The following is a 115,343-nucleotide window of genomic DNA, read 5'->3' on the forward strand; positions in this document are numbered from 1 at the left end:
TTTCAAAAACCATCGAGAAAACCAAACAAAAAACTGTTAGACAAGAGAATCCCAATCCTTTAACTATGCCAGCTTTACGTAAGTAATTTGATATTTTTAATTCTAAAAACGTAGATTGGAGACTTTTTGGCAGTTGCTTAACCCCTGCGTTTTTTATTATCATGATCATGGACACCTTCCTTGGTCTGGTAATTTTGGTTTTTGGCAATTCCATTTTACCAAAAGGATTGGTGTCTTTTCTATTTTTTCTCAATGATTGTCAAGGGCTATTTTATTTTCCAGCAAGGCCGCTTAAATGTTGGGATTAAGGTTATTTTGCAAGTGGGAAAGTTGAGTTGTCTACTAAAAACTGCGATAAATAATCAATAATGCTATAAAAGTTATTACAACTATACCTATTAGTGATGCTTTTTTATAAAAATAGATAGCTTCTTCACTCAATTCAGGTTTTTCTTTATACATCCATCTTCTACCTAATAAAAAGCTTTCTTCAGGATTTATATATCCAAAAATTAATAGTCCATATATAGGAATTAAAAAAGTAAAAAATATGAATAATTCAGCTCCACTCAAAATTGCTCTCCCTCTAAAATTTGGTTTAACAAAAAACACTTACTTTTCCAGCCCTTATTTATGGCTATATTTTTTGTACTGGAACCCTGCATTATATGGAGTAATCACAGATACAGTTTTCGGTTTTAGCTCGTTCCTATATTACCATTAGTCAGTTGTTGAAGCAATAATCAGAGTTATTGTTTTTATTATCTTAGTCATCCACTTTAAGTCGCTCCGCCCTCATAAGTATGTAAACTTTTGGGTCGAGGAATGTCCCCAGCGTATGGGTCAAAAACCCCACCTGAACCAAGTCTTCTTTATCACTTTATGAGCCGGTCTATCTCCTAATTTCTGCGCCGGGCCAAAGTTCGGAATTTGTTCACAATCAGGTCACAAACCGGAAAAAAATAATGGCTATAATAAAAAGCATCTGGTGCCCGGCAGGATAGCCAACGCTTATATTCGTTTCCAGAGAGGTGACCCAATCATGAAAACATTAAAATTCAGGCATGAGAAAAAGCATTACATTAATATCGCCGATTATTACAGTATCAGAACCAGGCTGAAGTATATTGCCGGCACCGATAAGTTTGCGGGAGCCGACGGTACATATAAAATCAGAAGCCTGTATTTTGACACCCCGGCCAATAAGGCTCTGATAGAGAAGCTGGAAAGCTTTAATCATCGTGAAAAATTCAGGATCCGGTTTTACAATGACGACCCTTCATATATCAAGCTGGAAAAGAAAAGTAAAACCAATGGCTTGTGCCTGAAGAGATCGGCCCCGTTAACCCGTGAGCAATGTGAACAATTGCTTGGCGGTGATATCGCCTGGCTTGCCGGTGCCGGCCATGAATTGCTGGTGGAGCTGTACGCCAAAATGAAGCACCAGCTTTTAAGGCCCAAAACAGTGGTTGATTATAGAAGGGAAGCCTACATTTTTGAGCCGGGCAATATTAGAATAACCATCGACCGTGATATTGGCAGCGGGTTGTTTTCTCAAGATTTATTCAATCCAAATCTGCCGACCGTCGGTATCATTCACGGGGGCTATATTGTTTTGGAGGTAAAATATGACGAATTTCTGCCGGAGATTATCCAGGACATCATTCAAACCAACCACAGGCGCAGTACGGCCATCTCAAAATACGCCGCTTGCCGCATGTATGGTTGATGTACAGGAGGTATGAATATGAACACTGAGCAACTGAACTTCAATGATATTTTCAAGTCCAACTTTTTGGACAAAGTAACCTCGTTTTCCATGTTGGACACGGCTGTCGCGCTGGGCCTGGCCTTTGTGCTGGGACTGTATATCTTTATGGTGTATAAAAAAACGTTTAAGGGTGTTATGTACTCGGCCAGCTTTGGCGTTTCCCTGCTTTCCATGACGCTTATCACTACGCTCATTATTATGGCCATAAGCTCAAACGTCATTTTGTCACTGGGTATGGTCGGCGCGCTATCCATCGTAAGATTTCGTTCCGCCATCAAAGAGCCCATCGATATAGCATTTTTATTTTGGGCCATCAGTTCGGGCATTGTTTTGGGCGCGGGACTGATTCCTTTGGCAGTATTCGGTTCTTTGTTTATCGGTGTAATTATGCTGGTGTTTGTGAATAAGAAAAGTACCGATAATCCATATATATTGGTCATTAAATGTGACGGCGACGACAGCGAAAACGCGGCCATGCAATATATCCAAAGCAGTGTTAAAAAACATATTGTCAAATCCAAAACCGTGGCTGCCGGCAGCGGTGTTGAACTGACTGTGGAAATAAGGCTCAAGGATATGTCTACCAAATTTGTCAATGAGATCAGCGCTATTACGGGGGTAAACAGTGCCGTGCTGGTCAGCTACAACGGCGAGTACTTATCTTGACGGTGGTGTAGGGGAATGATAGACAGTAAGCACATTAATAAAATCGTGGTTGTATTTATGGCAGCCGCTGTAATCTTAACCGGCGTTTTGATGCTTAATCCCGGCAGCTTCACCGCCCCTGCCGCTGAACCTCTATATGCGAGCAAGGTGTTTGATAAGGATCAGGTAACCCAAATTGATATTGAGATTGATGAGGAAGATTTCGACTGGCTGATTGAAAACGCCACTGCTGAGCAATACCGGGGCGCTGACATCACAGTTAACGGTGAAACCTTTTATAATGTCGGTATCCGGCCCAAGGGCAATTCCAGCCTGCGGTCGGTGGCCCAGGATGACACAACCGACCGTTATAGCTTCAAGCTGGAGTTTGACACCTATGTCGATGGTCAAACCTGCTTTGGCCTGAACAAGCTGGTGCTGAATAATATGCATATGGATAAAACCTATATGAAGGAATATCTGGCCTACGATATGTTTGCCTCGCTGGGGGTGGTTACGCCCCTGTATTCCTTCGCTAATGTCACTGTCAACGGTGAGCCGTGGGGGCTTTATCTGGCGGTTGAGTCGATGGAGGAAAGCTTTGCGGAGAGAAATTTCGGCAGCGCATACGGAAACCTGTATAAGCCGGAAGGGGCCGGTGCGGATCTTAAATGGTCTGGCGCAAGCGCGGCCAATTATTCCGGCATCAAAGACGGCGCGGCGTACAAAGTTACCGACGCTGATTTTGACAAGGTAATTGACATGATTGAACACCTTGACAGCGGCACCGATTTGGAGAAATATTTGGATGTGGACTCCATCTTAAGGTACTTTGCGGTGAATACCGTGCTGGTTAATTTTGATAGCTATGCCGGTAATATGCAGCACAATTATTACTTGTATGAAAAAGATGGTGTGTTTACCATTTTGCCCTGGGATTTGAATTTGGCCTTTGCCGGCTTTGGCGTAGGCAACGGGGAGCAGGCGGTCAACTATCCGGTAGATAAACCGGTTACCACCGAGCTGAGCGAGCGCCCGTTGATCGGAAAACTGCTTGAAATTCCGGAGTATCAAGAGCTTTATCACCAATATTTAAGGGAAATTGTGGCCAACTATATTGACAGCGGGTTGTTTGAGGAAAATATATACAAAACGGATAAACTGATTAATAACTATGTCAAAAATGACGCCACTGCGTTTTTCACCTATGAGCAGTATCAAAACGCCCTGCCCGTGCTGCTTGAATTCGGCAGGCAGCGGGCCGCCAGCATTACCGCCCAGTTGGCGGGAGAGCGGTCGTCAACAACCTGGGAGCAAAGTGAAAAAACTACTGCCGGAGCGGGTAATGACGCCGGCGTTGACCTGAGCGCCATCGGCGGGGGCATGGGCGGCGGCAAGGGCGGCCCGGCCGGCAATGCGAGGCCGCAGGATGCCGCCGGGCAGGAGGCCGCACCGCCCGAGCCGGATAACGCGGGCGGCGGGAATCGGGGCGGTGCCAGTCCCGACCGGGAGAAGATGACTAAAGCTATGGAAATAATCCAAAGCGCCAATGGCGGGGAGCTTACGGATGAACAAACGGCCCAGCTGAAAGAACTGGGTTTGGACGAAGCCATGATCGATAGAATGAAGAATATGCCTGACGGGATGCGGCCCGGCAATGGCGGCTTTGGCGGCGGCGGTGCCCCCGGAGGCGGCGTTCCCGGGGACGGGAAGATGAACAGGCCGGATCATCCCAATAATGGATTAAGGTTAACAAATGTCCAAATCGAATATATCGCTGCCAGTGCGGCGCTGCTGTTAGCCGGGTTGCTATTGACGGCCAGGTTTAAGAGAAGGAAATATTCCAGCTGAACTAAATCAAAGGGCATCGGCAGATCAAAGTTTTCTAAAAGCTGTAATGTGACAATAAATATAATGTGATAATTAATAAAGGAAGCAAGTCTGCTGTGCAGAAAAATAACAGGGGAGGTGATCAAGTTGCCTGAATACGCCGGCACAGTTTTAGTGGTGGAAGATGAAGAACCAGTCAGAGAGCTCACGCGTCTATACCTGGAAAGGGAAGGCTTTCAGGTGGAAACGGCTCTGGATGGTGAAGAGGCGCTGCTGAGGGCGGCAAGCGCCAGGCCGGATCTGATTTTGCTGGATATTATGCTGCCTAAAATGGACGGCTGGGCGGTTTGCCGTGAAATCAGGAAGCAGCTTGTCACTCCCATCATTATGCTGACCGCCAGGGGTGAGGAGCTGGACCGGGTGCTGGGTCTGGAAATGGGCGCGGATGATTATATCACCAAGCCTTTTTCCCCCAGGGAAATGGTGGCCCGGGTCAAGGCTGTGTTGAGACGGGTTCAGCAGACGCAAACCAGACAGGATAACGAGGTAATTACCTTGCCCGGTTTAATCATAGATAACAGCGCCAGGCAGGTGGAGATAAATGGCCAAGTTATACCAATGCCGCCCAAGGAATTTGACCTGTTATGGTTCTTGGCCGGTAATCCCGGCCGGGTTTTTACACGCGAACAGCTGCTGCAGCAGGTTTGGGAATATGACTATCTGGGCGATCCCCGCACGGTGGACACCCACATTAAACGTTTGCGCGAAAAACTAAACGCCAATACGGGGCGGCGATACATTAAAACAGTATGGGGCCTGGGCTATAAATTCGAGGTTTAAAGCAATATGTTTAACAGCTTATTCAGTAAATTAATTTCCACTTACATTGCTGTCATTTTAATTACCCTGTTGGTGCTGGGTGCGGCCATGTCCTACCTGTTGGGCGATTATTACTACTCTACGGTGGAACAGGAACTGCTGAGTGAAAGCCGGGAATTGGCAGGGATAATAGCTGAAAATACCGCGCAGGACAGCATCTCCCCCGGCGTGATGGCCGCCTTGAATCGCATCAGCAAGAACCGCGTGTTTTTAATCAGCCGGGAGGATCTGATCCAGATGGCCTATGGCGGGGCTGTAAACAACCCGCCGCCCGGGGCCCCGCCCGGTGATCAACCCGGCAGTCCACCCGGCAGTCCGCCCGATGCGCCACCCAACGGTCTGCCTCTAAGACTGGCCCCGCAGGATGCCCAATTGCTGTTGGAGGGAAAAACCGTCACCCGGCGGGGACATTTGTCACGACCTGACCAGGTGGTGATTTTTGCCGTTGTACCTGTGCTGGTAAAGGGTGAAGCAACCGGGGCCTTATTCTCGTCCGCGCCGCTGGCGGATATTACCGAAGCGGTGCGGGCCGTGCGCCGGATCATGTTGATTGCCGCGATTCCCGCGCTTTTGCTTGCGGCATTGTTTGGTTTGTTGATATCGCGCTCCCTGGCCGGACCGCTGGGCCGGTTAAGCGAGGCCACCGTACAAATTGCGGGCGGGGATTACCGGCAGCGGGTGGAGATTGTCTCCGGCGATGAAATTGGCCGGCTCGGGCAAAACTTCAACCGGATGGCGCTGTCATTGGAGGATACCGTGGGCGCCCTGGCCCGGGAAAAGGGGAAAATAGAAAGCATCCTGGCTAACATGGACGAGGGCGTGGTGGCCGTGGATAATGACAACCGGGTGATTTTAATCAACCGGCAGGCCGTACGCACCCTGGGTTCGCCCCAAAACGGCCGGCTAACGGCTCAACAGGCATTGCCGCAGGAAAGCTTGTCCGAAACAAATAAGCAAAATCAACAATCCGCCCGGCTGTCAATGCAGCCCGGTGCGGAGGTTATTATGGACAGACGGTTAAAAGAATTATTTGCCGCGGTTCTGGCGTCAGGTGAGTCGTGCAGTGAAGAATACACGCCGGATGGCGGGCAGACCTTTATCCAGGCCCATGTTTCCCGGTTGACCGATCAGGACGGCCATGGCTTTGGCGCGGTCGGCGTACTGCAGGATATAACCGAGATTAAAAAGCTTGATCAACTGAGGCGGGATTTTGTGGCCAACGTATCCCACGAGCTGCGCACACCAATGACCTCTGTTCAGGGCTATATCGAAGCCATGCTGGACAGCGCTATACCCATCGGGGAGCGGGATAAATACCTGGAGGTGATCTACCGGGAAACACTGCGCTTAAATAAGCTGATTTATGATTTGCTGGATTTGTCGATGATAGAATCGGGTAAGGAAAAATGGGAGCTAAATGAAATAGAAATACCGGAATTAGTGGGCCAGGTGCTCTTAAAATTGCAGCCGCTGATGGAAAAGCGCCGGGTAACCGTGGACAGTCGCTTCACCGGCCGGCTGCCGCCGGTGCCGGGCGATGAAGACCGGATCGAGCAGGTTATTTTTAACCTGCTGGATAACGCCATTAAGTTTTCGCCGGCCGGAGGTGTAGTTACATTGCGGGCGGAGGAGGCTGACGATAAAATTACGGTGTCTGTCACCGACCGGGGTCCGGGTATCCCACTTACAGATATGGAGCATATTTGGGAACGTTTTCATAGAGTGGAAAAGTCCCGCTCCCGGGCCCTGGGGGGCACCGGACTGGGGCTGGCCATAGTTAAACAAATTGTAGAGGCCCATGGCGGCACGGTTAATGTGCATAGTGTCGCGGGAGAGGGATCTACATTTAGTTTTACCCTGGCCACCAACCTTGCTGAAACCGGATTTTTCAGTAATATGCCATGATGAACGCGACTTGAAGTTTTTCGTTACTTTTCCGTTACCTTTACCTTTACTATTATCTTTACCGTAGCGGCACAAAATTTATTAATAAAAATTGTTATGGTGCGCGTAATACAAGTGAAAAGAATTAAATTAACAGCTATAGCATAAGGATGCTTTGTTGATAAAATTGGAGGTTGTAATTGCTTACAACCTCCAATTTTATCTAAATCTGCCGGCGTTGAAGGCAGTCTAATTACCGCCGGCACTTTCCGCATTGTCCGCCCCTGATTCCTTATTGCCCGTATCCGCCGGGCCGTCTGTCCCCGGCCCCATACCGCCCATCATTTGAACAAAATAAACTGTATCATCTTTTTGCCATACCCGCAAAAACTGGCCTTCTTTAATCTCCGTCAGATTGACCGGTGTGGTTTCATTACTGCCCCGCTGCAGTGTTACGATAGGCGTGTCTGCCGGTATAACAAAGGTTGCGGTTTCTTCGGTTACCTGCAGCCCGGGTGGCCTATTCCCCGGCCCTGCTTCACCATTGCGGGGGGCGGGCGCCTGTCCTGCTGCCTGCCCTGCCGTACCGGGGTCGGGTTCCGCCGGAGCTTCCTCGCCGGCAGGTGGTTGCTCCGGCGCCTGGGCAGGTTGTTGATCCGGTGCTTCGGTAGGCGGCTGACCGGGCGCTTGCTCCGGTGCCGCTGCTTTATAAACCGTTATTTCATTTCCCGCAATAGCTTTAACCTTACCGGTTAAAGCCGGCTCCTCCTCCGGAATGACGACCTGCTCATTGGTTGCAGCAGCAGCCTCGTTATCCTGGTTGGCTGACTGGTTATTGTTGCCGCTGCAGCCAATAGCCAGCACAGCGATAAAAGATAGCACCAGTACTATAAAAAGTTTATTCAATTTTAACTTCATCACTTACACCTCGTCTTTAATTAACATTACGCCGGTAAAACGGCGAATTTATTTACTGTGGAGTTGTCCCCGGGGCCCATATGCCTATATTTTAACTGCCACTTTTTACTGTTTTGTGAACTAAATGTGAACAAAATGCGAACTTTTGTAGTTTAAAGTGTTTAGGATTAAACTGCTAACGCAGCGAGGGGCAGACCCCTTATGGAGGTTTTGGAATGGTGCCAAGCCAGATCAGTTTGGCGATAACCCAGTCATGGAGATAAGAGATGTAAAAATAGAGCGAGCTCCATATTGCTAGCTTTGCAGACAGAAAAAATTATTTCTGAAACCAAAGAAAAAGGTTTTTACAATTTTATGTTGAATTTGCTGTCGAATTTGCTAATGTAGGCAAACGTTACGCATCATCTATGTTACGTTGCCTATTTTATTTTTTAAATTAATCATTAACTTGATAAATCCTTATAGAATGTTTCCGGTAGAAATGACTAAAATGCGAAGCCTAAAAAGCTTTTTCTCCAGCTAAAGGATTCTTAGAAGGAATTGCCGGTTAAAATATCGAAACATCATATTGGCAATGTTTGCATGATCATCATGTACTCGTTGCCTTTTTACTTATTTAGAAAAAACATTTTTTGCGTTGCCATGCCGTCTGCGTTCGGCTGTTTTTGTCAAGAGGAGGATGGACAATACTAAGAATTACCTTAATTTATTGGGGGAGGGGTGGAGTCATATGATGCAAAAAAATAAAATGGATTTTATTGTGCCAAAGAGAGCATTCGGCAATACTGGAGTTAAAATATCGAAACTCTGTCTTGGGGGAGGATCCTTTGGAAGCACAGACAGCCAAGCTTTGCTGGATGAAGCCTTGAGGCACGGTGTGAATTGCTGGGAGATTGTTTCATTTACTGGAAAAGTATATGCTGAATACTTCCAAAAAAATCCCGGGATACGAGAAAGAGTTTTTTTGTCTGGGAAAGTTTATTCAACAGATCCAGTTATCATGCAGGAACAGTTGGACAAAATTCTCAAAGAGAATGAGACTTCCTATATTGACTTTTTAGCAATACATTCAGTGAATGACATCAAAACGCTCAATAGTGATGTAAAAAAATGGGTTGAGAAAGTCAAAAAGGAAAAAAAGATTAGATTTTTCGGATTCTGCACCCACAAAAATATGGATAACTGCCTCAGCGGCGCCTCTGAGCTCGGTTGGATAGATGGAATTCAAACGTTTTACAACTATAGGATGCAGAATATTAAAAGCATGGATGACGCTTTGCAGAAATGCTATGAAAAAGGCATTGGCATATTTGCTGTTAAGTCCATGGGGTTCTGTGTCCAGAAAAAAGCTGAGCTGCAGAAGCTTCCGAGCAAGGAAAAGATAGATTCATTATTGAAAGTTTATCATATGTCCTTTGAGCAATCAAAACTAAAGGCAATTTGGCAAAATCCTTCTTTAACATCAATCTGCTCTCTCATGCCTAACTCAGCTATTTTACAATCAAATGTTTTGGCAGCTATTGATGAGAATCCACTCAACCCTGAGATTTTAAGATTGTTGGTAGATTATGCATATGCCACTGGAAATTATTTCTGTAGGCGCTGTGGTGCATGCGAAACAACAAACATCGACAAGATACCTATATTTGACATTATGGAAATGCTCATGTATTCAAGAGGATATGGTAGACCAGATTTGGTTGCTCAGAGGTTTGCACAAATGCCAAGTGGGATTCAGAGTAAGATAGATAGTAGCGATTATTCGAGTGCCGAAAAAATATGTCCTCAGAAAATGCCAATAACCCAACTCATGAAGGAAGCCTATCAAGAATTTCACAAAGAATAAAAGGTTTAGAGGTAAAAAAGATAAACAGGAACGATGCTTCATCTCTTATCTCTGGTTTCGTTAGCCGGGGAATACTGCTGAGCTTTGTTGGAAGACTAAATCTGAGGATGTTTACATTGATCAATTTATTTAAGATAAGTTATTCACTAAAAAAATAATGCATCCTTATTCTAATCTTTCCATTAATTTAAGGCTAAAACCTATGCGCTCAATTTCTTTTCTTGTTAAAACATCCCCCTCTTGGGGTCTAATATTCAATTTGAAAGCAATGGCAAATTGCCCAACTTGTTGATGAAACTGAATTCTATTCATTTTTATATTTTCACCTAACAGGTCTGACATAACTTCAGCCGTAGCTTCGTGCCCAATGGCCGAAAGAAACCCATTTTGTTTTATATACCTCTTTGCAGTAGCTGCATCTATATCTTTGATAGAATACAAACCGTTAGTAGTAGCTACTGTTCCGTTAAATAGAGCGACAGGCAGTTTTACATCCTTCATTTTTGTCTCCTATTAATAATTGTTTTTGATACTTCGACAGTATACTATAAATTTCTTTTGGGTTCTATATTAAGCTTGCAAAATATCATTTTACATAGACGACCTACCCGTTGCCTACCGCTGGCGCCGATGCTGACACTGGTGCCAAGTGACAAACTGCATGGTTAAAGAGGAACTGCCGTCACGGACACAGTGGCGGAAGGACGTGGGCCACCGGTGTATCGGTGTGAGGCGCGGCAGAAGTTAGCTTGTGATTTGGTGCTGGGGAATGAGGGGGGCGCTGGAGAGGGTATGGGAGGAGGTTGATTGAGATGGCTGAGCTATTTTCTAAGAAGCCTGATTTGCTGGTTAAATTGTCAGCTGCCTCCTTAGCATTGTCAAATGCCGCGGTAAAGCTATATATGTATAAAAAGGACATGCTAGATGAGCTAAGGAGAGATGTTGAGTTTTACGAGGAATTAAAACAAGCATACATTGATTCTGCAGAAATAGATGAAATTCTTGCTGAAAAATTTGCTACCATATCAATATCTTTAATTGTACCAATGACGCGTTCTGAAGAAAAGGTTAAAGCCGGACCATTTAATGTTTCCTATGATATAAGCACTGTCATACTTGACACAAAAAGTATAGCATATAATCGCAAAACGCCCCTTTCAGGGCGTTTTGCCGGTGCTGCCTTTTAGCAAACTCCGCCGCAACCTATGAATCCCATTCCGAACACCAGTAAGATTAGAATCAGAAACAGAATGAAACTCCCGTCAAAGAAAGGTGCACCACCACCACAACCTGCTCCACAGCCTGCTCCATAACCCATTAATACATCCTCCTTAGATCAGGTTTAACATTTATTTGCGGTTTATACTATGCAGACATAGGGGAAAATGCTAACGTTGTAATGGAGGATATTGGATAAAGGGCTATGTATGCAATGCAAAACATAAACGCCCCCGGCCGCCGACCCAACGGCACAGGGGCTATATGAAAGGTGTATATATTATCTTAAAAGTGATGAAAAGCCGAGATTCGAATTTAGAGTTGTAGCGGATATTCAGTACTGTGACTATGACCCAAACGGAACACGATACTATCGCAATTCAGTGGACAAGCTTGCGGATGCAGCTGAAACCTTTAATCAGCATGATCTTGCTTTTACTGTACAACTAGGTGATATTATCGACCGGGGTATCAATAGCTTTTCTACGATTCTTCCGATCTTCAACAAGATAGAAGGTCCGAAGTATCAGAGAAATTGATTAATGAATAATAGGGTATTGCTTCTTAACGCCTTAATATTTACTGAGCTTATGGACAGCCAAATATAAGGTGCATATTTTCCATATAGGTTATATTTGATCACCCTTGATTCAATACAGAAGAGCGCCATAGATATTTTTTTGCTGGAAAATCTATAATATAAATGTAAAAAATCTCTATATTCATGTATAATATAATAAATTAAATTGGCTTGTCCAATCAACAAATTCAAATGGACAGGCTTCCGGGGTGTTTTAATGGAATCGGAAACACGTTCATTTGCAGTTTGTGTGGAAGATTTTGAAAACTTAAAATCTATAAAAAAGCTACACTTAAATATTTGGCAACTCCCCAAAGACCTTATTGTTGATATAGGAATTCAGGTAGTTATAAATAAAATATTTTTTAAAGGGCGAAGTTATTTCAAGTTCATTTTATATACACCTTTCCTTGTTAACTTAAATAGTATAGAGCAATTATATGATTGTTTTAGGGAAAAAAATGTTACCCAGTTAATCTTCAATGACGAAGTTCAGCAGTTTAAACCTATGAACCGAACTTCTCAAAATGATACTGCAACATTAGTTTCTTTCTATGGCCGAGAACCTTTATTACTGCTAAAAGCAGAAATAGATAGACTTAATGAACAAAAAATTGAAATATTGCTAAATATAGATGATCTCAAGCATGAGGAAATAGAAGATCCATGTAATCTTTATTTAAGATTTAGATACAAGTCTTCGTTAAAAAGTAAAAATATATGCATTTCCCAGGATGGTGGCTTTTCTGATAATATATTTTATGACATTAGATTTAATGAAATGAGATTACTGCCTATAAATGAACTGACTAATATACAAAGAAACTGTCTGGGCGTTGATGATTTATACATTTTTATTATTCAGGAATTTGACAGAAAAATAACTACATATGAAAAGGATTTAGAGTATATTAGATTTTTAGAAAAAGAACATTTTGGTTCTTATTTAAAAGAACTTAAAAGTATAAATAATGATTTTATAATCTATTACTGGAAAATAAAGGGTGGTTTTTCTGAAGACCCGGAAAGAAGAACCACTACCATTCAAATTCCTAAGGCTATTAATATGGTTGCTGGATTTGAAAAACAGAAAGTTTCTTTTAAACAGTTTCAAGCCGGGGTACTTATAAACGTTTTTTCAGCGGGAATAATATATAGTAACAAAATATTCCGTACTTATTTTGATAAATTGTTTGAGGGAAACAAATATATTTTAAGATTAATTACTTCGATTTCTAATTTACTTGATATTATTTTTTTTCTCTTGTTTGTTATAAGTTTTTTATATGGTGTTGCAAAATTAGTAAGATTTACTATATCTTTATATAAAAAGCCTAATTTTAAGTTTTCTTTTAGAAGATGGTGATTCAAATGTCGAGTTTTACTATTAATAAAATAGCTTACAATTTAAAAACAAATATTAAATATGATCATAAACTAAATGATATTTTTAGATTTGCATATGAAGAATATAAGCAATTCTATCCCGATTTTAAAGAATGGTTTTATGATAAGATGGTTATTGATTTTTATAAAGGAAATAGAATTATATATGCTATTGAAAATGAATACAATAATATTTATGGTATTGCAATTCTAAAAAAACCAAATAACTCAATAAGCTCTAACAAAATTTGTAGTCTTTATCTCCTTAAAGAAATTAGGAAATTAGGTTTAGGTACATTACTTTTCACTGATTTTTATAAAGAATTTAATGAAAATATATTTAACCCTAACTTGGTTATTACTGTTCCAGAAGAGAGGCTTTTCGAAACCGATGGTGGAATACAGTTTTATAGATTTTTGAATAATCATGGTTTTAAATTGAAAAATGCTAATAGGGGTAAGTATAGATTGGGCTATCATGAATACGTATTTATAAAAAATTTGTCGGGAGTAAATCATGGAAATCAAAGGTATAATAACCATTCAGCCCAAATTTGCCTTAGGAATAGTTAAGGGATTTAAACGTATTGAATGGAGAAAGAAAAATAGCTTTTCCAATTTGAATCATTTTTTATGCTCTAAAAATAAGAAGTTAAATTTATTAATGTATGTAACTTCTCCAGTTAAAAGTCCTTGTATTGTAGTAGAAACTTCTAACATTGAAATTGGTGACCCAATTGAGATTTTTAATAAAAATGCCAGCATTGCTGGCATTTCTTACTTGGATATTTTAAGCTACTATGGTGGTAAACATACTATTGATAAATTATATAATTATAGTGATAACACAATATGTGAGAAAGCTTATGTAATTTATATTAAGCATTGTTACTTGATTCACCAAAGTATCTTAACAGAACTCGTTAATTATATAACTGAAATAAATCTGAGTATTTTAAAGGGTATTCGTTCAGTTCAAGAGTTTAATTACACAATTAACAATAATATGATTTACAAAATATGGTAGTATCGGAGATTGCCGTGAAGATTTTAAACCACCATGACATGGCACCTAAAAATACCCCGGAGGCTGCAACAACAGCGGCATGCAAATGGCCGGCGTTCCCGTAAAGTTTAAAGCCGGCAAAAATTGCGGTATACGCCAATATGTTAACGGGATTGGCTATGGTCAGAACGAAGGCGGATGAGAAAGCCTTATATAAACCCGGCAATATTATTTTGCAAATACAGACGGGTATAAATCTGGGCGGTCAGATCAAAGATTTAAAAATTATGGACAAAAGGTTTTAAAATAAACATAAGCTCTCCCGTAACCGGAGGGTCAACACTTTTTGGGTATTTATCATATAGTATTAAAAATGCTTCCCTTTATTATAAACGACCATAAAACATTGCACGTGGCTTTAATGTACCAATAATTCCCAATCACTTACCGGAGTTAAAAAAAATATGTAAGCGGATTTGCTGATGGGCCAAAAATGCCTAAGTACGGGGTAAATGGCAAATATTTAATTGTTAAATACGGATCAATCAATAAATCTCAGCAGTCCGGTACGGTAAGCTGCAATTTATTTTTTAGGAGTTGATCCTGTGGCTGAGGAATGGAGAGGCAAACATCTTTGGATCTGGCAATTGGAGAAGTCCGGTGATCCGGGTGAAATCGTGAAAAAATCAATTTCCTTGGGGCTCGCCGGATTAATTGTAAAGGCATGGGACGGCGGCAATTACTGGTCGCAAATTGAAAAAATAGCCGGGTTGGCAAGAGAAGCCGGCTTAGTTGTCGGAGCCTGGGGTTATTCCTATGGAACCAATATCAAGGGAGAGTTAAACGCTGCAAAACGTGCCGCTGCAGCCGGGGCTGATTGGTTAGTGGTGGATGCTGAAGTGGAGTATGAAAATAAATCCGGTGTAGAAAAAGCAAAGCAGCTGGGCGACGCCTTCCGAAATAGCTTCAGCGAGCTGACGATAGGTTATACCACCTTTGCTATAGCACAATATCATCCCGGTTTCCCGTACAAGGAATTTACCAAGTGGTGTAATGTAGTTTTGCCGCAGGTGTATTGGGGGGAATTCAAAATGGCGGTGAATACGGCACTGGCTAAGACATTGCCGGGGCTCATAAGCTACGGCTTGCCGATTGCCCCGATCGGGCAGACCTTTAGCTCGGTGCTCCCCGAGGAGATTATTCTTTTTGGTCGGTTGGCTAAAAAAGAGGGGTTATCCGGCATTAGTTTTTGGGACTGGCAGAGCGCAACTCCCGGGCAGCTCAATGCGGTTGGCAGTGTGGATTACCCAAAGGAGGGAAAACCCGTGGTAAGTGATTACGCTAAAGAATCCTGGGAAAAAGCGGTGGCAAAAGGAATTTTAGATGGCACCAACCCCCAGGGGGTGATTACCAGAGAAATGGGGGCGGTGATATTGGACCGGCTGGGTTTACTGGATTATTCCACTGTCCCGCAGGAAATGGTGGATGAACTAAAAAAACAGAAGCTGATTACAAATGATCACCCCACCCGGGCCAGGATTACCTGGGGTGAATTTTCAACTGTAATATTGAGATTATTAAATAAAACCAAGTAATATTGTTGATAAATTAGCCGGAGCGGCAAATGCTCCGGCTAATGTCTTCTTTACAGGTTATCACGCTTTTCTCCGTATCCGCACAGGCATTTAGAAGCATAATTACCACATTAAGCCGGAAAAGAAAGCCCTGGTTTTTTCCCTGTGCGGGTGATTAAACATGTCCCCGGTTGCTCCGCATTCCACCACCTGACCCTCAGCAATAAAAACAGTCTCTTGTGCCACCCTTTTAGCCTGGAAAAGATTGTGGGTTACAATAGCTATGGTCAGCTGCGCCGATAAATTAACCAAAAGCTGTTCAATTAGCAGTGTGGATGCAGGGTCCAGATTGGAACAGGGCTCATCCAGCAGCAGGACTTCCGGTTCAACTGCCAGCATCCGGGCGATGGCCAGCCTTTGTTTTTGACCACCGGACAGCTCGGCCGCGGGTTTATCCAGTTTGTCCTTAACTTCATCCCACAGACCGGCCTGAAACAGGCATTTTTCAAGTATAGCGGCAAGTTGATTTTTGCCGGCTCCATAATAGCGGGGGCCGAAAAGGACATTTTCTTTTATGCTTAAAGGCAGTGCCACCGGGGTTTGAAAAACCAGACCCACCTGGCGCCGAATACCTGCTGCATTCTTGCCGGCATAAATATCGGCTCCGGCCAATAAAATTTGGCCGCTGCATTTAAAAGCTTTGTCCAATTCAGCTGTTCTGTTGATGCTTCTTAAAAGGGTGGTTTTACCACAGCCCGAGGGGCCAACTATGGCCGATATGCAATTTTCCTTAAACTCAAGGCCGATGTCCTTTAGTATTTGGCTTTGGCCATACCAGGCACTGAAGTTCTCAATAAGCAACGACATAAGCTTTAAGCCCCTTTTTTTATGCTGCGCAGCCACAGGGCCGCCATATTGATTATTAATAATAAAATCACCAGCAGCAAAGCGGTGCCGTAGGCCTTGGACATGGATACATGCTGGCTGAAAAGTATATATAAATGATATGGCAGGGCCATCACCGGTTCAAACAAGCTGCCGGAGGAATCAGCTGAAATTGCCGCAGCTGTAACCATTATGGGAGCGGTTGCTCCCGCCGCGTAACCCATAGCCAGCAGCAACCCGCTGATTATGGCCGGCGTTGCCCGGGGAAAAATTATTTTGCATAATATATACCAGCGGGACACACCCAGCGCGGTGCCCGCCAGGCGATATTGTTCATTAACCGCCAGCAAGGCGTCTCTGGCAGTTATCACAATTACCGGGAAAATCATAATCCCGAGAGCCAGGCCGCCCGCCAGTAATGATATCCCAAAACCCAGGTGTAATACAAAGAAAGAATAGCCAAACAATCCTGTTATAATAGAAGGAACCCCGGCCATGCATTGAATGGTTAGGTTGAGCAAGCCGATAAACTTCGTTTGGCCGGCCTGCTCAGCCAAATATACCGCGGTGATGATACCCGGCACTGCCGATGCGGCAACGGCGATAAGCACCAGGTAAAAGGTGCCTCTGATGGCGGGAAGCACCCCTCCCTGTGTCCCCAGTGGAAAACCCGCGGGGGCAGAGGTTATAAATTCCCAGGTCAATGAAGAACCGCCCCGGTACAGCAGGTATGCCAATATACCCAGCAGGATAAAAAGTATAACCAGACCTGAGGCCCAGAATAAGCTAAGCCAGATTAAATCCCGGAAGCATCGCCGCAGGTTCGCTTTCCCTGTTTTATAATCCGCCGCCCGCGCGGTATATTTAGTAACCGCCATGTTTATGCACCCCGTTTTTCTTACTGTGCAGCAATATATTTATGAGCATGTTAATGCACATAACAAATGCCAGCAGCACCAAACCTGCTGCAAATAAGGCCCGGTAATGCAGGCTGCCGGCAACAGAAGTGCCCAACTCCAGTGCAATTAAGGCGGAAATCGGCTCGCCCTTGCCAAACCACGAGGTAGGGAAAAGCAATATGTTGCCGGCCAGCATTAAAACAGCCATTGTTTCACCGGCGGCCCGGCCAAAGGCCAGTATTAAAGCTCCAAGCAGGCCCCTGCTTGCCAGTGGAAGCATTACCTTTAGTGCGGCATATTGCCTGGAAACGCCCAAAGCCAGCGCCGCCTGCCTGTATTCCCCCGGTACTGCACGCAAAGCGGCCTCGGAAGTAGCCACGATGTAGGGTAGAACCATTACTGTCAGTACCAGTGAAGCGCAAAATAAGGATTCGCCGCTGGCCATATGCCAGGAAGCTTCAAAGTATTTTACCAGCACAGCGGCACCAAGGAAGCCATAAACCACCGAAGGAATACCTGTAAGTACATTCAGCACCGGCCTGATGATCGCTGCCAGCCAGGTTGGAGCAAATTCTGCTAAAAATACAGCGCTGCATAACCCAATGGGAGCGGCGAGCAATATCGCTCCCAGAGCTGTCCAGAGGGTACTGCAGATCATTGCCCCCAAACCCAGTAAGGGTGGGTTGGCCAAAGGGCTCCAATCCAAGCCGCCAATCAACCGGGCCGGCCCCATTGCAGACCATGCCGGCCAACTCTCCCGGGTCATAAAAAAAACAATGGCCAGCAGCAATAGCATGGCACCGCTGGATACCAGCAAATAAATCAAGCCCGCGAGAGCATTTAACCATAACTGCTGCTTAGTTTTAAATGACATAATCTATCACTCTTTTAAATGATTGTGGGTAGTTATTTAAAACTACCCACATGATTAAATAATCATAATTTGTTAATCAGCGGCAGGGATGAACCCCATTTCCTCAACTACTTTTAGCCCTTTTTCCGAGAGCAGGTAATTAATAAATAGCTGCTCTTGGGCATTGGGGGTATCTTTGGTGATTAGCAGCAGCGGCCGTGCTATTTTATATTCCCCGCTGCTGATGGTTGCCAATGTCGGGGTGACCCCATCCACTTTAAGCACACCCAGTTGCCCTTCGTTTTGCTTGACTAAACCAAAAGAAACGTAACCCATAGCATTCTGGTTTTCCATTACTTTACCGGCCAGTGCCCCCATTGAAGGCAATTGGATAGCTTCTTTAGAGACCGGAGTTCCTTTCATAACTAATTCATCAAATATCTGACTGGCTCCGCCGCCCAAATCCCTTATCGCCAATACAATGGGGTTGTCAGGCAGTTGGGCATCTAGTTCCTTCCAGGTTTTAATTTCCCCGGCGAAAATACGTCTTACTTCATCAGTGGTTAAATCCGGTTTTATTTGCATTACCCGGTTCTGAGGATGGACGGATATAGTTAGAGCATCAGAGCCCAGCTTAAAAATCTTGCCCTCCGGCATTTTTTCTTTTTCTTCATCTTTAATTTCACGCGAAGCCATACCAATGTCAACGGTGCCGTCCAGGGTTGAATTAACCCCAAAGCCGGATCCGCCGGTGGACACGAAGATTACGATAGGCTCTTCCGGCAATTCAGCATCCACTTTGTTCCAGGTTTTGTATTCCTCAGTAAAATCATTGGCGCATTGGGCGATAACCGGCGCCAGGGTGCTGGACCCGCCCACTTTTATGGACTGCCTTTGGCTTACCGTATCACCTGCCTGACCCGTGGCTTGGGGCTCATTTTGTCCGCAGCCAGCCAGTAAAAACAAGGTCATAATTACCAAAAATAGTGCTAAAAACTTATTTCTCCCCACTATTAATTACCTCCCCGTTTCCCAATATTATTTTGGCAACTATTTAATTATTTACCATAAGATAAATTGATATGTAAAATAGAATATTTTTATATACTTTGAGTAAACAATTGGTTTTTTTTATTGTAAGGGCAGCCGCTCAATCAAGCTTATTGGGAAAAAGCAAAAAGGCCGGTCGGTGTGCTGAGCATGGGTATTTTATTTTTTCTAATTTCGGCAAAAAAAAGGAAATCCTGTATTTGGCTAAGAAAGCATATTATAGTTAAAGTGGGGGGGGGGCTCCTATGAACTACATAGAAATGGTCAATGATGCCATACACTATATTGAATCGAATTTGCACCGGAATATATCCTTGCAGGAGTTGGCGTTCCGGTATTACATTTCACCCACCCACTTCCTTCGCATCTTTAAAGCGGTAACCAATCAGACAGTAAAATCATATATCCTGGGGCGAAAGCTTTCCCAGGCTGCCGTTGCTCTAAAAGAAACGGACCGCAAAGTGGTGGACATTGCCTTCCAATACGGATTTAATTCACATGAACAGTTCACCCGTGATTTTATAAAAGTATTTCACGTTGCCCCAAGTCTCTTCCGCAAAGAGAGATTGCTGACCCCGTTAATGGAAAGGTTGGATATCATTGAGCGGGACTTTAAAACCAGAAATAAAAAAATTGTTGTCAACTACTGCTGCCGGGAAATAAAAGAAATTAAATTGCTGGGCAAGAAGGTTTTTTTAAACCCGGAATGTTTATGCGAAATGGAAGAACTGATCGGCAGGGTTTACGATTTTTACGAGGAGTATTTTGTACGGGGCACTGCCAGGCGCTTGTTCAGCGTCGGCTGCAGCGACAGCATAGACCCGTCCCTTAGTTTCTGTTTTTATGGCATGGCCGCGGAGGAGCATAGTGGAGACCGTTCCGGGCTGGCGGAGATGACTATTCCGGCATCCAGGTACGCCGTATTCGTCTATCCGGATTTTATGGGAGCGGTATTTCGCACGGTACGGAAAGATTTAGATCAATGGTTCAAGGCTACCGGATTTGCATTTAACCATAACGCCGGTTTTGATTTTTTTGAATTTCATGATGAGGATTACGAACATACCAGAAAGTTTTATTTGTATGTACCGTTGTTTTAAACTGATTGCCGCAAAAAAGCTCAAGATTTTTTTCTCAATTCAGACTATTATTTTAACCAAAAAGACGGCCATCAAGATTTTTAATTTTCAATTGAAGAAAATCAAATCACAACTGAAATTTTACGTTAAACTGCAGCCGGCAAGACCGGTCATGAAATTCCGGTCAGGCTTCGGCCAGGTCGCTGCCGTGAAGAGGTGAAAATTATGCCAATGTATAAAGGAATGGTACAACCGGTTAGGGCTACACCGGATGAAATGCGAAAAATCCATATTGAACCGGTGCCTGAAGAGGAAAAACCACAAAAAGCACTGGAATTACTGGATCAAATTCGCAAAAAGTTTCGTTCGTTCGTTTTCGCCATGGAGTCCTGCACTAAGTGCGGTCAATGTGCCGAAAACTGCCATACCTATCTTGGCACCGGGGACCACAATAATATCCCAACCAACCGGGCGGAACTAATCCGAAAAATTTATAGACGCTACTTTACCCTGGAGGGTCGTTGGTTCGGCAAACTGGTGGGGGCGGAGGATATCAGTCTGGATGTTATTGAACAATGGTACTCCTACTTTTACCAGTGCAGCCAGTGCCGGCGCTGCGCACATGTTTGCCCATTCGGCATTGACACCTGCGAGGTAACCTTTATCGGCCGCCAGCTGCTGCATTGGCTGGGTATTACCCCCAAACTGCACGCCAGCGTTGGCGCAGCTATGGAAAGGGTCGGTAACCATACAAATTTCCCCAAACCCGGCATTGTTGACACTCTGGAATTTATGTCCGAGGAAATCATGGACGAATTTGGTGTGGAAGTAGATTTTCCAGTCGATAAGCCTGCATCCGACATCATGTATATCCCCTCGTCAGCGGATTTTATGCTCAATCACTATACTTTAATGGGCGCAGGCATGTACTTTAACTATATTGGTGCCAACTGGACCATTCCCAGCGCTGTTACCGAGGCCGGCAATTTCGGTCTATTGTTTGACCAGTATTACACGCAGCGGCATAATGTTATGCGCCTGCTAAATGCGGCCCAGGAGCTGGGTGTGAAAAAGATCGTCTGGGGAGAATGCGGTCACGGTTGGCGGGCGGCTAAGATGTACATCCCCTCTTTGGCGGACAGGCCGGTAATATGGCCCATCACTCATATCCATGACGAAATTGCCGCAATGATCCGTAACAAAGAATTAAAACTTGACCCGTCCAAAAACTCAACGCCCGTGACACTGCACGACCCATGCAACTACGTGCGGGCCTGCGGCTTAAATGAAAACATGCGCGTCATTATGCATGCGGTGACCACCGACTTCAGGGAAATGACGCCCCATGGTATGGATAACTTTTGCTGTGGCGGTGGTTCAGGTATCCTGTTTGACGATCCGGAAATGTACCAGCGCCGGATTCTGCTTAGCAAGAAAAAGGCCGAACAGGTGCGGGCCACAGGGGTGGGTAAAGACGGCAACGGTATCCTTTGCGCGCCATGCTCCATTTGTAAAGCTCAGCTTTATCCCATGGTGGAGGAGCATGAGCTGGGTGTGGAAGTTAAAGGCCTGGTCGACCTCGTTGGCAAGGCTCTGGTTTGGAGTTGATAATGCCGCAAGAAACAGCCCCCCTGTTGAAGGAATTGGATGATGCCGCTTCCGAGCCCATCCGGTTCCGCCCCCCGGGCAAGGTCGAGCTTTTAGGCGCTTTCTTGGCCGGTCGCTGGTGCTGCGACTCACAGGCGCGATCAGGATTCTGTAAAAGCTGCCATTGGATTTCATGATGAAATTGATAATACCGCCGCTGCTGCAGGCGGAAAAGGTTACGAGCACTATTCAATGAGACTTCCACAAAACGGAAGTCTTTTTCATTACCTCTTTTCCATGGATTTGATATAGTTTATCTTGCATAACTTTATATTCCTTTTAACGTCTCGACACATGTGGAAACATGCGTACTTTTGTCGAAAGTATGAGAAGTGGGAAGCCAACAAAAATGGCTGAATGACCAGCGATAGTGAATCCCTAAGTTGCTCTAATTATTGTAAATTTATATCGATCGAGGCATTAAAAATTTTTATTGTAGAGCCGATATTATAATATATATAGAAAAGAATGTAAGAAGTGAGGTGCGGCGTCAATTATGGCAGAAATAGCATACAAAACAGGATTGATTGGAACTAAATATAGTAAGCCGGGAATTAATCAGTATTTGATTTCCCGCCGGCGCTTGCATCAAAGATTGGATAATTCATTGATTTGCAAACTTACTTTAGTAACAGCTCCTGCGGGCTATGGCAAGACTACGGCCGTTCTTGACTGGCTGGAGAAATGCGGTTTGTCTGCGGCGTGGGTGTCGGTGGATTCCTACGACAATAACCCCGTGGTGTTCTGGCGATACGTATGTACTGCACTAGATGGCATTTCCGACGGTCTTAGTAAAGACACGGAATATGTTTTTTCCTCTCTGGAGCTGTTGAAAGCAAATATACATATCAACATTCTCATCGACCGGCTGTCAGGGGTTCAATCCGACTTCCTGCTTGTGCTGGATGATCTTCATTTGATTACCGATTCTTCTATTTTGCAAGGGCTGTCCTACCTGATTGACTATCTACCCGCAAAAATGCACCTGATTTTTATCAGCCGGATGGGGCCGGAGCTTGAACTGGCCAGGCATAGAATCAAGTGGCAGGCACAGGGGCTGGAGGAAAAAGATTTGCGCTTTGGAAAGGAAGAGATTTTCCTTTTTTATCAGGCAAGGGGTTATACTCTTGAAAACGATGATGTGAAAAAGGTGGAGACCTATACTGAAGGATGGGCTGCAGCCCTGGTTGCGGTCGCTATGTCCATGGAGGATGCCGGGGGAGGCAATGATGTTATTGCCTCCCTTACCCGGTCAAGCCGTGATATAGAACAATATCTCCTAGATGAGGTGATCAGCACTTGGCCGCCGGAAAAAAGGGCTTTTGCCATGAAAACCTGTATTTTGGATATGCTTTCAGAAGCTTTGTGCAATGCCGTTACTGAAGAAGACAATGGACGCCGTATGTTGAATGAAATCAATGAAGGAAGCGGTTTCCTTATTACTTTGGATGAGCAAAACCGGGAGTACAAATATCATCCTCTATTTAAAAGCCTTCTTTACAGGCTCCTTTCCGAAACTGTCCCGGAGGAAATTGCAGATCTGCATATTAAGGCTGCACGCTGGTTCCGGGAGCACGGCTTCATGCCGGATGCCATTGAACACTTGCTGCGCGGCGGCTCATACCGGGAAGCCCTTGAAATGATAGAACACCGGATTGATCATTTGATCAACAGAAACGATTTCGGTATGCTGCTGTCGTGGATAGAACGCCTGCCGGTCGAGTTTAAGGATAACAGCTTCAAGATAGCTGTTATTTATGCGCTGTATTATGCGGAAACCGGCCGGTATGATTTGTCGCGGCAATGGATTAAAAGAATGAAAACGTTAAAGGATGATAATCAATATGCTTCCAGTCCCGGTTGGAACAGCTATAGCCGGACGGTATGCACTTTGGTTGAGGTTAACCTGCTTATCAGAGAAGGCAATGTCGAGTACCTGCCACACAGGGAATATATACAGCAAGCTGGGAGTAAAAAACCGCGCCCAATGTGTGAAGCTGGTCCGTGAAACAGGCCTGCTGAAATGACCTGACATGTCGTTGATAAAATTCATAGCGATACTACTGGTAAGATACATGCATAACCTGCATGTGACGTACTTTGGTACGATGCGAGGTTTCCTAATTGTATGCTACCATAAAAATATTTAATAGTGGCAATAGGTTGTCTAAGGGTTGCATTGATATACTGACTGAAATGTATTATCCCCTTGTTGGAATAACTACAATGAATGTACAGGCGGCATTGGCAGGGCAGACAGTAAAATTCCAGAACAGCTCAATAATGAGCAGTGCCAAGGAATGAAAGGAACATGTTAACAAAGTATATGGGGGGAAGGAGGTGCTTTTATGGATCCATTACTTGGTGATCTCGAGCTTTTCCCCTATGGCTTTGCGCCGGCACACTGGATGGAATGCGCAGGACAGATTTTGGGCATCAGCCAAAACCAAGCGCTTTACTCACTCATTGGCACAACCTTCGGGGGAAACGGCACGACAACTTTCATGCTGCCGAACATCCCGGAAGATAAATGCCCTTATGGAATGCGTTATTATATCTGCATTCAGGGTATGTACCCTTCCAGAAATTAATCATTTAATTAAAGTATTAGGAGGTCAATGACATGGATTATTTTATAGGTCAAATCGTATCATTCCCATATTCCTTCACACCCATGGGGTGGATAAAGTGTGACGGGACACTTCTCAACATCCAGCAGAACACAGCTCTTTTTTCTCTGATAGGTAATAAATTCGGAGGCAACGGAACGACCACTTTTGCAGTTCCAAACCTCATAGGCGCGGAGCCGGTACCCGGTATGAACTATTATATGTGCACGTCAGGCATTTACCCAACGAGGGATTAATTTAGCTTGCGGTCCCGCACTTTGTATAAATAGGATAAGAAGGTGCGGGAGAGCAAACGGAAAGGATAGTGATTATGGGAAATATCGCTTTAAGTAAAATTGCGACTGCCAGCAGCTATGTGCTTCCCTTTAGCCCCAACAAAGCAGTTGACGGCTTTACGGCCCCGCTTAACAGATGGGTGTGCAACAGCGTCAGCACTGCTTACCCGGGCTGGCTGATGGTGGATATGGGTTCGCAGAAATTTGTAAACCGCTGGGTGGTAAAACACATGTGCGTCGGCGGCTTTACACCGTCACAGAACTATGCCAACAGGGACTACAAGCTCCAGGGCAGCAATGACAGTGTAAGCTGGATGGATATAGATACCGTAACCGGCAACACGCAAAGCACTACCGACAGGACCACGGCAATTGTAAGTTTCAGGTATTACAGGGTGTCTGTAACAAGCGGCCTGAACGCCAACAAAGGCCTTGCTTCCATAGAGGAGCTTGAGATATACGAAGCACCGGTGCCGTTCCTTACCAACCTGACACTGAGCAGCGGCACACTGAATCCTGCCTTTAACAGCACCGTATATAACTATACTGCAAGTGTCGGATATGATGTGACCAGCATAACGGTAACGGCCACTTCGGGTGGAACAGCCTCCACCATGACCGTAAACGGCGTGACAACAACTTCCGGTCAGCCCTCTGCTCCAATAAGCCTGAATGTGGGAGCAAATACCGTGACAGTGCAGTTAACCTCGCCGGGCGTACCTGTGCAGACCTATACCGTGGCAGTTACCCGGGCCAGCAGTCCGTATCTGACGAATATTACCTTTGATAAGGGGTCGCTGGCAACTCCATTTGAAAAAAATACATTGACTTATAATGCAAATATTCAATATGACGGCACCCAGGTTTATGTAACACCAACAGCAGAGGATCCGGCGGCAGCCATCACGGTAAACGGCTCTCCTGCCACAAGCGGCGTGCCGTTCGGTCCGATAGCCATGCCGAACATAGGAAATAATGCGGCTATTACCATTGTAGTTACATCCAAGCAGGGTGCTGACAGCCGGACATACACCATCACACCGACACGGGCAAGCGATTGCTATCTATCGGGGCTGCTGATTGTAGGAATAAGGGGCGGTGGACTGACGCCTGCCTTCGATAGGGCTACTTACGCATACACATCAAATGTAGCCAACTCGGTGGCTTCCGTACAGATACAGGCAACGGCTGAAAATGGAGGAAATATTACGGTAAATGGAATTTCCGTGCAAAGTGGACAGCCTTCTCAACCCATCAACCTGCAAGTGTCAACAAACCTTGTAACTGTTGTATGCAGTTCCGAAACAGGTGTCGATTCCAAAACATATGAAATAACAATTACCAGGGCGGCACAGTAATTCTCTTGGATATAAAACCTGCAATACACCTGCAGGTTTTATATGGTTTTTTACAAAGTTTTGCGGAGGATATTTTATGAAGAGAATTATATTATTAACGGCACTTACTATTGGTATGTTGTTTTGCTTGGCAACATCTTCGTATGCGACCGGTTTATCCAGCAATTTGGTCACTAATGGCGACGGAGATAATTGGGGTATTTGGAATAAAGATACAAGTGGAAGCTATGTTGACCACTGGAGTCAATTATCTGATCTTGGCGGTACTGCTGGATATGCCCCTGTATCCCCGTTCGATTCAGGCGCGATTGGTGATAATGAGTTCTTTGACTTCTGGGATAATTCCACTACGAATAAAACCGGATGCCTGTATCAAGATATAGTCCTTACCGACACAACAGGAAGTCTGTTCTCCGATATAGACGCCGGAAATATCGGTTTAAATGCACAAGCATATATTTTCAAATACCTTCCCGGCGACGGAGGAACCATTCAAATTAAATTCTTGGATGGATCCGGAAGTGAAATTGCAGTCGGGCCCTACCGCAGTTCACGGGATACAAATGACCTCTCAAATTGGGAGTTGGTGCAAGTCCAGCATGTGCCTGTTCCTTCTGGAGCAAGGACAATCCGTGTAATGCTTATTGCATATGCGCCTGATGGTAATTCCTATGTTGATTTTGACGGGATAGATGTTGAGCTATGCAACCTTCCTGATATTTCGATTGCGAATTCAACTGCAAACCATACATACAATGGCACTCAAACTATTACTATGTCCGGAACCGCATCCGACCCGGATGGCCTGCCGGTTACAGTTTCCGCAGCCATTAGCGGTATAACTCAATCAACAACCATTGCAAGCGGTGCTGCATGGAATCTATCATGGGATATTGCTTCACTGGGCATTACTGATGGAGATTATACAAACATTCAAGTTACCGCAGATAACGGAAAGGGCATAAGGACCGCAACTTATACCGGGACATTGGCTGTAGATGGGACCGCACCGGCGGCAAGCAGCCTCAGCCCGTCGGATAATGCGACCAACGTGGGAGTAAATGACAACCTGGTGATTAACTTCAGTGAAAATGTGGTGGTGGGTACAGGAAACATTACCATAAAGAAGACCTCCGACGACAGCATGGTAGAAACTATCGATGTTACCGGAGGAAAAGTGACGGGAAGCGATACCAGCGCGATAACGGTAGATCCGGCAACTACACTGGATGGAGAAACCGGATATTATGTGGTAATAGATGCCACGGCATTTAGCGACACAGCCGGCAACAGCTATGCGGGGATAAGCAGCAGCAGCGCCTGGAATTTCACCACAGCCGATATAACAGCACCTACAGTAAGCAGCATCGACAGAAACAGTCCCGCGGGCGAATCGACCAACGCAACAAGCGTAACCTACAGGGTGACCTTCTCGGAGGCTGTAACAGGAGTGGACACAAGCGACTTCACACTGACCGAAACAGGGACCGCACACGGCATAATAGCAGCAGTATCTGCGGGAAGCGGCACAACAATAGACGTAACCGTAAGCGGTATTACGGGAGACGGGACCCTGCGTCTGGACCTGAACAGCTCGGGTACGGGAATAACAGACGACGCAGGAAATGCCCTAGCAACAGGCTACACAAGCGGCCAAACTTATACCTTTGACACCACGGCACCGACAGGTGGCAGCATCAGCATCAATAGCGGGGCCGATTACACCACTAGCACTTCCGTAACGCTCACCCTGTCGGCAACAGGGGCGAGCGAGATGATGGTGAGCGAGGACAGCGGCTTCAGCGGCGCAAGCTATGAGGCGTACTCAACCAGCAAGAGCTTTACCTTAAGCAGCGGGGACGGGATAAAAACAGTATACGCAAAATATAAAGATGCAGCCGGTAACGAAACAAGCGCCACCATAAGCGACACAATAACCCTTGTCACCACGGCGGCGACTTATACCGTGACCTATAACGGCAATGGCAGCAGCTCCGGCAGCGTGCCGATAGACCGCACTAGCTACAACAGCGGCGACACGGTGACGGTAGCGGGCAACGGCGGCGGCCTGACGAAAACTGGCTATACCTTCACGGGATGGAACACGGCGGCCAACGGCAGCGGTACCACCTACGCCGCAGGCAGCGGCACCTTTATCATCAGTGCCGACACTACGCTGTACGCCAAGTGGGTTCTTAACACCGCTTCCGCAGCAGCGGACCTGTCCTTTCTGTACGTTAGCCCCGGAACCCTGAGCCCCGGCTTCTCGGCAAGCGAAACCGAATATACCGTAAGCGTGGGCAACTTGAAGGACAGCATGACTGTAACGGCCTGCGTATACGACACAAGCGCTACCCTTAAAATAAACGGAGAAACTCCGACGGTAACCGGTGCGGTATACGGAGAATATGCGGCAACAATAGACCTGGAAGTAGGTTCAAACAACATAATATCGGTCGAAGTTACAGCACGGGACGGGACCACCACAAAAACCTACACCATAACAGCAACAAGGGCAGCGGCAAGCCACCACTCATCAAGCGGTGGCGGCGGTGGCAGCGGTGGCAGTAATAGCAGCACAACCACGGATAAGACAACAACAAAAGTAGTAGTAAACGGCGAAGAATATAACGCCGGGACAACCACCACCACAACCGAAGGCAGCCGGACAGTCACAATAGTAACAGTGGACGACGACAAAATAGAAGCACTGCTGGAAGCCAAAGGAAACAACACGACAGTAGAAATACCCATAAGCAGCACAACAGACATAGCAGAGGGAGTCCTCAGCGGACAGACCATAAAAAACATGGAAGCAAAAGCAGCCGTACTGGTAGTAAAAACGGATACAATAAGCTATACCCTGCCTGCGTCTGAGATAGACATAGACAGCGTCTCGGAGCAGATAGGAGCCCAGGCAGCGCTTAAAGACATAGCGATACACGTGATTATAGCCGCACCACCGGCAGATACGGTAAAAATAGTGACAGACACGGCAGACAAAAACAGCTACCAGATAGTAGTAAACCCCGTAGAATTTGAAATAATCTGTACGAACGGTGACAAGACGGTTGAAGTGTCAAAATTTAAAGCCTACGTAGAAAGGACCATAGCAATACCAGAAGGAGTAGACCCGTTAAAAATAACCACGGCAGTAGTATTGAACGCTGACGGCACCCTCACACACGTACCGACGCAAATAATAAGCATAGACGGCAAATATTACGCTAAAATAAACAGCCTTACAAACAGCACCTACACGGTTATATATAACCCCAAAGAATTCAAGGATGTAGAAAACCACTGGGCAAAAGAAGTCGTAAACGACATGGGCTCAAGGCTGGTGATAAACGGGATAGGCGGAGAAAACTTCGCACCGGACAAGGACGTCACCAGGGCGGAATTTGCGGCAATCATGGTAAAAGCCCTGGGGCTGAAAGCCGGCAGCGGAGCAAGCGGATTTGACGACGTAAAAAGCAGCGATTGGTACAGCGGTTACATCAAAACCGCAGCAGAATACGGCATAATATCCGGGTACGCGAACGGCAGCTTCGGCCCGGCGGACAAGATAACCCGTGAGCAGGCCATGACCATGATAGCAAGAGCCATGAAAATAACGGGGTTAAAAGCAGAGCTTGCGGCAGGAGAAGAAGAAAAGCTGCTGTCGGGCTATGAAGACAGGGAAGTTTTAGCAGAATATGCGCGGAGCGGCATTGCGGAGTGCATAAAGACAGGTGTGGTATCAGGCAATAGCAGCACCGGGATAGCGCCCAAGGACAACATATCCAGGGCGGAGGTGGCTGTGATGGTGAGGAGGCTTCTCCAAAAGTCGGGACTCATATAAAAAAAGTGACACTCCTGTATGCTCAAGGAGTGTCACTTTTTTTTGTCACTCCGGCAATGATAGAAATGTTACCCATTCACTAAAAATAATCATAATTTTACTCAGATATACTTATGCCAGCTATCACTACAAGAACACCTAAAACCAACAATGCACTCAACAATTTAGCCTCCTTAGTATAATTCAAGGTTAAAGATATTTCTATTCTGCTTTAATTCCATTATATTTCAAAACCGTGCTGTACTGTTGTTTCCTCAAACCGGGGCAGCCATTGGGTCCAATTGGCGGCGTCAAGGTTGCTGTAAAACTCCGGCAAGCCGGATGTTTGAGCCGGAAGAAAAACATACATGCTGACCCTCTTGCTGCGTAGGGAATCCTCGCGGCCAAATCCTTAACCGCAGTTTTTTCATAACAAGCGCCCTTCATCTTGATTTTTTAATCATTATAGACGGTTTGATTAATGATAATTTTAACCCGTGTTCTTGGATCAAATAGAATCATCCTGACCCCGCAGGACCGCGAAACCCCATTCGTTCCATTTTAAAAAGGCAGTGCCGGTAGGCTTATTTTTGTCCACGGTATAAATTCCACTCGCAGTCCGGCGGTAATGTCCCTCTTGCACTACCAGTTCGTTCATGCCGTCACCGTTGATATCCCGAACCGTGAAGGAGACGATCGGGCGGTCGAGGTCGGAGGAACACCACCCCGGCTGCATAGTATTGCCATGCAGCCGGTAGACAAAGAGGTGGTTTTTGTAGCTTTGGTCTTCGCCATCAATCCAGAAGGGCTTGACCGGGCCGAAACTTCCTTTTTTCCACAGAGATAACAACAGGTTGACGGTGCCGTCATTGTCGGCGTCTCCCAGCGCAAAGTCAGTTATACGCCATGCGGGGGGCGATTGCCAGAGCACCGTATCATTTTCCCGGACGGTAAGGCGGTGACCGGCAAGCAGATAATGTTCCGGCGTCCCGTTTTCGTTGAGGTCAGCGCTTAAAGTCCGGGACGCCGTGATTTTGCTGCCGGGCAGTGAGGCAAGGATGACAAAAACTGCCGCACAGACCAATATTTTGCAGGTCCTGCTCATTACTGAGGCACCGCGTATGATTTCACCCAGGCGGGCTGCTCCGGAGCCTGCCCCTCATCAAGCATTGACCGCCATTTCTGGTCGGTCAGGCGATCCTGCGCCGGCCACGGAAATTCGTAGTAGGAGTAAACGCCGCCTTTGGCGATGCGCAGTTTGCCGTCAACAGGGACAACGGCGTAGATCTCGCTGACATAGCCTGTACCTTCCTCCAGTACTTCACCCGCCGGGTTGGTGGCGACGTCGGCGATCAGGCTGGCCGGGTTTTGAGCAACAGCGGATCTATGGTCCACTCCCTCGTCCCGCAGGGCTTCCAGCCAGAAGTGCTCCAGATCTCCGCCGAAGCCGCGGATGAGGTCATATTCCTCATCAGTCAGCGGTTGATTGACCAGTTCCTTTTCGGCAATGACTTTTAGCTTGAGGGCCAGTTCCTCCATGCGTTCCAGCGATTCTTTGTCGTTTTCGTTCAGCAGTCCCCGGCTTTCGAGCCCGTCGGCGGTCATTTGGGTCAGGGACGCCAGACGGGCGAAGACAACGGGATTGGGTTCAACATATCCGCGGTCGTCGTTCACGTCTCCACCGCCCATTTCAGCATATACCTGCTTGGCGTAGAGGATGGTGTCGTGTTTGAGCTCGGTCCAGCTTCCTAGATAGGTCTCCAGCTGTTTGCGGGTCCAGGCCTGGTTGGTCATAAACGAAGGATATCCCTGTTTTTTCGGCTCCGTCAGGGGCGCCAGCGTATGCAGCCAGGACCAGTAAAGGTTTTGGGTCCAGGTGGCGGTGTCCAAAGAAGCCAGATAGGTTTGCAGTTTGCGCATGTTCTCCGGATATCTGGCGTAGCCGGTTTGACCGGCGCTGTCGAGAATAGCGTATGCTGCTTCAGAGCCCATGGCCGCCGGAATGTCCAGCCCTTTGGGCAGCATTCGCCGCTCTCCAGCGCTGTTTTCCCCGACTTCTCTGTAAACAAGCCTTTGGAAGATAGAAGCGTCAATGGTAAATCGCTGACCCATCAACCGGAAGCCTTTTATTGCCTGCTCCCGGTCGGGTTGGATATTTTCATCAAAGACAGGAATTGAGTTGATGGCCGGGGGCTGGAGTTTGTCGACCGCTGCTTCAAAGGCGGTCCATTTATTATTGTCACCCGTCAGCTGGTTGAGGGTGGGAGTATTCCCGTAGATTTTTCCCAACAGTTCGCGATACTGTAAGAATCCCAGGTCGTCGCTTTTGCCAACGAAGAAGTTGGTGGGCTCGTAGATGCGGTTCCAGCTTGCAAAATCTTTATCTCTGTTGAGCAGCAGCGTAATCAGGGCCGCCGATCTGGTTTCATCGTTATTATTAGCACGGAAAGTCATCCGTCCGTACCACATCATGGTCTTAAAGTAGGAACGGAGGTCATCGGAGGTTGCGTAGTGGCCCCGGGGGATGTACTGGGTGTAGTCCTCATTGAGTACAGCCAATGGATCGTCAGCCGGTTGCCCCATATTCATTACCGGTGATGGTCGCATTGTATCCCGGTGTTCTGCTATGAGCTGAAGTTCCTGTTCTACCTCCCGCTGAACGTAGGAAGGTACACCTGCGGTGGGGTCCAGCATTCTGGTTGCTACTGCGAAAAAGGCAACGTTACGTTTGGCTGCGTTCTCCCAAGCCGTTCCCTTTAGATCGCCGTATTGCTGTTCGCTTCCTGCCAGCATTGACACCGTAAGCGTTTGGAGTTCGGAACACAGCCGGTCCTTTTCCAGTGTGCGCAGCAGGTGACTGAAATACAAATGGTAGTTGTGCAGCATTGCATCGGTGGTGACAAAGTTTGGCACTGGGACTGCCGCGTAGCGGTTCACTTCATAAAGCGGAAAGAACTCGCGATGATCTTTGGACGCCACCACTACAAACCCGTTTTGGGCCAGAAGTTTACCGGCTGCTGGTGAGAAGCTGAAAAGATCCTTGTTGGTTACATTGGACAGGTTTGGTTCAACCAGGTATGGCTTGACCGAAGGTTTAACGTTGACGGGGATCTCGCTGTATGGGGCAAAAACAGTGTCTGCAGCTGATGATGAGACCTGTGGTGTATCTGCTTGCTGCCTGGGGGAGTTCTTGGCAGGCTGACAGCCGGTCAGGGCTGCCGGCAGGGCTATCACCAGCGCTGCGAAGAGACAGGCGGCGGCAATTCTACTTATTTTCATGGGTAGGCTCCTTTCATAGTTAAGATAAGATTAAATTACTAAACCGAAACGCTAAAAACAACATCTTTGGGTAAAACAGAACGGATAAACGCAATATCATTATCTGTTACATCAAGGGCATGAAACTCCGTACCGTTATGTTCGGCGTAAAAAATTATTTTACCGTTGAGGCAGAAATTAATTGAAAACCATTTTATCCGCCCGTATTGATCAAAACAATTGTTAGTTAAGGTATTAATAAATTCATTTGTAATTTCTCCTGTTTGCGAAACTATGACGGAACTGCCCGGCGGGCTAATGTTGATAGTCCAGCCGGGAAACAAATCGGCTAAGGCTTCGGAGAAGGGCAGGGATAAATCTTTATTATTGTTATCCTGTACATTCACATGGTTGGCAAAAGGCTTGACGCTGTCGATCGCTTCTAAATCGGAAATCCAGCAATTCACCTGAAATGAGGTGCATTTTGCTGCGAAGTAAAGAATCAGCGGCTTCCAGTGGTTATAGTTCAAAGGAACCATAACGCCGGAAACTTCTTTGAATTTGGTTATTGAAAAATGAACTTGGTGGTTGTCCATATCATCACTCCCCGTGTGATTTAATACTGATACGGTATGGCGCTGTGCACCAATGAAAAACATGATAAATATTATTTTGTTTTCATCTATGTAATTAAGACGGTAAAAATATGCAAATGTTCCCAAAAAACTGTGCATGGATATAGAATAATTTGCCTCCATTTAAGCCGGTGTCCAGGAGAGCAGTAACTCTGATGGGGTTTAGCCTTTACTATTTATTTAATTGGTATTATACTAAAATTCAATATTTTGCAATAAGGCGGTGGTTTTTTTTGAAACTGTGCATTGTAATCGCCGGAATAGTCGACAAACAGCAGTGATTTAAAGATAAGGGGAATTACAATGACTGTTCCGGGAAATAAAATATATCCACGAAATGACCATGAATCTGTATATTTGAAAAACGTAATCAAAGATCCCAATATTTTTGTGGGCGATTATACCTTTTATAATGATTATGTTAACGACCCTACACAATTTGAGAAGAATAATGTTCTGTATCATTACCCTGTGAACCATGAAAAACTGGTAATTGGTAAATTTTGCTCCATTGCTTGTGGCGCCAAGTTTATTTTCACAAGTGCTAATCATACGTTAAAATCCCTTTCGACCTATCCGTTTCCCATCTTTGCAAGTGAATGGGGATTGGATTGGGATCATGTTACGGATGCATGGGATAACAAAGGCGATATCATAATTGGCAACGATGTCTGGATCGGCTACGAAGCTGTCATTATGCAGGGCGTGCATATTGGTAATGGTGCGATTATTGGAACCAGAGCAGTTGTTACCAAGGACGTCCCTCCGTATACAATTGTAGGAGGGATTCCTGCTAAAGAAATCCGAAAAAGGTTTAATCCAGAAACTGTTGATACTCTACAGCAGTTACAATGGTGGGATTGGCCCTATGAAAAGATCCAAAAGCATTTGCCGGATATCATGACTGGAAATCTAAAAGGATTACAAAAGTAACCGTAATATAAAATGGCTTAAGAAGCGCTCTGAAAACAGAGCGCTTTTTTGCGCTAATTTTTATACGAGGTTAAGTTAATGAGTCAGAGTACATGCGAACCCGAAATCACCCGGCTGGCACATAAACTGAAATGGCCTGTATTTGAGAACTACAAAAAGCATGTGCAATCAGATAATAGTTTTGAGGAGAATCTGCTGACCCTGCTCCGGCTGGAAAATGAACAGCGTGACAAGGTGAAAAGTTTACGTTAAACTGCGGCCGGCAGGACCGGTCATGAAATTCCGGTCAGGCTTCGATCGGGCCGCTGCCGTGAAGGGGTGGGAATTATGCCAATGTATAAAGGAATGGTCCAACCGGTTATAACGAGCAGCAGTACATACCTGCTTCAAAACCTTCCGGACCGTCTGATAATACAACCCATGATGAGTATATCCTCCAAATGCCGTATGAGGATGAATATTCCCAGTTGACAACCTTATGAGGACTGTATTTAGGGGTCTGATCAAGATAGGTTTACAATTTGGTTGTACTGTACAATAAAATAATATTTTGGGATTAAGAAAAGATTAAATATACGATAAAAAGCTGCAATCAAGTATTATCTGGCACTAACTCTTCTGAAATAGTGATTTCCCTGTCATGATCTCTTAAAAATTTCTAGCACTTGCATTTTTCCTTGCTTCCAGCAAAAAATCATTTTGAGAGCTTAAGAACGGGCCCGTGGCCTAGTGCTGCAAAGCAGACAGAATGATTCAGTAAAGTTTGCTGTAATTTTTCCCGCCCGGATGGGTTAGGCACTTGTTCCAAAGAAATACTCCGTACTTCGTCCGACCAATTGGCCTCACCACAAACTCCTGTATTTTCCCCATACGAATAAAAAGATCACTACTGAAGACTATTTTTCTGGAGGTTTCCAATGCCAGCAACCCCTCCCATAGATGCATCTCTGAGGGGTAACTCAAAAACTCAAGTTCATACTCGCCAAATTGAAAACGTTCATGTTTTAGCGCTCATTCATAGGGTCTGAGTGGCGGAGCCTACTGTGATCTCCACGGCCGCCCTGGCCCAAGGAAATTTTTGTTTGACCGTATCAAATTGCGGCCCCGATTTTACAAAGGCCGCAGTACCCTTTATCAAAAAACCTGTCCCCGGCCCGCGAAGCCCTTCCACCTCCCGGCTGCCCATCGTAACCAACACCTTATTGTTCTTGACCACATTGGCTTCTGTTTGGTTCATACCTCCGGCGGGAATCAATAAATTACCTTCTGTCGTAATTTGGATATAGCTATTCCACGTGTTCACTAAATGCGGTCCGTCTTCACCCAGAGTAGCTATAGCTACTACACCTTCATGCTCCAAAACCTGCGATAGCTTTTGGGAAACCAATAGATATACTCCTTTCATAACTTTATTTCATACTATTATGTACCCCGGCGCTGGATTCCATTCAGGTGTATCCGCTTATCCTAGGAAAATTCCCATAATTAGGGCTTGCTGAACGAAATAAAAATTCAATACTCTCAACGGTTTGAGCGCATATTTATCAAATTTAAGTGCAAGGAAAATGAAACAATTAATGCAAAAACCTTGTACTTTGGAAGCAGAACATGTTTAGCAAGTTGGGAAAATAATTCTATCTGAAAGAGTTTATATTACCGTATAGCGCTTGTTTCGGTATAATCTGGTCTTTTAGACCCCTCATTATGACATTTTTATTTAAAAATGGATTTGTTCAGCAAGCCCTAATTAAACGCCTCCGTTGAAGCAGATTAAGGATAGCTATATCTTGCCGGAGTTATGGATCTACGCGGCAAGGCAATAGTTGGCTTTGCAGCTATAGCCAAGCTACAGTTAACAGCCATTGAAGTATTATTATGAAAAAAAAGATCGTTAATCCCTAACCAGATGAGCAAAAAGGATCAGGCGATAGCATAGAAAGGGTATTGCCAACAGCCATTTCCGCCGATTGCTCATATAATCGACCAAAAGTTCACGTTTTTTAAGGAAATAAGATCAATCTTTATAACGCACCATTTTAATATATTGCGGGTTATGGTTGTAGCTTACATTACCACTGCATCACCCCCCGTAAAAGAAAAATCTCCGTATATTTACGGAGTTAAAAATCTAATTGTGTTACAGTTTGGTCGTACTACGCATCAACAAGAATCACATCTGGCCTAAAAGTTTTTGCCAATCCACCATCAAACTCAACATAACCACTGGAATCTATCTTGGTGATTTTATGGGGTTTTGAACAATCGAAATCCCTTGTAAAACATCCCCCACCTGATCTGGTTATAATTACAGTGTCACCAACATTTGCTCCAAGCCTTTCTATTTGCTCTTGCCTTCTTTGGTTCCAGTAATGTTCGGTATCAATACTGGTAGATAATATTATTTTTTCCCCTTCTGGAGTTTTTATCAAAAACAAATCCGGGCTATCTCCTGTATGGTAAACATCGTAATAAACACATCCGCCTTCAAACTCTTGTCCATAGTATGGGCTATCTGGGTCTATAACTCTAACCTTCATCCGTATCACTCCTGTCACATAGTTTAGCTTTCTGGTTGTACTGTGCAATAAGATATGAGTAGTTTGTAATTTGGAAATTGTAGATGGTCGATAATGGAAGTTGACAAACCCAGTTTGATGTTATATATTTATAACAATAAGTTGTATATTTCTAACACCAGAGGAGGTATTTAATAATGAAGTCAAAAACAATTCTTGTCCTATGGGTATCAATGCTTTCTGTTATTGTTCTTGGCCTATCTATTGTTGCAATAAGGTTACTTGGAAACAGCAATATCATCTCCGCATTACTGGTCATTACTGGTGCATTATCACTCATTATCATTTCGTTCAATGTATTAAAAAGAGTAGTTAGTGACTTGAAAGAAGGTTTTCCAATACACGATGAGCGTTCAAGAAAAATAAAGATGCACGCTGCAAGTTATTCATATTTCATCTCCATATATATATGGCTGGCACTTCTAGCTTTTCAAAAACACCTAAACCGAGACGATATTCTTACCGCTGGTTTGCTTGGAATGGCAATTTCATTTTTTGTATCCTGGGCAGTATTAAGCAAGAGGAAAGGCCTTGAATAGATGAAAACAAGAATAAAGGAATATCGAGCACGGTCTAGCCTTACCCAAGCTCAGTTGGCTCAAAAAGTCGGTGTAAGACGAGAAACAATTGTATTTCTTGAAAAAGGTGAATATAATCCTTCTCTTAAACTTGCCGTAAAAGTTGCACGTGAATTAAACACAACTATTAATGAACTGTTTATCCTGGAAGATCACGATTATGATTAGTTTACTCATTTTTACCTAAGGGTATTGAGGGGTCAATTATTACTGTTTAACGAGATATGCTTAATGAAGTTCGCCTTAATCTGTTTTTGTAAGCAGTTTTTTTAACTGCATATAATTTAGCTACTACGCCATAATCAGGCTGTAACGCCCGCTTATTCTTAATTTAAGATAACGAGGGCGTTTTAAATTGACCGTCTAACTTCGCGGCTGCTTATTGCAACTTATGAATGTAGACCGCATCTTCCCAACCTCTCTCAAACTAATGATCGCCGCCCGGACGGTCAACCGGTTATCAGCGAATTGTCCGGTCTGGATGAATCCTATTCAATGGATTGACTCGCAAACAATATTTCCAAACTTTTTGCCTTTGGTCCAGCCAGGGCATGCTTGATATTCGCGCTTTCACTTCTGCTGGTGAACCATATTCCAGACATGATCGCCGGCTTGGCGTTTGCCTCAATGTCATCAGTAAAAGTGGCTACTTATCAACCTGCCGGTATTGTCAGTGCGAAAAAACAGTTTCCCGGGTGTTGAACTCACTCTGGTAAATTGTTATTAATGCCCCATGGTTCTTTCTTTTTTCTGATATGTTTTATTGAGGACAGGTTGGGGATTAGAAAAACTGATACCCAAGTATATTCACCATATCTTTTCGCTTGCTAAAGATTTAAGTTGTGTATATACTAAATATAAAATTATGTATATACAGGAGCAGATAAAAATAATGAAAACTAATCTGACACCTATTAGATTTCCTACCGATCTTTTAACTGAACTAGGTAAATATGTTGGTGATGGCAATAGAAGTAAGTTTATTATTGATGCTACACGTAAAGAACTACACAGGTTAAAACAAAGTAAGGCTATTCGTAATGTGGCGGGTATTTTTAACGAGAAGGATTATCCTGAACTAAAAACATCGGAAGACTCTTCGAACTGGGTGCGAAAGATGAGAGAAGAATCTGAAGCCAGGAGGAGAGATCTCTTTGGCGAATAATAACGGCTTTCTTTTGGATACAACCATCCTTATAGATTTGTTTCGGGGACGGCAAGAGGCTATAGATTTCCTTGATCAATTGTTACAAGAAGGATCTCTTTGTGTATGCGCAATAGTGGTGGCGGAAATTTTTTCAGGTATCCGCCCTGAAGAGCTGTCCAAGGTTGAAGAGTTTGTTGAAGCAATGAATTATTATCCTGTTGAATATAGGACAGCAAAAAGGGCAGGTTTGTATAGGCGGGATTTTCAGAAAAAGGGAATTACCCTTAGCATATCTGACACCCTGATTGCCGCTACTGCTATCGAACATTCCCTTACCTTAGTTACGAAAAACGTACGACACTTCCCTATGACTGAGTTAAGTATTATTGAACATTAGAGTTTTGGTGCCAAAAGATGGAAGAAGCTTTAATCTCCGAATGGTTTCAACACCCCCCGCGGCACAAGGCCGGGGGCTTGCGGAGAAATCCGTCTCCGGCTATCTGTTTCCAATCTTTATCCGGGTCCAACTCGTCGGTTGCCCCGCTATTTATTTTGCCGTCAACTGACATTAACATAAAAAGTGTAGTCTCGACTCTGTTTTGTTTCATTATTCTTAAAGCTCCACTCCTTCAAGCGTAATAAGAACTCTTCCAAATCAAAAAGCGGTAAGAAATAATAGCTATCTATTTAGTACGTTAGTTGAACAGAATTTCACTGTTTTGGTTGGGTAATATTATTTATACTTCCTTGAATATATAAATTCTACAACCGGCAGTGTTACAAATGTAAGACAGACCACAATCAGCAAAGGATAATTCTTAATATCATTTAAATTTCCCCTTCCTTCAGAGATAAATAGAATTAAAGTTGACAATATCATTAACGCAAAGTAACTTATTTTGGCACTCTGTGCTACAATATGCATACCTAATTCGTCTTTCTTGGAAGACCCTTCATGGTCGCCCCAATTAAGAGCATTAAAAAAATACGACAAAGCCAGAAAGCTGCAGAATATAGAACCACCATCTATAGTTCCAAATCGCACCCATCTGTATATGGTAACTCCTGCAAGTGTACAAAAAACAGCAAAAGTTAAAATAATAAGGATTTTTTTATATTTATCCATGCTTTTTTTCTCCGTTTTTCGATGGTATAAATAAATTCTCTAAATTAGTTCCTAAATGTTTCGCTATATCAAAGGCCAGTTGTAAACTGGGATCATATTTATTGTTTTCAATGGCGTTAATCGTTTGCCTGCTTACATTACATAACTCTGCTAATTTCCCTTGCGAAAAACTGTTTTTTTCTCTGTATTCCTTAATTCGGTTTTTCATTTTGCCACCACCATATTGGCGAAGTGTAAAAAGTATTTTACATCTGTATTATAAAATAAGACAAAGGAAGTGTCCAACTTATTTTACACCTCCTTTGTCTCAGACGTATTTATAAACTTGGCCCTTTTTAAATTAACCTGCCCGTTAGCTGAATAACACCATCTGTGTAAAATACCTGCCCGGCTATTGATTAAAATTTAAATTCTTTGATCACTTTCCCGGGCGGCGGGATGTCCCCGTCGGCTTCGGAAAAGGTTAGCAGGTCCTCGTCCGGTGTTTGGCAATCAACTGCTTGATCCTTATCTCCGGTGGGAGCTAGCATGGCGGCGGCACCCGCCTGGGTGTCCATCATGTCCAGTAAATTTAGTTCCGCCGGCTTAATGACCACGTACACCGGTTCGTTGGGATGAAACTGGCGCAGCTCCAGCAGGTTTTCATTAGTCAGCTCAATATCGCCCAAATTCACCCGGATGGACTGGACCCACCTGTTGCCCACTACTTTGTTAACAATTTCAATTTTTTTAATTTGCGCTTTAAAGTCGGCTTGGCGCATTAATTATCCCTCCCGCTGTAATAATATCTTGGCAGCTTAAACCACCCCGGCCTTTTGCAGTTCCCGGAACATAAACTGGCAGGCTCTGGGGGTTCTGGCCAGCCGGGCCGCGACCTGCTCATAGTTCTGTTTCTGGCGCCCCACCAGCAGCGCCAGCCGGAACAGCTCGGCCTCGCTCCAGGCATGTTTGGTTTTGCGCCCGGGCCGGGCATTGAAGGCACTGATCCTCTGCCGCAGTTCGCCTGCCTGCGCATTATCCGCCTGAGCCGGTAGGGAGCATGGCGATAATTGTGCCCCGACAGCCGCGCCGGAGGCGGGGCAGGCGGTGGGGGTACAGACGGGATGCCCTGTGTCGCCGCAGCCCCGGCTATCCGCAAGGCTGTCCCAAAATACCCGGAGGTTGTTTTTCAGCACCTGCCCGTGCCGTATGTCAACTTTAATCAACAAATCCATGTTCTCACCCCGTTTTGCAACTGATTTAACTTTTAAAAGCTGATTTAATTCAGATACAATGATTTTAACAGCTGACGTTTTTGTTCCCGCCGGCGCAGCTCCCGCCGGTCCTCCGACCGGCTGACCCATTCAGCGTAGGGCCGGTCCGGGCCCAGAAAATTAGCTGCGTACTTGATATAGCGCGGCTCGGTGCCGAGCTTTTGGCAGTGGGCGGCGTAATTTTGGGCCGAGTGCAGCAGCTTGGCCGCACTCAGGCCTTCTTTCAGCCTGTCCAGCCAGCACCGGTAAGCCCGCTTTTGCTCTGCCTTCCGGGGATAGGCTGCCCAGAACGCTAAAAATTCAGAGTTGTATTCGCCTGCTTTGCCGGCCGGTGGTCCGGTTCCAGGCGCTTTTAAGCTGCCGGCGGCTTTTCCCACAGCCGGCGACGACCTCACACCTTCCTTCCGTATGCCGTACCGTAACGGAATTACAGCTTGATCTTCTTCCTGCTTTGGGGAATATAAGGGGTTATGATATTCTTTTTTTAATATTTCTTTAAGTTTTCTTTCGGTATCCTCCCGGCCCTTGCCGTTGTTGGCCTCCGGCCGCCGGCGGGTTGGTGTTTTACCAACTTCCCGGTTGGTGTTTTGCCAACTTTGTGGTTGGTAATTCACCAACTCAGACTGTGCTTTACCGCCCGGATTGTTATCCGTGGTTGGTAAAACACCAACTGCTTGAACCCCGAGGTTGCTGCAAAGGATTTTGTTAAATTTTTCCCTGACGTCATTGCGCAGTGGCAAGGTCTGCCACTGGCCGCAGTCCTGATTCAGGCCAACCCGTTTCCCGTCGGTAAACAGAACCCGGGCCTGCACCAGCAGGTTGAGTTCCCTGGTGATGTCGCTCTTATCGATACCGGCCACATTGAAATCACCCTTGCTCAGGACGGCGTATTTCCGGTTGCACCCGCAGCTCAGGCGGATGACCAGGAGAATTATTTTCAACTGCCGCTTGGTAAAGTTGGAGGTCAGAATAACCTCCAGCAGTTCGTTGGATATCCTGGTGAAATGATCAGTCTGAGGCTTGTCCATGCTTTTCACCTGCCGGTAATGGTTTTTGAATTTTGCCGGGGGCGAAAACCCCGGGGTACGTTTTCTTTAGCACCGTTAACTGACTGACCAGTCAGTTAACGGTGCTAATAGCGGTTGGGTAAATTTTCATTCTTGCGGCGGGTTGTAAACTGCCGGCTGTTGCTTATCTTTGCCGGCCTTAGGGTTTATTTTGCGATCTGTGAGCGCTAGGCCCAAAAAAAATATCGTCTGTTGCCACGCCAAAGAAACGGGCAATTGCTCTGGCATTTGGTAAACCGGGCACCCTTTTCCCGATTTCATACATGCCGATGGTGCTGGCCGGGATATTCAGCCGTGCGGCCAACTCCCTTTGCGTTAAGGCAGGCTCGTGTTGCTTCCGCAGTTCCGCTAAAGTCCATTTGGGCTTAGTCACTTTGTTACCTCCTTTTATTTCAAAACGTGAGCGTTAAGAATATTGTAATCACGATATGCAAGCGTGTCAATATAAAATTTGGCAACATGTCACAAACAGTGAGCGGATCTTGGCCAAAAAATTATTCGATCACTGTAAGCATTTGTGCTAATTTAAAACCGGTCGGGATATCCGGTTTTTTCCACAGGCAGTGGAGTACCGGCCGTCCAGCTGCCAAAAAAATTAAGTGAGGTGCCATGCGGTTATGGAAGAACTGATGAAACTGATTGCGAATTACGGCTTTCCGATGGTGGTGGCGGGATTCCTTCTAGTAAGGCTGGAGCCGCTGATTAAGGAGCTGCAAAAATCCATTACACTGCTGACGCTGGTGGTGGCCAGGCAGTCGGAGGTGGATGTGGAACAAATGCGCCGGATTGTGGAAGGCGGCAGCTGATGCCGGCCCCGGGCGATAGCGGCGCGCCGGTGCAGGAACTGCAGCGGCAGTTGGCCGCGGCCGGCTTTAATCCCGGCCCGGCGGACGGGGTGTACGGTCCGCGCACCCGTCGGGCGGTTATTCAGCTGCAGCAATTTTGCTGGCTGGCGGTGGACGGCATAGCCGGGCCAAATACATTAAAGGCACTGGCATTGCTCCTGCCTCACCGGCCCGTGCCCGGCCACCGCCTCAGCCCGCACTTTAAGGAACAAGAATTCGCCTGCCGCTGTTGCGGAGTGGTTCGGGTTAACCTTTACCTGGTGGAAATGCTGGAGCAGCTGCGCGAACGTCTGGGCGGCCGCCCGGTGACTGTCACCTCCGGCTGCCGCTGTGAGGCGCATAACCGGGCCGTTGGCGGCGTGCAGCAAAGCCAGCACCTGCCGGGCAACGCGGCGGATATAGTTGTCGGTGGCATTGCCCCGCGAGAGGTTGCTGCTGCCGCCAGCGAACTTGGTTTTCCGGGAGTGGGACAGTATTCCGGCTTTACGCATGTTGATGTCAGGCCGGGCAATCCCGCCAGGTGGACCATTACAAGCCCCTGAACCGGTGCTTTTTTTGTAAAAAGCAAGAATCACTTACTGCCGGCAGGCCATTATGCAAAGAGTTCAATTCTGAAATAAACTGAGATATTCTCCATAGCCTTCTTGCTCCATTGCTTCTTTAGGGATAAATCTTAAAGCCGCTGAGTTGATACAGTAGCGCAGGCCCGTTGGAGCGGGGCCGTCGTCAAATACATGGCCCAGATGAGAGCCGGCCTTGTTGCTTCTAACTTCTGTCCTAATCATGCTATGACTGGTATCTTTTTTTTCGTGAACTATATCCGGGTTCAGCGGTTTGGTGAAACTGGGCCAGCCGCACCCGGAATCGAATTTGTCTTTGGAACTAAACAAGGGCTCCCCGGAAACGATATCAACGTAAATGCCATCCCGCTTATTATCCCAGTATTCATTATGGAAAGGCGGCTCCGTTCCGTTATTTTGGGTTACATCATATTGGATTGTGGTTAGCCTTTTTTTGAGCAGTTTCTTGTCGGCGTCCTTTCCCCAGTGTTGTTCTATAAAGCTTTCACGCCCCGAACCCCGGCGGTACATGCCATAGTGTACAGGGTTTTTTTCGTGGTAGTTTTGATGATATTCTTCGGCTGGATAAAAAGTGGAAGCCGGGATTATCTGCGTTGCAATCGGCAGGTCAAAAAGGCCGCTTTGCTGAAGTTCTTTTTTAGAAGCTTCCGCCTTTTGCTTTTGGACATCATTATGATAGAAAATAGCTGTTTTATAGGTGGGCCCGCGGTCTGCAAATTGACCGCCCGTATCGGTCGGGTCAATTTGACGCCAGTACCGGTCGAGTAATTTTTCATATGAACAAAGTTCCGGGTTAAAAGAAATTTGTACCGCTTCATAATGCCCCGTAGTTTTTGAGCATACTTCTTCGTAGGTGGGGCATTCTTTATGTCCGCCCGTATATCCGGCAATCACACTAATAACCCCCGGTATCTGCTTAAAAGGGGCTACTAAACACCAAAAGCAGCCTCCGGCAAAGGTTGCCAGCTCCAATTCTTTGGCATCGTTTTTAATACAGTTCAAATCACCGCTCAATTCAGATCACCTAACTTTCACGTTATGGGATGCGAGCTTCCAATTTCTGTATGAGTGATTCAATAAGTTTGTCATATCTCCTTGCCTCCCAGTGGATGCACTTCCTTCTCCTCTGTCCCGCCGGTTTAATTACATAACAGTAGTTTAACCAAAATTGAATAACACCTTAATATTATATCCATACCAGACCTTGAAGTATTACACGATTTATGAGATGTATCGCGCTTAGATTAAGTTGGCTTGTTTCAGTAACGAAAGGTAATGTGCTACTGTTTGTCTGGATATTCCTATTTCCTTGGCAATTGTATCTTGCACTACGATATTACTCCAACAGTAAACAGCTTAATATTTTTCACCGGGTAATGAAGCTTGGACTGGCACCGGCGCCTTGAAATGAGTTAATTCAAGGTGTTTTTTAAGCTTTTGGGCCTTGATTAATGGCAAAAATGTGTATATACTCATATTAATTCTTGAATTGATAGAGGCGTTAGTATATGCGTACTGAAACTACGAAGGATAATTTCAAGGAAATATCCAGGACAATGGGCAAGGCCTGCGTCTGCTTCAACCTGCGCAAGGCCTCCAGGCTTCTGAGCCAGGTCTATGACCAGGCGCTGAAGCCGTCTGGCATAAAAGTAACACAGTTTTCTTTAATGATGGCGGTGGCCGGGAATGACGGCATAACGATGGGGAAGCTGGCCCGTCCGCTGGGAATGGACCGGACCACTTTAAGCCGCAACGCCAGGCTTTTGGAAAAAAAAGGGCTAATAGAAATAGGAGAGGGGGAAGATCGTCGTGAGCAGGTGTTAAACCTTACTGAAAAGGGAGCCGGGTTGCTGCTGGAGGCCATACCCATATGGGAGCGGGTCCAAAAGCAGTTGACTGAGAAACTGGGTGAAAAGCGCTTGGATGAACTTTTGGGAGACCTGCGGGAGGTAGTACGCGAGTCCAAACGCTGAAAAAGGTTTTTTTTACAGTGAAAAGTGCATATACACATATTAAAAGATCGTAAGTTGATTAATTATTTATTGGCAAAGGAGGATATGTTAATGGGACATTTGGTTCATGACAAAGACCAGGTTTATCAGGTGTTGGCCCAACGCTTGAACAAAAATCCAGTGGGGGCGCCAATCAACGATACTTTAATGGCCATTCTGCATCGTCTCTATACTGAAACGGAGGCCATGGTGGGCAGCAAATTTCCTTTGGTCCCGATGACGTTGGAGCAGATTGCCGGCATGACCGGGATTAAAGAGGCGCAATTAAAAACAATTCTGGACGGCATGGCCGACAAGGGTTTGGTGCTGGATATCCCCCGCAAGGACACTTTTTATTACATGCTGGCTCCGATGGTAGTGGGATTTTTTGAATATACCTTCATGCGGGTACAAGATAAAGTGAAATTAAAGGATTTGGCCGAGTTATTTCAAAGCTACTTTAACAACAAAGAAGTCAGAGATGAATTCTCCGGCGACGGCACCAGAATGATGCGGACCCTGGTATATGAAAGTCTGATACCTGTTGCCGTGGAAACAGAGGTTTTAACTTACGAACGGGCCAGTGAAATTATCCGGCAGTCCGGTGGGGGAGCAATTTCCATCTGTCCCTGCCGCCATAAAGCAGTTCACCTGGGCAAGTCCTGCGGTGCGCCCCTCGAGGTTTGCACTTCCCTGGGCAGCGCCGCGGAATGGATAATCCGCAGAGGTATGGGCAAACCGGCCACGGTGGAGGAATTACTGCAGGTGCTTGATCAAACAGAAAAACTCGGCCTGGTCCATAATTGTGATAACGTACTAAATAAGCCCGCTTACATCTGCCACTGCTGCGGCTGCTGTTGCGTAATTTTGAGCGGCATTAAAGAACCCGGGAAATATGCCACGCACCCGAGTAACTTTTTCCCAATATTAGAAGCGGAAGCGTGCACAGGGTGCGGAACTTGCGCCGACAGCTGCCATATACGGGCCATCACCATGCAGGACGATAAAAACGGCGCGGAAGTTCCGGTTGTGAATAAAGATGCTTGTATTGGCTGTGGCGTATGTGCCTCCGCCTGCCCCACCGGTTCGTTAACCATGTCCCGCCGCCCGGAGCTGCACGTTCCCCCGGATAATGCCAAAGAAAAGTTCTTAAGAATTGCCGGGGAGAAGGGCAAGATTTAACCATAGCTGTGCTAAGAAGACGAGAATGACAAGGACAAGGGACGGGGTTGGTGATACTCACCAACCCCGTCCCTTGTCACCCCTATGCTGCAGTTTCCTTAACGGGAGTTTGTTTTTGGGCTAATTAATGTTTTTTCCGGCTGTAACTGATATAATTTAAGTGGTTGCTGTTAAATACAGCATGGGAGCGCTTATATTAAATAATTAATAGTTCATAGGCTGGTAACGGCGGGGTCGGGTAAGGATCAAAAAACATGAGACAAACTTTTTCGTTGAAGGAAAAAAGACAGCATTTCTTAGCTGTTTTATGGCCTATTTTAATAAGTATTTTTTGATTTTCCCATATATCACTTGTTTTCTGTATTTTGGAGCAATTACGATTCTAAAGCTTTTTAGAACCACCTGCATAGCAGGTGGTTTTCGTTATACAAAAATATAAAGCTACCGCGCTACGGTAGCTTTACTTGTAAACGAATTGTAATTAACTATAATGAAGTTAAAAAGCGGTCAGCTATGACATCCAAACAGTCAGCTATGACTGCACAGATACAATCACAATCGACGAATTTGAATTTCCTGTCTGCCATCGTAATAGCTATTAGAATATTGCCTTTAACAGCCACGACTTTCACCAGCTCTTTGTCGCCTGATTCAAGTATTATAATAACTTTTTCACCCACTAAATCCTTTAAAATGCCGCATAAATTTTCGGGAAAATTAGGAATAAAGTTCATTATCCAGTTCCCCCCTTACCTATATTTACTATATTATATGTTGGGAGGTAAAAATTGTTCTTGCTGCCGATAAAAAAAGCGCGTTTGACCAAGTATAAGCATTATTTTATCTGTTAAAACCAATGAGTTAATCTCAAATTTCGTTTACCTGGTTTTTATCCTTTCCCACCAGATTATATCTCCCCAAGCATATCATCAACAAAACCACCCCCCCGGGAACCTGCTTTATTCAGGTTCCCGGGGGGGGGTTGTATATAAAAACAGCAGGACATTAGTTTAAGTTTTCGGCCAGTTCCTTCAGATCCTTGGACATGCCCACGATTTCATTTACCGAGGCGGCGGTTTCTTCAACTGAAGCCGACTGCTCCTCGGAAACAGCGGCTATTTGATTGCATCTTCAATCAATTTATCCTGAACTGTGGTGGCTGAAAAACGCCTAATGTGCCGATTACTGCTCCGTCAGCGTTAATAATGGGGGCTGCCAGAGCCCTTTTGTTTTATTAAAAGGCTTTTCCGAGTGCTGTTTTTCGGTGACAAAATGAACTTAATCAGTAACATTATGACAAATATCATTGACAGAATGTTAACAATACCAATCAGGCGGGAGTCCCATCCCCGCCCTGATATATATTTATATAATTTTTTATGACAAAGAGGGTATCAGGTGTTAAAATATCGATTGAAAGTTTAAACGGCTGTTATATTGGGCCAGGTCGCAAAAAATACGATAGAATAGCATTGTTTCGTGCTCTGGCACTTAAAAAATTAATTGGACTGCCTACGACTAAGTCGTTGGTTAGATGTTTATTTTATCCTCCGCTGCTAAAGGATAACCCACGCATGTTTTGTACCCCCCACCGTGGTAGGCGTGCCTGGTTTGAGTTTTACAGTCATCGAACTTCTATTGAAAGATTGTTTTCCGTACTCAAAGGTCATCTAAGCATGGATCGCCTAACTAAACGGGGGATAGACAAAGCGTTTACCGATATTATGATTTGCCTTATTACATACCTGACTGGAACTCTTGTTCAGCTTAAAACTAGCTCTTTAGCTAATGTAGCGTAATTATTTTAATTGGTTTTACCGGTGTACACCTGCAATGGGGATTTTTTGTGCTTTTTTACCAACAGCTTTATGCCAATTGTTTTTATAAAGCTTTTTAATAGGATTTTAAAATTAGCCCCCGGTTTTTAGGTGTTGTCACAGATTATCCGTTATAATTTTTGAATTTTGCAATTGGCTCTTATGGTATCATTAATCGAAAGACCACTGGCCGGAAATCCGGTTTCCGGTTTTTATGGTGACAAAGTTTTAAAAATGCTGAGGTGTGCTGTATTGAAAATTAATCCCCAAGAAATTTGACTGAAGAACTTATGAATACCCAAAAAAGAATATAACGATAGCAAGCAAAATTGAAGAAATAATAGGATTATTATTAGACCTGTATACATAACGGTTTATTATTAATGGGAAGTCCGACCGGTTCCATTTTTATTGCAAGGATTAAAAAACATGAGACAAACTTTTTCGTTGCAGGAAAAAAGACGGCATTTCTTAGCTGTTTTATGGCCTATTTTAATAACCCAGCTTGGGGTTTACGCAATGATTTTTTTTAATACGGTAATGTCGGGTAACGCAGGTGCCGACGATCTTGCGGGGGTGGCCATCGGCGCCAGCTTTTGGATGCCGCTGTCTACCGGTATAACCGGCATATTATTGGCGCTGACTCCCATTGTGGCGCACTATATGGGCGCCGGGCACAGGGAAAAGGTCCCTTTTGTGGTGTTGCAGGGCGCTTATTTAGCCGTTGCCCTGGCCTTGTGCGTCATTTTGTTTGGTGCTTTAACTTTAAAACCCATATTAAATAACATGCACCTGGATGCCGCTGTACGGGATATTGCCCTGCGCTACTTAAAGGGGCTTTCGTTGGGAATCATGCCTTTTTTTGTTTATATGGTGTTCCGCTGTTTTATTGAAGCCCTGGGACAAACCAGGGTTACTATGTTGATAACTCTAACTTCCCTGCCGATAAATTTTTTAATGAACTATTTGCTGATCTTTGGTAAGCTGGGTTTCCCCCGCCTGGGTGGTGTTGGCGCAGGCTATGCGACGGCCATTACCTACTGGTGCATTTTGCTCATGGCCCTGTATGTGGTGCATAGGGTGGAGCCCTTTGCGCTATTCGGTTTGTTTAAGAAGCGGTATGCGGTTTCTCCGGCGGCCTGGGTGGAACATTTGAAGCTAGGCGTGCCCATCGGCTGTTCCATTTTCTTTGAAACCAGCTTTTTTACCGGTGTGACACTGTTAATGAGCCGGTATGGCACCGCCACCATCGCGGCCCACCAGGCGGCGTTGAATTTTTCCTCAATGTTGTACATGGTGCCGTTAAGCATCTCCATGGCTCTAACCATCACCGTGGGGTTTGAAGTAGGAGCTAAAAGATACCGGGATGCCAGGCAGTATAGCTTGATTGGGATTTGCATAGCCCTTGGGATGGCCATTTGCTGCGGCATCGGGCTGCTGCTTTTAAATGAGCGGGTAGCCGGTTTATATACCAAAGATTTATCGGTGCTGTTGTTGACTAAGCAGTTTTTACTGTTTGCCATCTTCTTTCAACTGTCGGATGCCATTGCTACACCGATGCAGGGCGTGCTGCGGGGGTATAAGGATGTTAACTGGGCATTTTTTATTACCCTTGCCTCGTACTGGTTAATTGGCCTGCCGCTCGGGCATATCCTGTCCGTCTGCACCTCCTGGGGAGCTTTCGGTTATTGGATTGGATTTAACGCCGGGCTTGCCATGGGGGCGTCTTGTTTAATCGGCCGTATGATTAGCGTGCAAAGAAAATACCGGCTGCCTCAAATGTATCCGGGTTATAAGCAGTTATAAGTGAATAAATAGTATAAAACATCGCGTATGGCTTTCGTTTATGGCAGTGAACAGGCCGGCCGGCTTCTTAATTTACTGATTGGGTATCGGCAGCTGATTTTTCACAGTGATATAATTTTAGATAGCTGAGGTGTGCTGTATTGAAAATTACTCCGGGAACAAACAGAAACGTCCATACCACAACTAAAAAAGTTACTGCTTCCGCAAAAAATGAAAATTTTTCAGATTTCCTGCAATCACAGCACCAAAGGCAGTATGAAGTTGAAGTGGCAAAAATGATCGAAGATATTAAAAAAGCAGGAGATAAACTAAAAAATTCGTTAAGCGTAGTGGATGCCTGGGAGTATAAAAAGTTAATCAAGGAATACCTGCACTATATAATTAATAACCATTATGTGGTTAATTACACTCATAGCTTGCGGGCCGGGTTACTTTCCAAGGTGCATATTATTGACCAAAAAATACAAGAAATGACTGAAGAACTTATGAATACCCAAAAAAAGAATATAAAAATAGCCAGTAAAATTGAAGAAATAATAGGATTACTAATAGATCTGTATACATAATAAATCCGTATCCGTTTTACGTTTATGCTGATCATGCCGGGGAGGTGTATACCTTCTTTGGGGGAAGGGCGAGGGTTGCTGTAACGAAGCGCCCGCCCTTTTTTATTTTGTGCCCGCCTGTTTTCGCAGCCGTAATCTGCTGTTAATTCTGACGGCCTGTCTTTGCCGCTGAAAAAGGAGATAAAAAAACACCTTCCGGAAGGCTCTTTTTTCCTCAGACTTTATTCGTACTGGCATTATATTGCATATTGACCATATCGCGTTGGCAAGATAATCAAAAAAGATATTGACCCGGGCAAGATTTATCTCGTTAACCGCCGCTAAGACTCCCGCCTCTACAGGCGGGAGTCTTAGCGGCGATAAACTCGAAATAAGTGCGACTAAGGTTCAGGTGGGGTCAAAACCCCACCTGAACCAAGTCTTCTTTATTGATAAAAATAATAATGATATAATTAATAATAAAATCAATAATGAATAGGTGATTATTGTGCCAAAAAATGATGACCAGCAAACTCTGATGAGGCTCATTATTGGGTTATACATACTCAAGATACTTCAGCAGGGGCCCGCGCACGGCAACAAACTGGCAGGTGAAATCAAGCGGCGCACAGAGGATGCTTATACGCCCAACACAAACGCCTTGTACCCGCTGCTGCGCAAGATGGAAGAACGCGGCTATATAACCGGGGCATGGGATAGCCCGGTTACTCGCGGTAAGCGGGTTTATACCATTACGGATGCCGGTGTTGCCCGGATACCCGCATTGGAATTAATGATGGAAGAACGACTAAAACAGGCCGAACAGAGGATTGCAATTTTACGAACGGATTTACTGGGACATTAACGTTTGTCAGATGAGCTGATAAATTTTTTACTGCCGAAGGGTGTGATTTTTTGAAACAGCAAGAGCAAGCAGCTTCTAACAACGATTCCTTCTGGCTGCCGCTGTTTATAGTGGTTATCGGCGCTTTTGCGGCGATATTGAACAACAGCTCCATCAACGTGGCGCTGCCCAAAATGATGACTATTTTCGGAGTGTCGGCGGACGATGCCCAGTGGATTTTAACCGCGTATATGTTGACTTCCGGAGTGGTGATCCCAGTTACCGGATATCTTGGCGACCGCTTGGGCACCAAGCGGGTTTACCTTATCTGTACGGCGGTTTTTACTCTCGGCTCGGTACTGTGCAGCCTGGCCTGGAACAATAGCTCCATGGTGGCGGCCAGAGTGGTACAGGGCATCGGTGGCGGGGCCATGATGCCGGTAAGCATGGCTATCGTCTACAGGATCGTCCCCCGGGAGAAAATCGGTCTGGCACTCGGGGTCTGGGGTATGGCGGCAGTGTGCGGACCAGCTATCGGGCCGACTTTGGGCGGCTATATTGTGGACCATCTAAACTGGCGGTTTCTTTTTTCAATGAATATTCCCTTGGGGGTTGTCGGCCTTATTTTAACCCACCTCCTCATTGCGGAAGGCCCCCTGCGCCAAAACCTGAGATTTGATTTATGGGGTTTTATTTCCGCCTCTTCGGGTTGCTTTGCCCTGCTCCTGGCACTGAGCGAAGGGACAGCTAAGGGTTGGGGTTCTTATTATATAGTGTCTTTATTTACCTTTTCCTTCTTTGCCCTGCTTCTCTTTATAATTGTGGAACTCAACCATGATCAGCCCATGCTTGACCTGAGGCTGTTTAAAAGCGGTGTTTTCTCAATCAGCGTCTTTGCCGGGAGCCTGATTACGGTCGGCCTGTACGGAGGAGTCTTTTTGATCCCCCTTTTTACCCAGGACCTGCTGCTTATGACTCCTTATGAAACCGGCCTCCTGCTGATGCCAGCCGCCATTGTGACAGCAATAATGATGCCCGTCAGCGGCTTTCTCTTCGACCGGTTCGGCGCCAAAATCCTGGCTGTGGCCGGTTTGACCCTGACAGCCTGGGGGACCTGGGAATTTCATAACCTCAGTTTGAACACAAGCAATCATAGCATCATCATCTTGGCGGTAGTGAGATCTTTAGGCATGGGCCTGGCGATGATGCCCATTACCACCGCCGGAATGAACTCTATCCCGGTTAACCAGGTGGGCAGGGCCTCCGCCCTGAACAACGTCAGCCGTCAGGTTGCCGGTTCCTTTGGCATTGCTGTTCTTTCGGCGGTAATGCAAAACAGGCAGGTTTTCCATGCCGCCCGTCTGTCGGAAGGCCTCTCTGTGCATTCCGCCGCCGCCGGCCTGATGGCCCAACTGCAGGGGTATTTAGCCCATGCCGGAGCGGGAGCGGCGGCCAAAAGCACCATGCTGGCGGTGTTAAGCGGGCTTATGGCCAAGGAGTCCCTGGTTCTGGCCATAGACGACACTTTTATTGTGGCGGCGTTGTTTATATTCGTTGCCATTCCTCTGGCTTTTTTACTGAACAAGCCGGAGAAAAAGGACGAAGCTCCGCAGGCGCCGGCGGACGCAGTGGCCAGGGAGGCTTAGCAGAGGGGGGTAATATGTCCAGTTCTCTAATCACCAAGAAAGCTCTTGCCGATTCATTAAAGGAATTAATGCGGGATATCCCCTTGAATAAGATTACGGTCAAGAATATAGTCGACAAGTGCGGCCTTAACCGGCAGACCTTTTACTATCATTTTCAGGATATTTTTAATTTGGTTGAATGGATTTATCAAACCGAGGCGGTTGAAAGTATTGCTCAATACAGGAGCTACAGCACCTGGACAGACGGCTTTTACAAAATTTTTTTGTATATAGAAAACAACAGGGCCTTTTGTCTTAATACCCTGAACTCCTTAAGCAGGTCTCATCTGGATATGTACCTTTATGCTGTTACCAATGACCTGCTTATGGGGGTGATTAACGAAATTTCCTGCCATATGCAGGTTAAGGAAGAGTATAAGAAGTTTATCGCCAATTTCTATACGCTGGCCTTCAACGGGCTGGTAATTCAGTGGATGATGAACGGCATGAAGGAAAACCCGAAGCTGATCATTGAAAAACTCAGCGAGCTTATAGAAGGGAATTTTATCAAGGCGCTGCGGAGATATGAAGACAAGTCGTGCTAGACGGGTTGGGCGCGGCTTTTCTATACAAAAAGGCGCGAATGTATAAATATAATACAGTTTTACAGTAGAGTATGAAATCTATACAGCCTCCGGTTATTGATTATTTATATCATGTGGTTAAAGTATTATAGTTAATTTCGTTCCGAGATTGCGTATGGTCTTTCCCACAGATATCAAGTAGCTATGGAGGCGATTAAAATGAATAGGAAATATGAACACAAGCATGCGTATTTTGTGGGTGGCGGGCTGGCATCACTTGCCGGGGCCGTTTACCTGATTAGAGATTGTGCTTTCCCGGGGAAAAATATCCATATCCTGGAGGGAATGCCCATCCTCGGCGGAAGCAATGACGGAGCGGGAAACGCGGAGGACGGATTTGTTTGCCGTGGAGGAAGAATGTTAAATGAAGAAACCTATGAAAATATGTGGGAGCTTTTGTCCTCCATACCGTCTTTGGAGCAGGAGGGGGTATCGGTCCTGGAGGAAATACTGGCTTTTGACCATGCCCATCCGACCCATGCCAATGCCAGGCTGATCAATAAGGACGGCGAGGTACTGGACGTTACCTCCATGGGATTTGACAATGCCGACCGGATGGCGCTGGCCAAGCTGATGATTACCCCTGAAGAAAAGCTCGACAACCTGCGCATCAGCGATTGGTTTGCCAATACACCACATTTCTTTGAGACAAATTTCTGGTATATGTGGCAGACAACCTTTGCTTTCCAAAAGTGGTCCAGCCTGTTCGAGTTTAAACGCTACATGAACCGGATGATTTTTGAATTCTCACGTATCCAGACACTTGAAGGGGTAACAAGGTCACCATATAACCAGTATGAATCTGTTATCCTGCCCATGAAGGCCTATTTGGATGGTTGCGGTGTTGATTTCACCCTGAAATACACAGTAACAGATCTGGATTTTGAAGCCGGCGAAGATATTACCGTTACCGCAATCCATTATCGGCAGGATGGGGCAGAAGGCGTAATTAAGCTTGATAGGGGTGATTTATGCTTCGTAACCAATGGCTGTATGACCGATAACGCAGCTCTGGGTGATCTGCACACTCCTGCCGGGATGATAGCTGAGAACCCTATTTCAGGAGACCTCTGGGCCAAAATTGCCGCCAAAAAGAATGGCCTGGGCAATCCGAAGCCCTTTTTTGGCAACGCGGAAGAGACCAACTGGGAATCTTTTACCGTTACCTGCAGAGGTGACAAGCTGCTTAAAATGATTGAAAAATATTCCCGCAACAAACCCGGCAGTGGCGCGTTAATGACCTTTAAGGATTCCAACTGGCTGATGTCCATCGTGGTTGCCGCGCAGCCCCACTTTAAGAATCAGCCCCCGGATACCACAATCTTCTGGGGTTATGGCCTGTACACCGGCAAGGAGGGCAACTATGTCAAGAAACCCATGCGTGAATGCACAGGTGGGGAGATACTGACAGAACTGTTGCATCATCTGCATTTTGCAGAGGAAATTGATGCTATTATGGATACCGTGGTTAATGTCATCCCTTGTATGATGCCGTACATTGTGGCGCAGTTTCAGCCCCGGGCAATGAGCGACCGCCCGCAGGTGGTACCCGAAGGCTCCACCAACCTGGCCATGATCAGCCAGTTTGTTGAAATTCCCGAGGACATGGTGTTCACGGAGGAATACTCCGTCCGTGCTGCCAGAATAGCTGTTTATACGCTGCTTGGGGTTAATAAAAAAATCTGCCCGGTAACTCCTTACAGGTATGATATAAGGGTACTGTTAAAGGCACTGAATACTTCATTTAGATAAGAATAAAGTATCAAGCCTGACCTTATGCCAAGGGGACGGGATTGGTGACACGCTGATGGGTGTCACCAATCCCGTCCCCTTGGCACTTTTTGTTGCAAATCCAGCGCTGGCATCACTGATCGGGCAGGGCAAGCTGAAAGGCAGCCTGAATTTTTACCAACAGGGCTGTTTTCTATTGACGAAATGGAAATAATTATTAACATTATGACAATTATCATTGATAAAATGTTAATAACACATTACATTATAAATAGTCAATATTGCATGAGGGGTTGCAGCAATGCTACAAAACCGGGTTAAAGAATTAAGAGCAAGGCATAATTTAAACCAGTCTGAATTAGGAAAATTGGTAGGGGCAACTCGCCAGACAATTGGCATGATTGAAAAAGGAGACTATGCACCTTCTGTCGCTTTGGCGCTTAAGATTTCGAAAGCATTTCAATTACCTTTGGAGGAAGTTTTTTGGCTGGAAGAGGAGGAGAAAAATGGGCCAGTTTTTCACTTATTGGTTGGAGATCAAGAAATTGCAAGATTAGATTAATATAAAAAGGTGATGAAATGTTGGTAACTTATTTATTGGTTTTTATATTAGCCGGCATTCCGCTGGTTGAGCTGGTTGTTGTTGTGCCACTGGCGATAATTGGCGGGCTGTCGCCGGTACCTGTAGCTGTACTGGGTTTCTTGGGAAATGCGTTGACCGTCATGCTGTTAATTGTTTTTATTGAGAGGGTAAAGGGCTGGATGAGGTCGAGAAAAAAGAAGCGTATCGGTGAGAGAGAGCATGTCGGGGAAGAGTTGCAGAACGGTGAAGAAGTTGATGCGGAGCAAGATTCCCAAAAGGAAAAACGGGCAAGGGTTCTTTTTGACAAATATGGTTTGCCCGGGTTAACTATTTTCGGTCCGATTCTCGTAGGTTCCCACATTACCGCCTTTATGGGTATGAGCTTTAGCTCTAAAAGACACCTGGTATCCGGTTGGATGCTGGCCAGTTTAGGGTTGTGGACAATTGTATCCGCTGTCACGGCCAGTTATGGGGTAACTTTTTTTGTTCAGGATGTGGAGGAAAACGGATTTCTTATCCGCCTATTTCAACAATTAAATAATTAATATCGCTTATGGTGCATCCGGGTTAAGCCGGATTAATAGTAACCGCTAATACAGGCAGGAGTCCCATTCCTGCCTGTATTGCATTTGAATAATTTTTAATGATAAAAAGGGTATCTGGTGCTAAAATATCGAAATGATAAAATGATAGGTACATCTTGTTTAATTGGCCGAATGATTGGCGGGCCAAGAAAATTCCGGCTAGGGAGTAATTGATTATGATTAAAAGAGCGAAGGAGCTATTGCAGAAATATTTTGGCTACGATGATTTTCGTAAGGGGCAGGAGGACATTATCGGGAGCATCCTGGCGAAGCGGGATACCTTTGCGATCATGCCCACGGGGGCCGGCAAGTCATTATGCTACCAAGTTCCCGCGCTGCTGTTGGAAGGAGTGACTTTGGTCATTTCTCCCTTGATTTCTCTCATGAAGGATCAAGTAGACACGCTGGAAAACATGGGCATACCCGCTACTTTTGTCAACAGTTCCTTAAGCTATGCTGAAACTGCCAAAAGAGTTGACGAGGTTAAGCAAGGAAAATACAAATTGTTGTATGTTGCTCCGGAACGATTGGAAGCCGCAGGCTTTACTTCCCTGATCAGCAGTTTGCAGCTAGCCCTGGTAGCTGTGGATGAGGCCCATTGTGTATCCCAGTGGGGCCATGATTTTAGGCCGAGCTACCGGCATATCCCGGCGTTTATCCAACAATTGCCCCAAAGGCCGGTAATTTCCGCTTTTACCGCCACGGCGACGGAAGAAGTAAAAAATGATGTTGTTTATTTATTAACCCTTAAACGGCCCAATATTTATGTCACCGGCTTTAATCGGGAAAACTTATTTTTTTCAGTAGTCAGGGGAGAGAATAAAAGAGACTTCGTTTTAAACTATGTGCGGGATAATAGTGACCGGGTGGGGATTATTTATGCGGCAACCCGGAAAGAAGTGGAAGGTATTTGTAAAGAATTAAAACGAGCCGGTGTAAATGCCGCCAAATATCATGCGGGACTTAGCGCCCAGGAGAGAAAGCAAAATCAGGATGATTTTATATTCGATAATAATAATATTATCGTAGCAACAAATGCCTTTGGCATGGGTATTGATAAATCCAATGTGCGGTTTGTCATCCATTATAATTTGCCGAAAAATATAGAGGCTTATTACCAGGAAGCCGGACGTGCCGGCAGGGACGGGGAGGCCAGTGAATGTATTTTATTATTTGCCTCCCAGGATATTTTACTGCAAAAATTTATGATCGAACAATCGCTGCTGAACCCTGCAAGAAAGAATAAAGAATATCAAAGGCTGCAGGAAGTTGTGGATTATTGCCATACGCCAAACTGCCTGCGTAAATTTATTCTGGAATACTTCGGCGAAGAAAATGTGCCGGAGCATTGTGCCAATTGTTCCACTTGTACCGATGACAGCCGGTTGGTGGATATTACGGTGGAGGCGCAGAAAATCTTCTCCTGCATTATTCGCCTAAAAGAGAGATTTGGCAGCACTGTAGTCGCCCAGGTGCTTAAAGGGGCTAAAAACAAAAAAATCCTGGCCCTGGGCTGTGACCGGTTATCTACCTATGGTATTATGAATGAATATACGGAAAAAGAAATTAAGGATATTATCAATATCTTGGCAGCCGATGGTTACCTTAGCCTGACCGCGGGGCAGTACCCGGTGCTAAGAATAGAAGAAAAAGCAGCGGCGGTTCTAAAAAACGGCGCCAGGGTCTATCAAAAGGTGCCAAAGAAAAAAGAACGGTTGACCGGGGATAATTCTTTATTTGAACTGCTGAAAAAATTACGCAAAGATATCTCCGCTAAAGAAAAATTGCCTCCCTATGTGATTTTTCCGGATAGCGCCCTGCAGGAGATGAGTAAACTTTACCCGCTGGATGCACGGGCTTTACTAAAGATTAAGGGAGTAGGGGAGTATAAGCTGCAAAAATACGGGGAGCTGTTTTTAGACTGTATCAGAAACTATGCTGCGGAAAACGGCATATCAAACGGCATATCGCTAGATGCGGCGGAAGCTGAAGCAAAAACGGAAAAAGTAAGCAATAAAGTTGATAAAACGCCGAGTCATTTAGTAACCCTGGAGTTGTACCAAACAGGGCTGCCGCTGAAGGAAATAGCCCGGCAAAGGGAAATCACCCTGACCACGGTGCAGAATCATATTATTCAATGCGCCTTGGAAGGAGCGGCTATAGACCTGGATGCTTTTATTCCCCGGCAGTATGAAGAGCAAATTTTACAGGCTGTCCAAAAGGTTGGCGGAGAAAAATTAAAGCCGGTTAAAGAACAACTGCCGGAAGAAGTAGATTACTTTGCAATTAAAGCAGTATTGTGTAAATATGGGGTCAGGCCTTGATACTAAGACCAATATCATACCCTGCTTCCCACAACATGTTCCAAGCTTGATTCGCAGAGAAGCCACGGTTTTTTTCAGTTTGCGATGCGGTATCTCTTGGATTGGCTCCATATTCTGCGTAAAGCTGGTTAACACCGGCTAATAGTGTCATTTGAGTAACCTCATGTGCATTCATAGCTCTTTGAGGGCGGGTAACAAGTCTGGCTACTGCAGCAATTTTGGTTAATTCTATGGCAGGAATTTGACCTTTATCGTACAAGGGGGACCCTTTTACGGGTGTACGTCGCATAGCTGCCATAACTTTAGCATTATAATCCCTTGCTCTAAGCATTTCTGTTGCTAATTCATCATATGAATGCTCAGGACCTATTGGTTCAACACAATAATATAAATCCAAACCGGCATCACGAATAGCATTGAGAGTGCTTATTCTAATTTCCGGTTTTATGGTAGTATCAACACCTTCTTTTAAACGATTTATATGATAAGCTCCGGTAAATCCTAGCTCCTTGAGTTTCTTAGCTGTTTCATAGTCAAAATCCCCTATATTGGCAACAAATCTAATATTGTCAGGCAAGCGTTTTCTTACGTTTTGAGCAATATCCATAAAATCATTAACTGGATAATCTGCGGTAGTCATCAGGAAAAAATCATTAATTCCATCGGCAAGCAGCAAATCTAGTTCCGCTAATATAGTAGCTGTATCTTTTCTCCAGGAGTCGGGCAATGAATAGTGATTTTGTCCCATTGAACAGAATTTACAATTAACTGAACATGGTTCTGCATTAATCCCTATTTGGGCAAAAACCAGCCCCTTATTACTGTATTCAGTGCGAGATAAGTAATTAGCAGTGGATAGTAATTTGTAAAAATCATCAGTGAGGCAATTAATATTTAATAGGGTGATTGCCTCATCTTTGTTTAACATCTTACCATTTTTGACTGACTCCAATAAGTTAGGCACCAACATGCATTTTCCTCCTTGGCAGATTCTAGTTACTAATCCTCAATTTGCTTAAGATTGTCTTTACCACACTTGGTTTTAGCGTATACCTCGCGAATTTCTTCAACCATCATTCCAATGGATTGATGGTATTCTTCCAAAGTAGCAATCCAGAGTGAAAGACATTTTAATCCCGTATTCGTAAGATGGTAAAATTTTTTTGCCGGTGGCGTCTCAATCATAAACCAGGATGATTCAACCAAACCCCGCTGTTCCATTGTTTTAAGAAAACGATATACACCGGTTCTATCCGGCTTATGTCCTTTAAACATTGGTGATTCCGCGATTCGCTGGATAATTTTATAGCCGTATAGGTCTTCCTGGGCCAGAATCGCCAAAATCAACGGCTGAATAAATTTGTCAAGGTTACTTCCCGAACAGGGGCATTTGTTAAAATCCAGCATGAGATATTCTCCTATAGTAGATATAGTCTAATATCAGTAATATTAGTACAAATTAACTTTTATTTCAAGTTAAATCTCAATGGTTAATAAATCTCAGTCCTTCCTTTTGGCGGGAAGTCTACCGTGTCCCTGAAATCAGGGGCACGTCTCCGGGGGCTTAAGAACTTCTGTTATTTTGTATGAATGACCTATTTTAAGAATTAGACACTTATAAACCCCAAAACGTCTTATTAGGTGTAACGCTTAACTGTACGGTTTGGCAGGTTATGTTTATAATATAATTAAAGTGATTCCGCTGCAGAATGTGGTATGTGATTCTAGTTTGTTTTACCTGTTAATATAATAAAGAAGACTTGGTTCATGTGGGGTTTTGACCCCACATGAACCTTAGTCGCACTTATTTCGAGTTTATCGCCGTTTAACTCCCGCCTGTAGAGGCGGGAGTCTTAGCAGCGGTTAACAAGATCAAATGAAATTATAATAACGAAGGAGCTGGTTTTCCATTATGGATGCGGACCCATCGGGTTCAGGCAGGTTTAGATTCAGCGCATTTTCCAATCTGGGTTTATTTGTTATCAAAGGTTCACTTGCTTTATCATGCGGTAGTGCGGCACTTTATGCCTCTACCTTGTATTCTTTGAGCAATACCGTAAATAACGTAATGTCCATGCTGGGTATAAAAATGGCTTCCCGCCCGGCGGACTTGGAGCACCCTTTTGGATATGGCAAGGAGCTGTATTTCTGGACATTTATTGCCTCAGTTTTTATGCTGGGGGTTGCCAGTATGGGGTCAATTAGTCAAGGAATTGAGCACATCAAAGAACAGGTGACGGCAACTACCAGTGTCTGGCCCATGCTAATTTTGCTGGTGGCTTTTGTTTATGAGTGTTTTCTTTTTAAATCCGCTCTTTCCATAACCCGTCTTAAAAAGCGTGGAGAAAGCAAATTGGTTATCAATAGCCAATATAATATCTTAAAAAGAAGCAATAACCCGGCCAATAAAATGCTGATTTGGCAAAGCGGGGCTTCCGTGGCGGGTACGGGGATAGCTCTGGGAGCCATGCTGGTAACCCACCGGACAGACAGTTATTTATTTGACGGTATTGCCTCCATTGCCGTGGGGATTTTATTGGGCTGTATGGCCTTAATGCTTGCCGACCGGCTCAAGGACTTAATTATCGGCCGCTCGGCCGGTCCGGGAACTATTCAGTTAATTGGCGACCTCGCCATGCAGGTGCCCGGTGTGACGGATATCCGTGAAATTAAAACCATGTATGTTGGCGCCCGGTCATTGCTGGTTAACATGGAAATAGAGATAAAAAATTGTTTGGATGTACAATCCGCGGAGAATATTTCCGACGAAATTGAGAGGGTTGTCAAAGACGCCTTGAATATTGTAACACACATAAACATTGAGATAATCGCAGATGATATGGTACAGGACTGGAGAAGAAAAACTGTTTCTTATGCTGATTTAAAGTCCCTCAGTGAGGTTATTTAATAAAGGAACCTGCCTCTTTTTGTGGGGCAGGTTCCTTTCTATCAAAAAGGATGGTGCTGATAATTGGACGCAGCCGGCTATAAAGCCGTATGGATCGCCCTGTTTGCCAATCTGTCAATTTTCTTGACCAAAGCCGTTGCCGCCTGGATAGGTGACAGTGCCGCCATGTTCTCAGAAGCCCTGCACTCGTTGTCGGACCTGGTGAACAGCATTTTTCTGCTTATTGGTATGAAAATGGCTTCCCGTCCTGCCGATATGGAGCACCCTTTTGGTTACGGCAAAGAGGTTTATTTTTGGTCTTTTATCGCTTCGGTTTTCATGTTTGGTGTTACCAGTATGGGTTCATTGACCAGGGGATACCACCAAGTGGTTGACCCTCACCCAATTGCCGCCATTGAACTTATCACCATCGCCCTGCTGCTGGCCATGATCTTTGAAATGTTCGCTGTAAGGGCTGCGATGCGTGCCGTGGTTAAGGATGTTGGTGTACAAGCTCGCGGCTTCAAAGTTTTAGCCGCGTCTATTAAAAATATCAACAGAGTGGCCAATCCGGCAGTAAAGTTTGTGTTCTTTGAAGATGCGGCAGCTCTGATCGGAGTTGTTATAGCACTGATGGCAGTACTCGTCAGCGAGCTTACCAACAATATCGTATATGATGGTATAGCATCAATTATCATCGGTGTCATGCTGGGAGCTTTAGCCATTATGCTGGCTTACGAGAACAGGGATATGATTGTTGGTAGGGCTGCCCACCCCAATATTATAAAACGTATTGGGGATGTTGCCATGAGCGTTTCCGGTGTTGTCGACGTAAAAGATATAAAAACCATGTATATAGGGGCACATTCGTTATTGGTTAATATGACCCTGCAAACCAAACCAAGGCTTAATATTGAAGTAGCTGATGATGTAGTAGATGAAGTTGAGAGAAAGATTATTAAAAAAATCAGCATTGTAAAAGAGATAAACATTGAAGTGGAAGCTGATGACTATGTCTTTGACTGGCCAAGGCAAAAAAAGAATTTTGATGAAATAGTATAAACAATACAATCGGGATACTATTTTTTACTTGGGTTTATATCCTATAAGCGGGTGGTTCTAGAATCCAGCCTTTAAGTTGACCGTATGAAAAAAATTTATCATATAAATCGATCTCTTTCATTAAATACGTTTTAAATAGTTCTCTAAGTTTGGGTGAGGTAGACTCCACAAAAGCCGATGAAGCGATGGGTATAAATACACTGATTCCACCAAGTATACGCGTATATATATATTCGTCGTTAATTTCTTCAACTTTATATGAACTGTCGGAACCCGCAGGCGGTCTTTTAGGTAAGGGGATGCCATATGTCATCATTATTTTCTCTAATTCGGCAACTTCTGACTTCAGGACCTTTAAGCCCTGATTTAAAATTAGCGATAAATCAGGGCTTACGACAAAATTATTAAAAAGATCTGTGGTTTCAATTATCTGATATCTTGATACCAGCTGGGCCCATAGGTGTTTTACTTCCACAACATTTATTTCCCGTTGTAAAGTATTCTGCGCTTTGCCAATATCGGAAATTTTTTCAATTTGTTCTAGAATCTTCACAGTTTACTAGCTCCCTTGTTAAGATGTATTTTAAATTTTTTATTACTATGTTCTTCAGTTAATACAATTATGCAAATAGATTAATATGCTATTTCTTGCTTCCGCCGGAATCACTATCTGTCCTTGGCCGGGTTATTCGCGCTTATGCGGAACCGGAAAGAATGAAAGTTGGCTGTGCATTGCAGGGTATTTCGGCGGAATCATTGACGAACTGCTGATGCGCATAGTGGACATGATAATAGCCTTCCCGTCAATTATTCTGTCTATTGCCATTATCGGCATGTGGGGCTATCCACTGTCAATATCCATAAAGGAGAAAAAGAAGCAAAGTACCTTCAGCACCTTAAGGATAAAAAATTTCTATTGACAAACTTGAACAATAATTGTAGCATTTACGTAATAATACGGTTTTAAAATTGGTTTAAATGTACCTTCATCGAAAAATAATGCCAAATAAAAGATATACAGTAAAACCACGAAGGTTGCTGTAAGATGAAGCATGCTTTTGTGGTTGTATTTATGTTTATGTTAATTATTAGTTATTGACCGAAGTCATCCGAATTAGATGGTTTTATACTGTTAACTTTTATTCAAAATATGCATATCAAAAATGGATATAAAAAATATTAACCATGAAGGTTGATCCTCTGAAAATTGGGGGTGCTTCATGGTTTTATTTTTTCGGCAATTAAGTAGGAGGGAGGATCTATAATGCAGTTATTTCCCAACAGCAGCCCGGAATTCTGGGTACGGCTGTGGCAGGAGGCCCGGGAAAATTCTCCGATGGCCCGGCGGCGCTGCCGCAGCGAGCAAGAAATGGTGGATAATTGGAGCCGCCGCGCCCGGTCGTTTGCCCGGCGCACCGGTAATGCAGGGGGACAAGGGAGGCAGCGGGCGGCGCTGGACCTGCTGGAGCAGGAGGGAGTCCTGGGACCGGAGGTCCGGGTGCTGGACATTGGGGCCGGGCCCGGCAATTTCGCCATCCCCATGGCTCGTTTGGCCGGGCAGGTAACGGCTCTGGAGCCCGCCGCCGAGATGGTGAAGATAATGGAGGCTAGGGCCGGGGCCGAGCAGCTGGAAAACATTACCGTCATCCGGCGTACCTGGCAGGAAATACAGCTGGAGGAAGACGGGCTGGCCGGTAAGTTTGACCTGGTGTTCGCTTCGATGACACCCGGAGTGCGGGACCCGGAAACGCTGCAAAAAATGATTGGGGCCTCGCGGGACTACTGTTATTTAAGCGGCTTCTCCGGACGGCGCTGGGGAGAGGCGCACAGTGAACTCTGGCGGCGGTTCTTTAATGAGGATATCGGCGAAAGCCCCGGGGATATTATTTATCCTTTCGGCCTGCTCTATGCCATGGGGTACCGTCCCAGCCTGCGTTTTGCCGCCGGGCGGCAGGTACAGGAGCAGACGCCGGAGGAAGCAATTGAAAACCTGGTAAGATTTTTCTGGGGCTATCTGGATATTACGGCCGGGGTCAGGCGGGAAATAGAAGAGTATGTGCAAAAACGCGCCGGGGACGGCATTTTCCGGCAGCGAATCAACGGCTGCCACGGTATGATGCTGTGGCGGGTTGAGCGTGCGCCTGCCGCGCCGCAGTAAATAACAGCGGCGGAAAGGGCACCGGAATTAACGCCGGTGTGCTTGCCGGGAAACGGTATAAAAATTGGAGGCATAATTGCTTTGCTGTACAAACTCTGGAGATTGACCCGTCCCTCACCCGGCCTGCTTACCCTGACGGGGTTGCTGATTATACTGTAATACACTGACCATTGCAGGTGTTGCAATAATTATATTCTCCTGGGACCGGTAACTGGGCGGGCCTTTTGGGCCCTTACGCCGGCCATGGTGCTTGATTTTTTTGAAACACGTTTGCTGGGCGAGATAATAAAGCCACGAAGGCTGCTGCAGCTTGAAGCAGTGCTTTTTGTGGCTTTATTTTTTTGCATTCAAACCACAGCGGCCCCAATAATTCATGGATAAAGTCAGCCCGCCACAATTTTTTCTATTGAAAGGAGGCAAATGAGGTTGAATTATTGTGATACAAGTTAATCTTAATTGTTAGTATTTGTATTTATGAAAATTATTTAAAGGAGGAGATCAAAATTATCAAGCAACCAAACAGAAAAGGGTTGATATTGGGTACTTTGCTGTTGATAATAAGTTTTCTTGCGGCCAGTCCGGTATTTGCCTCGTCAACTTTTACCACCAGTACTAATCAATCGGTTAATGCGGGTCTTGTTTACCCGCAGGACGACCCTGACCAAGTGTTTAATCAAATAATGGTGGAAATACCGGGAAAAGTTATCCCGGGTACCTATTTGCTCAATATGGCATTGCCCGCCGACTGTTATTCGGTGGCCAGAGCTGTTTACGCCAAAGTACCTTCAGGCGAAACCAGCCAGTTGGAAGGAAACATTTCAGCCATGGGTATCGGCACTCCTAAAAGCGGCACCAATGCATATAACGAGTGGAATTTCAGAGCCACTTTCGGCAATGAAGGCACCATGAGCAGATTTTATATAGAATTAAGCAACTTCCACGTGCCTTCCGGAGTTACAGGCGATATTAACGTTTCCTTTACAGCTTCTCCCGGCTCCCCTTTTTCTGGCAACGAAGCTGTGAAGATTGCTACCGTTGAGTCCGGCACCGTTAAAATATCAATTAATGAAGAAAATAGTATAACTTCGTCTTCCGGCAAAATAGGCACTATCAGAATTACGGAGGATCGTGCCAAAGCGCTTAGATCCGGGGCAAATAGTATAAATATGAAGCTGCCCAACGGTTTTACCTGGGCCAAGCCGACCAGCGGCGGCGTCTATGTGTGGGGAGATGCTGAAGTTGTGCCTGCTGACGCTGATACTGATTTTGCTATAGACCAGAACGGCAGCAGGTTAAAAATTAGTTGTCCCAAGGCCGCCGGATCGTCTTCGCCAACATATTATTCCATTAGCGGTCTGGAGGTGCTTGTTGAAAACGAGCTATATGCCGCCAAAGGGGACATATATGTTACCGTGGGCGGCGACAGCGCCGTAGACCCTAAAAAATTGCTGATAGGTAAATACGGTGGCTATAACAGCCAGCTTACCGCAGCAGAGCTGCCTGAAATAAAAGCCGGTCGGGCAGGTGAAGAAATAGCAGAGTTTACTTTGGAAGAAACCGACCCGGGAGCGCTGACCGAAGGGAGAACTATAACTTTAAAGGTAGGTGACGGGGTAAAGTGGTCCCGTTTAGGCAGCGGCACTTCCAGTGATCCTTATTTACCTTCGGACCCGCCAATAATAGACATGGATAAATCCGACCTGCAGGGTATTGAATTAAACGAGTGGGTATTTGCTGGAAACGATTGCACGACCTTAAAAACCAGTGTAAAGAAATCAACGTCCGGGGCAAATAAAGGAGCAACAATTGTTTTTAAAGAAGCCTGTGTTGATGTGAAAGGAAATTTTGAAGGGGATGTTAATGTTACCGTGGGTGGCAGCTGCGGGTTGTCCGGAGTATTGACGGTGGCAAAGTCTATTATACCGGTTACAATTTCTATAGAAGGAGATTGTCCGAATTTAGTCACCGGCAAGCAGGAGCAAGCCGTAGCAGATATAATAATTGCCGAAAAGAAACCCAATTGCATTATGGATACAGGCTTTGTTACCATTGACGGCAAAGAGTATCCCAAAAGAGAAATATGGCTGGAGTTCCCCCAGGGCGTAACACCGACCCGTCCGGAAAAGATGGAAGTTTTAGAAGGGGATATTATATTGGACAAGTATACCCTGCGGGATAATGTGGTGCCTGGCCGCTGGTATATGGTTATTGAAACCAAATATCGCAGCTTCAATCCAAGCAAAATTAAGTTCAGCGGTATCAAGTTTACCCTTGACCGCAGTGTGCCGGATGGACCTTTGGAAGTAAAACTTAAAGGCCCAGGGCTTTTGCAAAGTGCTGATGTTTTCTCCGGCCCGGATTATATGTCCAAAGTTGCTGTAGCCAGTAATGGTACCGCAGCTCCGGTTGATTTGGAGAGTAGCTCGGTATTTAAAATTGGGGACAAAAAATATACTGTCGGTGGTGTTGAAAAGGCTATGGACATAGCCCCCTTTGTAGAAAATGGCAGGACATATCTGCCCATGCGCTTTGCTGCCTATGCCCTTGGCTTAAGTGAGACTGATATTTTGTGGGAGCCGTCAACTTCCACCGCTACTTTTATAAAGGGTAACAAGACCGTGCAGGTCAAGGACGGCAGCGACAAATTGTATATTAACGGTGTGTCTATTACCATGGATGTGCCGGCCCAGGTAAAAGAAGGTTATTTTGTGGTGCCCATCCGGTTCATCGGGCAGGCTTTTAGTGTCGAGGCAAAGTGGGATAATGTCAGTCAGACCGTTACCTTATCTATATAGCATGTAATTCATGCTGCAACCTTTGGCATCTTTAACAACTTTCCAAGAACATCGAGTTGGTTTGGCATCTTCTGATGCACATCTGGGAAGCAAAAGCGCGCCGGGGATGGCATTTTCCGGCAGATAATCAACGCCTGCCACGGTGTGCTGCCGTCAATTGCCTATGGCAAACTACAGGCCAAGTGGGCTGCGAATGTGTGCAATAACCGGATATTTTGATAAATCGGAGGTGTCTTTACGGGATGTTGAGGAAACATTTGGCGATTATCGTTATGCTGCTTTTAATTGGCGCCCTGAGCCTGTTTTTATTCGGCTGCGGCGGCGATCAGGCCGGCAATGATCAAAAACCGGCCGCGGCGGCGGGCGCGGGACAGCAGCAGGCGGAGGTCATTAAACTGGCCGGAGGGGATTGGGGTTACCCGAATCCTTATACTTATTATCCCCGGGGACCCGGGTCCCGCAAAACCGCGCTTATTTTCGACGGTCTGGTGACCGTTGACGCCGGGGAAAAAGTATTGCCCGCTCTGGCCGGCGATTGGCAGGCCGGCGGGGACGGCCTGAGTTATACCTTTCAGCTCCGGCCGGGGGTTAAGTGGCACGACGGCCGGCCGTTCACCGCCGGCGACGTGGTTTTCAGCTATGAATACGCCAAGCGGTACCCCCCGGTGTCGGTTATTGATTTTTCCGGCGTAAAAAAGATGGCTGCCGTGGACGACCGGACGGTCGCGATCGAGCTTGACCAACCGGACCCCAATTTTTTGACCGGCCTGACTGGCCTGAAAATAATCCCGCGGCACATCTGGGAACAAGTAACCGATCCCCTTAACTTCGTCGCCCCCGAAGCCGCAGTGGGGACGGGGCCCTACATGCTGACCGATTACAGCAAGGAGCATGGCACTTACCGTTACGAGGCCAATGAATACTTCTGGGGGAGCAAGCCGCGGGTCAAGGTGATCGAGTTTGTGCCGGTGAGCGAGGACATACTGGCCTTCGAGCAGGGCGAAATCGACCGGATCAGCGTTACCCCCGATATCCTGCCCAGGTTTGAAAATAATCCGGAGTACCGGGTTATGCAGTACGAAACCTCCTGGGCCTACCGGCTTTATTTTAATATGCGGCAGCGGCCGGAGCTGGCCGACCAGGCCTTGCGCCAGGCCCTGGCTTATGCCATCGACCGCCGGGAACTGGTGGAGAAGGTGGAGCGCGGTGCCGCGGTGGCGGGGAACCCGGGCGTGCTGCACCCCAACAATCCGCTGTACAACTCCGGTGTTCCGCAATACTCCTGCGACCGGCAGAAAGCCCAAGACCTGCTGGCCGGTCTGGGCTATCAGGATGCCGGCGGGGGGGTGCGGTCAAACAGCCGCGGAGAAAAGCTGAGCTTTACGCTGCTGGCCGACGAGGGCAGCGCCCGCCTGGCGGAATTGATTAAGCAGCAGCTTGCTTTGACGGGGATGGAGGTCAATGTACAGGTTGTCGACAGTAAAACCCGGGACGCCCGCTTTCTAAAGGGCGACTTTGAGCTCTGCATCAACGGCAGCGGCGGCGGGGAAGACCTGAAAGAGGTAACCGGCGTAGGCCAGGCCAGGGCTACGTCCACCACGGCGGCGGTTATCGGTTATCAGAACCCGGAAGTCGACAGGCTGTATGCCGCCCAGGAGCAAGAAACCGATCCTGACAAGCGCCGGCAACTGATGGCCGAATTGCAGCAGATCGTGGCCGAAGAGCTGCCCAAGCTGACCCTTTATTATAGAAACACCTTGGCAGTGCACCGGCCGGCGGTTTACGACGGCTGGAGCGGGGAGATTTATCACCACGACAGCCGGATAAACTTTGTAGCCGACTAACCGGCCAGCTTGTTAACGGGCCAAGATGACGGAACCGGTATAAGCTTACTGTCTGGAAGTGGGGAGGGAATGGCGTGGGACGGAAGGCTCGCTGGCGTCTTCTGGAGTATGGACTGACTGTTTGGCTCGTAATCACTTTAAACTTTCTTTTACCCAGGATGATGCCGGGCGATCCCTTCCTGGTGTTGACCTCGGACAGCCCGGAACAGGAGGAAATAGTCATCAGCGAAGAGCAGCGGCAGTTTTTCTTCCGCTACTACGGTCTGGACAAACCTGCCGGTGAGCAGTATCTGCATTATATGGGCCAGTTAGTAAAAGGAAATTTGGGATACAGTTTGTATTACAAGGAACCGGTAAGCCAAATTATACTGCGCCGGCTGCCCTGGACTGCTTTCATGGTAATTGCGGCCCTAGCGCTGAGCACCGCCATAGGAACAATTTTAGGCTGCATATCCGCCTGGTACCGGGAGAAATGGCCGGACAAACTGCTGTTTTTCAACCTGATTTTTTTATCGGAGATTCCGGCTTTTCTGCTGGGGCTGATCCTGCTGTTTGTATTTGCCGCGGAGTGGCGGTTATTTCCCCTGTCGGGGGCCATAACTCATTTTGCCGGTTACAGTCATTGGTGGGAAAAGCCTGTGGATATACTGCGCCATGCCTGCCTGCCCGTCCTGACTTTAACCGTTGCCCGGCTGGGCGGCATGTATTTGCTGGCCAGAAACAGCATGACCACCGTGCTGGAAAAGGAATACCTGCGTACCGCGTGGGCCAAAGGGCTTACCGGAAGGCGCGTAATTTTTCGCCATGCCTTGCGGAATGCCCTGCTGCCCATAGTGACCCGGGTGTTCTTAAGTCTCGGCTCCCTGGTGGGCGGCGCTATATTGGTGGAAAACGTTTTTGCTTATCCGGGGCTGGGGCATTTAATGCGAGAAGCGGTGCGGATTCACGATTATCCTGTGATCCAGGGCGTTTTCTTAGTGGTAACCATACTGGTGTTACTGGCCAATTTTCTGGCCGATTTGGTTTACGGAAAGCTTGACCCGCGGATTGGCGATTATAACGGGGCGCATGGAGGGTAATGTTGAGTAGAATAACGGAGTTGCTGCTGAAAGCGGCCAACGGGGCCAGGGATTTTTCCCTGCCGGGAAAAATCAGCCTGTTGACTATTTTATTAATCTTGCTGCTGGCGCTGCTGGCCCCGTATATTGCCATACATTCCCACCAAATTTCGTCGGGGCCGCCTCTCCTGCCGCCGGGGGGAGGGCACCCTTTGGGCACCGACGAGCTCGGTATTGATCTTTGGGCCCAGATCTGCTACGGGTCCAGGGTCAGCCTGCTGGTGGGGCTGGGCACGGCTTTTTTGGCGGCTCTGGGCGGCGGTCTGGTCGGTATTGTTGCGGGATATCTGGGCGGGTGGCCCGATAAAGTCATAATGAGGTTGATTGATATTATGATTGTACTGCCCGACTTTCCGCTGATGATTGTGTTGGCAGCCTTTTTAGGCCCCAGCCTGCTGAACATTATTATCGTGCTGGCCTTTTTTTCCTGGGTTTTCCCCGCCAGAATCACACGCTCGCAGGTGTTGATGCTGAAGCAACAAAGCTACGTCAAATCTGCGGAGACATATGGCGCCGGCGCCTGGTATCTGATGTGGAAGCATTTTCTGCCGGAGGTTTTCCCACTGGTGGCAGTGAATATGATCAGGCTTACGGGCCGGGCCATTATTTCCGAGGCGGGGCTGTCCTTTTTAGGGCTGGGGGACCCCACCTCGAAAAGCTGGGGCTTAATCATACACCACGCCACCAGCTTTCGGGGAATATATTTTACCGGCTTTTGGAAGTGGTGGCTGTTATATCCGTGGCTGGCCTTGATGTTAATGGTCATATCGCTGGCCTTTGTCAGCCGTGAGCTGGAAAGAATGGCCGACCCGCGCCTGGGCGGCAGGCGCTTTGTTTAGGGGGGGTATCGCTTTGAGCGCCGATAGCAAGCTATTGCTGGAAATTAAAAATTTATCCGTCACATATGACGCCGCCAACCCGCCGGTCCGGGCTGTCGACGGCGTTTCCCTGCAGCTGCGAAAAGGAGAGAGCCTGGGGATTATCGGCGAGTCCGGCTGCGGAAAAAGCTCGTTGGCCCTGGGCATCATGGGCTTGATCAAACAGGGGGCTGTTGCGGGAGAGATAATCTACAGCGGTCACAATCTTGCCGGGCTGCCGGAAAAGAAATTAAGAAAGCACCGCTGGCAGGATATCGCCCTGGTGTTTCAAAATTCTTTGGAAGTACTTAATCCCGTACTCAATATAGGAGAGCAAATAGGAGAGCCGCTGCGGACCCATTATAGTTTAGCTGCCGAGGAGATTGACCGGAGGGTGGTAAAGCTGTTGGCCATGACGGGTCTGGAACCGGATTGGCGCCATTGCTACCCGCACCAACTGTCGGGGGGAATGAGGCAGCGGGTGCTTTTGGCCATGGCGTTGTCGTGCGACCCGGAAGTATTAATTGTGGACGAGCCGACAACGGCGCTGGACCCCGCCGGTAAAAACGAACTGCTGCAGCTGCTGCAGAAACTGCAAAAAAAATCGGGATTTGCCATGATTTTGATATCCCATGATCTGGGGACGGTGAGAAAACTCACCTCCCGGGTGATGACCATGTACTGCGGGCGGGTGGTCGAGTCGGGGATTACCTCCGAGGTGCTGAAAAATCCCATGCATTGTTATACCCGCGGCCTGCTGAATTCTTCCCCCAATTTCTTTAAATATAAAGACCTGTGGGGAATAGGCGGGGAGCCTCCCCCGGGCGGCTCAAGTGAAGGCTGCGCTTTTTATCCCCGCTGCTGCCAGGGGGATGCCAGCTGCGGCCGGTCCAGGCCTCCCCTCAAATATATCGCCCTTGAGCGCATGGTGGCGTGTCACAAGGGAGGTATCGAAACGTTTCTCCGGGCCGAAGGGATCAGGAAAGAATTTGTACTTAAAAATAAGGAAATTAAAGCGGTAAAAGGGGTTGGTCTGACAATTAGAAGCGGTGAAGTGGCCGCCCTGGTAGGGGAGTCCGGCTCCGGCAAATCCACGCTGGCCCATATTCTGGCGGGGGTTCTGCAGGCCGACGCGGGCCAGGTTTTTTTTAAAGCTAAAAAGGTGGAAGGAAGATGGGCCACTAAAATGCTCCAGGGCATGCAGATTATCTTCCAGGACCCGTTTTCCTCCACCAGTCACCGCATGAAGGTTCTTGAAGTGGTGCGGGAGCCGCTGGACATAATTAAATGGAGCAGTGTGCCAGCAAGGGAAGCAGCGGCGGTTGAGGCTTTACAGACCGTACAGCTTCCCACCGCGCCGGATTTTGTAAATCGCTACTGCCACTCTTTGAGCGGGGGACAGCGGCAGCGGCTGGCCATAGCGCGGGCACTGGTAACAAAACCGAAATTACTCATTGCGGACGAAGTAACCTCAATGCTGGACCCTTCGACTCAGGCCAATCTTTTAAGGGAGCTCAAAGGACTCCAAAACAGGCGGGGGTTTGCCATGCTGTACATTACCCACGACTTGCATCTGGCCCGGAAAATCGCCGATAAAGTTTATGTCATGTATCAGGGCGAAATTGTCGAAGCGGGCGTATCCTTCGAAATTTTCGAAGATCCGCAACATTTTTATACCAGGCGGCTGATGAGCGAAGCCTTTAGCGATTTGGTTTGAAATGACAGCGTCCGGCTGTTAAGAGTTACTATTCAAGGGGGGTCTTTGCTCTTGAGCAATGAAACTGTTGGAACCATTAGCTAGTAGCTGAAGAAAACAAGGTGCCTAAAAATTTACTTAACCAGTGGAAAATATTCCCTCTTTTGCATATATTGCATACAACAAAACTATTAGCAAAGGAGTAATCCGGTTTGAGTAATGATCAATATACCAGAGCTATGATTCCTGTTATGGCAGAGCAGGTCCCGCGTCCGCCCCAAAAATGTGACGGTCGGTTCTATACTGTGGTAGCTTCAAATTCACTATTTAGCATTGCTCAAAAATTTGGAGTGACAATTCAGCAGATTATTGCTGCCAACCCACAGATTGAAAATCCCGACATTATCTTCGTGGGGCAGGTGATTTGCATACCCACCGGTACACCCACACCAAATGGTGAGCTGCGCGTCCTTACACTTAGATTCCTGACAGAAACGGGTCAAGAGCTGCCCGTGGTTAACGGGGCTGTCCAGTTAAATGCCCGTGTAATTGTTCGGGCCACCTTCACCCGTCCGGTCTCCCGGGCCTTCTTTTTCCTGGAGCCTACCGGCACCGAAACTTGTGAACTCGCCCAACTGATCGGTGTAGATTGCCCCAGTGCAGTTACCGGGGTTGCTGAGATACTCTGGCAGGTGCCCGCAGGCACCCTGGGCCGTGTTTTTGTTGTTGCCTGTATTAACAGCATCTGTGCCAAATCTGCTGATGAGGTGCTTGTTGTTCGTAATAATCGTTAAACCACCGTACTCCATTTCCAACCAGTAGCCATTATATATTAGGGGCCTTTTTATATTTCACACCTTTTTTAAACACATTGCCTATAGCCCCACCTAAATTAAGGTAACTGGTACCCATTAAAATCATTGGATTGATTTTTAGTGGGTCAGGCTGATCATCTGTCAAGTATTGCTCATTTACGTATGTGGAAACTATCTCCCCAAAAAACACCTCAAAACCGCAAATAGGAACGCTTTGCCTGATTCTGATTAACATCTAAAATGTGTATATGCTTATTTTACTTGAGCAGGGTTGCATAGGCATTGGCCATGCGCGTGGCGGTGGCGGTCGAGCTGATTTGTTCGGCCGATTCTCTGGCCTGGCTGCTCAGGCGTTGTCTCAGCTCCTCATTTTGCAGAATAACCAGGGAGTTTTCCGCCAGCGCCGCTGCCGACGGGGCGGTTAGGAAACCGTCGAATCCTTCATTGACCATTTCGGCGACTCCGTTGGCTCCCACAGCCACAACTGGAAGGCCCACTGCCTGGGCCTCGCCGATAATGATGCCCTGGGTTTCCGTAACGGCGGCATACATGAACAAGTCAGCGCCGGCATAGTAGTTGGTCAGTGTCTGGCGGGACAGGCGGCGGCCAACGATGGTTACCCGGGAGGCAAGCCCCATGTCTTTTGCCATAGTTCGCAGCTCTTCCTCGCAGGGGCCTATACCCACCAGGAAAAGACGCGAATCCGGGCAGTCCCTGTTGATCAAGCGGAAGGCTTCCAAAATCATATCCAGGTTTTTTTCTTTGCCGAACCTGGCCACACAGAGGATTACTTTTTCCTCGGGTCCAATGCCATATTCCCTGCGCAGCCACCCGTTATCCGGGTTGGCAAACTCCTCCAGCTTGAGTCCGGTGGGGATAGCCTGCATGGGCGCGTTAATGCCCAGCTCTCGCAGCCGCTTTGCCACCACGTTGGTAGGGGTAATTACCAGGTTGCAGCGGTTGCAAAACCTGCGCACAAAACCCAACACCAGCCGCCGGGCCAGACCCGGAAACAGCGGTACGTAATGCACATAAAGGTCGTACAGCGTGTGGTGGGTAAATACCAGGGGGAGGTTGTGCCGCCTGGCGGTGCGCGCTCCCACGTTGCCCAACAGGAACGGGGAATGACAGTGGACCAGGTCGATTTTTAGGTCGCGCAGCTTTTGGCCAACCCCCGGCGCAAAAGGCAGGGCCAGGGAAAAATTTTTATTGGTGGGGGCGGTGATGGACGGAAACCGGAATACTCCCTCTTCTTCTGTTTGCCGGCGGTAAGCCGGCGCAAAAATGTAAACATTATGCCCCAGCTGCTGCAGTTCATGCCTGAACAATTCTATGGAACGAACTACCCCGCTTACGTAGGGATAGTAGCTGTCGGAAAACATGGCAATATTCATCATTATCCTCCTGCGTATTTCGTAAGTTTTGATTTTATAATGGTTTGTAGCAAAGAAGACGCAACGAAAACGCTATAACATAAAACTTCAATTCTGACGCCACAAACACCTGCCTGTCGGGCTGGAAGTTATACCCGGGTAATTGCTTCCCCGGCGCAGTACGGGCCTACGGGCCGGTTCGCTGCCGGCTGAAATAAAGGAAGGATAACAGGCAGCCCCGCCATACTGATAGATATTCCAGTGGTGGCCGGCATAAACCATGATATAAATAATGGAAGAAAAGTGTGCCATTGTAGAATATAATAATAAGCTTGGGGCTATAACAGCTCTTGTGAAAAATGGTATTATTGTGTATAATAAATGTGAAAAATTACACATTATCACGGTCTTAATTTGGCTTTGAAGCAGTATTACAGCTGGAGGGTTGTAAAATGCCGAATTTTGAACTTTTGTCCAAACCTGAGTTAAAAGCAAAGGATGAAGAAAAGGTTTTTGCAAAGCTTGGTATGTTCTTTAATAAATTAAAATTTTATAAGGGTGAAACAATTATCGACGTGGGGGATAAAATTAACAATTTTTATTATTTGCAAAAGGGTGTCGTGCGTTTATACATTTCAAATAATCAAGGTGATTTAATGTTTTACGATATCAGCGCCGGTTCCGGATTTGCCGAGCCCGCTTTTTTTTGCGGATTGCCGTCCAAAGTCAGGGTAATAGCTGTAACGGACAGTACAATATTGTCCTTTCCCAAAAATTTAGTTATGTCCTACATTGATCAGCAGGATGAATTTATCAAACTAATTGTTCATATGATCAGTACGAAAATTTATCTTGTTACCACACTATTCGAGAATATGAGCAACAACAACTCCTGGGACAAGCTGGTAAAGGTATTGTATCTGCTTTCATCGGGCGGTAAAAGCTCTAAAAGGGTGATTAATATTACCCATGAAGAGCTGGCTTCAATGCTGGGGATACACCGGGTCACTGTTACCAGGAATTTGGCCAAATTAAAAAAAGATGGCTTAATTACGGTCAACAGGCATTCCATTGACATAAATGACGTTAATAAACTGGTGTCTTATTTTTAAATAAAGCTTTCTGCCAAGCCCGCAGGGCTTTTTTTTTGCCATAATCGGCGGGTGGCATTGGGCTATCCTGCCAGGTTTAAGCCCTTTTTTTCACAAGAAATATTTCATGTGTAGCAGATGTTACTGCGTATTTGCAGAGGAATGCTGGCATTGTAATTCCTGTGTGCTGGATTGCCCCTCCGGGGCAATAAGTTTAGAATTCCCTTGCCAAGTATGATGCTTTATCAAGATGCAATTAATGAGGGAGCTAAAAAGTGATCAATTTGGTAAAAACGGTTGAAACCGACGTACTTGGTGGTCGGGGGCGGAATAGGCGGATTGATGGCAGCTATCAGCGCGGCTGACGAGGGTGCCAGAGTGGTAATCGCGGAAAAGGCCAATACCAGGCGAAGTGGCAGCGGGGCCACGGGAAACGATCACTTTTTATGTTATATACCGGAAGTGCATGGAGAAATGGGACCGATCATCAAAGAGGCTTTTGAAAGCCTTTCCGGCAAGTCCCAGGACAAGCCGTTGGTGGTTAGGCATTTTAAGGAGTCTTTTGACCGCGTTAAGGACTGGGACAGCTGGGGTATACCCATGAAGGTGGATGGAAAATGGGAGTTTACAGGACACTCATATCCCGGCCGTCCACGGATATGGCTAAAATATGCCGGTGCGGAACAGAAGATTATCCTAACCAGAGAAGCGCTGAAACGGGGCGTAACAATAATTAATAAAATTCCAGTTACCGATGTTATAACCAGTGCCGGAGAAGTTATCGGTGCCATGGGGATAGACATAGGGGAGAAAGAGCCTCAAATGGTAGTCTTTAGGGCTAAAAACGTCATCCTGACTACCGGGCATACCAACAGGCTTTATCCCGCCGTTACTTCGGGGTGGATTTTTAACACCGCCAGATGTCCCGCCAGCACCGGTACCGGTCGTGTGGCGGCGTACAGGGCCGGGGCGAGGCTTGTTAATATAGAGCTGCCCTACACTCACTCAGGTCCGAAATATTTTGCCAGGGCGGGTAAAGCTACCTGGATAGGTGTTTTAGTGGAAGCAGTGGCGGCCACCGGCGGGAATATACTCCCTCCGGTTATGGGGGCAGTGGCTTTTGTCATGGCCGAGTGGCTGGGTGTGCCTTATGCCCATGTGGCAATGGCAGCTATCATCCCGGCGCTGCTTTACTATGCCATTGTTTTTACCAGTGTTCATATCCAGGCTGTGAAAACAGATTTAAAGGCTATTCCCAGGGCGGAGCTTCCTTCTACCGGCAGGGTAATGAAAGAAGGCTGGTTTTACTTGCTGCCCCTGGGAGGGTTGATCTACTTTTTGTTGATCAAGATGGTGGACCCTGCCCTGGCGGCCTTGTATACGCTGCCAATACTAATCGGCAGCAGCTTTTTATCACGCAATAAGGACCACTGGATGACACCATACAAAATTTGGAACAGTATCGTGTCCGGGGTAAAAAACTGGATGCTGGTGGGCACAATTACAGCTGCTATCGGAATAATGATCGGTTCTTTGGAATTAAGCGGTCTGGGCTTAAAGTTCTCCAGTTTTATTTGGAGCTGGGCGGAGGGAATTTAGCAGTTATTCTCGTGATGGTAGCAATTGCCAGCTTTATCCTGGGAATGGGGGTGGATGCACTGACTGCTTATTTCACCCTGACAATTTTAGTGGCTCCGGCCTTATTGAAGCTGGGGGTGCCTGATTTGGCGGCACATCTTTTTGTGATCTATTGGAACCTGGTGGGCTTTATCACACCCCCGGTATGCATTGCGGTATATGTAACATGTGCCATCAGTGAAGGCCATGTATGGAAAACAGGCCTGGAAGCGGTGAAAATAGGTATAGGTGCGTTTTTGATTCCATTTTCTTTTATCTTTAACCCTCCATTGCTGCTTAACGGCTCGGTCGGGGAAATTATGTATACCACAGCGGTGACAATTTTGGGGTCGTTCTGCGTGGTTATGGCGCTCAGCGGCTATGGTTTGATTAAGATAAACTGGCTTCAGCGTATCAGCTTGCTGGTGTGTGCCGGTTTATTAATCAGTCCGCAAATAATAACAGATATTATTGGATTCGTGCTTATGAGCATTATTCTGCTATGTCAACTGACTCAGGCCAGGAAAGGTAAACCGGGTAATCTGATTCAAAAGGCTGGTAGTTGCTAGCCAACCGTCCGGTATTAACTCCATGGTTTATGGTCCCTGCCGGTTCAGGCAGACCGGCGGCGGGCCGGAAAAGCTGGTGAGTGTAATAACCTAATTAAAAACAAGGAAGGGCCTTACAATGGTGCATAAAAAATTTTTCAGCTTGCTGGCGGCGCTTGCTTTACTCCTGGGCACACTGGCGCTGCCGGTTCCGGAAGGATTGGGGGTGGCGGGAAGAAATACCCTGGGATTGCTCCTGGCTGCTTTGGTGCTATGGGTGACGGAGGCTGTACCTTTGGCTGTCACCGCTTTAGCTCTGATCATACTGCAGCCGGTGTATGGTGTTGCCGACCTTAACGATGCGTTTAAAGAGTTTATCAGCCCCGTTATATTTTTTGTCATCGCTTCCTATGGTATTTCCGCTTCGATCATGAAAACCCCGCTGGCCTACCGTATGGCCAAGTGGTTATTGGTTAATGCCGGCAATAACACTGCAAAAATAATATTGGCATTTACCATCGGGCCGGCAGTTTTATCGGCATTTGTATCTAATGTGCCGGCGGCGGCTTTGTTTATGGGCTTGGCTTTGAGCATTCTGGATGCCCTGGGGGCAAAACCGGGGTCAAGCCGGCTGGGGAAAGCCTTAATGATTGCTATTCCTTTTGGCGCCATGATTGGAGGGATAGCCACACCGTCCGGCAGTTCCATCAACATTCTGGTCTTATACCTGCTGGACAAATATGTACATGTAAATATATCGTTTCTGGACTGGATATTTTTCGGATTACCCATAGCCGTAGTAATGGTTCCCATCAGTTCCTATGTCATTGTGAAGGTTTTTAAACCGGAAGCTTTGGGGTTGGATGTAGCGGCTGTATTGAAGGGGATGGATACACAAAAACACCTGACTTTAACCGAGAAAAAAGTTATAACCATTTTGGGGCTGATGATGATATTTTGGCTGGCGAGCACCTGGATTACGGCTATTAATATAACAATGGTGGCCATAGCCGGTTTAATATTATTTTTTGTGCCCGGTATTAATGTTCTTAGCTGGGATGAGTTTTCGCCGGAAGTGGGCTGGGACGCCGTAATTATGATTGGCGGTGTAACTTCTATCGGAGCGGCTGTTGTTTCCTCCGGTTTAAGCACCTGGTTTTTAAATGAAATACTGCAAAACCTGGTTGGTCTTGGGGTGGTCCCGTTGACTGCATTAATCGGCATGATCATTAATCTGCTGCATTTGCTGCTGCCGATAGGTCCGGCCATAGTGACCATATCAATTCAGCCTCTTGCGGATTTGTCTGTTTTAGCGGGAATAAGTCCGGCCATATTTGCAATTACCACGGCTTTTTTGGCTGGTTGCTGTATGCTGCTTCCATTGGATGCGGTTCCCTTGATAACTTATAATAAAAAATTTTATACGATGTGGGATATGTTTAAATCAGGACTAATTACCAGTACGGTCTGGGTTTTGGTGACGGCTGTTTGGGTACCCGTCGTTGCGTTTCTGACCGGTTATTGATAAATCATCCTCCTATTCCCCATTGATAAGGCCGGGTTCTGGCCCGGCCTCTTTTTTTTTGCCCCATGGTTGTGTTCAGATTTAGACAGACAGATAATCAGGGAAGACCGGTATGTATGGCTGTGAGAAAGGTAACGCCGCAGAAAGCACTGCGGCGCTATTGCTATTATCTGCTGGTATTATTTTTTCGGGATTATTCTAATACTCGGGGCAATTGTACTTGTACTACTGATATCCTTGGTATCAAAGTTTATCAGATTGTTGATATAGTGTTTTTTTAAAGAGCTAAAGCGGCCGCCCTACCGGCCGATGCCGGCCTGAATGGACTTGTTGCCGGACACCGCTGCCAGCAGTGCTGCTTCCAGCAGTAAAGCCAGCGAGAAAATGTAGAATCCCGTACTCTCTCCGGCCAATTTCCCCAGCCGGTCCACCAGTACCGGGCCGAAGAACATGCCGAAGCCCCAGAAGAGGTAGTAGGCGCCGGATATGGTGCCCTTCAGCGAATCGGGGACGGCTTCGTTTAAAAAGGCCAGGGAGGAAAGGAAAAACACGCCCAGCCCCAGGCCGGCCAGGGCCAGTACAACACTTACCAGCGGCTGGCCCAGCGCCGAAAACGATCCCAACCCCGCCGCGGCCGTCACCAGGCCCGCCACCATAAACATCCGGCGGCCGAACCGGTCGGATAGTGGGCCGCTTAGCTGTGAGAAGCTGATCGCGCTATAGAAGAGCGCGAAAAACACGCCCACGTTGGTGGCGCTAAAGCCCTTAACGGTAATCAGGTGGGCGGGCAGCACGGTGAGGAATATTCCGTACCCCGTTCCGTAAAGGGTTATCCCCAGCAGCGCCGCCAGCGTATCCCGCCTGGCGGCCAGGGCCAGGATGCTGCTGAAACGCAGGTCTTGCCGCGCTGCCAGCTTACCGGTTCTCACATCATCCACGCCCAGCAGGATAACCAGTGCTCCCGCCAGGCAAACAGCGGCATAGAAGAGAAAAGCCTGATTGCCGTTCCAGACCCCGGCCAGGGCGACCCCCAAAAGGGGGCCGGCGGTAAGACCCAGGTGGAAAACGGCGTTGTAGATACCCATTACCCTGCCCCGTTCCAAGGGATACTTAATGGACAGCAGCGCAGGTGCCAGCGCCCACAGTGGCGCCTCCCCGGCCCCCTGGACCAGCCGGCCCAGGAAGATCAGCCCGGCGCTGTGGGCCAAGTAAAACAGCAGGCCCGCCAGGGCGCACAGCAGGTACCCGGCGGCTAAAAAGATTTTAAAACCCAGCCGGTCGGACAGGTTGCCCACCGGTACCTGCAGCAAGATGAAGGACAGGGCGAAAAACGAGGCCACGTAACCCACCGGGGCTTCGGGTCCTTCCAGGGTGATCAGCTTCTGCGGCAGCAGGGGCACGATCATACCCACCCCGAGCATAATCAGGAACACGGCCAGATTCAGGGCCAGCATCGTTCGGTCTTGAAACAAAGAAACCACCTTCTTTATTCTGTGATTTGCTTAGTTGCGCTGAGATTGTAATCATGGTCAAGGTTTGATCACCAGCCCCCTTCTCCGGCCCTTAGTGAGTTATCAATCCCGGCACGTAAGTGACAGGAAAGCATAAAAACAAGCAAAAAGCCGCACGCTGAGCGTACGGCGTCTCACATCCAATATGTTATTTATTGCAACAGCCGTTATCCTAACGCCAAGTCACCGGCGGGCGGATGCCCACCCCGGTTCAGGTATTTAATTCCGCGTTAAGGTAACTAACGGCATCGTGCACAACCTTCTTGTAGATATTCCCAAGGTTAATACTACCACCGGCAGGCAGCCGCGTCAATGGCCGGAGCACAGCCATGGATGCACTTTAAAATACCAAAACACATGTTTTGATGGTAAAATAGCATATGAAAGTAAAGCTGAACCATTGCGTTAATATGTTTTTGAGGAGGGAGATGCCTTGCACAGGCTGCTGGACCAGCGGGGAATCAATTCGGTGCATGTCATACAGCCGCAGGAGGCGCAGTACGCGCCCTTTCCGCCGGGCATCCCCGACACCGTGGTAAATTCACTGGCGGGGCAGGGCATCGGGCAACTGTATGCGCACCAAGCCCGGGCTATTGGCAGTATTATGGAAGACCGCCATGTCATCATTACCACCGGCACATCCAGCGGCAAATCGCTGGTCTACACCATTCCCATATTCAGTACATTAGTTGGTCAGCCCCGGGCCAGAGCCCTTTATATTACGCCCACCAAAGCGCTGGGGCAAAACCAGATGAAAACCATGCAGGATATTGCCGCAGCAATGGACTGGCCCCGCGAGACGCCGGTTATTGCCGCGTGCGACGGCGATACTCCCTTTGACCGGCGGCGGTCCGTAATTAACGGTGCCGGTGTGCTGATAACCACGCCCGACTTTATCCACGCTTGCCTGCTGCCCAGACACCAGGACTGGCCCGGTTTTTGGGGCAACTTAAAATACATCGTCATTGATGAGGCCCACGTTCTAAAGGGCGTTATGGGCTGTCACTGCCTGCAGGTATTTCGCCGGCTCAGGCGGGTTTGTGATTTTTACGGGGCCGGGCCCGTGTTTATACTCTGTACGGCTACTATCGCCAATCCCGGTGAGTTTGCCGCCAAACTGGTGGGTCTGGATTTTACGGTGGTGACTGCGGAAACAGCGGCGGCCGGCGAAAAAACAGTGGTTTTTTACGAGCCGCCCACCTATAGAACCGATGACGGACAAACCAAGCGCCGGATCACGCATTTTGATGCGGCCCGGGCCGTGGGGCGCTATGTGGAAGCCGGGCGGCGCACCATTATGTTCGGGCGCTCCCGGCGCATAGTGGAATCGGCCTACCGTTCGATTCAGGAAAATTTCCCGGGCGTGGCCGGGGCGATCACCCCGTACAAAGGGACCTATACGCCGCAAATGCGCCGGTTTATAGAAAAAAAGCTGTTTACCGGCAGCTTAAAGGGTGTTGTGGCTACCAATGCCCTCGAGCTGGGCATCAATGTGGGGGAACTGGACACCTGCATCCTGGCCGGCTTCGCGGGCAGTATTTCCTCCACCTGGCAGCAGGCGGGGCGGGTGGGACGCAAGGGTCAGAAGTCGCTAATAGTGCTTATGGCCAACGAAGACCCGCTGGATCTGTATATTGTGCGCCACCCGCAGTATTTTTTCGGCCAGCCCTTTGAAAAGGCGGTGGTGAGCGAAAAAATGCAGTTTTTGGTGGATCACCTGCCCCTGGCCGCGCAAGAGCTGCCGCTTAGCAAGGAAGACGCCGCTTACTGGGACCGGGACACTTATTATGAAGCAGTTAAGCTGCTTTTAAAACACGGGCGGCTCAGACTGCTGACCGGTCAGCCCAAAACTTACGGCCGGGCGGGGCCGCTGGAGTTTTTTAGCTTGCGGGGCGAAAGTGATAATTATCAAACTGTCACCCCCAAAGGCCGGGTGCTGGAAGAGTACAATTACGATGACGTAATCAGGGAAGCTTACCCCGGCGCCATACTGCCCGTCTATGGCAGGGTCTTCCTGGTGGAAGGCATAGATTACGACGCCAAGACTATTCAGCTGGGGGATTTGCCTGCCCAACTCAAAGGCTTTGTTACCCGGCCCAATATTAATTCCGGTATTGCCGTGGAAAAAGTTGACCGCACCCACCGGGAAGGCAATGTGGTCGCCCACAGCGGGGTGCTGAAGATCCATAAAAGCCTGACCAGCTATAACCTGATTAATGTGGTTGGGGGCAACAAAGAAAAGCCCAGGGTCATTACGCCCGGGCAGGCGCTAAAACCTATTGATTTCCCCACGGTGGGCATCTGGCTCGATATTGATTTGCATAATTTTAATTTGCAAGTTAAGTACGACGCGGTCCATGCTTTAAAGCACCTGCTGCACATCATCATCCCCCTGGAGGTAATGTGTGAGCGCAACGATCTGGGGACAAGCCTGCAGGTGAACGGTGACCGGGCGCAAATATTTATTTATGACAACTACGCGGGCGGTGTGGGATTGGCCGAATCGGTACTTGAGGATATCAGGCTAGTGCTGGAGCGGTGTTATGAACTGGTAACAGGATGTAACTGCTTGCAGGGATGCCCCTCCTGCATTATTATTCCGCAGTGCTTGCAGGCCAATGAAAAGCTGGATAAAGACGGCGTTATAGATCTGCTGGCCGGATTACTGGGCAGGGAGGCAGCCCGCAAACCGGGCGGCTTTAACATTTTCAAGGAAAAAATCGGTAAAAAGCCGTCCAGCCGGTTAGATATTAAATTAGAAGCCCGGGCGCTGGAAATAGAGCTAAAAGAGCATGAAAAAGCGCTAGAATTTGCCGCCGCACACTGGCCGGCGGTGGCCGATTGGATCAAACAACATTATCCGGCCCGGCTGATCAAATATGAGGAAGTTATTCTGGCCGTGTTTTATTTATTGCACAGCCAAACAGGCAAGCCGGTTTCGATGCGCATATTAAAACAGGCCGTATCCAGGTGCTGCGGGTGGTCTGAGATGTATCAGCTGTCCTGCCGGGGCCTCAGGGACAAAGGTTATCTAATCGGCCCCCAGGAGCGGCTGACCCTTTTGCCGGGTGTGCAAAAACAACTAGATGCGCATGTCCAAAAACTGCCGGCGTCCAGCGAGTGATGTTGTTGAAATAAGGGTTATGTCAAGGGGTATGCCAAGGGGGCGGGGTATTGACATGGAGGTGTTGTCAACAACCCCGTCGCCTCAATTGAATAATCGGAGCCCTGCCGACATAAACCGGCATACCGATAATAAGTAATTCATTTTCCAATGTTTGCAATTGTTGTTTTCTTACCTCTGGTTTCGTAATATCTATCGTTTCCACAGGACTTCGATTAATTCCGCGCGCAATTCCTTCAATAATCGTTTTCGTTGTCCCTGTAGGCGAAAAATAAACGAGTTTCAGCGATTGTATTTTCATGCCATGCCCCTCATGTAAAGATTACTGTTGCGCCAGCGTCGGTTTCGCTGCATGTTACACGCGAGAAAATAGCATCAGCTTGTATCCATCGGGGTCGGTAAACGGGCCCAGTTGACCACACTGGGAATTTGAACGATTCCGTTCGCAAATTCGATACCTTTTTGTTTGGAGATCTGAATTTGAACCCGATGAAGAACTTCACACCGATTGATGCTTATCATTTAACTATTGTACGCATATACCACCTGTATTGGCTTGCGCCATCAGTTCACATTGCTTAATCAGAAAACTCGACACTATATGCCCGGCCGCCGCTATGTCTTCCGTATGAAGATAATGATTAGCACTTAAGTCAAACAAAATATTAGCCGATGCCTCTATCTCCTCATCCCCTGACCATATGTTAACCCTTACTGGGAACCTTGGCAGCAAGAAGAAAACGGCGGAGACATCTGCTCTATCATCAAGACAATCACCGAGTTTGTGGCAGGCAAGCTTAACCCGTTCAGCTGTTTCCCGTATTATTAGATCAGCCAGCGGCTTGATACTCTCGCGCAAAAAGGCCGGATAAAATGTCTCACCGCTTTCCAATTCTCGATATGAAATGAACCTATGAAACAGCGGTGCGTTATCGGCCCTGCTAAGGTAATGGAGAATGATAAACCGCCAGTACCAGACCGGGCTGAGAGTGGAATCACTGAAAGAGATATGGCCATCCGGAAAGTGTACATCTATCCCTTGGCCAAGGCTCTGTAAACTGATTATGGAACGTTCCGAATCAAAATCCGACCCGCTGTTCCTAGCCATTTCTACAGGGTTTTTTGATGCGAACGCCTTGAGAGCATAGTCAAAAGCAAGTCGGTAAATCCCGGTATTTTCCTTGTCGATCATGTAGGGAAACATAACTCAATATCACCTCTCATCTTAATAATTGTTTTAGCCGGGGGACTAACCGAAGATTCTTTTGATATTCAACTTGAATATACTACAACAATGAACACGTTCACTTAATTATATAAAGGCCTTTTCTTGGTGTCAATAAAAAATGAATACATTCATGCGTGAAATGCATTCATGTTTTGGGATATATAATAAACAAAGTTTCTAATTTTCCTCAGCAAGGCCGTTAAGGTTGATGTTTTACTGCAAGCCCTTCCAGGAATAAAGAAAGCTTGTGCCTCAGGTTATCCATAAATGGCGTGGGCAGGTAACTTGTCATGGTGGATTGAAGCAGGCCCATAAACATTTCGATAATAATTGCAGTAGGGATATCCTTACGGAATTCACCTTTTTCCTGCCCTTCGCTCACTATGTCAACCAGTATTTCTTTAAATAACGGTCCATGGGGAGGCTGTCGCCCGGCATCGGGGTTTTGGCGATGAAACTGCATATACATGTTAAATAGCTGCCGGTTTTCTTCATAGCTTTTTCCGGCGGCTAAAAGAATTTCAGACAGTTTTTGAGACGGTTCCCCGTGGGATTGTTGTATCGCCTCCAAAATATGCCTGGCTTCGTTAATCTTTTCAGTAAGGTAGGAATGAAGTACATCTTCTTTTGACTGAAAGTAGTTATAAAAGGTACCTGTACCAAGGTCTGCAGCTTCCATTATTTCCGCAACCGTAGTGTCGGTAAAACCTTTTGCCAGGAAGAATTTTAAGGCCACATCGGATATTGATTTTTTTATCAGAATTTTTTTCCTTTCCCGTCTGTTATTCATACTATCAACAGTTTACCTCCATATTCATTTATGAATAGGTTCATTTTATCATTCCGGTATTTACAATACAAGGGAATAATGGGCAGCATGGTTTTGCCAACCCTTTATCCCCCAATTATAATAAACAGTCATCTTATCAAGCATATAAAAACATGATTCTTTTTATGAACGATAATTAAGCAATTAGACATGCTGGCTTATTCGGTTAGATTGAACTCAGTTAAAAGCGGGCAAATAGCTTTATCTTTTTCTCTGTTTAACTTGTTCGTTCTTCCAAGGTCAATGTAAAAAATGCGGAAATCAGCATCGCCCAAGGAAAACACAATGACAACTGGGCCGAAAGCGGCAGTTATGGTTTAGGGTGATAGAAATGGGTTCAGGCTTGAAATATTTCCTTATTTATATGATTATCCAGATGATTAAAGATAGTAAAAAAACATGTATCCAATATTCGGAAACCTTATTAATAAGCTCCATATTTTCGCCCACTCAATACCGGTTTTAAATTAATATTAAATTACATAGCCGCTTTAAAAATATTCATAATATCCTCAACTGTACCCTGCCGTGGATTGACTAAGGCAATTATATCTTTTAATGCATTCTGAGAGAGTTGTTCAATATCGTCCTCCTGTACTCCCATTTCTTTTAAACCGCTTGGCGTTTCAAGATCAGAAAATAGCTGTTTTAATGCAGTCATGATTTTATCAACACATTGAGACTTGCTTCTTGCTTGTATATCCATTGCTTCAGCTATTTTGAATATCCTTTCTTCAGGTACCGAAACGGCATTAAACTCCAGTACATACGGCAGCAAATTAGCATTATAATTACCATGATAGCCATTATAAAATCCGCCTAACTGATGGGACAGCGCATGGACATATCCCAGACCGGCATTATTTAAGGTCATCCCTGCCATCATATTAGCGAACATCATCTTTTCTCGTGCTTCCATATCATTACCGTTCTCATATGCTCGCGGAAGATATTTCCAAGCAACTTTTAAAGCTTTAAGTGCTAAGGCATCGGTTATGGGAGAAGCTTCGGTGCATATATAAGATTCAATGGCCTGTGTGATAACGTCGATTCCGGTACCGGCAGTTAATTCTTTGGGCATGGTGATATGGAACAAGGGCTCATTAACAGATATGGAAGGCATCATCTTAGGTGATCCGATGGTCATTTTCACTTTTCTGGAATTATCTTTTATGATCGCAAACATTGTTACTTCAGCACCTGATCCTCCGGTAGTATTAATGCATATTGTTGGAAGCATGGGTTTGGTGACCTTATTCCATCCTTCGTAGTCTATTATTGAATTACCGTTAGTAACAACAGTGGCTATCGCTTTTGCGCAGTCATGATTTGTTCCGCCGCCAATAGAGATCAGAAAATCATAGTCTCTTTTAAGTATATTCAGTTTATTGGGGAAGTACTTTAATCCGTCCTCTACAAAAGAAACTGTGGGGTTTGTATGCACAACTCCATCAAATATGTCATATGAAATAAACAAAGCTTTTAAAATTTTCTCTACGTTTTCAACATAGCCCAAACTTATTATATTTTTATCAGTAACAATTAATGCTTTGTTGAGTTTCAAGGGCATTAACTCGTTTGGCAGATCTTTTATTGCGCCAACGCCGGCTAGATTAGTCTTTGGCATATAAAAATTATGAGTGTTTTCCAAGTTTCATTCCTCCATTTTTATTTTTGCCTATTTTAAATTTAATTTTCTAATGTTTGTACCTGTATTAATTACTTTTGTATCAACATTTATATAAACTTGTGTATATGGAAAAACATCATCCCACTTTTCCGCATATTCAGTTTGCCATAATTTCGGATTCTTTCTAAACAAAGCAAATCCGAAGCCGAATATATCAGACTTAAATTCTTCCTGACATTTCACTAGTGCCGCTTCGATATCGGAACGTATACTTTCTGATAGTTTATTTTCTATGACCGTTACTTCTTCAGGAGATAAAAATTCCGAACCTTTATTGCTATAATATTTCCTCAAATCGGCAACTATTTTAACATCCACTTCAAATAACGGCTCATTTTTTTCCATTATAACTTTAATTTTACTTCTTGACTTACTCACATGATAATAAAATATGTTTTTCGTATCAGTTTCGTCTGATGTTTCAGAGGTTTTGAAAGTATTAATCTTCTTTCCGGTAATCCATCCATAGCCAAGAGTTTCTTGATCATTTAGCCATCCCGCCAATTTATCTCCTTTAAAAACAGCCATCCCGGCAACTCGATGAGCCCCTTCACGTTCCTCAACAAACCTGGTATTCCCCTGGATGCCACCTTTAGCTTCGGGTTCTGTTTTTTTAGATACCGTAATTACCCTCGGTGCCACAGCTTCTATTCCACCAACAGCCAGCATCTGTGTAAAGTCCAGTATTGAAACTGGAAATGCCGAACCTATGGCTCGTGATACAGTGAGCAAATTGCTGATTTCTTCACCGGAGGATGTTATGAGAGAAGCGTTAAACGTACTTAAGGTATCCTCCGCCCTGCCGGATGTAATTACAATCTGAGCAGTGCTGCGTAGAGAAGGTACGCGATCTGAAAATTCGATTATGTCCATCATGTTGTATTTGGCTGCATCTTCACCAACAATGACAACTTTTAAATAACCCATAAACACTCTTTTTAAAGTTACTTGCTCTATCTTTATCAATGCATCGTACAACGTTTTATCTGTTGCAGAATAGACAGTACCCACCTGAGATCTGGAATCTCCCTGGGCGCCGCCTTTTCCCTGTTTTGTAGTCGGTAGATACTGTAAGGTTAATGTTGTTTCATGGGATTGCTTGTCGAAGTCAATAGCTAAAGCATAAACCTGGATCAAATCTTCATATTCTTCGTAATCCCAGCATCCTGACAGGACAAGGGCAAAGAGTAATAAAGCCGGCAAAAGAATTCTTTTCATCATTTTGTAGCACTTCCAGCCCTTTTATTTGTTATCAGAACGCTAATAGAAGCAAGCAGTAAGGTCAATACGGAAAAGGGCAAGATAATATAACTTGCCAAAAATACGGCCAGAAAATATGCCTTATTGTATGACCCTAACCAGATTGAAGGTATCAACATCATCAGAGCTATGATAATCAACTGTAGTAAGGGTTTTTTGTTAAATATCTTTTTTACAGCTGTCCATGCGCAATACATGCTCACAGTAATCTTACCAATGGCAATAATTTGGTAAGTTCCAAAAATGAATATTTCTAAACCTTGTAAAAATTTCCCTGCCTGGATAAGCTTGGCTGCATTAACTCCTCCAAATGCGATCCGTTTGGCAAGCTCAGGACTCATTATCCCTATAATAATCATTATGGCAAAAGAAAAGATAACCGAACTTAATGCTATTCCCTTGACAACCCACATATAGTGCTTGCCCGAGTCTGGTATGTTACGCACTATGACCATAAAAATCAGCAATACTTCGGCCGCCCCTCCTAACATGAATATGCTTCCCTTGATAAATCCGGTTAATGATGTATCAAAGACAGGAATCACATATTCAATATGAAATAATTTAGGAGCAAAGATGAAGGCGGCAAAATAATTGATAATACCGAATGCAGCCAGTATCTCAACCAATCTTCCAAAGACCTTGATTTCGCCATATGCAAACATTACACAAATCAATATTAAAATCAACATAATAATCCAGGGCGGCGTAGTACCCAAAAAGAATGCGTTAATCATTTGCGTAAACATGTTTAAATGTGCAACAGCAATTGTAATATTTAATAAAATGAATATTACAATAATAGCCATGTTTGGAAATTTACCCAGACATCTTTCTAATATATCAAAAACCGTGCTTTGCGGTTGAAACTTTCCTAAGTAAAAAATCCACACCGCAAAAGGTATTACGAATAAAATTCCTAATAAGCCTGCGACCCAAGCAGCTCTACCTGTATAGTCATCAATCCATGTATGAATATATACTATATTTCCTATAGCACCGAGAAAAGACAAAAAGATAACTTGCTCCCTGGTGAGCTGGATATTTTGTGGCATAAATTTGATCACTCTCTTTTTTGGGCTAGCATCTGATCAATTTTTTACAACGTTTTTTTAAGACGCTGTATGGGGCACGGATAAAAGTATCTTTCATTCCTTCAAGGTCAAAGGGTACAAAAGGATAAAGGTAAGGAACCCCGAAAGATTCCAGAGCTGCCAGATGCCAGAAAATAATCACAGTGCCGTTTATTACTCCGAACAGCCCGAATGCGCCGGCCAGTAGAATTAAAAAATAATTAATAAGCCTTGCCGGGTAGATCAGTGTGGTCGTGGAAATGGCAAAGGACGATATTGCTGCAATAGCTGCCACGATAATAACAGATGCGCTTACATAACCTGCATCAACAGCCGCTGTTCCAATGACTATAGCTGACAGCACCCCGATAAAGAAACCTACCGATCCCGAAACACGCATTGACGCTTCGCGGATCAGAGTTATGGCAAAGGTTAAGATAAGCAGTTCCACAACAGACGGAAAGGGTACGCCCTCTCTTCCATTTGCTATGTTCAAGGCCAGGGGTGGAGGTACAATGGAATGATTATAGGCTACGAAGGCTAGATACACAGGGGCAATTTGGATCGATAATATAAAAGCTATAAAACGTGCCATTCTTAAAAAAGAAGAAACAAGGGATCTTTCTACGTAATCATCCATAGTTTTAAAATGATCCCAAAATGATATGGGAGCTGCAAGCGCAAAGGGACTGTTGCTGCATAATATGGCAAACTGTCCGTCAATCAAGCTTTTGGCTATGATGTCAGGACGCTGAGACTGTCTGTATTTGGGGAATACAGACCATGGAGCATCTTCTATCAGCTCGGCTAAAGCGCCTATTCCATATACAGTATCTATATCTATACTTTTAATCCGGCGTCTGGCTTCCTCAACTGCTTTGGTATTTGCTGTGCCTTCAAACCATAGCAATTTTACTTTAGTATGTGAAAGTACGCCAACAGTAAAAGTTTCAATGTGCAAATCCGGCGTTGGAAGCCTTCGAATTATCATACTGCAATTTGTTTCCAGATCTTCGATAAAGGAATCCTTACTTGCAAAAACTGTAACTTCATTTTCTGGTTTTTCTATGGCCCGTTTTTCTACCTTACGGCTTCCAATAATAAGAGCAGTATCCAGATGATCAATAAAAAGCACTGTATTTCCATTTAAAAGACTATCTACAACCTGCTCCATTTGATCGGTTCTCTTTGTATTGGGTATAGATATAAATTTTGACTGCATCAGCAAAAGGATGCCGTCAAAACCGATCTTTGCATCAATCTTTCCCTTAAGCAGAGGTTCAATTACCTGACTGCTGATCAGTTTTATGTCGGTAATACCTTCTATATAAGCTACTCCGACCTGTGCTTGACCCTCTAAAACATCATATTTTCCTTCAACCAGACCTAACCCGTCCCCTAGAATGCTATGTAAAAATCCGAAATTTTCATCAATTGTTGCAAAAATATTTCTCTTTTGGGCTTGAGAAGGCAGATGGGTTGAAGGTTTTTCTTTATTATCATTCTTTTTGCTTTTATGTTTTTTATTTGCGATGTTTTTTGCGTATTTAGTATATATTTTCATAATTACCTACCGAAATTTTAGGCTGCAGATTTAGATGGTAATAGTTTTACATAAGTTAGTAAAATCTATACTAAATACTAAACTTTCCCTTGTCGCTATCGGCCGAATTTAGAACCAGCCGCAGGTTACCGGGCTTTAGCCCGAGTAAAAAGGCGGGTTTTTCGCCAGGCTGCTGAAAAAGTCCTCTTAACGTAAAAAAGGTATAATCCTTCATTTGTGAGGAGATTATACCTTTTTTTCTGTATAATTAAGGGTATCTTTTTTTTTAGGTGGGTGACATATGAGTATCTTAATGTTTTGAATTAATTAAATCCTCTCTATCAATAACTCTTGGCGGCTCTTCAAGCCAACCGTTTTCTATCATTATCTTTACGCCATCCTCAGCATGATCCGCAGTATCCACCATGGTACGGGTGTAACCGGGAAGTAAATCGTGTCTTAAAATTGTTGATATTGCTGTGCCACAGTTGGCTATTACAACCGCACTCATATAAAGTGATTTAGCCATCATTAATTTGTCCGAAAACGGAGAAACTGTTGAATCGGTGACAGGCGTATCCCAACTCATCGGCACAGGGATATCCTCTTGACTTAAAATTGGGATATACATATTCAAAAACCTGTTTGCTAAATCTATCCCTTTGTCCATATAATGGCGTACTTTTTTTGATTCCGCTACTTGTCTAAAGCCAATCAAAACGTCTTTGCCTAAGCTGATCATCATTATTCCATGGAAAAGCGATGATATCTCCACTGCCAGTAAAGGTCTTTTTTCATGCACCAAATACCCTGCCAGAAAATTTTTTTTCTTGACAAAATCGGTGGTTTTAGGCGTTGTAATATAAGGGGGGCGTATATAAAGCCCTTTGGAGAGCAATAAGTCCACTGTTTTTTGATATAATTCTATTATTGAAGAACAACAACGGGTGTAAAACTCCCTTACATCAGGACGTACCGAGGTAGTTAGAGCCGAACCTTGTGTAGCAATTCCCGCCTTAGTTTTATGGTTAAGGAAATACAGGTAAAACGGGTCTGAATAGAGACGGGGAGCATTTGTATTAATATCTTCAGTCGTATACCCAATAGGAATTGAAAGCCCTTCTTTATTGAAGGCTTCTATTATCCAAGAAACCATTTTATTTGTTACATCCACAGCAGATTCCAATAATAAACGAATATCCTTATCCTGTACATTGCTTAAAAAATGCTTGAACATGCAGCTATACATACTAGATTCCATACAAGTGTTCCAAAGGACTCCAATTTCAGATGCGTTAAGCCTCGTATCATTAACAATTTCCCCGCTGGTACCAATTGTTTCTTTTAATTCTGTGTTAGTTGTCAATTTATGGCACCCCCTAAAATTACCCAAACTATTACTTCCACATTAGTATACTTGTTTTTTAACAAAAATATTTTTGAGTTAATTTTTCCGCTGTGCGTGTTGCTAAAGCTTGGGTTGTAAGAGTAGGATTTGGCCCTCCCAAGCTATTATAGAGTACGCTGTTATCTGCTATAAATAACCTTTTAACTTGAAAAGCTTCACAATTTGCATCGGTAACATAACCCATACGCATTGTACTTTCTAAATGAGCGAATAAGTAAGGTGAGCAATCGGTACGTATAATTTTTTTAGCTCCCGCTTTCTTGAGGATATTTGTTGCAATAACAGCTAGTTTATCCCTCTTTTGTTTATCCTTTTTGCTTGGATAATACTTAATTACAGGTATCGAACCATGCTCATCCTTTAGAACAGGATCAAGAGTAATTCCACTTTTCTTATTAACTTCATCATCAGTAAATATTAAAACACTTAAAGTTCTTGGATATTCCATCATTAATTCTTTAAGTTCCCGGCCTATTACTCTTCCCCTAACATCCCAAGGTTCTTCCGAATCGGTTTTGCGTAAAAAGTTGTAACCGTCTTTACTAAATGCGTAAAGTAAGGTAGATAATAATCCCGGACTTGAACCAAATCCCTGAATCACTCCAACTCCCGGGTAATCAAGTCTAGCTGCTGAATTTGGCCCGACATATGGTTTTATGTTAGGAACACCTAATATATTCATCAAGATTTGCTCGTCAAATATACCGGAGACAGTGTCAGACCAATGGCTTGTCAATCCTTTTCCAATCCACGAATTATTTGGTAGTTTTGAATTTAACCAAAGCCGGGGAGTTTCTATACCGCCTGCTGCCATAACTACAACTTTTGCCCTAAGTTCACCTGTTTCTCCTGTCCAGGTATCTCTATATTGGACACCTATAGCCTTAAGACCGTCATTTTCATCTTTCTCTGTTAATATCTTGATAACAAATGTGTTTGGCCTAACCATTACATTTCCCGTTTTAAGAGCAAGGGGAATATAACTCACCAATGTTGAACGTTTGGCTATTTTTTCAACCGTGGGACCAATGTGACATCCGTTGATACAGCTGCCGCATAGAGTGCAACCTTCAGTATTCTCTTCAAATTTAAAGTACGGATCGTTTATATTATGATCCGTAGGTAAAATTGCATTAGGCTGGGGGCGATAACCCGGACTTGTGACATTAAGGGTTTTTAAAAGTGACCATCCGGCTTTTTTGGCACCATGAAAAAATAGCTCTTCTTTTGCCGTCATTGGTGCGGGGGCAACCGGGAGTGTTGCTTCAACTTTCTCATAGTATGGAATCATTTCCCGATAGGAAATGGGCCAAACGTCATCCACTGCTGACGGAAACGCCCGTGGAGAATTTCCAAGGTAGTTAAGTGTAGTCCCGCCTACGCCGGAAATCTGCCAGGCAAAACCTCCCTGGGGAATGTATCTAAACCAGGGATACCGATTTCTATCTGCGGGCCCCCAGCGAAATTTACCTGACACAAAGTCGTTCATGTCACCTTCATAACCTGTAAATTTTCTATTTAAAATCTCATGACTTAAGTTTTCAGGATTGGAATCGTGTACGGCACCATGTTCCTGGTTTGGATTGGGCCATTTTTTATTTCCATACCATGTTCCGGCTTCAAGCAATAGTACTTTTACTCTCTTTTCACCAAGTTCTTTGGCAACAACAGGGCCTCCTCCACCCGCTCCGATTATGATAACGTCGGCAGCATATGTCATGGGATCCACCTTTATTCTGTGAATTTTTCAATCAAATAACCTTTCAGAGCATGATAGCCCTTGGAAGGGCCGGGATATCCAACCTGTTTCCAACCTGTAGGGAAATGCTCTAGTTGGCGTTTTTCAGGCGTTTCCATACGTGTTGAACCGTATCCGGACCATTCAGTATAATACCCAATTATGGCAAGAAAGGTAATCGAAACTATTACGGTAAATACAAATCCCTGGTAATTATGGAAAGGTAAAGGCAAGATTGCGAGATCGTCTTCTTTCTGCTCCAAAAGAGTTATTGCCCGAAAACGATCGCTTGGTGCAAGGGCTGCAAAGGCACCTTTCTCAGGCAGGATAGCTGAGTTTACGGGTATTTTATTTCCCCCCATATGGAGTAATTGCTTTGCAGCTATATTCAGCATTTCTGCAGCTGCATCAGCTAAATGAATATTAAAGCTTTTTAGAATAATAATTAGCGAAAGAAAATGATCCAGTGACCAGATTTGATATTCGTCAGTGTGTGAATCCAATGCTCCACATGACTGAATAGATCCTTGTTTTTCTGTAAGCTCGGGAGTCACCGGCACTATTGCATCTACCAATGCTTTAAAAACTGCTTGGGTTTGCGGAAGGGTATATTTATTGCCTTGGAAAAATATCATCATAACAAACAGTTTGGAAAATCCCAAGTCATTCTCCACCTCATTCCAATAATGCTACCAAATTGTATTTTGAATAACCTGAAGACCGTAATATGTACCGTAAAAAAACCGACTCGTAAGGGTTTTAATGTTTTTATTTTTCCTGGTTTATTAATGCTATATACATGGTTTATCTCCACCTTTAGCCTAAAACATGCAAGCTGCTGAGCCGAAGGAGGATATATCAAGCGCCGAGGGAGTTGCTTCATGATGGGAGCACACACGAACCCTTTGGGTGGCGGATGCCGATGGTAAAAAAGCCCGTCAGATAAAGGAAGCCGGAACAGGTATTAAACGCCCGCTTATACGAATATGAATGGAGGGCTTTATGGAATTCAAACTTGCTTTACTGGCAGTCAAAGACGTTGGAGTATCAAAACAATTTTACGCTGAATTATTTGATCAAAAAGTTGCGCTTGATTTGGGATGGAATGTTACTTTTATTGTTTGCAGGGATGCCCCTCCTGCATTATTATTCCGCAGTGCTTGCAGGCCAATGAAAAGCTGGATAAAGACGGCGTTATAGATCTGCTGGCCGGATTATTGGGCAGGGAGGAGCCCGCAAACCGGGCGGTTTTAACATTTCCAAGGAAAAAATCGGTAAAAAGCCGTCCCGCCGGGGCCTCAGGGACAAAGGTTATCTAATCGGCTCTCAGGAGCGGCTGACCCTTTTGCCGGGCGTGCAAAAACAGCTAGATGCGCATGTCCAAAAACTGCCGGCGTCCAGCGGGTGATGTTGTGGTTTCAAGCGCTCGGCCTTTTTATATTTGCGGAAACTTTGAATTATTCTTTTATGAGTGGGGCATAATTATGGTATAATAATTCCACATGAATGGAAGGGAGATGACGATTATGCCGCGAATCATTCCGATCCGGGATTTGAAAAATACAAGCGAAATCTCTAAAATGTGCCAAGAGGCAACCGAGCCGATATATATTACCAAAAACGGCTATGGCGATATGGTTATCATGAGCGTAAAAATGTACGAGGAAAAATTGTTTATGCTAGATGTATATAACAAATTGGCTGGAGCCGAGGCGCAGATAGCGGAAGGAAAGGTGCTGGACGGAGATGCCTCTTTGAAAAGCATAAGAGAAAAATACAATGTATAGGCTGGTTGTTTCGGAGCTTGCTCACAGGGATTTGGATAATATCGTTTCGTACATTGCCATTCAGCTTGCAAACCCCATAGCAGCTACCAATTTCCTCGATGAAGTGGAAAAATGCTACGGTTATTTGAAAAGCAATCCACTTATGTATGAACAGTGTCATGACGCTTATTTAGAAAAAATAGGCTATCGCAAGGCAGCTATCAGAAACTATGTGCTGGCTTATAGGGTTGATGAAGCGGCTAAGGCAGTTATTATTCATCGCTTTTTCTATGGCGCACAGGACTATGTAAAACTGATATAAAGAAATTTAGCTTCTATCCTGCCGGGGCCTCAGGGACAAAGGTTATCTAATCGGCCCCCAGGAGCGACTGACCCTTTTGCCGGTCATGTAGCGACTTATAATGTAAAAATTACACAGGCGACGGGTTCAAAATGATCATAATTTTATTATCACTAAACGGGTTTAAATGAAAAAGACTTATGATAAAAAAGTCCCGTATGATAGCTCCTTTTTGCTCTGCCAGAAAGCCCTCTCAATGGTCAAGGCTTTCCTTATACCGGGATTATTCATAGCGATCACCTCCATTTCTTCGCCTGCAAGGTTGTTGAGGTAAAGCATCCACGCTTCCAAGCGGTCCTTCGGCCTACGATTTACTGTCTTCTCCAGTTCCAGAAAATGGATTTTTAGATCGTCGTTCAGTAGCAGAGTTCCTCCAGGGACAGCTTCCGGTGCGGGCTGGACTCAATATATTGTATGGCGTCATTGACTATTTCAATGTAGTTCATAAACTATTTCTCTTTATAGAAACTGATGATCTTTTCCCACACTGAAGGGTCAAAGAACCAGCTACCGTGTCCGGATTCTGCAAACTCGCAGCGTGCACCCGGGATTTGCCCGGCTATCCTGCGAATTTCCTCCGGTGGGCAGCTGCCGTCGTAAAGCCCCCCATAGACAAGAGTCGGGCATGTTATCTGCGGCAATCGATCAAAGGTATCATGTTTCAGGGCAGCATTTACCTGGTTGGCATAGCCTTTGACGTGTGACGGATTGTCCTGTATCGATCTCCTGCTTGCCTGATATTGCTCCTCCAATTCAAGCTTTAGAAAATCTTATCGGTTAAACGAATAACTATGATCAGCGCTGCGGAGGCTAAATCCCACCTGGGCGTAACCAGCGTCATAGCCAGAGGAAAGGCCGACGTAGGCCTGGGCAACGAAAAAGCCTTAAATAGATAAAGTTCTTTTCTAAAAAACAAAACCCCCGAAAACGGGGTTTTGTTTCTGTTTTATTTGCTCTATGTTCTTAGTCATCCCAGCTATAAGTATACGAGCTACCGTTATATTTTACATAATAACTTGAATGATCTTTGTCCACTGCTTTTCCTGTAATATCTGCGTCTTCAAAGTTGGTATCATCAATTTCAGTGTTGATTTTCGATTTTACGGCGTTCAAAAAGGTTTTCAGCTTAGTTTGACTGATGTCGGTCAGATCATCATAATCTTCAGCATCGTCGAAATCAAGAGTAACTTTATATGCCAGATCATCCTCGTCGCCATCAAGGATTATTGTGACATCTATGCCGTCGTCACTGAAATAATCATCTCCTGCATCCTCAAAATAATCATCCAGCGTATCTTCAATGTTGTTTACACTTGTATCATCATAATTTATAAAACTGCTCCGATTATTCATAAAAGTTGTGTTGATACTCTCCACAATTTGCTCTAATTGTTCAGCCAATTGTTCTTTTAATTCATCGGCTTGATTATCGGTGAGAATATCTTCATCCACCGCGTTGTCAATGGCATCGCTTTGGAGCTCTACAAGCTCATCCAGAAGTTCGTCTTCATCTACATCGTAATCCCCGGAAATTTCTACCAGGCTTTGGCCGTCCTGCAGGGCTTCGATTATGGTTTCTTCTTCCACATCCAAAATATCAGCCACCTGGGAAATGATGTTTCCGCCTACAGCCCCGAGCATCTGGCCACCCTGAGCATTCCGTTTATTGAACATCTGTTGCCATTGAACAGTTTGTTGTTGACCGGATTGCCACTGAACCGGCTGTTGTTGAACAGGTTGCCATTGAACAGGAGGTTCCTGTTGAACAGGTTGTTGTTGAACGTATTGCTTTTGATTAGATGTGCCGGATTGTCTCCCCATATTCCACTGACCCTGAGTACCCATTTCTGCCTGGAAGTTTATTATTGGCTGCTGGTTTCCTGGGCCGGGGGCCGCATTAGCGGCTGATACATTCAATAGACCAGTTCCCCCCATTAAGAATCCTGCAGCCAAAGCGCCAATGAATACTTTTTTTCCAAGCTTCATCATTTAACCTCCTTTTTTTATATACAATTGATTATAAGGTTGTTACATTAAAAATACCTGAAATAAAGTTAAAAGCTTCCTGAATCGTGGCTGAATGTTTGCTGAAAGTCCTGGTGTCCTCAGGTATATGTTTTATTCTCAATAGCAACATCGTATAAAACCTTTGCAAAATAAATAAACAACAACACATTCATGGGCGAAGTAAATATGAATTATCGCGCAGCGTTAAAGCAGGGTTGATTAAAAAATGGAAGGCTGAAGGAAAAATAAGGGATGATCTGGATGATGAGATGATAATCGCCATTTTCGACTCTATACCTTATATCGACATTCATAAAAGTGAAATCACCTCCTTTCATTGGTACCCCCAATATATCCCTCCAACTTTCGTAAAAGATTAAAGAGAAATAAAATTAGATTAAATGATTTCTAATTTGTTTTTAATCCTTAATTACTTGTTACGTGAAATAATTAAATTGATATAATAAGTTGTTAACTCTAAAGCCAGTGGCTTAATATGAATGTTCATCGAGAGGAGTCTGGCAAATGGCATTAAGAATTTTATCTAAGGATATGGGAATTGATCTTGGAACGGCCAACTCTCTTGTTTTCATTAAAAGCAAGGGAATAGTGCTTAATGAACCGTCTGTAGTTGCGATTCAGCGTGATAGTGGCAAGATTTTGGCAGTAGGTGATGAGGCCAAGCAAATGATTGGCCGTACCCCAGGCAATATTGTAGCCATTAGACCCATGAAAGACGGCGTTATAGCCGATTTCGACATTACTCAGAGTATGATCAAATATTTTATCAGTAAAACGCTGGGCAAAAGAACCTTCTTAGTTAGGCCTAGGGTTATTGTTTCGATACCATCCGGTGCAACCACTGTTGAAGAACGGGCTGTTAGGGAGGCCGCTTTAAAGGCTGGCGCACGGGAAGCTTATTTAATTGAAGAGCCCATGGCTGCATCAATTGGAGCCGGCTTGCCGGTACATGAGCCTACAGGCAATATGGTTGTAGATATCGGCGGGGGCACTACTGAAGTGGCAATAATATCTCTGGGGGGTATTGTAACTAGTCGCTCCATACGCATAGGCGGGGACGAAATGGATGGGGCCATTATCCAGCATGTTAAAAAGACTTATAACCTAATGATCGGAGAGCGTACAGCCGAAGAAATTAAAATTGAAATTGGCACCGCTTACCTGTCCAAGAATATGGAAAAATATGAAGTTCGCGGCCGTGACCTGGCCAGTGGGCTGCCAAAGACGATAGAAATCACCTCGGAAGAAATTTATAAGGCACTTTTAGAGCCGGTCTCCGGTATCCTTACGGCAATTAAAAGTACTCTTGAATTAACCCCGCCTGAACTGGCGGCTGATATAATAGACCGGGGTATTGTAATGGCCGGAGGAGGATCACTGCTACGTGGAATAGACCTTTTGGTCAGTGAACAGACGGGAATGCCGGTACATTTAGCGGACGAACCGTTGTTGGCTGTTGCTTACGGCACAGGCCGTGTACTTGAGGATATTGATATTTTGCGCAAAGTGTTGATAAAGCCCCAAAAGTTAGCTTAAGCGGGGGCTTAAATTAACTTACTTATGCGGACCACGCTTAATAAGCTAATGCCGTGAGAGCATTGGTATTACTGGGCTTGGTAATTTCTTGCGCCAAACCTAGGGTCAATCTAATCAAAATTCCGTTTTAGTTTATACATTCTTTTTATTACAATACACGCATTTTTTGAATACTCGTCCACAATTTCCTTAGCTTTCTTCGAATCATGGTCTCTAAAGGCTTCCAATAGCTTTTCATGTTCCTGTAAATAAAGATAAGCAGGAAAGTCACTCTTCATAGCACTTGTATAATAATAATGAATCATCAGTAACTTTTCGTGCATACGTATGCTTTCGTTGTATAGAAAATTGTTATTTGTCAGCCTGGCAATGGATAAATGGAATTCCTGATGGCATTTATATACATTGGAAACTTGAGCAGGGTCATTTAGTGAGCGTAATTGCATTTCTGTCAGTTTTTTTTGTTCTAAAAATAATACTTGCTGTTTTGTTATTTGATGGGCTGTAATTACTGCAGCAAACCGGCGCAGAAAGTGAACATACTCAATGATATCAATGCTTTCATTAATGGATAGACTTTTGACTATATATCCTTTTTTTCTATCAGAGATTATATAATCATTTTGTTCAAGGTGCTGCAGTGCTTCCCGGATTGGAGTCCTGCTTATATTTAAGGTGGACGCAAGCTCTTCTTCTTTTAAACGGAAGGTGGAATCCAGCTGGTTCCGGACTATACTTTCCTTCAAGGTAGTATACACGGCATCACTTATTTGTAAATGTTTTACATTTCTAAGATAATCAGATTTGATCCTTTCCATACTATGCCCACCTTCTATTTTTTTCGAATATATCTTCAAGGTGTAAATTATAGTGCTTTATGATGATGTCGGATAAAATCTCTTTGCCGGCATTTTTGTTGTTGATAAAATACTCGAAGATATTCCTATGGTCTTCTATAATAGTTGTGCTTACATCATCCAGAGGCAGCACATTTATTCCCCACTGCAATCTGTCAAAGAAATATCGCATTGCTTTCATAATTTCACCATTTTTTGTGCAAAGGGCCAGGGTCATATGAAATTTTTTATCCAAATCATGATTTGTTGTTTCCTGTTCCCGGTTTAAACTTTCTGACAACATAATTGTAGCGATAGGGTCTTGAATGTTGATTAGCTCTATAGAAGCTGCAGATAGAATAGATAACATTTCATTAATTTTTACAATATCCTCTAAAGTTACATTTTCGACCTCGTATCCTCTGCCTTTAACAAAAGTGATAAAATGATCAAACTCCAACAGCTTTAGAGCTTCCCGGACGGAACTTTGACTTACATCTAATTCCCGTGCAATATGTTTATCATCTATTTTTTCTTTTGGAGGCAAAAAACCTGTGATAATAGCTTGTTTTATCGTTAAATAAATGCTATCTGATATTTTTTTTCTTGATCCGATTCTTTTATAAATATTGATAAGACTAAGCATTTTGTCCTCCCATTCACAAGGTTGTCTAGGGTAAGTATAGTGAAAATTCTACAAATAAACAATAGTTGTATATAAAAAACAAATGTATATACGGATAAGCAAATGTTTGATTAGACCCCAAAATATTTCAATGTGTAAAATGTCTATAATGAGACAATTGAAGGAGGTTTAAATATGACAAATGATGCGGGAAAATTACAACAAGAAAGATATGAGCTTTTTGACAAGCTATTCACGGGACAAATACCTAAAAGGGTTCCATTAGGACATTATGTGTTTAATCCTTTTGCAATTCAATTTGCAGGATATGATTTGTTTGATTCCCAATGGGATACAAATGGTTTGTTAGCAAAAGCTTGCGATGAATTTTGTTCACAAGTTTTTACGGATATTGTGCCGGTCGCATCTGTCATCGTACCTTATCCATATCAGGTGTTGAAATCACGTTCCTACAAAATGAGTAAAGGAGGTTTCATGCAGCATCCGGAAATCTCCGGAATGGATGCGGAGGATTACGATGCTTTCATTAAAAATCCCTTTGACGTTATGTTGGAAAAGATCCTGCCGACTCTGTTTCCAGCGCTTGATACAGACCCTGTGACCAGGTCGGTGAACATGGCAAAAGGTATTGTCGCATACCGGGAAGAGCAGGCTGTTATGGCAAAAATTCGAAGCGACGCAACAGCTAAATATGGTTATTTAAAGCCCCCTGCCAATTCATCCGGCGGCGGAATTAAGTGTCCTTTCGATTTCCTGGCAGACTTTATCAGAGGTTTTGGAAATATACTGATTGATTGCAGACGACATCCTGAGCAAGTGATTGAAGCTTGTGATGCAGTTTTCCCACTATTGATTAGAAAGGCGACTCCATCCAATCCCCATTATATGGGGACAACTTCTATTACAACTCATATGCCAGGTTTTATGCGGACAAAAGATTTCGAAAAATTCTACTATCCAACTTTCAAAAAAATGATAGAGACTTTTGTTGATAGCGGAATGGGCGTGAGAGTCTTTTGCGAAGGTGACTGGATGCGTTATTTAGATCATTTGCGTGATTTGCCGGAAAATGTAAGGTTGCGTTTTGAATATGGAGATCCGAAAATTATCAAGGAAAAATTAGGAGATAAACATATTATATCCGGATTGTATCCAATATCCATACTGCAAATTGGGACTAAAGAAGAGGTTATTAATAAGGCAAAAGAATATCTCGATATTTTGGCGCCTGGCGGCCGGTATTATTTTGAATTTGATAAGAGCGCTATTACCTGCCAGGGCAATATGCGCGAAAATATAATAGCATTGTCTGATTATTTGCGTGACAATGCTACTTATTAGAAAGGAGGTGGCTCTATGGATTGCAAATACTTAAAAACATGGGAACAGATTGTTGAAGAAAACCAGGACACCGATGATAGAAATGTTGCTGCGATGAAAGCAAAGATGCTGAAATCCGAAGATATTATTTTTCAGTTTGTTATGAATCTATTGTTATAGTAGTGATTGGTGTAAATGGCTAAAACTTTGAAAGAGTTACTTAATATTCGCAATAGCGTCTAAAGTAAGTTCCTTAAAAATGAACTGTATCTCCTGAAACCCCCCCGGGAATCACTGGCAGTAAAGGCTGCCTGTGAATTTCCTATAAAGCTCCACAAAAGGACAAGCAGAATCTTTAGGATGAGTCTGCAATCTATTCTGCGGTAGTTATATTAACTAAAAATTGTGAAGTGCAAGGGGATATAAAATGGATGCGGGTAATATTAGTATTATAATTTTTGCGATAGCAATTGTTTTTTATGTGGGGGAATTACTGCCAATACCAATTATAGCAATGTTATCGGCTGCCGCCATGGTACTGTTCGGCGTTATTCCTGCAAATACTGCCTGGGCTGCTTTTTCCCAGGATTCGGTTCTGGTTATGGCAGGCATTATGGTGGTGGGATCGACACTGTTCTCGACAGGTGCAGCAGGTTCACTTGCAGATATGATTATCGAAATAGCAGGTGGAAAACCGAAGTTATCTATTCTGCTTATGCTGGCCATTTCAGGAGTCATGTCATTTGTTTTAGGTAATACAGCATGTACTGTTATATTTTTACCCTTAATTTTAGGTGTTGTGATAAAAGCTAATGACAAATCAGTTTATGAACAAAAATATATGCAGATTTTAACAATTATAACCTCTGTAGGAGGATTAATGACACTTGTTGGTTCTCCTGTTAACATATCTGCATCAGGAATGTTGGTGGCGGCAGGGTATGCCCCATTTACCTTTACACAGTTTGCAAAAATTGCATTACCGATGTTTATTGTTGTTTTAATTTATGCTTTTACTGTTGGTGACAAATTCGCAGATATGATATTTGGAAAAAACCCTGAGCACTGCGCTTTTGTTAAAGACTTTATTGCACAACGGGAAAAATCAAATTTAAAAGCAAAAGATGATGCCGCAATTACAAATGGACCAGTTATTCTGAAAAAAGCAAAATACAAGAAAACTATAAGTACAGTTATCCTATTGGCTACAATAGGTGGCCTTATTACTCAACAATACCATGGAATCAGCTTAGGAACAGTTGCCATTCTCGGCGGCCTCGCGTGTGTGATTACAGGGTGCATTACTTTAGAAGAACTGTATCACAAAATTGACTGGGGAACCTTGCTTCTTCTAGGTGGAACCATTGGTAGTGCGGCCGGCCTTGCAAACAGCGGCGGAGGAAAAATTATTGCTGAATTCTTTGTAGGATTGTTGGGTAGCGCCATTACTCCGATCTCAGTGTTTGTAGTGCTGTCTTTGATTTCATTTATTATCAGTCAGTTAATGTCCAACACAGCTAGTGTAGGTGTTATGATTCCCATAGGCGTTTCCCTTGCAGCAGAACTGGGAATGAATCCGCTACCTGTAGCAATTGGAATTACTTTATGTGCATCATGTTCTTTCATTACTCCAATGGCAAGTCCAACACAAGCTCTTGTGATTAATTGGGGCAGCTATAGATTCATGGATTATGTAAAATATTCCGGTCCTATTTCAGTCCTGCTTGTTTTAATGGTTTTAGTACTAGTTCCCATTTTATATCCTCTCATATAGTCCAGAATTATTGAATTTTTATTAGAGGGTGATATCGTTATGATTAAAACAGAAAAACAAACTGCCACAAATTCAGAAATCGGTAGGACTCAGTTGAAAAGAATTATCGGAGCAGCTTTAGGCATTATCGTGGGACTTTGGATTGCTCTGAGCTCACCGTTCCCGGGGCTCGAAGCCAATGCAATGCAGGTTCTGGGTATTACTACATTTGCGGTAATTTTCTGGGCCTTTGGGGTTATACCGGATATGATTACGGCACTACTAATGAATGTTCTGTTTGTGCTGATAGTAAAAATACCTTTTGCTACTGCTTTCGGAGGTTTTTCGAACAGCGCCCTCTGGCTGGTTTTGGCAGCAATGCTGTTCAGCGCTGCACTTAACAGTACAGGTTTGATACGTAGGTTCAGTCTGTGGATGCTGAAAGTCCTTCCAGGTACTTATTTTGGTCAATTGCTAGGGTTATATTTAACCGGATTTGTGGTTATCGGCCCTATGGTGCCAAGCGCAGTTGCCAAGGTTTCCATTCCTACTCCCTTTGCACTTGGAGTTGCCCGCTCCATGGGGCTGGAAGACGGCAGCCGCGGTGCGGCAGGTTTATCACTGGGTGTGTTTATAAGTTCAGCTGTGCTGGGCGGTATTGCTTTTATGACAGGCATGGCTCCCAATATTGCCTATATAGGTGCCTTGTCTGCTGATGTAAAACAGCAGATAACCTGGTCCGGTTGGCTTGCTGCCGGCCTTCCAATAGCCTTATTGATAGGCATCGTTATGTTTCTTATCCTCTGGCTGTATTTCGGAAAGGGCGTAAAAGCTGTCAGTAAAGAGCAGGTGTATTCTCAGCTGGCAGAATTAGGGCCGATGACAACAAAAGAAAAAGTTAGCGGAGTAATTATACTGGCTACATTCATTTTATGGATTATGGGATCCTACATCGGTGTTGGTGCAACAGAAGCGGCACTAGTTGCTATGGCTGCCTTATTCCTTGCCAACATAGTAAGCAATAAGGATCTTGCAGGTGTAAGCTGGAGTGTATGGATATACTTAGGTTTAATTTTGAATATCGGCGCTGACATGACCCAGGTAGGAGTTGATAAATGGTTGAATACCATTCTTGGACCACTCCTTGTACCGCTCATCAATAACACCCTCGTATTTGTTATGGCTTTGACATTGGTAATTACTGTGATAAGGCTTATCATACCATCCCAGGTAACTTCAGGTGTTTTAATATTGGTTGTACTTGCACCGATACTTGCGAATATAGGCTTTAACCCCTTCATAGTAGTTATTATCATGGCTGCGGTAAGTAATCATTGGCTGATGCCATACCTGAATGTGCCATATTTAGCTCAGTACAGCATGCTGGACGGAAAAGGGCATACCCATGTACAGGCAAGGATATTAAGTGTTATTTATTTGGGCTTATGTTTGATAGGTATTATTATGAGTTTACCTCTTTGGAAAATGTTGGGTTTATTGAACTAGCTGTCTGTCTCTGTAACCGGGGTTAAATACAATGGATATTTAAACCTTGAAGTCTAAGGAGGTATCTTTAAAATGATTATTATTGGAGAGAAAATCAATGGCACGATTCCAGGGGTAAAAAAAGCTATCGAAAATAGAGATGAACAGTTTATTCGCGACTTGGCTGTCAAGCAGGTTGAGGCAGGCGCTCACTATATAGATGTATGTGCCAGCACAGCGCCGGAGTTTGAAGTTCAAACTTTAAAATGGCTGATGGAAATTGTACAGGATGCCATTGATACACCGCTGTGTATTGACAGCCCCAACCCCAGGGCAATAGAGCAGGTTTTTAAGTACGCTAAAGAACCCGGTATTATTAATTCGGTATCTGAAGAAGGCGGCAAATGCGAAGTAGTTTACCCCATGATTCAGAGCACCCGGTGGCAGGTGATCGCCTTGACCTGTGACCAAAAAGGGATTCCTTCCGATGTGCAAGCCAGAGTTGAGATAACTAAAACAATGGTGCAAAAGGCCCAACAGTATGACATCACTCCCGACCGAATCCATATCGACCCGCTGGTAATGGCTATATCAGCTGATAACCAGTCCCTTTTAAACTTTATCGAGACATTAAAAGCGGTCAAAGAACTCTATCCTACCATTAAAGTGACCTCAGGTTTAAGCAATATCTCTTTTGGTATGCCTCTAAGAAAAATTATTAACCAGCATTTTTTGACTATTGCCACCTATGCGGGTATGGATTCGGCTATCCTGGACCCCTGTAACAGGGATATTTTAACCACTCTTTTAGCCGCTGAGGCATTACTGGGCCGTGATCGATACTGCCGGAACTTCTCCAATGCCTACAGAAAGAATAAAATCGGCCCGGACAGAGGCAGTCATAACTAAACCAATTGATTTGGGACAAGCTTTTGTCGGAAGGTTAGCGGAGTCACCGGTTGTCATCGTCGCGATGAGCGATAGCGCGTGGTGATCTCTCAGGATAAAGCGGGGGTAACAACCGGAGATTACTACACTAACGCTTGCCATGACAATTATTAGGAGTTTTCAAAATTGCTCGTTTTACGAGGGGGATAATAAGGGCAACCATGCTAGCGGCAGCGGGATAATCAAGCAGCCAATAAACCTTTTGGAAGTAAGAGAACAGTCCCCGTGATTCTCGGACAAAAATTAAAAGGAGGACACACTTTATGTTGGACATGCAAGCGTTGACAAAGGCAGTAGGAGATCTGGACGAGCCCAAGGTATTAGACATGTTAAAAGAGTTTGTCGCCACTAATCCCGGCAGTGAAGAAACCGAGGTGGTGGTAGGCGCCTGTCAAAAAGGTATGGCTATTGTGGGCGACTTGTTTGACGCCAAAGAATATTTTGTGGGTGATTTAATATTTGCCGGGGAATTGTTAAACTCGGCTCTCGAAATTCTAAAGCCGGTCATTGGTGGAGAAAACAACGGCAAAGCAGGCAAAATTGTTCTGGCTACAGTAGAGGGCGATTTGCATGATATTGGTAAAAATATTTTCAAGAGCATGTCGGATGCAGCCGGTTTTGAAGTTTATGACCTGGGCATTGATGTGCCGGCCAGTACATTTGTAGAAAAGGTTAAAGAAATTAAGCCGGAAATACTGGGTATGAGCGGTGTGCTAACACTGGCCCTGGATTCCATGAAAAAAACGGTGGACGCACTTAAAGAAGCGGGACTTCGGGATCAAGTAAAAGTAATTATAGGCGGCAATCCTGTTACTGAAGAAGCGTGCAAAATAATTGGAGCAGACGCCTTTACTACAAATGCTGCCGAAGGCGTTAAAGTTTGTCAGGAGTGGGTGAAGTAGCCTAACCAGTAATATTAATAAATAATCTAATAAAAAGTCAAAGGGGCTGTGGCTTGTAGTGCGCTTTGACGCAATGCCATAACCATGCTTCTTAAAATTTAGTTGACCCGACCCCTTGGGGCCGGGTTTATATTATGGTTAGGAAGGGGGGAGATCGTTTGCGGGGGTATGATTTTTTGACTATTTGGAAATAACACCCAAATGCATGGAACAAATATATAATTGCTATCGTCTGCGTTAATAAAGCGGAATGGACGAAACCTAAAACAGCAAATAGTTGTCAAGAAAGAAGATGAAAAAGTGAAGCCGGCTAAAGCAATAAAAACTCCAGCTGTCTTTTTGCTAATGTTCATGGTACTAATGCTGTTGCTAATCCAGACGGGCTGCGGCAGTAATTCAAAAAATAACGGGGCAACTCCAACTCCTCCCACCCAACCCAAAAGCTCCGAAGCCGGCTTGCCGCAAGCCGACCCGGGGGCATTCAAAGGACAGGGACTGCTGGCATTTGTCTGGGACAACTTGCTCTACGTTCTTGACGGGGATAGCGGCGACCTCACCAAGCTGAGTGACGCCGGTCGGGCCGGAGAGCCAATGTGGTCCCCGGACGGGCAATGGCTGGCATATATTGGGTACAGCGACGCTCAGATGGACGACGGTAAACTCTTCATCGTCAAGCCGGACGGAAGCCGGTCATACGAGGTAAATGGTCTGCCACTGCCGGTTAATTCGAATGAAATTTCCTGGCTGCCCGCTTCCGACGTTCTTGTTGTCGCCTTTAACGGGCAAGGGTTATATATGGTCCGCCCCGGTGATACTCCCGATAAAGTTAACGATAACCCGGGTGTCTTGTCACCCGACGGCAAAACCATAGCCTTTGTAAAAACATTACCCTATGATGAAAAGCATCCTGAAAATCGCAGCGATGCCTTATATGTTGTTCCGGTAGCCGGGAAAGAGCCTGTTCAGCTGTATGTGGCCAGGGAAAACGGTATCTGCAGCACTGGTTGGTGGCCTGATAGTAAAGGGTTGCTTTTCCGGATTGACCCCATGCATTCGGCCTCCATCATGGCCGATGGCGTGGGACTTTACAGTTTACCGCTGACAGGTGGAGAACCACAGCTGCTTACCACTTCTTTAAATCATCCTGAATGGCTTTCCTGGTCGCCGGATGGAAGCAAACTGCTTGCTGTAAAAGGTACCGGGCGGGAGATTTGGCTGAATAAATCACTTGCGGTATGCGATGTTAAAACAGGGGAAAGTATTGATTTACCCCAGAGTCCCGGCACAGTCTCCCTTGATCCGGACTGGTCCCCCGACGGAAAATACATTACGTATGTGCAAGCTGCTGAGCCGAAGGAGGATATATCAAGCGCCGCGGGAGTTGCTTCATGGGAACGCACACGAGCCCTTTGGGTGGCGGATGCCGATGGTAAAAACGCCCGTCAGATAAAGGAGGCCGGAACAGGTATTAAACGCCCGCTTTGGTCCCGGGATGGTGCTCATATTGTATATCTGAAGGATAATTCCGTCTGGCTGGTCGATCTCAGTGGTGGAAGCCCGGTTAAAATCATAGGAACTTTTCCTGATGCCACCGACTCTTTTGGCTACTATGGCTACGTTTCCTGGTCTAATATTTTAGCCTTGTATAGAAAGTGATCAACGCATTTCCTTACGAAGCTATAGGTATTGAACATTAATTACGGAGAATTGGGGCACTTCAATAGTTGTATCCGATTATCCTGAAGTGAAAATTAGATTAAAATAAAGTTTCACGAATGCAGAATAGGGTCTACCATGATAATTGTAAGCCATGGTAGACCCCTAAGCTCTCCGCAAGTTGAAATTTGTCGAAATAGGGAATGGTGTTTAATGAGAGTTCTTATTCTTTATTTTAGTGGAACAGGTAATACTGATTATGTCGCAAAATATTTGCAGAGGAAGTTAGCAATTCTTTCAGTTGATTCAGACTTAGGCTCAATTGAAAATATATTACCAGAGGAGAGTACTGAATTTGACTTGCTTATAATTGGGTTCCCGATCTATGCAGGGGCGCCTCCAGTATTTTTTCAACAATATCTTAATTTGTTGCCCAATGTGAATCAAAAAGGGATATTTGTATTTTGTACAAGAGCTATGTTTGCGGGACATGCAATTAACGATGTTTATGAACAGTTAGGCCGTAAAGGCTATATCCCTTTAGACTATAAAATCATAGGAATGCCTGGGTCAGATGGGCTTCCATTCGTGAGTGAAAGCTCAAAATATGTACAAAAAGCATTAAACAAAGATTATAGCGATATAAAGGAAATCAATGAATTTGCTGAAAGAATAGCTTATGTGATTGGTGAGATAAACCGGGGTAAAACTGTTGCTGCTATGAGGAGACGGGCACCCAGAGGAATTCCGCTGCTGAATACAATATTTCAATTACTTTGGGACTTTGGATATAAATTTGCTGAAAAGAAAATTAAAACCGGGTTTTGGGCAGATGAAAAGTGCGTTCAGTGTGGGCTTTGTGTTAGACAGTGTCCATCAAAAAACATATCCTTAATAAATGGTTCTGTTACCTTTAATACACGTTGTTATATGTGCATGAGATGCATTAACCAATGTCCAGAAGAAGCGATACAAATAGGGAAAGGTACGGTAAATAAGTTTCGATGGAAAGGACCAACTGGATATTTCAGGCCTGAAAGTAAAGAATTCTTTGAAAAAAAATATCCGGAAGACAATCGTCCTAGAAAAGCTGGGCGTGTTTGAGTGCGTGGTGAGTTAAGGATGACCGGGGCACGCAAAGCCTTATTTGCTGCCCATGCCGTTGCCCTTAGCGGGCAAGGGTTATATATGGTCAGGCCCGGCACAGTCTCCCTTGATCCGGACTGGCCACCAGACGGAAAATAGAGTATGTATAGTAAGACCTTATTAGGAAAGAAAGCCAACCGGAAACCCGGCTGGCTTTCGAATTGTTAAATGATTAACGCAGAAGCTGCAGTACGTTTTGAGGCTGCTGGTTGGCTTGCGCCAGCATAGCTTGCGCGGCCTGGGAGAGGATGTTGTTCTTGGTGAACTCTATCATTTCCTTGGCCATATCTACGTCGCGGATACGACTTTCGGCAGCAGTTAGATTTTCAGATGATGTGCCCAAGTTGTTGATGGTGTGTTCCAAACGGTTCTGGAAAGCACCTAACTTAGATCGTTCTGCGGAGACTGTTTCAATTGCGTTATTGATAACTTTAACAGCTGCTGTGGCGTTATCGTGAGTGGAGACATCCAGGGCAAATTCAACTGCTATATCATCTGTGCCGTTAGTAACTGATTGGGTAGATGTCCAGGCTACAGCATATTGTTTTCCTTCCACTTCAACAGTCTGGCCTGCAGTTCCTGTATTGGAGGTTACTCCGAGGGCATTCGCTCTCATGTCATTAACGTCCAGAGACATACTCTGACCTGTGTTGGCACCAATCTGCATCCGGGTCCTATAACCATCTCCCGCTTTAGTGGTGTAGGATAGGGTTGGGGCATTTGCGGATTCCTGACCTTCTTTTTGGGTCAGAGTCACTTCTGCTCCGGATGCTGTTACTGTATACTGGGCATTCAGTGTGGCATCAGCCTCGATGGCTTCTTTTAGGGCCGCAGCTGTTTCTGTTTCATTTCCGCCGGTGGCCAGGATCAGTTTCTGGTTGTCAATGGTGACAGTTGAACCAGCCTTCAAAGCACTCATTTGGAATTTATATTTTCCTGCTGTTGCATCGCCTTTTACATCCGGATCAGTTAGATTATCGCCAGTTGCTTTTGTAGCATTCTCAGTCAGAGCGATACTGTTACCGGAAGATGCGGCAGTAAACCGATCTCCTAAAACAGCATGATCGTTAATAGCAGCTATAATGCTTGCCGCCGTTGCATCAGCATCTGCTCCAACGGAAATCATCACCGGCTACAAGGGTTGTTCCATTAATAGCTAGTTTGTCACCATCTGCAAAATTGGCTTCCACATCAAAGGTATAAACGCTTTGAACTTCCTGAACCAAGTCCAGAGATGGGTCAGTTAGATTACTTCCGGTTGCCGCACCATTGTCTTCATATAGCCTGATTTCATATGTCGGGTTTAATGGGTCTGTGTTGTCTGTTAGCTTACTGGCGGTAAATCTAGCGCTGGTGGCGTTTCCTGCATCATTAAGTGCGATAATTAAATTATCGGTAGTAGCTCCAAGATCAGCACCTATATTAAACTCACCATTTGCGGTATCAGCTCCACCGGTCTTTGCTGTAAACTCAACACCACCAATGGTAATCTTGTCTCCATCTGAGAAGTTGGACGTGATTGCAAATTTGAAGTCTCCTCTAACTTCGCCTACGGCACTTGTAGCACTTACAGTCAAAGCTGAACCGGATGCTTGTCCCGCTTTTTCTATGACTGTAAAATCAGAGCCTGCCAAAGCAATGGAGTAGTGGTCATCCAGTGTTGCGTTTGCTTCCATAGCTGCCTTCAGGTTGGCGGCAGTTGCGTCGGTATTAGCCCCTACTTCAAAGGTAGTTGCCGTATTGTCAGCGCCACCATTTGACGCAACTGCCGTAAATTCCTGCCCACCGATGGTGATTTTTTCACCGACAGCAAAATTAGCTACTAATGAGAATGTGTACTCCCCTTGAACTTCATCCACCTGATCGACTGTAGGTGAAGCGAGGTTAATTCCTTCTGCCTGGCCGACACTCTCTGTCAAGGTAATACGGTTGTTGCCAAAAGCACCGGAACCAACAGCGGCATTGTCGTATTTTGTGCTAAGAGTGCCGTTTAGATCAATGGCTGCTGCCAGGTTGGATGCAGTTGCTGCCTCATCTCCTCCGATTAAGAATTGCGTACCTGTGTTTACATTGACTCCATCATCCTCGACCGCTGTGAACTCCTGTCCGTCAATAGTGATTTTGTCTCCGACAGAGAAATTGTCTTTGATTTCAAAGGAGTAGACACCCTGAACTTCGGCAACATCAGTTTTTGTTACTGCCGCCAGGTCATTGCCAGTGGCCGCTGTCTCTGTCAGCGTGATGGTATCATTGTAGACTCCGGTACCTACTGTAGCCGCATTGAAACCACCTAGAGCTGCTTGACCATCCCCGCCATCAATTCTAGCAGCGTTTATAGCATCTCTTAATTTTTCTGCTGTTTCTACAACAGTGGCTCCAATCTCAAATTGGGTATTGGTATTTCCACCACCAGCAGCAGCTGTAAATGAATAGCCATTGATTTCGATTGTCTGACCAGC

At 45.2% G+C, this 115,343-nt stretch carries 112 protein-coding genes and 5 pseudogenes; 71 read left to right on the top strand and 46 right to left on the bottom strand.

Annotated features, from left to right (window positions below):
• Both BM056_RS26590 and BM056_RS02535 read right to left on the bottom strand, forming a co-directional pair.
• Nucleotides 1-253: pseudogene (locus BM056_RS26590) on the bottom strand (hypothetical protein); the annotation flags it as partial.
• Nucleotides 254-342: 89 nt separating this feature from the next.
• Nucleotides 343-573 (bottom strand): DUF6199 family natural product biosynthesis protein, encoded by a 231-nt coding sequence (locus BM056_RS02535; protein WP_092468448.1) that lies wholly within the window; start codon nucleotides 571-573, stop codon nucleotides 343-345.
• Between the two features lie 469 nt (nucleotides 574-1,042).
• Here BM056_RS02535 and BM056_RS02540 point away from each other — a divergent pair, with 469 nt between their 5' ends.
• The 5 genes from BM056_RS02540 to BM056_RS02560 all read left to right on the top strand — a co-directional run bounded on the left by BM056_RS02540 (nucleotide 1,043) and on the right by BM056_RS02560 (nucleotide 7,030).
• Nucleotides 1,043-1,729, top strand: a complete 687-nt coding sequence (locus BM056_RS02540; protein ID WP_092468450.1) for a polyphosphate polymerase domain-containing protein — start codon at nucleotides 1,043-1,045, stop codon at nucleotides 1,727-1,729.
• Nucleotides 1,730-1,747: 18 nt separating this feature from the next.
• On the top strand, nucleotides 1,748-2,437 hold the full coding sequence (locus tag BM056_RS02545; protein ID WP_092468452.1) for a DUF4956 domain-containing protein: 690 nt from the start codon (nucleotides 1,748-1,750) through the stop codon (nucleotides 2,435-2,437).
• 15 nt (nucleotides 2,438-2,452) lie between these two features.
• Nucleotides 2,453-4,267: a CotH kinase family protein gene (locus BM056_RS02550; protein WP_092468454.1), complete on the top strand. Its 1,815-nt coding sequence runs from the start codon at nucleotides 2,453-2,455 to the stop codon at nucleotides 4,265-4,267.
• Between the two features lie 126 nt (nucleotides 4,268-4,393).
• Nucleotides 4,394-5,086 carry a response regulator transcription factor gene (locus BM056_RS02555; RefSeq protein WP_165613336.1) on the top strand — a complete coding sequence of 231 codons (693 nt, stop codon included), beginning with the start codon at nucleotides 4,394-4,396 and terminating at the stop codon, nucleotides 5,084-5,086.
• Nucleotides 5,087-5,092: 6 nt separating this feature from the next.
• On the top strand, nucleotides 5,093-7,030 hold the full coding sequence (locus tag BM056_RS02560; protein WP_092468458.1) for an ATP-binding protein: 1,938 nt from the start codon (nucleotides 5,093-5,095) through the stop codon (nucleotides 7,028-7,030).
• A 228-nt stretch (nucleotides 7,031-7,258) separates the two neighbouring features.
• Here BM056_RS02560 and BM056_RS02570 read toward each other — a convergent pair whose 3' ends face one another.
• Nucleotides 7,259-7,927 carry a hypothetical protein gene (locus BM056_RS02570; protein WP_092468461.1) on the bottom strand — a complete coding sequence of 223 codons (669 nt, stop codon included), beginning with the start codon at nucleotides 7,925-7,927 and terminating at the stop codon, nucleotides 7,259-7,261.
• 730 nt (nucleotides 7,928-8,657) lie between these two features.
• On the opposite strand from BM056_RS02570, the gene BM056_RS02575 reads away from it, so the two are divergent.
• Complete coding sequence (locus tag BM056_RS02575; RefSeq protein WP_165613337.1) at nucleotides 8,658-9,773, top strand: aldo/keto reductase; 1,116 nt, start codon at nucleotides 8,658-8,660, stop codon at nucleotides 9,771-9,773.
• Between the two features lie 165 nt (nucleotides 9,774-9,938).
• On the opposite strand, the gene BM056_RS02580 is transcribed toward BM056_RS02575, so the two are convergent.
• Complete coding sequence (locus tag BM056_RS02580) at nucleotides 9,939-10,274, bottom strand: YddF family protein (protein ID WP_092468465.1); 336 nt, start codon at nucleotides 10,272-10,274, stop codon at nucleotides 9,939-9,941.
• Between the two features lie 311 nt (nucleotides 10,275-10,585).
• Here BM056_RS02580 and BM056_RS02585 point away from each other — a divergent pair, with 311 nt between their 5' ends.
• From BM056_RS02585 to BM056_RS02610, 6 genes are all read left to right on the top strand, one after another.
• A complete protein-coding gene (locus BM056_RS02585; RefSeq protein ID WP_092468467.1) occupies nucleotides 10,586-10,960 on the top strand; it encodes a hypothetical protein in 375 nt (124 codons plus the stop codon).
• Between the two features lie 828 nt (nucleotides 10,961-11,788).
• A complete protein-coding gene (locus BM056_RS02595) occupies nucleotides 11,789-12,937 on the top strand; it encodes a hypothetical protein (RefSeq protein WP_092468470.1) in 1,149 nt (382 codons plus the stop codon).
• Nucleotides 12,938-12,942: 5 nt separating this feature from the next.
• Complete coding sequence (locus tag BM056_RS02600) at nucleotides 12,943-13,530, top strand: hypothetical protein (RefSeq protein WP_092468472.1); 588 nt, start codon at nucleotides 12,943-12,945, stop codon at nucleotides 13,528-13,530.
• Entirely contained in the window at nucleotides 13,475-13,984 is a 510-nt protein-coding gene (locus BM056_RS02605; protein WP_092468473.1) for a hypothetical protein, read from the top strand. The genes BM056_RS02600 and BM056_RS02605 overlap by 56 nt, the downstream gene beginning before the upstream one ends.
• 140 nt (nucleotides 13,985-14,124) lie before the next feature.
• Nucleotides 14,125-14,268, top strand: a complete 144-nt coding sequence (locus BM056_RS25990; protein ID WP_165613338.1) for a hypothetical protein — start codon at nucleotides 14,125-14,127, stop codon at nucleotides 14,266-14,268.
• Between the two features lie 300 nt (nucleotides 14,269-14,568).
• Complete coding sequence (locus BM056_RS02610; protein WP_092468475.1) at nucleotides 14,569-15,558, top strand: hypothetical protein; 990 nt, start codon at nucleotides 14,569-14,571, stop codon at nucleotides 15,556-15,558.
• Nucleotides 15,559-15,660: 102 nt separating this feature from the next.
• Here the strand turns inward: BM056_RS02610 and BM056_RS02615 are convergent, their stop codons facing one another.
• From BM056_RS02615 to BM056_RS02630, 4 genes are all read right to left on the bottom strand, one after another.
• The gene (locus BM056_RS02615; protein ID WP_092468476.1) at nucleotides 15,661-16,404 is read right to left on the bottom strand and encodes a phosphate ABC transporter ATP-binding protein; all 744 of its coding nucleotides are present in this window, start codon (nucleotides 16,402-16,404) and stop codon (nucleotides 15,661-15,663) included.
• Between the two features lie 5 nt (nucleotides 16,405-16,409).
• Nucleotides 16,410-17,300, bottom strand: a complete 891-nt coding sequence (gene pstA, locus BM056_RS02620; protein ID WP_092468477.1) for a phosphate ABC transporter permease PstA — start codon at nucleotides 17,298-17,300, stop codon at nucleotides 16,410-16,412.
• Nucleotides 17,287-18,195, bottom strand: coding sequence for a phosphate ABC transporter permease subunit PstC (gene pstC / locus BM056_RS02625; RefSeq protein WP_092468479.1), 909 nt, complete (start codon nucleotides 18,193-18,195; stop codon nucleotides 17,287-17,289). The genes pstA and pstC overlap by 14 nt, the downstream gene beginning before the upstream one ends.
• Nucleotides 18,196-18,267: 72 nt before the next feature.
• A complete protein-coding gene (locus BM056_RS02630) occupies nucleotides 18,268-19,185 on the bottom strand; it encodes a phosphate ABC transporter substrate-binding protein (RefSeq protein ID WP_092468481.1) in 918 nt (305 codons plus the stop codon).
• Nucleotides 19,186-19,469: 284 nt separating this feature from the next.
• Between BM056_RS02630 and BM056_RS02635 the strand changes: the two genes are divergently transcribed.
• The 8 genes from BM056_RS02635 (at nucleotide 19,470) to BM056_RS02675 (ending at nucleotide 30,057) form a co-directional block, all read left to right on the top strand.
• The gene (locus BM056_RS02635) at nucleotides 19,470-20,324 is read left to right on the top strand and encodes an AraC family transcriptional regulator (protein ID WP_092468483.1); all 855 of its coding nucleotides are present in this window, start codon (nucleotides 19,470-19,472) and stop codon (nucleotides 20,322-20,324) included.
• Nucleotides 20,325-20,528: 204 nt separating this feature from the next.
• Complete coding sequence (locus tag BM056_RS02645; protein WP_092468487.1) at nucleotides 20,529-21,911, top strand: (Fe-S)-binding protein; 1,383 nt, start codon at nucleotides 20,529-20,531, stop codon at nucleotides 21,909-21,911.
• Nucleotides 21,912-21,913: 2 nt separating this feature from the next.
• On the top strand, nucleotides 21,914-22,087 hold the full coding sequence (locus BM056_RS26520; protein WP_174549929.1) for a hypothetical protein: 174 nt from the start codon (nucleotides 21,914-21,916) through the stop codon (nucleotides 22,085-22,087).
• A 386-nt stretch (nucleotides 22,088-22,473) separates the two neighbouring features.
• Complete coding sequence (locus tag BM056_RS02650) at nucleotides 22,474-23,958, top strand: winged helix-turn-helix domain-containing protein (protein WP_131820709.1); 1,485 nt, start codon at nucleotides 22,474-22,476, stop codon at nucleotides 23,956-23,958.
• A gap of 340 nt (nucleotides 23,959-24,298) precedes the next feature.
• Entirely contained in the window at nucleotides 24,299-24,541 is a 243-nt protein-coding gene (locus BM056_RS02660; protein WP_092468493.1) for a tail fiber protein, read from the top strand.
• Between the two features lie 32 nt (nucleotides 24,542-24,573).
• Nucleotides 24,574-24,816 (top strand): phage tail protein, encoded by a 243-nt coding sequence (locus tag BM056_RS02665; RefSeq protein WP_092468495.1) that lies wholly within the window; start codon nucleotides 24,574-24,576, stop codon nucleotides 24,814-24,816.
• A 74-nt stretch (nucleotides 24,817-24,890) separates the two neighbouring features.
• Nucleotides 24,891-26,213 carry a cadherin-like beta sandwich domain-containing protein gene (locus tag BM056_RS02670; RefSeq protein ID WP_092468496.1) on the top strand — a complete coding sequence of 441 codons (1,323 nt, stop codon included), beginning with the start codon at nucleotides 24,891-24,893 and terminating at the stop codon, nucleotides 26,211-26,213.
• 76 nt (nucleotides 26,214-26,289) lie between these two features.
• A complete protein-coding gene (locus BM056_RS02675; protein WP_092468498.1) occupies nucleotides 26,290-30,057 on the top strand; it encodes an S-layer homology domain-containing protein in 3,768 nt (1,255 codons plus the stop codon).
• Between the two features lie 220 nt (nucleotides 30,058-30,277).
• Here the strand turns inward: BM056_RS02675 and BM056_RS27130 are convergent, their stop codons facing one another.
• The 4 genes from BM056_RS27130 to BM056_RS02690 form a co-directional block, all read right to left on the bottom strand.
• Nucleotides 30,278-30,406 carry a hypothetical protein gene (locus BM056_RS27130; protein WP_274377506.1) on the bottom strand — a complete coding sequence of 43 codons (129 nt, stop codon included), beginning with the start codon at nucleotides 30,404-30,406 and terminating at the stop codon, nucleotides 30,278-30,280.
• Nucleotides 30,407-30,544: 138 nt separating this feature from the next.
• On the bottom strand, nucleotides 30,545-31,141 hold the full coding sequence (locus BM056_RS02680; protein WP_092468499.1) for a hypothetical protein: 597 nt from the start codon (nucleotides 31,139-31,141) through the stop codon (nucleotides 30,545-30,547).
• The gene (locus BM056_RS02685; RefSeq protein WP_092468501.1) at nucleotides 31,141-33,315 is read right to left on the bottom strand and encodes a DUF3160 domain-containing protein; all 2,175 of its coding nucleotides are present in this window, start codon (nucleotides 33,313-33,315) and stop codon (nucleotides 31,141-31,143) included. Before BM056_RS02685 ends, BM056_RS02680 begins: the two co-directional genes overlap by 1 nt.
• A 38-nt stretch (nucleotides 33,316-33,353) precedes the next feature.
• The gene (locus BM056_RS02690) at nucleotides 33,354-33,890 is read right to left on the bottom strand and encodes a hypothetical protein (RefSeq protein WP_131820710.1); all 537 of its coding nucleotides are present in this window, start codon (nucleotides 33,888-33,890) and stop codon (nucleotides 33,354-33,356) included.
• A gap of 342 nt (nucleotides 33,891-34,232) precedes the next feature.
• Here BM056_RS02690 and BM056_RS02695 point away from each other — a divergent pair, with 342 nt between their 5' ends.
• Both BM056_RS02695 and BM056_RS25995 read left to right on the top strand, forming a co-directional pair.
• On the top strand, nucleotides 34,233-34,862 hold the full coding sequence (locus tag BM056_RS02695) for a CatB-related O-acetyltransferase (protein ID WP_092468505.1): 630 nt from the start codon (nucleotides 34,233-34,235) through the stop codon (nucleotides 34,860-34,862).
• A gap of 78 nt (nucleotides 34,863-34,940) precedes the next feature.
• The gene (locus BM056_RS25995; protein WP_165613339.1) at nucleotides 34,941-35,114 is read left to right on the top strand and encodes a hypothetical protein; all 174 of its coding nucleotides are present in this window, start codon (nucleotides 34,941-34,943) and stop codon (nucleotides 35,112-35,114) included.
• Nucleotides 35,115-35,877: 763 nt separating this feature from the next.
• On the opposite strand, the gene BM056_RS02700 is transcribed toward BM056_RS25995, so the two are convergent.
• The gene (locus tag BM056_RS02700) at nucleotides 35,878-36,267 is read right to left on the bottom strand and encodes a pyridoxamine 5'-phosphate oxidase family protein (RefSeq protein WP_337833481.1); all 390 of its coding nucleotides are present in this window, start codon (nucleotides 36,265-36,267) and stop codon (nucleotides 35,878-35,880) included.
• 748 nt (nucleotides 36,268-37,015) lie between these two features.
• Nucleotides 37,016-37,399: a hypothetical protein gene (locus BM056_RS02705; protein ID WP_092468509.1), complete on the bottom strand. Its 384-nt coding sequence runs from the start codon at nucleotides 37,397-37,399 to the stop codon at nucleotides 37,016-37,018.
• Between the two features lie 176 nt (nucleotides 37,400-37,575).
• Between BM056_RS02705 and BM056_RS02710 the strand changes: the two genes are divergently transcribed.
• The 4 genes from BM056_RS02710 (at nucleotide 37,576) to BM056_RS02725 (ending at nucleotide 39,560) form a co-directional block, all read left to right on the top strand.
• The gene (locus BM056_RS02710) at nucleotides 37,576-37,977 is read left to right on the top strand and encodes a hypothetical protein (RefSeq protein ID WP_092468511.1); all 402 of its coding nucleotides are present in this window, start codon (nucleotides 37,576-37,578) and stop codon (nucleotides 37,975-37,977) included.
• The gene (locus BM056_RS02715) at nucleotides 37,978-38,184 is read left to right on the top strand and encodes a helix-turn-helix transcriptional regulator (RefSeq protein ID WP_092468514.1); all 207 of its coding nucleotides are present in this window, start codon (nucleotides 37,978-37,980) and stop codon (nucleotides 38,182-38,184) included. It abuts the gene before it with no gap.
• 724 nt (nucleotides 38,185-38,908) lie between these two features.
• Nucleotides 38,909-39,181 (top strand): YlcI/YnfO family protein, encoded by a 273-nt coding sequence (locus BM056_RS02720; RefSeq protein WP_238456277.1) that lies wholly within the window; start codon nucleotides 38,909-38,911, stop codon nucleotides 39,179-39,181.
• A complete protein-coding gene (locus BM056_RS02725; protein ID WP_092468516.1) occupies nucleotides 39,171-39,560 on the top strand; it encodes a type II toxin-antitoxin system VapC family toxin in 390 nt (129 codons plus the stop codon). The genes BM056_RS02720 and BM056_RS02725 overlap by 11 nt, the downstream gene beginning before the upstream one ends.
• Nucleotides 39,561-39,606: 46 nt before the next feature.
• On the opposite strand, the gene BM056_RS26595 is transcribed toward BM056_RS02725, so the two are convergent.
• From BM056_RS26595 to BM056_RS02755, 7 genes are all read right to left on the bottom strand, one after another.
• On the bottom strand, nucleotides 39,607-39,771 hold the full coding sequence (locus BM056_RS26595; protein WP_207648118.1) for a hypothetical protein: 165 nt from the start codon (nucleotides 39,769-39,771) through the stop codon (nucleotides 39,607-39,609).
• A gap of 125 nt (nucleotides 39,772-39,896) precedes the next feature.
• On the bottom strand, nucleotides 39,897-40,289 hold the full coding sequence (locus BM056_RS02730; protein ID WP_092468517.1) for a hypothetical protein: 393 nt from the start codon (nucleotides 40,287-40,289) through the stop codon (nucleotides 39,897-39,899).
• A complete protein-coding gene (locus BM056_RS02735; RefSeq protein ID WP_092468519.1) occupies nucleotides 40,282-40,497 on the bottom strand; it encodes a helix-turn-helix transcriptional regulator in 216 nt (71 codons plus the stop codon). Before BM056_RS02735 ends, BM056_RS02730 begins: the two co-directional genes overlap by 8 nt.
• 190 nt (nucleotides 40,498-40,687) lie before the next feature.
• Nucleotides 40,688-41,050: a hypothetical protein gene (locus BM056_RS02740; protein WP_092468520.1), complete on the bottom strand. Its 363-nt coding sequence runs from the start codon at nucleotides 41,048-41,050 to the stop codon at nucleotides 40,688-40,690.
• Nucleotides 41,051-41,086: 36 nt separating this feature from the next.
• The gene (locus BM056_RS02745; protein ID WP_092468521.1) at nucleotides 41,087-41,503 is read right to left on the bottom strand and encodes a hypothetical protein; all 417 of its coding nucleotides are present in this window, start codon (nucleotides 41,501-41,503) and stop codon (nucleotides 41,087-41,089) included.
• A gap of 44 nt (nucleotides 41,504-41,547) precedes the next feature.
• Nucleotides 41,548-42,570: a replication protein gene (locus tag BM056_RS02750; protein WP_092468523.1), complete on the bottom strand. Its 1,023-nt coding sequence runs from the start codon at nucleotides 42,568-42,570 to the stop codon at nucleotides 41,548-41,550.
• 178 nt (nucleotides 42,571-42,748) lie between these two features.
• A complete protein-coding gene (locus BM056_RS02755; RefSeq protein WP_114319265.1) occupies nucleotides 42,749-42,982 on the bottom strand; it encodes a helix-turn-helix transcriptional regulator in 234 nt (77 codons plus the stop codon).
• 226 nt (nucleotides 42,983-43,208) lie between these two features.
• Between BM056_RS02755 and BM056_RS02760 the strand changes: the two genes are divergently transcribed.
• Together BM056_RS02760 and BM056_RS02765 are read left to right on the top strand one after the other, a co-directional pair.
• Nucleotides 43,209-43,415 (top strand): YvrJ family protein, encoded by a 207-nt coding sequence (locus tag BM056_RS02760; RefSeq protein ID WP_435050947.1) that lies wholly within the window; start codon nucleotides 43,209-43,211, stop codon nucleotides 43,413-43,415.
• Nucleotides 43,415-43,996, top strand: a complete 582-nt coding sequence (locus tag BM056_RS02765) for a D-Ala-D-Ala carboxypeptidase family metallohydrolase (RefSeq protein WP_092468527.1) — start codon at nucleotides 43,415-43,417, stop codon at nucleotides 43,994-43,996. The genes BM056_RS02760 and BM056_RS02765 overlap by 1 nt, the downstream gene beginning before the upstream one ends.
• A gap of 63 nt (nucleotides 43,997-44,059) precedes the next feature.
• On the opposite strand, the gene msrB is transcribed toward BM056_RS02765, so the two are convergent.
• Nucleotides 44,060-45,049 (bottom strand): peptide-methionine (R)-S-oxide reductase MsrB, encoded by a 990-nt coding sequence (msrB, locus tag BM056_RS02770; protein WP_238456278.1) that lies wholly within the window; start codon nucleotides 45,047-45,049, stop codon nucleotides 44,060-44,062.
• A gap of 494 nt (nucleotides 45,050-45,543) precedes the next feature.
• Here msrB and BM056_RS02775 point away from each other — a divergent pair, with 494 nt between their 5' ends.
• Together BM056_RS02775 and BM056_RS02780 are read left to right on the top strand one after the other, a co-directional pair.
• Nucleotides 45,544-46,008 (top strand): MarR family winged helix-turn-helix transcriptional regulator, encoded by a 465-nt coding sequence (locus BM056_RS02775; RefSeq protein WP_207648119.1) that lies wholly within the window; start codon nucleotides 45,544-45,546, stop codon nucleotides 46,006-46,008.
• Between the two features lie 90 nt (nucleotides 46,009-46,098).
• A complete protein-coding gene (locus BM056_RS02780) occupies nucleotides 46,099-47,208 on the top strand; it encodes a 4Fe-4S dicluster domain-containing protein (RefSeq protein WP_092468529.1) in 1,110 nt (369 codons plus the stop codon).
• A 485-nt stretch (nucleotides 47,209-47,693) separates the two neighbouring features.
• Here BM056_RS02780 and BM056_RS02785 read toward each other — a convergent pair whose 3' ends face one another.
• Entirely contained in the window at nucleotides 47,694-47,942 is a 249-nt protein-coding gene (locus BM056_RS02785) for a hypothetical protein (protein ID WP_092468531.1), read from the bottom strand.
• Between the two features lie 840 nt (nucleotides 47,943-48,782).
• Between BM056_RS02785 and BM056_RS02790 the strand changes: the two genes are divergently transcribed.
• The 11 genes from BM056_RS02790 to recQ all read left to right on the top strand — a co-directional run bounded on the left by BM056_RS02790 (nucleotide 48,783) and on the right by recQ (nucleotide 59,711).
• Entirely contained in the window at nucleotides 48,783-49,007 is a 225-nt protein-coding gene (locus tag BM056_RS02790; protein WP_238456303.1) for a transposase, read from the top strand.
• A 447-nt stretch (nucleotides 49,008-49,454) separates the two neighbouring features.
• On the top strand, nucleotides 49,455-50,831 hold the full coding sequence (locus BM056_RS02795; protein WP_092468533.1) for an MATE family efflux transporter: 1,377 nt from the start codon (nucleotides 49,455-49,457) through the stop codon (nucleotides 50,829-50,831).
• Nucleotides 50,832-50,971: 140 nt separating this feature from the next.
• Nucleotides 50,972-51,397: a YaaR family protein gene (locus tag BM056_RS02800; protein WP_165613340.1), complete on the top strand. Its 426-nt coding sequence runs from the start codon at nucleotides 50,972-50,974 to the stop codon at nucleotides 51,395-51,397.
• A gap of 517 nt (nucleotides 51,398-51,914) precedes the next feature.
• Nucleotides 51,915-52,241, top strand: coding sequence for a PadR family transcriptional regulator (locus BM056_RS02805; RefSeq protein WP_092469216.1), 327 nt, complete (start codon nucleotides 51,915-51,917; stop codon nucleotides 52,239-52,241).
• A 50-nt stretch (nucleotides 52,242-52,291) separates the two neighbouring features.
• Entirely contained in the window at nucleotides 52,292-53,866 is a 1,575-nt protein-coding gene (locus tag BM056_RS02810; RefSeq protein ID WP_092468537.1) for an MDR family MFS transporter, read from the top strand.
• A 14-nt stretch (nucleotides 53,867-53,880) separates the two neighbouring features.
• The gene (locus BM056_RS02815) at nucleotides 53,881-54,450 is read left to right on the top strand and encodes a TetR-like C-terminal domain-containing protein (protein WP_092468539.1); all 570 of its coding nucleotides are present in this window, start codon (nucleotides 53,881-53,883) and stop codon (nucleotides 54,448-54,450) included.
• 198 nt (nucleotides 54,451-54,648) lie between these two features.
• On the top strand, nucleotides 54,649-56,241 hold the full coding sequence (locus BM056_RS02820; protein WP_238456279.1) for an oleate hydratase: 1,593 nt from the start codon (nucleotides 54,649-54,651) through the stop codon (nucleotides 56,239-56,241).
• A 55-nt stretch (nucleotides 56,242-56,296) separates the two neighbouring features.
• The gene (locus tag BM056_RS26000; RefSeq protein WP_165613341.1) at nucleotides 56,297-56,434 is read left to right on the top strand and encodes a hypothetical protein; all 138 of its coding nucleotides are present in this window, start codon (nucleotides 56,297-56,299) and stop codon (nucleotides 56,432-56,434) included.
• Between the two features lie 87 nt (nucleotides 56,435-56,521).
• Nucleotides 56,522-56,782 carry a helix-turn-helix transcriptional regulator gene (locus tag BM056_RS02825; RefSeq protein ID WP_092468543.1) on the top strand — a complete coding sequence of 87 codons (261 nt, stop codon included), beginning with the start codon at nucleotides 56,522-56,524 and terminating at the stop codon, nucleotides 56,780-56,782.
• A 35-nt stretch (nucleotides 56,783-56,817) separates the two neighbouring features.
• Entirely contained in the window at nucleotides 56,818-57,348 is a 531-nt protein-coding gene (locus tag BM056_RS02830) for a small multi-drug export protein (protein WP_238456280.1), read from the top strand.
• 215 nt (nucleotides 57,349-57,563) lie between these two features.
• A complete protein-coding gene (gene recQ, locus BM056_RS02835; protein WP_092468546.1) occupies nucleotides 57,564-59,711 on the top strand; it encodes a DNA helicase RecQ in 2,148 nt (715 codons plus the stop codon).
• Here recQ and BM056_RS02840 read toward each other — a convergent pair.
• Both BM056_RS02840 and BM056_RS02845 read right to left on the bottom strand, forming a co-directional pair.
• Nucleotides 59,701-60,681, bottom strand: a complete 981-nt coding sequence (locus BM056_RS02840; protein ID WP_092468548.1) for a biotin synthase BioB — start codon at nucleotides 60,679-60,681, stop codon at nucleotides 59,701-59,703. The genes recQ and BM056_RS02840 overlap by 11 nt on opposite strands.
• A gap of 29 nt (nucleotides 60,682-60,710) precedes the next feature.
• Nucleotides 60,711-61,118: a PadR family transcriptional regulator gene (locus BM056_RS02845; protein WP_092468550.1), complete on the bottom strand. Its 408-nt coding sequence runs from the start codon at nucleotides 61,116-61,118 to the stop codon at nucleotides 60,711-60,713.
• A gap of 505 nt (nucleotides 61,119-61,623) precedes the next feature.
• Between BM056_RS02845 and BM056_RS02850 the strand changes: the two genes are divergently transcribed.
• Nucleotides 61,624-62,619: a cation diffusion facilitator family transporter gene (locus tag BM056_RS02850; RefSeq protein WP_092468552.1), complete on the top strand. Its 996-nt coding sequence runs from the start codon at nucleotides 61,624-61,626 to the stop codon at nucleotides 62,617-62,619.
• A 63-nt stretch (nucleotides 62,620-62,682) separates the two neighbouring features.
• Nucleotides 62,683-63,660 carry a cation diffusion facilitator family transporter gene (locus BM056_RS02855; protein WP_092468554.1) on the top strand — a complete coding sequence of 326 codons (978 nt, stop codon included), beginning with the start codon at nucleotides 62,683-62,685 and terminating at the stop codon, nucleotides 63,658-63,660.
• 34 nt (nucleotides 63,661-63,694) lie between these two features.
• Here the strand turns inward: BM056_RS02855 and BM056_RS02860 are convergent, their stop codons facing one another.
• On the bottom strand, nucleotides 63,695-64,213 hold the full coding sequence (locus BM056_RS02860; RefSeq protein ID WP_092468556.1) for a DUF3231 family protein: 519 nt from the start codon (nucleotides 64,211-64,213) through the stop codon (nucleotides 63,695-63,697).
• Nucleotides 64,214-64,298: 85 nt separating this feature from the next.
• On the opposite strand from BM056_RS02860, the gene BM056_RS26525 reads away from it, so the two are divergent.
• The 8 genes from BM056_RS26525 (at nucleotide 64,299) to BM056_RS02900 (ending at nucleotide 74,922) form a co-directional block, all read left to right on the top strand.
• On the top strand, nucleotides 64,299-64,580 hold the full coding sequence (locus BM056_RS26525; protein ID WP_092468558.1) for a hypothetical protein: 282 nt from the start codon (nucleotides 64,299-64,301) through the stop codon (nucleotides 64,578-64,580).
• 344 nt (nucleotides 64,581-64,924) lie between these two features.
• Nucleotides 64,925-65,818 (top strand): class I SAM-dependent methyltransferase, encoded by an 894-nt coding sequence (locus BM056_RS02870; protein ID WP_092468561.1) that lies wholly within the window; start codon nucleotides 64,925-64,927, stop codon nucleotides 65,816-65,818.
• 530 nt (nucleotides 65,819-66,348) lie between these two features.
• Entirely contained in the window at nucleotides 66,349-68,613 is a 2,265-nt protein-coding gene (locus BM056_RS02875; protein WP_131820712.1) for a copper amine oxidase N-terminal domain-containing protein, read from the top strand.
• A 242-nt stretch (nucleotides 68,614-68,855) separates the two neighbouring features.
• Nucleotides 68,856-70,457: an ABC transporter substrate-binding protein gene (locus BM056_RS02880; RefSeq protein WP_092468565.1), complete on the top strand. Its 1,602-nt coding sequence runs from the start codon at nucleotides 68,856-68,858 to the stop codon at nucleotides 70,455-70,457.
• Between the two features lie 74 nt (nucleotides 70,458-70,531).
• A complete protein-coding gene (locus tag BM056_RS02885) occupies nucleotides 70,532-71,536 on the top strand; it encodes an ABC transporter permease (protein ID WP_435050948.1) in 1,005 nt (334 codons plus the stop codon).
• Nucleotides 71,536-72,414 (top strand): ABC transporter permease, encoded by an 879-nt coding sequence (locus BM056_RS02890; protein WP_092468567.1) that lies wholly within the window; start codon nucleotides 71,536-71,538, stop codon nucleotides 72,412-72,414. Before BM056_RS02885 ends, BM056_RS02890 begins: the two co-directional genes overlap by 1 nt.
• Nucleotides 72,415-72,427: 13 nt before the next feature.
• Nucleotides 72,428-74,149 carry a dipeptide ABC transporter ATP-binding protein gene (locus BM056_RS02895; RefSeq protein WP_092468569.1) on the top strand — a complete coding sequence of 574 codons (1,722 nt, stop codon included), beginning with the start codon at nucleotides 72,428-72,430 and terminating at the stop codon, nucleotides 74,147-74,149.
• 191 nt (nucleotides 74,150-74,340) lie between these two features.
• On the top strand, nucleotides 74,341-74,922 hold the full coding sequence (locus BM056_RS02900; protein WP_092468571.1) for a LysM peptidoglycan-binding domain-containing protein: 582 nt from the start codon (nucleotides 74,341-74,343) through the stop codon (nucleotides 74,920-74,922).
• 31 nt (nucleotides 74,923-74,953) lie between these two features.
• Here BM056_RS02900 and BM056_RS27135 read toward each other — a convergent pair whose 3' ends face one another.
• The 3 genes from BM056_RS27135 to BM056_RS02915 form a co-directional block, all read right to left on the bottom strand.
• Nucleotides 74,954-75,088, bottom strand: coding sequence for a hypothetical protein (locus BM056_RS27135; protein ID WP_274377507.1), 135 nt, complete (start codon nucleotides 75,086-75,088; stop codon nucleotides 74,954-74,956).
• 112 nt (nucleotides 75,089-75,200) lie between these two features.
• Complete coding sequence (locus tag BM056_RS02910) at nucleotides 75,201-76,337, bottom strand: glycosyltransferase family 4 protein (protein WP_165613342.1); 1,137 nt, start codon at nucleotides 76,335-76,337, stop codon at nucleotides 75,201-75,203.
• 87 nt (nucleotides 76,338-76,424) lie between these two features.
• On the bottom strand, nucleotides 76,425-76,628 hold the full coding sequence (locus BM056_RS02915) for a hypothetical protein (protein ID WP_092468575.1): 204 nt from the start codon (nucleotides 76,626-76,628) through the stop codon (nucleotides 76,425-76,427).
• A 140-nt stretch (nucleotides 76,629-76,768) separates the two neighbouring features.
• Here BM056_RS02915 and BM056_RS02920 point away from each other — a divergent pair, with 140 nt between their 5' ends.
• From BM056_RS02920 to BM056_RS02940, 4 genes and pseudogenes are all read left to right on the top strand, one after another.
• Nucleotides 76,769-77,428, top strand: a complete 660-nt coding sequence (locus tag BM056_RS02920; protein ID WP_092468577.1) for a Crp/Fnr family transcriptional regulator — start codon at nucleotides 76,769-76,771, stop codon at nucleotides 77,426-77,428.
• Nucleotides 77,429-77,534: 106 nt separating this feature from the next.
• Nucleotides 77,535-77,645 carry a 4Fe-4S binding protein gene (locus BM056_RS27575; RefSeq protein WP_207648120.1) on the top strand — a complete coding sequence of 37 codons (111 nt, stop codon included), beginning with the start codon at nucleotides 77,535-77,537 and terminating at the stop codon, nucleotides 77,643-77,645.
• Nucleotides 77,646-77,722: 77 nt separating this feature from the next.
• Nucleotides 77,723-79,593: pseudogene (locus tag BM056_RS26750) on the top strand (TRAP transporter fused permease subunit).
• Nucleotides 79,594-79,711: 118 nt separating this feature from the next.
• A complete protein-coding gene (locus BM056_RS02940; RefSeq protein ID WP_092468583.1) occupies nucleotides 79,712-81,097 on the top strand; it encodes an SLC13 family permease in 1,386 nt (461 codons plus the stop codon).
• Nucleotides 81,098-81,396: 299 nt separating this feature from the next.
• On the opposite strand, the gene BM056_RS02945 is transcribed toward BM056_RS02940, so the two are convergent.
• Complete coding sequence (locus tag BM056_RS02945; protein ID WP_435050949.1) at nucleotides 81,397-82,578, bottom strand: MFS transporter; 1,182 nt, start codon at nucleotides 82,576-82,578, stop codon at nucleotides 81,397-81,399.
• A 463-nt stretch (nucleotides 82,579-83,041) separates the two neighbouring features.
• On the opposite strand from BM056_RS02945, the gene BM056_RS02950 reads away from it, so the two are divergent.
• The gene (locus BM056_RS02950) at nucleotides 83,042-85,732 is read left to right on the top strand and encodes a DEAD/DEAH box helicase (RefSeq protein ID WP_092468587.1); all 2,691 of its coding nucleotides are present in this window, start codon (nucleotides 83,042-83,044) and stop codon (nucleotides 85,730-85,732) included.
• 67 nt (nucleotides 85,733-85,799) lie between these two features.
• Here the strand turns inward: BM056_RS02950 and BM056_RS02955 are convergent, their stop codons facing one another.
• From BM056_RS02955 to BM056_RS02965, 3 genes are all read right to left on the bottom strand, one after another.
• A complete protein-coding gene (locus BM056_RS02955) occupies nucleotides 85,800-86,033 on the bottom strand; it encodes a flavodoxin family protein (protein ID WP_337833482.1) in 234 nt (77 codons plus the stop codon).
• A 225-nt stretch (nucleotides 86,034-86,258) separates the two neighbouring features.
• Nucleotides 86,259-86,936, bottom strand: coding sequence for a DUF3786 domain-containing protein (locus tag BM056_RS02960; RefSeq protein WP_092468589.1), 678 nt, complete (start codon nucleotides 86,934-86,936; stop codon nucleotides 86,259-86,261).
• Nucleotides 86,937-87,159: 223 nt separating this feature from the next.
• Entirely contained in the window at nucleotides 87,160-87,750 is a 591-nt protein-coding gene (locus BM056_RS02965; RefSeq protein WP_092468591.1) for a TetR/AcrR family transcriptional regulator, read from the bottom strand.
• Nucleotides 87,751-87,921: 171 nt separating this feature from the next.
• Here BM056_RS02965 and BM056_RS02970 point away from each other — a divergent pair.
• Nucleotides 87,922-88,023 (top strand): annotated as a pseudogene (locus tag BM056_RS02970) (lipid II flippase family protein); the annotation flags it as partial.
• Nucleotides 88,024-88,267: 244 nt separating this feature from the next.
• Here BM056_RS02970 and BM056_RS02975 read toward each other — a convergent pair.
• From BM056_RS02975 to BM056_RS03005, 7 genes are all read right to left on the bottom strand, one after another.
• On the bottom strand, nucleotides 88,268-89,440 hold the full coding sequence (locus tag BM056_RS02975) for an iron-containing alcohol dehydrogenase (protein WP_174549930.1): 1,173 nt from the start codon (nucleotides 89,438-89,440) through the stop codon (nucleotides 88,268-88,270).
• Nucleotides 89,441-89,467: 27 nt separating this feature from the next.
• Entirely contained in the window at nucleotides 89,468-90,700 is a 1,233-nt protein-coding gene (locus BM056_RS02980; protein ID WP_092468593.1) for a Ger(x)C family spore germination protein, read from the bottom strand.
• Nucleotides 90,697-91,794 (bottom strand): GerAB/ArcD/ProY family transporter, encoded by a 1,098-nt coding sequence (locus tag BM056_RS02985; protein WP_092468595.1) that lies wholly within the window; start codon nucleotides 91,792-91,794, stop codon nucleotides 90,697-90,699. The genes BM056_RS02980 and BM056_RS02985 overlap by 4 nt, the downstream gene beginning before the upstream one ends.
• 25 nt (nucleotides 91,795-91,819) lie before the next feature.
• Entirely contained in the window at nucleotides 91,820-93,376 is a 1,557-nt protein-coding gene (locus tag BM056_RS02990; protein ID WP_092468598.1) for a spore germination protein, read from the bottom strand.
• Nucleotides 93,377-93,665: 289 nt separating this feature from the next.
• Nucleotides 93,666-94,721, bottom strand: coding sequence for a DUF3231 family protein (locus tag BM056_RS02995; RefSeq protein WP_165613344.1), 1,056 nt, complete (start codon nucleotides 94,719-94,721; stop codon nucleotides 93,666-93,668).
• 58 nt (nucleotides 94,722-94,779) lie between these two features.
• Nucleotides 94,780-96,483, bottom strand: coding sequence for a GMC family oxidoreductase N-terminal domain-containing protein (locus tag BM056_RS03000; RefSeq protein ID WP_092468602.1), 1,704 nt, complete (start codon nucleotides 96,481-96,483; stop codon nucleotides 94,780-94,782).
• A gap of 11 nt (nucleotides 96,484-96,494) precedes the next feature.
• Nucleotides 96,495-97,163: a hypothetical protein gene (locus BM056_RS03005; protein ID WP_238456281.1), complete on the bottom strand. Its 669-nt coding sequence runs from the start codon at nucleotides 97,161-97,163 to the stop codon at nucleotides 96,495-96,497.
• A gap of 340 nt (nucleotides 97,164-97,503) precedes the next feature.
• Between BM056_RS03005 and BM056_RS03010 the strand changes: the two are divergent.
• From BM056_RS03010 to BM056_RS03020, 3 genes and pseudogenes are all read left to right on the top strand, one after another.
• A pseudogene (locus BM056_RS03010) lies at nucleotides 97,504-97,617 on the top strand (glyoxalase/bleomycin resistance/dioxygenase family protein); the annotation flags it as partial.
• Nucleotides 97,618-98,027: 410 nt separating this feature from the next.
• Complete coding sequence (locus BM056_RS03015) at nucleotides 98,028-98,288, top strand: type II toxin-antitoxin system prevent-host-death family antitoxin (protein WP_092468604.1); 261 nt, start codon at nucleotides 98,028-98,030, stop codon at nucleotides 98,286-98,288.
• Nucleotides 98,281-98,589: a type II toxin-antitoxin system RelE/ParE family toxin gene (locus BM056_RS03020; protein ID WP_092468606.1), complete on the top strand. Its 309-nt coding sequence runs from the start codon at nucleotides 98,281-98,283 to the stop codon at nucleotides 98,587-98,589. The genes BM056_RS03015 and BM056_RS03020 overlap by 8 nt, the downstream gene beginning before the upstream one ends.
• Nucleotides 98,590-98,766: 177 nt before the next feature.
• Here the strand turns inward: BM056_RS03020 and BM056_RS03025 are convergent, their stop codons facing one another.
• The gene (locus BM056_RS03025; protein ID WP_092468608.1) at nucleotides 98,767-98,994 is read right to left on the bottom strand and encodes a PD-(D/E)XK nuclease family transposase; all 228 of its coding nucleotides are present in this window, start codon (nucleotides 98,992-98,994) and stop codon (nucleotides 98,767-98,769) included.
• A gap of 83 nt (nucleotides 98,995-99,077) precedes the next feature.
• Nucleotides 99,078-99,380 (bottom strand): alpha/beta fold hydrolase, encoded by a 303-nt coding sequence (locus BM056_RS25540; RefSeq protein WP_114319266.1) that lies wholly within the window; start codon nucleotides 99,378-99,380, stop codon nucleotides 99,078-99,080.
• 39 nt (nucleotides 99,381-99,419) lie between these two features.
• Between BM056_RS25540 and BM056_RS26700 the strand changes: the two genes are divergently transcribed.
• On the top strand, nucleotides 99,420-99,524 hold the full coding sequence (locus BM056_RS26700) for a substrate-binding domain-containing protein (protein ID WP_220427536.1): 105 nt from the start codon (nucleotides 99,420-99,422) through the stop codon (nucleotides 99,522-99,524).
• A gap of 67 nt (nucleotides 99,525-99,591) precedes the next feature.
• Here the strand turns inward: BM056_RS26700 and BM056_RS03030 are convergent, their stop codons facing one another.
• The gene (locus tag BM056_RS03030) at nucleotides 99,592-100,614 is read right to left on the bottom strand and encodes a phage head-tail connector protein (RefSeq protein WP_092468610.1); all 1,023 of its coding nucleotides are present in this window, start codon (nucleotides 100,612-100,614) and stop codon (nucleotides 99,592-99,594) included.
• Nucleotides 100,615-101,160: 546 nt separating this feature from the next.
• On the opposite strand from BM056_RS03030, the gene BM056_RS03035 reads away from it, so the two are divergent.
• Complete coding sequence (locus BM056_RS03035; RefSeq protein WP_092468612.1) at nucleotides 101,161-102,192, top strand: rod shape-determining protein; 1,032 nt, start codon at nucleotides 101,161-101,163, stop codon at nucleotides 102,190-102,192.
• Nucleotides 102,193-102,302: 110 nt separating this feature from the next.
• Here BM056_RS03035 and BM056_RS03040 read toward each other — a convergent pair whose 3' ends face one another.
• Both BM056_RS03040 and BM056_RS03045 read right to left on the bottom strand, forming a co-directional pair.
• Nucleotides 102,303-103,010, bottom strand: coding sequence for a GntR family transcriptional regulator (locus BM056_RS03040; protein WP_092468614.1), 708 nt, complete (start codon nucleotides 103,008-103,010; stop codon nucleotides 102,303-102,305).
• Nucleotide 103,011: 1 nt separating this feature from the next.
• Complete coding sequence (locus tag BM056_RS03045; RefSeq protein ID WP_092468616.1) at nucleotides 103,012-103,674, bottom strand: GntR family transcriptional regulator; 663 nt, start codon at nucleotides 103,672-103,674, stop codon at nucleotides 103,012-103,014.
• Nucleotides 103,675-103,848: 174 nt separating this feature from the next.
• Here BM056_RS03045 and BM056_RS03050 point away from each other — a divergent pair, with 174 nt between their 5' ends.
• The 9 genes from BM056_RS03050 to BM056_RS26015 all read left to right on the top strand — a co-directional run bounded on the left by BM056_RS03050 (nucleotide 103,849) and on the right by BM056_RS26015 (nucleotide 112,983).
• Nucleotides 103,849-105,015, top strand: coding sequence for a uroporphyrinogen decarboxylase family protein (locus BM056_RS03050; RefSeq protein WP_092468618.1), 1,167 nt, complete (start codon nucleotides 103,849-103,851; stop codon nucleotides 105,013-105,015).
• A 15-nt stretch (nucleotides 105,016-105,030) separates the two neighbouring features.
• The gene (locus BM056_RS26010) at nucleotides 105,031-105,174 is read left to right on the top strand and encodes a hypothetical protein (protein ID WP_165613345.1); all 144 of its coding nucleotides are present in this window, start codon (nucleotides 105,031-105,033) and stop codon (nucleotides 105,172-105,174) included.
• 247 nt (nucleotides 105,175-105,421) lie between these two features.
• Nucleotides 105,422-106,768: an SLC13 family permease gene (locus BM056_RS03055; RefSeq protein ID WP_092468620.1), complete on the top strand. Its 1,347-nt coding sequence runs from the start codon at nucleotides 105,422-105,424 to the stop codon at nucleotides 106,766-106,768.
• 39 nt (nucleotides 106,769-106,807) lie between these two features.
• Nucleotides 106,808-108,253 (top strand): SLC13 family permease, encoded by a 1,446-nt coding sequence (locus tag BM056_RS03060; protein ID WP_092468622.1) that lies wholly within the window; start codon nucleotides 106,808-106,810, stop codon nucleotides 108,251-108,253.
• A 72-nt stretch (nucleotides 108,254-108,325) separates the two neighbouring features.
• A complete protein-coding gene (locus tag BM056_RS03065) occupies nucleotides 108,326-109,141 on the top strand; it encodes a methyltetrahydrofolate cobalamin methyltransferase (RefSeq protein ID WP_092468624.1) in 816 nt (271 codons plus the stop codon).
• A gap of 302 nt (nucleotides 109,142-109,443) precedes the next feature.
• Nucleotides 109,444-110,082: a cobalamin B12-binding domain-containing protein gene (locus tag BM056_RS03070; RefSeq protein ID WP_092468627.1), complete on the top strand. Its 639-nt coding sequence runs from the start codon at nucleotides 109,444-109,446 to the stop codon at nucleotides 110,080-110,082.
• 345 nt (nucleotides 110,083-110,427) lie between these two features.
• Nucleotides 110,428-111,738, top strand: a complete 1,311-nt coding sequence (locus BM056_RS03075; protein WP_131820714.1) for a beta-propeller domain-containing protein — start codon at nucleotides 110,428-110,430, stop codon at nucleotides 111,736-111,738.
• A gap of 213 nt (nucleotides 111,739-111,951) precedes the next feature.
• Nucleotides 111,952-112,842, top strand: a complete 891-nt coding sequence (locus BM056_RS03080; protein WP_092468631.1) for an EFR1 family ferrodoxin — start codon at nucleotides 111,952-111,954, stop codon at nucleotides 112,840-112,842.
• Nucleotides 112,843-112,983 carry a hypothetical protein gene (locus BM056_RS26015; protein WP_165613346.1) on the top strand — a complete coding sequence of 47 codons (141 nt, stop codon included), beginning with the start codon at nucleotides 112,843-112,845 and terminating at the stop codon, nucleotides 112,981-112,983.
• Between the two features lie 73 nt (nucleotides 112,984-113,056).
• On the opposite strand, the pseudogene BM056_RS27755 reads toward BM056_RS26015, so the two are convergent.
• Nucleotides 113,057-113,356 (bottom strand): annotated as a pseudogene (locus BM056_RS27755) (flagellin); the annotation flags it as partial.
• Nucleotides 113,357-115,343: the final 1,987 nt, after the last annotated feature.

It is taken from the genome of Desulfotruncus arcticus DSM 17038, from assembly GCF_900113335.1.
GTDB classification, from domain to species: domain Bacteria; phylum Bacillota; class Desulfotomaculia; order Desulfotomaculales; family Desulfallaceae; genus Desulfotruncus; species Desulfotruncus arcticus.

Coding starts and splice junctions, on each gene's coding strand:
- BM056_RS02540 (WP_092468450.1), top strand. CDS start 1,043: ATGAAAACATTAAAATTCAGGCATGAGAAAAAGCATTACATTAATATC.
- BM056_RS02545 (WP_092468452.1), top strand. CDS start 1,748: ATGAACACTGAGCAACTGAACTTCAATGATATTTTCAAGTCCAACTTT.
- BM056_RS02550 (WP_092468454.1), top strand. CDS start 2,453: ATGATAGACAGTAAGCACATTAATAAAATCGTGGTTGTATTTATGGCA.
- BM056_RS02560 (WP_092468458.1), top strand. CDS start 5,093: ATGTTTAACAGCTTATTCAGTAAATTAATTTCCACTTACATTGCTGTC.
- BM056_RS02570 (WP_092468461.1), bottom strand. CDS start 7,927: ATGAAGTTAAAATTGAATAAACTTTTTATAGTACTGGTGCTATCTTTT.
- BM056_RS02575 (WP_165613337.1), top strand. CDS start 8,658: ATGATGCAAAAAAATAAAATGGATTTTATTGTGCCAAAGAGAGCATTC.
- BM056_RS02580 (WP_092468465.1), bottom strand. CDS start 10,274: ATGAAGGATGTAAAACTGCCTGTCGCTCTATTTAACGGAACAGTAGCT.
- BM056_RS02585 (WP_092468467.1), top strand. CDS start 10,586: ATGGCTGAGCTATTTTCTAAGAAGCCTGATTTGCTGGTTAAATTGTCA.
- BM056_RS02595 (WP_092468470.1), top strand. CDS start 11,789: ATGGAATCGGAAACACGTTCATTTGCAGTTTGTGTGGAAGATTTTGAA.
- BM056_RS02600 (WP_092468472.1), top strand. CDS start 12,943: ATGTCGAGTTTTACTATTAATAAAATAGCTTACAATTTAAAAACAAAT.
- BM056_RS02605 (WP_092468473.1), top strand. CDS start 13,475: ATGGAAATCAAAGGTATAATAACCATTCAGCCCAAATTTGCCTTAGGA.
- BM056_RS25990 (WP_165613338.1), top strand. CDS start 14,125: ATGTTAACGGGATTGGCTATGGTCAGAACGAAGGCGGATGAGAAAGCC.
- BM056_RS02615 (WP_092468476.1), bottom strand. CDS start 16,404: ATGTCGTTGCTTATTGAGAACTTCAGTGCCTGGTATGGCCAAAGCCAA.
- pstA (WP_092468477.1), bottom strand. CDS start 17,300: ATGGCGGTTACTAAATATACCGCGCGGGCGGCGGATTATAAAACAGGG.
- pstC (WP_092468479.1), bottom strand. CDS start 18,195: ATGTCATTTAAAACTAAGCAGCAGTTATGGTTAAATGCTCTCGCGGGC.
- BM056_RS02635 (WP_092468483.1), top strand. CDS start 19,470: ATGAACTACATAGAAATGGTCAATGATGCCATACACTATATTGAATCG.
- BM056_RS02645 (WP_092468487.1), top strand. CDS start 20,529: ATGCCAATGTATAAAGGAATGGTACAACCGGTTAGGGCTACACCGGAT.
- BM056_RS26520 (WP_174549929.1), top strand. CDS start 21,914: ATGCCGCAAGAAACAGCCCCCCTGTTGAAGGAATTGGATGATGCCGCT.
- BM056_RS02660 (WP_092468493.1), top strand. CDS start 24,299: ATGGATCCATTACTTGGTGATCTCGAGCTTTTCCCCTATGGCTTTGCG.
- BM056_RS02665 (WP_092468495.1), top strand. CDS start 24,574: ATGGATTATTTTATAGGTCAAATCGTATCATTCCCATATTCCTTCACA.
- BM056_RS02670 (WP_092468496.1), top strand. CDS start 24,891: ATGGGAAATATCGCTTTAAGTAAAATTGCGACTGCCAGCAGCTATGTG.
- BM056_RS02675 (WP_092468498.1), top strand. CDS start 26,290: ATGAAGAGAATTATATTATTAACGGCACTTACTATTGGTATGTTGTTT.
- BM056_RS27130 (WP_274377506.1), bottom strand. CDS start 30,406: ATGTATGTTTTTCTTCCGGCTCAAACATCCGGCTTGCCGGAGTTTTAC.
- BM056_RS02680 (WP_092468499.1), bottom strand. CDS start 31,141: ATGAGCAGGACCTGCAAAATATTGGTCTGTGCGGCAGTTTTTGTCATC.
- BM056_RS02685 (WP_092468501.1), bottom strand. CDS start 33,315: ATGAAAATAAGTAGAATTGCCGCCGCCTGTCTCTTCGCAGCGCTGGTG.
- BM056_RS02690 (WP_131820710.1), bottom strand. CDS start 33,890: ATGGACAACCACCAAGTTCATTTTTCAATAACCAAATTCAAAGAAGTT.
- BM056_RS02695 (WP_092468505.1), top strand. CDS start 34,233: ATGACTGTTCCGGGAAATAAAATATATCCACGAAATGACCATGAATCT.
- BM056_RS25995 (WP_165613339.1), top strand. CDS start 34,941: ATGAGTCAGAGTACATGCGAACCCGAAATCACCCGGCTGGCACATAAA.
- BM056_RS02700 (WP_337833481.1), bottom strand. CDS start 36,267: ATGAAAGGAGTATATCTATTGGTTTCCCAAAAGCTATCGCAGGTTTTG.
- BM056_RS02705 (WP_092468509.1), bottom strand. CDS start 37,399: ATGAAGGTTAGAGTTATAGACCCAGATAGCCCATACTATGGACAAGAG.
- BM056_RS02710 (WP_092468511.1), top strand. CDS start 37,576: ATGAAGTCAAAAACAATTCTTGTCCTATGGGTATCAATGCTTTCTGTT.
- BM056_RS02715 (WP_092468514.1), top strand. CDS start 37,978: ATGAAAACAAGAATAAAGGAATATCGAGCACGGTCTAGCCTTACCCAA.
- BM056_RS02720 (WP_238456277.1), top strand. CDS start 38,909: ATGAAAACTAATCTGACACCTATTAGATTTCCTACCGATCTTTTAACT.
- BM056_RS26595 (WP_207648118.1), bottom strand. CDS start 39,771: ATGAAACAAAACAGAGTCGAGACTACACTTTTTATGTTAATGTCAGTT.
- BM056_RS02730 (WP_092468517.1), bottom strand. CDS start 40,289: ATGGATAAATATAAAAAAATCCTTATTATTTTAACTTTTGCTGTTTTT.
- BM056_RS02735 (WP_092468519.1), bottom strand. CDS start 40,497: ATGAAAAACCGAATTAAGGAATACAGAGAAAAAAACAGTTTTTCGCAA.
- BM056_RS02740 (WP_092468520.1), bottom strand. CDS start 41,050: ATGCGCCAAGCCGACTTTAAAGCGCAAATTAAAAAAATTGAAATTGTT.
- BM056_RS02745 (WP_092468521.1), bottom strand. CDS start 41,503: ATGGATTTGTTGATTAAAGTTGACATACGGCACGGGCAGGTGCTGAAA.
- BM056_RS02750 (WP_092468523.1), bottom strand. CDS start 42,570: ATGGACAAGCCTCAGACTGATCATTTCACCAGGATATCCAACGAACTG.
- BM056_RS02765 (WP_092468527.1), top strand. CDS start 43,415: ATGCCGGCCCCGGGCGATAGCGGCGCGCCGGTGCAGGAACTGCAGCGG.
- BM056_RS02775 (WP_207648119.1), top strand. CDS start 45,544: ATGCGTACTGAAACTACGAAGGATAATTTCAAGGAAATATCCAGGACA.
- BM056_RS02780 (WP_092468529.1), top strand. CDS start 46,099: ATGGGACATTTGGTTCATGACAAAGACCAGGTTTATCAGGTGTTGGCC.
- BM056_RS02785 (WP_092468531.1), bottom strand. CDS start 47,942: ATGAACTTTATTCCTAATTTTCCCGAAAATTTATGCGGCATTTTAAAG.
- BM056_RS02790 (WP_238456303.1), top strand. CDS start 48,783: ATGTTTTGTACCCCCCACCGTGGTAGGCGTGCCTGGTTTGAGTTTTAC.
- BM056_RS02795 (WP_092468533.1), top strand. CDS start 49,455: ATGAGACAAACTTTTTCGTTGCAGGAAAAAAGACGGCATTTCTTAGCT.
- BM056_RS02805 (WP_092469216.1), top strand. CDS start 51,915: ATGAGGCTCATTATTGGGTTATACATACTCAAGATACTTCAGCAGGGG.
- BM056_RS02815 (WP_092468539.1), top strand. CDS start 53,881: ATGTCCAGTTCTCTAATCACCAAGAAAGCTCTTGCCGATTCATTAAAG.
- BM056_RS02820 (WP_238456279.1), top strand. CDS start 54,649: ATGAATAGGAAATATGAACACAAGCATGCGTATTTTGTGGGTGGCGGG.
- BM056_RS26000 (WP_165613341.1), top strand. CDS start 56,297: ATGGGTGTCACCAATCCCGTCCCCTTGGCACTTTTTGTTGCAAATCCA.
- BM056_RS02825 (WP_092468543.1), top strand. CDS start 56,522: ATGCTACAAAACCGGGTTAAAGAATTAAGAGCAAGGCATAATTTAAAC.
- recQ (WP_092468546.1), top strand. CDS start 57,564: ATGATTAAAAGAGCGAAGGAGCTATTGCAGAAATATTTTGGCTACGAT.
- BM056_RS02840 (WP_092468548.1), bottom strand. CDS start 60,681: ATGTTGGTGCCTAACTTATTGGAGTCAGTCAAAAATGGTAAGATGTTA.
- BM056_RS02845 (WP_092468550.1), bottom strand. CDS start 61,118: ATGCTGGATTTTAACAAATGCCCCTGTTCGGGAAGTAACCTTGACAAA.
- BM056_RS02850 (WP_092468552.1), top strand. CDS start 61,624: ATGGATGCGGACCCATCGGGTTCAGGCAGGTTTAGATTCAGCGCATTT.
- BM056_RS26525 (WP_092468558.1), top strand. CDS start 64,299: ATGCTATTTCTTGCTTCCGCCGGAATCACTATCTGTCCTTGGCCGGGT.
- BM056_RS02870 (WP_092468561.1), top strand. CDS start 64,925: ATGCAGTTATTTCCCAACAGCAGCCCGGAATTCTGGGTACGGCTGTGG.
- BM056_RS02880 (WP_092468565.1), top strand. CDS start 68,856: ATGTTGAGGAAACATTTGGCGATTATCGTTATGCTGCTTTTAATTGGC.
- BM056_RS02890 (WP_092468567.1), top strand. CDS start 71,536: ATGTTGAGTAGAATAACGGAGTTGCTGCTGAAAGCGGCCAACGGGGCC.
- BM056_RS02910 (WP_165613342.1), bottom strand. CDS start 76,337: ATGAATATTGCCATGTTTTCCGACAGCTACTATCCCTACGTAAGCGGG.
- BM056_RS02915 (WP_092468575.1), bottom strand. CDS start 76,628: ATGGCACACTTTTCTTCCATTATTTATATCATGGTTTATGCCGGCCAC.
- BM056_RS02920 (WP_092468577.1), top strand. CDS start 76,769: ATGCCGAATTTTGAACTTTTGTCCAAACCTGAGTTAAAAGCAAAGGAT.
- BM056_RS27575 (WP_207648120.1), top strand. CDS start 77,535: ATGTGTAGCAGATGTTACTGCGTATTTGCAGAGGAATGCTGGCATTGT.
- BM056_RS02940 (WP_092468583.1), top strand. CDS start 79,712: ATGGTGCATAAAAAATTTTTCAGCTTGCTGGCGGCGCTTGCTTTACTC.
- BM056_RS02955 (WP_337833482.1), bottom strand. CDS start 86,033: ATGAAAATACAATCGCTGAAACTCGTTTATTTTTCGCCTACAGGGACA.
- BM056_RS02960 (WP_092468589.1), bottom strand. CDS start 86,936: ATGTTTCCCTACATGATCGACAAGGAAAATACCGGGATTTACCGACTT.
- BM056_RS02965 (WP_092468591.1), bottom strand. CDS start 87,750: ATGAATAACAGACGGGAAAGGAAAAAAATTCTGATAAAAAAATCAATA.
- BM056_RS02980 (WP_092468593.1), bottom strand. CDS start 90,700: ATGATGAAAAGAATTCTTTTGCCGGCTTTATTACTCTTTGCCCTTGTC.
- BM056_RS02985 (WP_092468595.1), bottom strand. CDS start 91,794: ATGCCACAAAATATCCAGCTCACCAGGGAGCAAGTTATCTTTTTGTCT.
- BM056_RS02990 (WP_092468598.1), bottom strand. CDS start 93,376: ATGAAAATATATACTAAATACGCAAAAAACATCGCAAATAAAAAACAT.
- BM056_RS03000 (WP_092468602.1), bottom strand. CDS start 96,483: ATGACATATGCTGCCGACGTTATCATAATCGGAGCGGGTGGAGGAGGC.
- BM056_RS03015 (WP_092468604.1), top strand. CDS start 98,028: ATGCCGCGAATCATTCCGATCCGGGATTTGAAAAATACAAGCGAAATC.
- BM056_RS03020 (WP_092468606.1), top strand. CDS start 98,281: ATGTATAGGCTGGTTGTTTCGGAGCTTGCTCACAGGGATTTGGATAAT.
- BM056_RS26700 (WP_220427536.1), top strand. CDS start 99,420: ATGATCAGCGCTGCGGAGGCTAAATCCCACCTGGGCGTAACCAGCGTC.
- BM056_RS03030 (WP_092468610.1), bottom strand. CDS start 100,614: ATGAAGCTTGGAAAAAAAGTATTCATTGGCGCTTTGGCTGCAGGATTC.
- BM056_RS03035 (WP_092468612.1), top strand. CDS start 101,161: ATGGCATTAAGAATTTTATCTAAGGATATGGGAATTGATCTTGGAACG.
- BM056_RS03040 (WP_092468614.1), bottom strand. CDS start 103,010: ATGGAAAGGATCAAATCTGATTATCTTAGAAATGTAAAACATTTACAA.
- BM056_RS03045 (WP_092468616.1), bottom strand. CDS start 103,674: ATGCTTAGTCTTATCAATATTTATAAAAGAATCGGATCAAGAAAAAAA.
- BM056_RS03050 (WP_092468618.1), top strand. CDS start 103,849: ATGACAAATGATGCGGGAAAATTACAACAAGAAAGATATGAGCTTTTT.
- BM056_RS26010 (WP_165613345.1), top strand. CDS start 105,031: ATGGATTGCAAATACTTAAAAACATGGGAACAGATTGTTGAAGAAAAC.
- BM056_RS03055 (WP_092468620.1), top strand. CDS start 105,422: ATGGATGCGGGTAATATTAGTATTATAATTTTTGCGATAGCAATTGTT.
- BM056_RS03060 (WP_092468622.1), top strand. CDS start 106,808: ATGATTAAAACAGAAAAACAAACTGCCACAAATTCAGAAATCGGTAGG.
- BM056_RS03065 (WP_092468624.1), top strand. CDS start 108,326: ATGATTATTATTGGAGAGAAAATCAATGGCACGATTCCAGGGGTAAAA.
- BM056_RS03070 (WP_092468627.1), top strand. CDS start 109,444: ATGTTGGACATGCAAGCGTTGACAAAGGCAGTAGGAGATCTGGACGAG.
- BM056_RS03075 (WP_131820714.1), top strand. CDS start 110,428: ATGTTCATGGTACTAATGCTGTTGCTAATCCAGACGGGCTGCGGCAGT.
- BM056_RS03080 (WP_092468631.1), top strand. CDS start 111,952: ATGAGAGTTCTTATTCTTTATTTTAGTGGAACAGGTAATACTGATTAT.